Below are 115,343 nucleotides of genomic sequence, written 5' to 3'. Positions count from 1 at the left end.
CCCGGACAGTTGATCCTTGAGCGAGGCCATGATGTCTCCTGCGATACGGTGATGAATGATCAATGCCAGATGGAATCTCGAAAGGATACCTGCGTGCGCGAGAGGCTGGCACCCTGAGGCGCATAAAAAAGGCGACCCCCGAAGGGTCGCCTTTCTCTTCATTTCCTGCCTGCTGCGTGTGGGCAGGCAGGGAGACCTTGGCGTGTGCCGTCCGATCAGTTGATCTTCGGGTCCAGCTCGCCACGGTGGTAACGCTCGAACATCGCTTCGAGGTTGATCGGGTCGATCTTGCTGCCATGGCCGGCGGCACCGAAGGCTTCGTAGCGGGCGATGCAGATGTCGCGCATCGCCTTCACGGATTCCTTCAGGTACTTGCGCGGGTCGAATTCAGACGGGTTCTGCGCCATGAAGCGACGGATGGAACCGGTAGAGGCCAGACGCAGATCGGTGTCGACGTTGATCTTGCGCACGCCGTGCTTGATGCCTTCGACGATCTCGTCGACCGGCACGCCGTAGGTCTCCGGAATCTTGCCGCCGTATTCGTTGATGATTTCCAGCCAGTCCTGCGGCACGGAGGAAGAGCCATGCATCACCAGGTGAGTCTCGGGGATGCGGGCGTGGATCTCCTTGATGCGCTGGATGGACAGGGTGTCACCCGTCGGCGGCTTGGTGAACTTGTAGGCGCCATGGGAGGTGCCGATGGCGATGGCCAGGGCATCGACGTGGGTCTTCTTGACGAAGTCGGCGGCTTCTTCCGGGTCGGTCAGCATCTGGTCGTGGTCCAGCTTGCCTTCGGCACCGATGCCGTCTTCTTCACCGGCCATGCCGGTTTCCAACGAGCCGAGGCAACCCAGCTCGCCTTCGACGGACACGCCACAGGCATGGGCCATCTCGACGGTGCGACGGGTCACATCGACATTGTATTCGTAGCTGGTCGGGGTCTTGCCGTCTTCGCCCAGCGAGCCGTCCATCATCACCGAGCTGAAGCCCAGCTGGATGGAGCGCTGGCAGACTGCCGGCGAGGTGCCGTGATCCTGGTGCATGACCACCGGGATATGCGGGAATTCTTCCACCGCAGCCAGGATGAGGTGGCGAAGGAACGGCGCGCCCGCGTATTTGCGTGCGCCGGCGGAGGCCTGGACGATCACCGGAGAATCGGTGTGATCGGCGGCTTCCATGATGGCGCGCATCTGCTCGAGGTTGTTGACGTTGAACGCCGGGATGCCGTATCCGTACTCGGCTGCGTGGTCCAACATCTGGCGCATGCTGATCAATGCCATGACATCACCTGTCTTTTTGAGGAATCGAGTGGAGAAGCGTCGGGTGCCCCCCGTCAGCTGACGGGGAGCGACCTTGTGGCCGTGACTCTAAGCCTGCGCCAGTGAGGACACAGGCGGGTTCAGCTTGCTGCGGCTTCCAATGCCGCAACGGCCGGCAGTACCTTGCCTTCCACGTATTCGAGGAAGGCGCCGCCACCGGTAGAAATGTAGGAGACGCGCGACTCGACGTCGTACTTGTCGATGGCCGCCAGGGTGTCGCCACCGCCGGCGATGGAGAAGGCGTCGCTCTCGGCGATGGCCATCGCCAGCTGCTCGGTGCCGTTGGCGAACTGTTCGATCTCGAACACGCCGACCGGGCCGTTCCACAGAATGGTGCCGGCGTCCTTGAGCAGTGCACCGAAGCGCGAGGCGGTCTCCGGACCGATATCAAGGATCATCTCGTCGTCCTGGACGTCGGCGACGGCGCGCACGACGGCTTCGGCCTTGTCGGAGAACTCGGTGGCGACGACGACGTCGGTCGGCAGCGGAATCTCGACCTTGTCCATCAGCGCGCGAGCGGTATCGAGCAGGTCAGCCTCGTAGAGGGACTTGCCGACGTTGTAACCGGCCGCCGCGATGAAGGTGTTGGCGATGCCGCCACCGACGATCAGCTGGTGGCACTTGTCGGACAGCGCCTTGAGCACGTCGAGCTTGGTGGAAACCTTGGAGCCACCGACGATGGCGACCATCGGTGCACGCGGTGCGGCGAGTGCCTTCTCGAGGGCTTCCAGCTCGGCGGCCAGCAGCGGGCCGGCGCAGGCGTCCGGCGCGAAGCGTGCCACGCCATGGGTCGAGGCCTGGGCACGGTGCGCGGTGCCGAAGGCATCCATCACGTAGACATCGCACAGCGCGGCATAGGCGCGGGACAGGGATTCCTCGTCCTTCTTCTCGCCCTTGTTGAAGCGCACGTTCTCCAGCAGCACGACCTCGCCTTCGGCGACATCCGGTGCCGTGTCGAGGTAGTCATTGATCAGGCGCACCGGGCTGCCCAGCAGCTCGCCCAGATGTGCCGCGACCGGTGCCAGCGAGAACTGGTCTTCCGGCTCACCCTCGGTGGGGCGGCCCAGATGACTCATCAGCATCACGCGTGCGCCGGCGTCACGTGCCGCCTTGATGGTCGGCAGGCTGGCACGGATGCGCGCGTCGCTGGTCACCTGACCGTCGCGGATCGGCACGTTGAGATCTTCGCGGATCAGCACACGCTTTCCGGACAGGTCGAGGGCGGTCATCGTTTGCACGTTCATGACGGGTTCCTTGGTCGTGAATCGGTGGAGAGAGCTTCCCTCGCCAGAGGCGTTGTCATCTCGCAGGCGTGCCAATGGGTGGCGACGTCCAGCATGCGATTGGCAAAGCCCCATTCGTTGTCGAACCAGCACAGCATCTTGATCAGCCGGCCGCCGGCAACACGGGTCTGGGTCGCATCCACGATACCCGAGCGCGGATCGTGGTTGAAGTCGATGGAAGCCGTCGGCTCCTCGCTCAATCCCATCAGGCCCTGCAGGCGTTGTGCGCAGGCCTCGCGCAGCAGGTCATTGACCTCGCTCGCCGTCACATCACGTTTCACCTCGATGGACATGTCCATGCAGGACACGTTGATGGTCGGCACCCGCAGGTGCAGACATTCGAAGCGTCCTTCCAGATGCGGCATCAGGCGGTTGATGCCCTTGGCCAGCCCGGTGTCCACCGGCACGATCGAACTCATCGCCGAGCGTGTCAGGCGCAGGTCCGTCTGGTGGTAGGCGTCGATCACCGGCTGGTCGTTCATCGCCGAGTGCACCGTGGTGGTGACGCCGCGCTCCAGTCCGAAGGCCTGTTCCAGCACCGTCAAAATCGGAATCAGGCAATTGGTGGTGCACGACGCCGCCGAGACGATGCGCATTCCGCTGCTCACTTCCGGCCCTGCGGGAGCCAGCGCCGACTGGTTGATGCCGCACACGATGGTGGCATCGACATCGGCGTCGGTATCGCCGGGCTGCGAGAACAGCAGGCGTCCGGCGCCTGCCGCCAGATGACGCTCGGCGGTGGCGCGGTCCTTGAAGCTGCCTGAGCACTCCAGTACCAGATCAATCCCCAATGCCCGCCAGGGCAGGCAATCTGGATTGGCCTCGGACAGGATGCTGATCGCATGCCCGTTGACGACCAGCTGGCCGTCACGTTGTTCCACCGTGCCGGGGAAGCGGCCGTGGGTGGTGTCGTAGCGGGTCAGATAGGTGATGGTGTCCAGATCTGACAGCTCGTTGATCGCCACCACCTCCAACGGCAGTGCCTCACCGCGTGCTTCACGTTCTACCAGCGCTCTCAGCACACACTGACCGATGCGTCCGTAGCCATTGATGGCCACTCGCAGGGGAGCGTCTCCCTGGCGTCGGGATGCCTTGTCTCCCTGAGGAGCGTCGGCGGTGTGCAGAGGCGGCTGGTGGTTCAAGGATGTCGTGTTCCGAGTGTTTTTCAGGGGGTCCATGGTAGCGCATCGCTTTGCTGGGCGGAGGGAGCAAAAGGCGCGCAAGCGCCTGATTTCTGGTTTTTTTCGTCTAAGGATACGTAGTCACACTACTCAACTGGAGGGGTTGTGTAGTCGCCATCCGCGTTGTCTGTCGAGGGCTGGATCGCCGGAGAATGACCGCTCATGCAGGATGAATCGTGTCATCTAAGCGCGACTCGCATGAGCCGCGTCGACTACAGGCGACAGCCGGTGACGGTGGAGGGCTGCTCGAGTGTCGCACAGACGAAAACGCCGCCGCTCCCAGCGGGAGGCGGCGGCGTCGATCTGCATCCCACTCCGTCATCGACGGGGTGGGTCAGGCGGTGATCAGCCCAGCAGCGTGTTGGCGCGTTCGACCACGTTCTCGACCGTGAAGCCGAAGTGCTTGAACAGGTCGCCAGCCGGCGCGGATTCCCCGAAGGTCTCCATGCCGATGATGTCGCCGTTCAGGCCGACATACTTGAACCAGTAGTCACGGTGACCGGCTTCGATCGCCACGCGCGCGGTGACGGAAGACGGCAGCACGGATTCGCGGTAGTCCGCGTCCTGGGCATCGAACAGGTCGGTGGCCGGCATGGACACGACACGCACGGCGCGACCGGCGGCTTCCAGCTCGGCAGCAGCGTCCATCGCCAGACCGACTTCGGAGCCGGTGGCGATCAGGATCACTTCCGGCTGGCCGTTGGCGGCGTCCTTCAGCACGTAACCGCCACGGCTGATATTGGCCAGCTGGGCCTTGTCACGGTTCTGATGCGGCAGGTTCTGACGCGACAGGATCAGCGCGGTCGGGCCGGAGTGACGCTTGATGGCCGCATCCCACGCCGCCGCGGTTTCCACGGCATCCGCCGGACGCCAGGTGGACAGGTTCGGCGTGGTGCGCAGGCTGGTCAGCTGTTCGATCGGCTGGTGCGTCGGGCCATCTTCGCCCAGACCGATGGAGTCGTGGGTGAAGACGTAGACGGCCTGCTGACCCATCAGGGCGGCCATGCGAACGGCGTTGCGCATGTATTCCATGAAGATCAGGAAGGTCGCGCCGTACGGGATGAAGCCGCCGTGCAGACCGGCGCCGTTCATGATCGCGCCCATGCCGAACTCACGCACACCGTAGTGCAGGTAGTTGCCGCTGAAGTCTTCGCGGGTGATCGCCTGGGCGCCCTTCCAGAAGGTCAGGTTGGACGGGGCGAGGTCGGCGCTGCCGCCGAGCAGTTCCGGCAGCTGCGGGCCGAGCTGGTTCAGACACTCGAAGGACGCCTTGCGCGAGGCCGGACTGTCGCCGGCGGCCTGGGCATCCTCGATCATCTTCTCGCTGGTCAGGGCGTGCGGCAGCTTGCCTTCCAGGCGACGGGTGAACTCGGCGGCCAGTTCCGGGTGTGCTTCGGCGTAACGGGCGAAGCGTGCATCCCAGTCGCTCTCGAGCTTGGCGCCGCGCTCGCTGGCGTCCCAGCCCTGATAGATGTCTTCCGGAACGTGGAAGGGTGCGTGGGTCCAGCCCAGCTTCTCGCGGGTGGCAGCGACTTCGTCATCACCCAGCGGCGCGCCGTGGCAGGACTCGGTGCCTTCCTTGTTCGGGGAGCCGAAGCCGATCACGGTCTTGCAGATGATCAGGCTCGGCTTGTCGTCGTGGCTCTTGGCCAGCGCGATGGCGGCGTTGATCTCTTCCGGCTTGTGGCCGTCGACGTTGGAGACGACGTGCCAGCCGTAGGACTCGAAACGCTTGGCGGTGTCATCGGTGAACCAGCCCTCGACTTCGCCATCGATGGAGATGCCGTTGTCGTCATACAGGGCGATCAGCTTGCCCAGACCCAGGGTACCGGCCAGCGAGCCGACCTCGTGGGAGATGCCTTCCATCAGGCAGCCATCGCCCAGGAAGCACCAGGTGGTGTGGTCGACGACGGTGTGACCCGGACGGTTGAACTGCGCCGCCAGTGTCTTCTCGGCGATCGCCATGCCCACGGCATTGGCCAGACCCTGGCCCAGCGGGCCGGTGGTGGTCTCGATGCCCGGCGCATAACCGTATTCCGGGTGACCGGCGGTCTTGGAATGCAGCTGGCGGAAGTTCTGCAGATCTTCAAGGCTCAGCTGATAGCCCGTGAGGTGCAGCAGGGAGTAGAGCAGCATGGAGCCGTGGCCGTTGGACAGCACGAAGCGGTCGCGATCGGCCCAGTTCGGGTTGGCCGGGTTGTGCTTGAGGTGGTCGTTCCAGAGCACTTCAGCGATGTCGGCCATGCCCATGGGGGCGCCGGGGTGGCCGGACTTGGCCTTCTGAACGGCGTCCATGGAAAGTGCACGGATGGCGTTGGCCAGGTCAAAACGGGAAGGCATGCAGTAGCTCCTCGCCTGCGGGCGTCAAGAGTGGGGCAATGAATCACGGCGTGCTGCGCCGGACGCCCAGTGCATCCCGAGAACCAGGGCATGCTGCTGCCTGGGTCTCCTTCAGGACTGTGCGCCTGAAACAGTGCGCCGGAAAGGACAGTGCGTCGCGTGAACCTTGTACGCGCGGACTCGCGTCCGAGCGTGATCTCCGGGCGGGTATTGTCACCGAGATGACAGGGCGCGGCAAATCGCATCCGGGATGTGCGCTCGTCCAAAGGTGGCAACGGCTTATTACCCTGTGTGCAGCGCTTGTCGCAAAAAGGTCTCGATTGGACGGCCCCACGGGCCCCAATACGCTAGGAACTCACATAAGTGGCGTGTAAACTCGCCCCCCCGAGGTTCAACCGCCCGTGTTGAGCTTCATCGTGCGCCGCAAGCGTGTTTCTACTCGGTCGTCAACGCAGTCTGCCGTCAGTGGCCGAATCATCCCCGCATCCGAAAAGAGGGTCGAGGACCAATGAGCGAATACTCACTCTTCACATCCGAGTCCGTGTCCGAAGGGCATCCGGACAAGATTGCCGACCAGATTTCCGACGCCGTGCTCGATGCCATCATCGCGCGCGACAAGCAGGCACGCGTTGCGTGCGAAACGCTCGTCAAGACAGGCGTTGCCATCGTGGCCGGTGAGATCTCCACCAGCGCGTGGGTGGATCTCGAGGAGCTGGTACGTCGTGTCATCACCGATATCGGCTATACCTCTTCCGACGTCGGCTTCGACGGCGAGACCTGTGGTGTCCTGAACCTGATCGGCAAGCAGAGCGTCGATATCGCCCAGGGCGTCGATCGCACCAAGCCGGAAGATCAGGGTGCGGGCGACCAGGGCCTGATGTTCGGCTACGCCACCAACGAGACCGATTCCTTCATGCCGGCGCCGATCCACTACGCTCACCGTCTGGTGGAGCGTCAGGCGGAACTGCGCAAGAACGGCATGCTGCCGTGGCTGCGTCCGGATGCGAAGAGCCAGGTCACCTTCCGCTACGACGAAGCCGGCAAGCCGGTCGCCGTCGAAGCCGTCGTGCTGTCCACCCAGCATGACCCGGAAGTGTCCCAGGAAGACCTGCGCGCGATGGTCAAGCGCGAGATCATCGAGCAGGTGCTGCCGGCCGAGTGGCTGTCCGAGACCACCGAATACCACATCAACCCGACCGGCAACTTCGTCATCGGTGGCCCGGTGGGTGACTGTGGTCTGACGGGTCGCAAGATCATCGTCGACACCTACGGCGGCATGGCCCGTCACGGTGGTGGTGCCTTCTCCGGCAAGGACCCGTCCAAGGTCGACCGCAGCGCCGCCTATGCCGGTCGCTACGTGGCCAAGAACGTCGTCGCCAGCGGCCTGGCCGACAAGTGCGAGATCCAGGTCTCCTACGCCATCGGTGTCGCCGAGCCGACCTCCGTCTCGATCAACACCTTCGGCACCGGCAAGATCAGCGATGCCAAGATCGTCGAGCTGGTGCGCGAGCACTTCGACCTGCGTCCGTACGCCATCACCACCATGCTGGACCTGGCGCACCCGATGTATCAGCTGACCGCTGCCTACGGCCACTTCGGTCGTGAGCCGTTCGAGCACAGCTACAGCTGGACCGACGTGACCGGCGAGCAGAAGACTGAAACCTTCACCGCCTTCCCGTGGGAAAAGACCGATCGTGCCGCTGGCCTCAAGGCTGCCGCTGGCCTGTAAATCCGCCAGTTCGACAGGCCTGGCAGGTGGCGGATGTCTCGCCCCTCGCCGCCCGGTGTCATGACAAGAAAACCCGCCTCGGCGGGTTTTCTTGTCTCTGGTGAAGCGTGAGCAGTGCGAGCCCGACTGACACCTAGGCCTGACCCTTTGCCGGACAGCAACAGGAGAGAGGCCCAGTGGCTGATCTACGCTATCTCAAGGGCTACGGCTCCGAGATTCAACAGCAGGCGAGTGAGCTGCTGGAATCCGGCAAGACGGCAGCCTTCTTTCTCGGCAAGTATCCCGAGCCTCATCAGCTGCAGGGCGCGCGGGCGCTGCATGACTACACCATGGCCCTGAAGAATCGGTATCTGCGTAGCTCGGCGCCGATCAGCAAGGTGATCTACGACGACCGGATTCACGTCATCGATAACGCCCTGGGGCTGCACACTTTCGTGTCGCGGGTGCAGGGCAACAAGCTCAAGGCCAAGCATGAGATTCGCATCTCATCGCTGTTCCGGCGCCTGCCGGAGCCACTGCTCAACATGATCGTGGTCCATGAGCTGGCGCATCTGCGCGAGAAGGCCCACGACAAGGCGTTCTACCGGCTCTGCTGTCACATGCAGCCGGAGTATCATCAACGTGAGTTCGAGCTGCGTCTCTATCTCTGCCACCGTGAACGCCACGGCGATCTCTGGTAGCCGCGCTCCGCTCTGGTAGCCATGAGCCGCTCTGGACAGTCACGCTCAGTTCAGACAGCCACGCGGCCGCTCACGACACAGAAGAACCGGAAAGAATGACAAGGACGTCATGCCATCAGGGGTATCGGCGCCACTGCAAAGGACCGTTTTCGGATGCTCAATCTCGCTGCACTGTTCATCACCATCACTGCCGTGTGCATGTGGTTCAATCATCGCGTCCTGCGTCTGCCGCCGACCATCGGCGTGATGGCCATCGGCCTGGTGCTGTCGCTGGGCGTGATCGGGCTCGATCACTTCGCGGTGACCACCGTCGTGGCCGATACCGCGGAAGACTGGCTGGGGCGCATCAACTTCAACAGCCTGCTGATGGACGGCATGCTGTCCTTCCTGCTGTTCGCCGGCGCGCTGCACGTGGATCTCTCGCGTCTGAAGGCCTATCGGCGCTCCATCGGCCTGCTGGCCACGCTGGGCGTGCTGATCTCGACGCTGGTGATCGGCTCCGCCGCCTGGTGGCTGTTCCAGTGGGCCGGCATCGAGGTGCCCTATCTGTATTGCCTGGTGTTCGGTGCGCTGATCTCGCCCACCGACCCGATCGCCGTGCTCGGCATCATGCGCAGCGCCGGCGCGCCTGCCGACATGGAGATCCGCATCGTCGGCGAGTCTCTGTTCAATGATGGCGTGGCGGTGGTGCTGTTCACCGCGCTGCTGAGCGCGGCCTCGGCCGGCAGCGGTGAGGTCGAGCTCGGCCACATGGGGCTCCTGTTCCTCGAGGAAGCCGGCGGCGGCATTCTGCTCGGGCTGGCACTGGGGGCGCTGGTCTATCAGCTGATGCGCAGTATCGACCAGTATCAGGTCGAGGTGATGCTGAGCTTGGCGCTGGTGCTGGGCGGCTACGCGCTGGCCTCGGCGCTGCACGTCTCGGGGCCCATCGCGATGGTGGTGGCGGGGCTGATCATCGGCAACATGGCGCGTGATGGCGCCATGTCCGACAACACCCGCCGCTATCTGGACGGCTTCTGGGAACTGGTCGACGAGATTCTCAACGCGGTGTTGTTCGTGCTGATCGGTCTCGAGCTGGTGCTGATGCCGATCACCCTGACCTCGATCGGCATCGCCCTGGCGCTGGTGGCGGTCATCCTGCTCTCGCGTCTGGCGCTGATCGGCCTGCCGCTGAGCCTCTTGCGGCGCTGGTATACCTTCCGTGCCGGTACCACACGCGTGCTCACCTGGGGTGGCCTGCGCGGCGGCATCTCGGTGGCGCTGGCGCTGGCGATTCCCGAGGGTGACTTCCGCGAGCCGCTGGTGGTCACCACCTACATCATCGTGCTGTTCTCGATCCTCGTGCAGGGGTTGAGCATCGGCAAGCTGGTGACGGCAGTGGTCGGTGATCGCCGTCATTCGCAGGAGTCGAACGACCAGCATTGAGTCAGGGCCTGCCAAGAGAAACGCCCCCTCACTGACAGCGGTGAGGGGGCGTTTTCGTTGCTGTCGCGAGAGGCAAGCCAAGGGCATCGCAATGGCAGGTCAAAGGGCGGCCAGCCCCCGGGCAAAGACGCCGCTGAGCGGCTTGGCCTCGCCGCCCGGTGCCGCGCGGGTGACGGCGGGCTGGCGCATCAATGTCAGCAGCAGGTCCCGTCCCGCAAGCAGCGGGTCGACCACCGGCAGACCGATATCCCGAGCGATGGCGTCGCGCAGCGGGCCCATCGCGGCGCAGCCCAGCACGATGCTGCCGGCACCGCTGGCCTTGGCCTGCTCACAGCTCTCAAGCAGCGCCTGCGGGGGAGTGCGCGCCTCTGAAAGCGCCAGTACCGGGACGTCACAGGCCAGCAGGGCCTTGCACAGCGGACGCATCGCATAGCGCTCCAGCAGCTGCTCGGACATCGGCAGCGTGCTGGTCATGCTGGTGACGATGGCAAAGGAGGGAGCCGCCAGCGTGGCCATGTGCATGGCGGCCTGGGCGATGCCGATCACCGGGACGGGGCTCAACTCACGTGCAGCCTCCAGGCCGGGGTCACCGAAGCAGGCCAGCAGATAGCCATCGGCGGGGGGCGTGTCCAGCAGGCCCTCACGATCACGGGCGATCAGATTCAGCAGCGCGACCACCGCCATGGCTTCCTCGACGGCCGTCTCGATGCTGGGAGCGCCATGCTCGGCGGTCAGTACCTCGAGCCGGACGTCATCCGCGAGCTGTCGTTGCAGCGAGTGCGCCATCTGCTGGCTCATCGTCTGGCTGGTGTTGGGATTGATGACCTTGAGGCGCAACATGGCGCGTGTCTCCTGTGATGGGCTCGGCTGGCAGGGTTGGGTGAGACGTTCGAGCAGAGTGGACAATACGCGAGCAGCATCCGTGCCAGTCCAGTGATACCCACTGCCGCAACGTTGGTTTCATCGTCAGTGCACTTCTGTGGTGCATATGGCTAATACAGCGGAAGTTGATGGTGCCCGATGTCTCAGGAGTCGCCACGCACATGACGTTGCTGGCAGGGACGTCATGCGGAGAGGGCCTTGAAGAAAACGCTGGAAGATTGAAAATCCGCAACAAGTGTTTCACTGGCACGCTTGTTGATAAGGGGAGGGCATGGCGAGGCATGACGCCTCGTGACTGGCCGATGGCCCACAAGCCCCTCTGGAGACAACAATGACACCCCAGACTCCCCCTGATCTGAGCAACGCGAGCAAGCGGCTCATCAACGAGGACCTCGCCCCCTGCGAGCAGAACTGGAACTGGTACAACATCTTCTCGTTCTGGATGTCCGATGTGCACAGTGTCGGTGGCTACGTCTTCGCCGCCAGCCTGTTCACTCTGGGGCTGGCCAGCTGGCAGATTCTTGTCTCGATGCTGGTCGGCATTCTGGTGGTGCAGGTGTTCGCCAATCTGATCTCGCGGCCCAGCCAGCAGACGGGGGTGCCCTTCCCGGTAGTATGCCGTCAGTCCTTCGGCATCTATGGCGCCAATATCCCGGCGATCATCCGCGGGCTGATCGCGGTGGTGTGGTACGGCATCCAGACGTATCTGGCGGCGCATGCCCTGATGCTGGTGCTGCTGCGCTACGTGCCGTCACTGGAAGGGTTGACCGAGACCCAGTTGTTCGGGCTCTCGCAGCTGGGCTGGTACTGCTTCCTGTTCATGTGGGTGCTGCAGGCACTGGTGTTCTGGTGGGGCATGAATGCGGTGCGCCGCTTCATCGATTTCGCCGGGCCAGCGGTCTATGTGGTGATGTTCGCGCTGGCGGGCTGGATCGTCTGGCAGGCCGGCTGGGACAACATCAGCTTCACCCTGGGCAGCAAGACGCTCTCGGGCAGCGACGCCCTGTGGCAGATGGTGATCGCCGCGGCTCTGGTGGCGGGCTACTTCGCCGGGCCGACGCTCAACTTCGGAGACTTCTCGCGCTACTGCGCTACTCCCGGTGATGTAAAGCGCGGCAATTTCTGGGGCCTGCCGGTCAACTTCCTGCTGTTTGCCGTCATCACCGTGGTGGTGGTGTCCGGCACCCAGCCCATCTTCGGCGAGATGCTGCATGACCCGATGGAGACCGTCGCCCGCATCGACAATGGCGTCGCGGCAGCGCTGGGTATCCTGACCCTGGTGCTGGCGACCATCGGTATCAACATCGTGGCCAACTTCGTGTCACCGGCGTTCGACTTCTCCAATGTGGCCCCGTCCCGCATCAGCTGGCGCATGGGCGGCATGCTGGCCGCCGTCGGCTCCATCTTCATCACGCCGTGGAATCTGTTCAACAATCCGGAAATCATCCAGTACACCGTGGGCATTCTCGCCGCGGCCATCGGCCCGGTGTATGGCGTGATCCTGTTCGATCACTATCTGGTCAACAAGGGCGGCATCAACACCCGAGCGTTGTTCACCGACAGCGCGCAGGGCGAATATTTCTTCGAGAAGGGCGTCAATGTCGCGGCGGTCAAGGCGCTGCTGGCCTCCTCGGCGGTGACGCTGGTCATCAGCTTCCTGCCGCTGGGTGACATCACCCACTTCACGCTATTCATCGGCGGCCTGATGGCGGCAGGGCTGTATGGCATCTTCTCGGGATATTGGCTGGGAGATGCCGCTTCCGCGCGCATCTATGTGCCTGCTGGTTCACGCGGCAAGGTCGTCTGACCGCAGGCGAAAGGCGCGAGTCACGTCGAGACGCTCAGGGCCCGTACCTTCCCGGTATCGGGCCCTGAGTGCATCTCGCCGCCAGGACACGTGGCAGTAGCGTTGGCGGGACGCGAGCCGTCGGGATAGGGGGAGGCTGGCGGCAGGTGTAGCATGAGGCCATGCCCCAGCTTTCCGAGAGGACGTGCCGTGTCGTTCCATGATCACCTCATGCCATGCAGTGAGATGGAGGATGAGGAGTCTCGCCATTATCGGGCGCGACTCAATCATACCTTCGTGCTGTTCGCGATGGCGGGTCTGGCGTGCTTTCTGCTGTTCGATTACTTCCAGGTCCCTGACGCCTGGCCGACCCTGTGGCTCGGGCGCTTCCTGCTTCTCGGTGTCTGTGTGCTGTGTGTGACGCTACTGCGTCGCCAGCCACGTCGGCCCGACGATATCGCATTGCTCGGCGCCGTCTGCGCCAATCTGTATTTCTGCTTCGGCGCGACGATGATCCAGGATGCCATCACGCTATCGCTGTGGAACCTGAGCTTCTCGACCTCCATGCTGATCGCCATGCCGGCGTGGCTGGTGTGGGGCTGGCGGTACCAGCTGGTCAGCAGTCTGCCGTTGATACTGGGCTATCTGCCGCTCTTTCTATGGCTGAGCCCGCTCTCGCTCAAGGACCTTGCCGGCGCGGGAGGTGCCTACATGATCGCGACGATGATCATGGCGCCGGCGCTGGCGCACGCCCGCAGCTCCACCTTCCTGCGTACCGTCAAGCTGCGCCGGGCACTGGAGGTGCGCAACGCCGAGCTCAGCCACATGAATCAGCAGCTGCTCACGCAGCAGCATGAGCTGGAATACCGTGCCAATCACGATCTGCTGACGGGGCTGCCCAATCGCCGTTTCGGCTTCGATTTTCTCGAGCGGATGCTGGCCGAGAGCACGAGCACCCGGCAATGCATGTCGATCCTGTTCGTGGATGTCGACCGCCTGAAGCACGTCAACGACAGTTTCGGGCACGCCGAGGGTGATCGCCTGATTCAGCTGGTGGCCCGGAGTGTCGGCCTGGCGGCCGGTGAAGACGGGCTGGCATGCCGCCTGGGCGGCGATGAATTTCTGGTCGTGATGCCCGGTGCCTGTGATATGGCCAGCCAGCAGGCGACGACCCAGCTGATGCGCCATCTTCAGGAACAACGCCTGCAGCAGCAAATATCCTTCCCGGTCGAGGTCAGCATCGGCCGCGTCACCCACGACCCGGTATTGCAGGGCGATGTGGATGTCGATGATCTGATCCATATCGCGGATGACCGCATGTATCGTCAGAAGCGCGCTCGGCGGCGAGCCATGGCGGGGGCCAACGATCCTCAGGCGTGAGAAAGCCCGCGATCTTTCCTTCTGCCATGCGGCAAGTGATTGATGGCAAAGGCTGTCATCGCTTTTTCATGTCGCTGTTACGGGTATGTCATCGCCTCCCCTCAGTCTTGCTGGGCAACGACAGGGGCCATCTGGGCCTCGCCTGTCGATTTTGCCTGGCAACCCGGAGGTGACTGACATGACCGCTTTGCAATCGGCTCCCCGTGCTGAAATGCCGCCTGCTCCCGACGCTCTCGGTCAGGTTCGCACGCTGTTCATCTCCGATGTGCATCTGGGAACCCCGGACTGCCAGGCGGCGCTGCTTGCAAGGCTGCTGCGCCGCGTGCGTCCCGAACGCCTGTATCTGGTCGGCGATATCGTCGACCTGCTGGCGATGCGCAAGCGTGCAGTGCTCGACAAGGACCAGCAGGCGCTGGTGGCGCGGGTGCTGCGTCTGGCGCGCAGCGGCTGCGAGGTCATCTACATTCCCGGCAATCATGATGCCGCCTTCCGTCGCCTGTGTGGTCTGAAGCTGCACAACGTGAGCATCGAGCGGCGTGCGATCCATACCACCAGCAGTGGTCGTCGCCTGCTGGTCTCCCACGGCGATGAATTCGACACCCATGTGCGCATCGCACCGTGGCTGCTCAAGCTGGGCGATGGCATGCACGGCTTCATCCTGTCGCTCAATCGCTGGTGCAATCGCGCGCGTGGCATGTTCGGGCTGCCGTACTGGTCGCTGGCCAGCGCGCTCAAGCGGCGTAGCGGCACCGCCCAGCGCTATGTGGCCCAGTTCGAGGAAGCCGCCATGCGCCAAGCGCGTCTTGAAGGCCTGGACGGCTATGTCGGAGGACACATCCACCAGGCGGGCTTTAGGGTCGAGGAAGGCGTGCTCTACTGCAACGACGGTGACTGGGTCGAGCACTGCACCGCGCTGGCGGAAGATGCCGAAGGCGCGCTGCACCTGATCGACTGGCAGGGGCAGATCATCGAGACGGCGCCGCGCCATCTGATGCCGCGTCAGGCGCCGGCCGCGTCGCCTGACGCCGTCACGCCCGGGATGGTCGGCGCCTGAGCCTCATCCCAGGCCGCTGATCGCCAGCATCCATGACAGGTATAGCGGGATGATCAGCGGCGCCGCCAGCGTGGTCAGCATCACGGCGATCGCGCCCTTGGCCGGCTGGATATTCAACTCGATGGCCAGTACCACCACATTGGCAGCCATCGGCACCACGCCCAGCAGCAGCAATACCCGGGCCAGCACCGGGTCGAGGGCGAACAGGCTGCCCAGCAGCATCACGCTGCCAAGACTCAGCAGCGGCCACATCACGAAACGCAGGGCGGTCGCGGCCAGGATGAAGCGCGCGTCGACCTCGCGCAGGCTGACACCGCCCAGCGTCATGCCGATGATCATCATGCCCAATACCGTATAGCTGTACTTGAAGTAGTCGAGTCCCTCCATCACCGCCCCTGGCACCTCGAGCCCCAGCGTCCCCACCAGCAGGGCGGCCAGAAAGGCATAGATCAGCGGCAGACGCACGATCTTCACCAGACTCTGGCGCATCGAGAACTGCCCGCGCGCACTCACGTAGAAGCCCAGGGTGAACTCATACAGCGTGATGCCGAGCAGGCAGAACAGGTACTGGGTCACACCTTCCGGCGGCAGCAACAGCATCGCGACCGGCAGGCCGAAGTAGCCGGTATTGCCGGTACCGGAGGAGAAGGCGAGCAGGGCGGCTTCCTGCGGCGGGAAGAACTTCGCGGCCAGCGGGCGCACCAGCAGACAGATGCTGCTGGCCAGCGAGAACAGCCCCAGCGTCAGGCCCAGATCACTCGGCGATGGCGCGCCGAGCACCAGCCCGCGGAAGAAGGTCAGCGGCGCGATCACATAGATCAGCAAGGTGGCGATGGGGCGCGGGTCGATCGCGAGGCGGCGTGCACAGAGGGCACCGAGGGCGACGAAGGTGATCAGCATCCAGAGCGGTTGCTGCAGATCGATGTGGTCCATCACGGTTCCTTGTGAAGCGTCATTGTCCTTTTGGCTCATCATGCCGTGTGGCCCCTATCAGCGTCATCCCATGAATGTCACTCATTGCGCCTTTCCTTCATCAGGCTTTGGGTCTCGCATCAGGCTTTGGCTCGCGTGGTTGCGCGGCTGGTGAGGGGCAGGACTGAGGGGCAGGACGACGCTGTCAGCAATGGTTATAAACACGCACTTTCTTATATGAATGGCATTGAAGTTGTGGCGAAAACCTTTCATTGGCCGGGGTCGGCGGCGGCGGTCAGAATGCTCGTCATGCAGTGCAAGGGCGGTGGCGTGACGCGCCGGACGTGTATTGCTGCACGCACACCGCGAAGTGTGCGGCGATAACGACATCAATGCCGGACACGACGACCACGAGGGCCGCCCCATGAGTGCAAGCGAACATCCGTCAGGAATCAGCTTCGAATTCTTCCCGCCGAATACCGAGGCCGGGCGTGAAAAGCTCAAGGGGGTACGCGATCAGCTGGCGGCGCTGGAGCCGGAGTTCTTCTCCGTCACCTATGGCGCGGGCGGCTCGACGCGTGAACGCACCTTCAACACCGTACAGTCGGTCAGCGCCAGCGGCATCTGTACCGCGCCGCATCTGTCGTGTGTCGGCAGTGACCGCGGTGAGCTGCGTGAGATCCTGGCGCAATATCGTGAGCAGGGCGTCAAGCGCATGGTGGCGTTGCGCGGGGACCTGCCCTCCGGGATGGGCTCGCGCAGCGAGCTGCGTTACGCCAATGAGCTGGTCGAGTTCGTGCGCGAGGAGACCGGCGATCACTTCGAGATCGCGGTGGCGGCCTACCCGGAGTGTCATCCGCAGGCCGACAATTACCACAGCGATCTCGCGAATTTCGCGCGCAAGATGCAGGCCGGTGCCGATATCGCCATTACCCAGTACTTCTTCACCGCCGACGCCTACTTCCATTTCGTGGAGCGTGCGCGTGCCCTCGGTATCGAGCAGCCGATCATCCCGGGGATCATGCCGATCACCAACTACACCAGGCTGGCGCGCTTCTCCGATTCCTGCGGTGCGGACATCCCGCGCTGGCTCCGCCGGCAGCTCGAGAGCTATGGCGATGACAGCGATAGCCTCCAGGCCTTCGGCACCGAGGTGATCTCGCGCATGAGTCAACGTCTGCTGGATGGCGGCGCGCCGGGCCTGCACTTCTATACCCTCAATCAGGCCGAGCCGTGTCTCAAGGTGCTGGAAAATCTGGGCATCGCTTCTCGTTGAGTCACGCGCGCCGCGCGTGCGCGGCAAGGAATTGGAAGAGCGGCATTGAATGTGACGTCGCTCGCCCTGAGGTCTTACGGGTAGCTGCTGGTGACAGCGGCCCGCAAGCCACTCAAGGCGTCGGCAGTGACGCCGGCCTCAGTGATGGAGAGATTGCTCATGAATCACGAGACACAGCACACGGCATCCTTTACGACCTCTTCCAGAAAGCCCCTCAAGACCGCCGCGACGGTGGCGCTCGGCGCCTGGTTGTTCGGCGGCGTCGCCCAGGCCGCCACCGAGGTGGAAATGCATCGCGTCAGCAGTGATGGCGTCGGTGAGTCCGTCGGCAGTGTCATGGCCGAGGATACCGATGATGGTCTGTTGCTGACGCCGAAGCTCGAGGGGCTCGAGAGCGGCATCCACGGTTTCCACCTGCATGCCAATGCCAGCTGCGAACCGGCCGAGAAGGATGGCGAGACCGTCGCTGCGGCCGCGGCAGGTAGCCACTTTGACCCAGAAGAGACCGGCACCCACCAGGGCCCCTACGGGGATGGCCACCTGGGGGATCTTCCGGCACTGACCGTCGACGCCGATGGCAAGATCTCGCTGCCGGTGCTGGCGCCGCGCCTCAAGGAAAGCGATCTCAGCGGCCATGCGCTGATGATCCATTCCGGGGGTGACAACTACACCGATACGCCATCACTGGGCGGTGGCGGCTCGCGCGTCGCCTGCGGTGTGGTTGACTGAACGGTGGTCGACTGACCTGTGGTCAATCGATGGAATACCCAGTCGAGATGACATGAAAAAGCCCCGCCAACCGGCGGGGCTTTTTCATATCGCAGCGCTACAGCAGATGTCAGTGCAGCTTGCTCGGGTCCAGAATGCGCACCGGCTGAACCTCATCGCTCGCCGGCGTCTCGCGGGGGTCGCTCACGCGCGTGGAAATCTCGGCGAGGGTCGGCGGCTCCTCGATGGCCTGCTGTTCGAAGAAGTCGCAGGACACGCAGTCACGGTAGCGGGTCTCGTTCTGCTCCCAGGTGCGCAGGCGGTCCATTGCTCCGCAGCGCGGGCAGACGGCACCGGCGATGAAGCGCTTGATGGTAGACATGGTGCCTCCAGTCAGGGTCAGGGTAGGTCTGGCAATCCCGCCTCGGGCGGATGATGCGCCATATGATACGCCCCCGACCGATAAAGGTCAGGGGCGCATGGCCAGCAGCTCGTGGTCAGGCTTGCGCCATCACGAGACGGGGCGAGATCAGGCCGCCTGGGCACCGATGCCGGAGTGGCGCAGCAGGGCATCGACCTGCGGGTCACGGCCACGGAAGGCGCGGAACAGCTCGGCGGCGTCACGCGAGCCACCGCGTGCCAGTACCTCGTCACGGAAGCGTTGGCCGGTGGCGGTATCGAAGACCGCGCTTTCCTCGAAGGCACTGAAGGCGTCTGCCGACAGCACCTCGGCCCACTTGTAGCTGTAGTAACCCGCGGCGTATCCGCCGGCGAAGATATGGCTGAAGCCATTCTGGAAGCGGTTGAACTCGACCGCCGGCACCACGGCGACCTTGCTGCGCACCTCGTCGAGCAGACCCTGCACATCGCTGGCGGAGGGCTTGTCGAGCTCGTGATGCAGGCGGAAGTCGAACAGCGAGAACTCCAGCTGGCGGACCATGGTCATCGCCGCCTGGAAGTTGCGGGCTGCCTGCAGACGCTCGAGCATGTCATCGGGCAGGCGCTCGCCGGTGTCCACGTGACGTGCGATCAGATCCAGTCCTTCACGCTCGTAGCAGAAGTTCTCCATGAATTGGCTGGGCAGTTCGACGGCGTCCCATGCCACGCCATTGATGCCGGAGACTTCGGCAACTTCCTGACGCGTCAGCATGTGATGCAGACCATGACCGAATTCATGGAACAGCGTGACCACTTCATCGTGGGTCAGCAGCGCCGGGCGATCGCCCACCGGGCGGGTGAAGTTGCAGGTCAGGTAGGCGACCGGCAACTGCAGGCTGCCATCCTCGCGGCGACGACGGACGCGGCACTCATCCATCCAGGCACCGCCTCGCTTGCCTTCGCGCGCGTAGAGATCGAGATAGAAGCCGGCGATCGGGGTGTCATTCTCGATCACCTCGTAGTAGCTGACGTCCTCGTGCCATACCGGCACGTCACGCTGCTTGAAGGTGATGCCGTAGAGGCGATTGACGACTTCGAACAGCCCGTCGATGGCCTGTGGCGCCGGGAAGTAGGGGCGTAGCTGTTCCTGATTGATCGCGTAGCGCGACTCGCGCAGCTTCTCGCTGGCATAGCCGACATCCCACGGCTGCAGGTTCTCGATGCCAAGGCTCTCGGCAGCGTAGGCGGACAGCTCGTTGAACTCTTCACGCGCCTGCGGCACGGCGCGGGTGGCGAGGTCATCCAGGAAGGCGATGACCTGCGCCGGCGAGTCAGCCATCTTGGTCGCCAGTGACAGCGAGGCGTAGTCGTCGAAGCCGATCAGCGCGGCCAGCTCCTGACGCAGTGCCAGAATCTCCTCGATCACCGGGCCATTGTCGAACTCACCGGCGTTGGGGCCCTTCTCCGAGGCACGGGTGACGAAGGCGGTGTAGACCTCCTCACGCAGCTCGCGGTTGTCGGCATAGCTGAGCACCGGGAAGAAGCTCGGGAAGTCCAGGGTGATGCGATAGCCTTCCAGGCCCTTGGCTTCGGCATTGGCCTTGAGCGCTTCAAGGCCGCTTTCCGGCACGCCTGCCAGCGCCTCTTCGCCGACATCCTTGTGCCAGGCCTGGGTGGCGTCCAGCACATGGTTGGAGAAGGTATTGGAGAGTTCGGACAGGCGCGCCTGGATTTCGCCATAGCGCTGCTTCTTGTCTTGCGGCAGATCGACACCGGCGAGACGGAAGTCGCGCAGGCTATTGGTGATCGCCTTCTGTTGGGCTTCATCGAGGGTGGCGAACTCATCGCTGTCCGCGAGGCGCTGATAGGCCGCGGCCAGGTCGCTGTTCTGGCCCACCCAGGTGGAATAGGCCGACAGCTTGGCGAGACAGGCCTGGTAGGCCTCGCGCAGCTTGGGCGAGTTCATGGTCGAGTTGAGGTGCGAGACCGGCGACCAGGCCTGGCTCAGGCGATCACCCAACGCTTCCAGCGGCGCGGCGAAGTTGTCCCAGCGCGTGTCGTCGCGGGTGGCCTCGATCAGGCGCTCGATCTCCTGCTGGTTGTGCTCCAGCAGTTCGCTGATTGCATCCTCGACGTGCTCGGCCTTGAGGGTGTCGAAGGGGGGCAGTGTGTTGCGTTCCAGCAGGGGATTGATCGACATCATGTACCTCGCGTCATTCGGGTGGGCGGCAGCGGTGAGCGATAAAGAAGAACTTGCGCATCAATAGCGCCGTGAAAACGGCGTCACCGCTGCCGCGGGGATACCTAGAATGTGAGGCCTCGGCGCGTGTTATTCAATCTATCGCCTCGATAGGCGGGCGCTGCCACGCGCATGTCGCATTGGCCGAGGCCGGTACGGCTGCTATCTTGCTGGCCTTGGCCCCTGAGTGGGGCCCGTATCCTTCCCCCGTACCGAGACCACGAGAGCAGACATGAGCGAAACCACCGAACGCTGGGGCAGTCGCCGAGCCTTCATTCTGGCCGTGACCGGCGCCGCCGTAGGGCTGGGCAACATCTGGCGCTTCCCCTACATGACCGGCGAGAACGGCGGTTCCGCGTTTCTGCTGCTGTATATCGGTTTCGTGCTGTTGCTGGGGCTGCCGGTGATGATGGCCGAGATCATGATCGGGCGCGCCGGACGTCGCGGGCCGATGCAGGCTCTCGCCCATCTGGCCGTCAGCGGCGGTCGGACCCCGCACTGGCGCTGGCTGGGACTGTTCGGCGCCATCACCATGTTCTTCATCCTGTCGTTCTATTCGGTGGTATCGGGCTGGTCGATCGAGTATCTGGTCGATTCGCTGAAGGGTGACTTCAGCGGCATGAGCCCACCGGAGATCGGCGCTTCCTTTGCTGCCTTCCTGGAAGACCCGGTGACGATGACCTTCAACCACACCGTCTTCATGCTGATGACGATGAGCGTGGTCGCCGCCGGCATCTCTTCCGGACTCGAGCGCCTCAACAACCTGATGATGCCGCTGCTTTACGTGCTGTTGCTGGCGCTGGCGGGTTACAGCATCAGCACGCCCGGCTTCGGCCCGGCGTTGAGCTGGCTGTTCATGCCCAACCCGAGTGCCATCACGCTGGACGTGATACTCAATGCCATGGGACACGCCTTCTTCACGCTGGCGGTCGGCGCCTGTGCCCTGATGGCCTACGGCGCCTACATGCCGGAGCGCCAGAGTCTGCCGACGGCTGCGATCGCCGTGGCGGCACTGGATATCGGCGTGGCACTGCTGGCGGGTATCGCCATCTTCGCGGCGGTCTTCAGCCAGGGCATGGACCCGGCCTCCGGCCCCGGCCTGATGTTCGTCAGCCTGCCGATCGCCTTCGCCAATCTGCCGGGCGGCAGCGTGCTGCTGGCGCTGTTCTTCCTGCTGCTGCTGCTGGCGACCTGGACCAGCTCGATCAACATCGCCGAGCCCATCGTCGAGGTGCTGGAGGGGTGGGGGCTCAAGCGTCGCCACGCGGCACTGGTGGTCGGTGTCTCGGTGTGGGCGATGGGGCTGTTGTCGGTGCTGTCCTTCTCGAGCCTCAAGGATGTGCACGTGCTGGGCGAGATGAATGTCTTCGATGCAGTGACGACGATTCCGCCGGACTTCTTCCTGCCGATCGGCGGACTGCTGATCGCCATCTTCGCGGCCTGGGTGATGCCGCAGAATCGTGCGCTGGCAGGCCTGGGGACATCGCGTGGCTTCTTCCGCACTTGGCGTTGGGTGCTGCGCTGGATCTCGATTCCGCTGGTCGTCGTCGTGCTGGGCTGGAGCTTCTTCAAGTAAGCCCGCTTGCGTTATCGGTGCGTGAATCTGTCGTTGAGTGGGCGCACGGCGTGGCGCGATGCGCGGGGCATGTCGAGCCTGATAGCGGGTCGTCGTGACAGGGTGTCGAAAACACCGCAACGCGAGTCAGGCCGTTGCGCTATTGGCATCCCGGTGTTTGGCGCAGTAGGCTGGTTGCCTAATTCAGGAGGTAAGGCATGAGCATTAGATCCTTCAAGGGCCTGACGCCGCGACTGGGCGAGCGGGTTTTCATCGATCCGGCCAGTGTGGTGCTGGGTGATGTCGCCCTCGGGGATGACAGCTCGGTATGGCCGCTGGCGGTGATACGCGGCGACATGCACCGTATCCGCATCGGCGCGCGCACCAGCGTGCAGGATGGCGCGGTACTGCATATCACCCACGCCAGTGACTTCAATCCGGGCGGTTATCCGCTGGAAATCGGCGATGATGTCACCATCGGTCACAAGGCCGTGTTGCATGGCTGCACCATCCACGACCGCGTGCTGGTCGGCATGGGCGCCATCGTGATGGACGGCGTGGTGGTGGAAGATGAAGTCATCATCGCGGCGGGTGCGCTGGTGCCGCCGGGCAAGCGTCTCGAGGGCGGGCATGTGTATGCCGGCAACCCGGCCAAGGCACTGCGCCCCATCAAGGATAGTGAGCGTGAGTTCTTTACCTATTCGGCGGTGAACTACGTCAAGCTGAAGGATCAGCATCTGGCCGAAGACTACGTCGACTGAATCTTCTTCGCGAAGAGCGGTAGACGCAGCAACAATCACTCCCCCGTTGGCACAGGCCGGCGGGGGAGTGGTCGTTTCAGGGTCGGATTTTCCGCAAGCCAGGGTCGGTTTTTCACAAGATCCAGAAGCCAGGTGTGGCAGTGGCGCGCACAAACCAGGACAAGCCATTGTTTTTCATGAAATGCTTGCGTCATAATCTGGACGTATATCCAGTGCCTGCGTGTGGCGTCTGGTCCAGTGACATCGTCGAGGGCTCGCGACCCGTATTTCATGGCCAATTTTCGTACCCATATCACCGTAGCGGCCTTTGCTGGCGGCATCGTCGCGGCGGCGGGCTGGCAGGGCGGCCTGTGGTCGCTGGCGGAGGGAGTTCCGCTGGCAAGCCTGACCACCTTCGGCGGTATCCTGCCGGATATCGACTCCGACAACTCGCGTGCCATCCGTATCCTGTTCACGCTGTTTGCGGTATTGGCGACCATGGCCTGCGTGCTGCTGCTGCAGGACCGCCTGCTGGCGGGGCCGTTGATGATGGCGGGTGGCGCCACCTATCTGGGCGTGCGCTATGTGGCCAGCGCCATCTTCAAGCGCTTCACCGTCCATCGCGGTATCTGGCACTCGCTGCTTGCGTCACTGCTGTGCTCGCTGGGCGTGACGGCCGCCAGCCTGCATGTGCTGGGTCAGAGTGAAGAGCAGGCCTGGTGGCAGGGCGCGGCCCTGTTGTTCGGTGCCATGATTCACCTGCTGCTTGACGAGATGTACAGCGTCGACATGGTCGGGGCACGCCTGAAGCGCAGCTTCGGCACCGCCTTCAAGCTGTTCGATTATCGTGAGCCGGGCAACTCGCTGGCGATGGTGGCGGTGATCGCCGCCATGACCCCCTGGCTGCCGCCATTGTCAGTGCTGGTGGACATCATGCATCTGCAGGGGCCGCTGTCCGTGTTCGGTGCAGGCCTGTCACGGCTGATGGCCGGCGCCTGATGCCGTCTGGCTGGAGGCCGGCGCGAATCTCCGTTGCGATGCCTTGGTGTGATGTCTTGGCTGTGATGCATCAGGCACGATGCCTCAACGACGATAGGGCTCGGCGCTGAGGCCGTGCTTCTTGAGCTTGTCGTAGAGCGTCTTGCGCGGCAGCCCCAGCCGTTCGCAGGCCATCACCACCTGACCTTTGCTGGCCGCCAGGGCTTCGCGAATCAGCGCGGCCTCGAAGGCCTCCATGCGCTGCGGCAGCGATTGCGCCTGCGTGGCTGCCTTCACGTCGTGCTCCAGTTCCCCCAGCTCGCCTGATTCCCTCGATGCTCCTGACGCATCCCGCCCGCCCATGCCGGTGGTGATGTCCTCTCTGTCCGCCACTCCTGATGCTCCCGTGCAGTTCACGGCCGGGCCACTCGTGCCCGCGGTGAGCGGTCGCCCTTCCGCCATGCTGTCGCCGATGTTGCCCTCCAGCCCGCCCAGCAGCACATGGCGTTCCGCACAGTTTCTCAGTTCACGCACGTTGCCCGGCCAGTCATGCGCCAGCAGTGCCTGCAGGGTGGTGGCATCCAGCGGCGGGACTTCCAGACTGGTGCGTTCACTGGCCAGAATCGCGAAGTGCCGGAACAGCTGAAGAATATCCTCGGCATGCTCGCGCAGTGGCGGCAGGAATAACGTGACCACGTTCAGGCGGTAGTAGAGGTCCTCGCGAAACTCGCCGGCGCTGGCCGCTTCGCGCAGATCCCGTTTGGTGGCGGCGATGACGCGGATATCGATGGGGCGTGGTGTATTGCTGCCGAGTCGCTCGATGCTGCGCTCCTGCAGCACCCGCAACAGCTTGATCTGCAACGACATCGGCATCGATTCGATCTCATCGAGAAACAGGGTGCCGCCATCGGCGTGTTCCAGCTTGCCGATGCGGCGCTCGCTGGCACCGGTGAAGGCACCTTTCTCATGGCCGAACAGTTCCGACTCGATCAACGTCTCCGGCATGCCGCCACAGTTGAGCGCCACGAAGGGCTTGCTGGCGCGGGCGCTGCGCTCGTGCAGACAGCGGGCGACACGGTCCTTGCCGGCACCGGTCTCGCCATACAGCAGGGTATCGGCATCGACCGCCGCCAGGCGTGATACCTGGGCATCCAGGCGCTGCATGATGTCACTGCTGCCCACCAGTCTGGGGCCGGCGCTGTTGCGCTGGGTATCCAGCTGTTCGCGCAGCGAGCGGTTCTCCAGCGCCAGCCGGCGGGCGGCCACTGCACGCCGCACGCCATCGAGCATGCGCTCGCGATCGAAGGGTTTCTCGATGAAATCCCAGGCGCCGGCCTGCATGGCCGCGACGGCGGTATCGATGTCGCCATGCCCGGTCATCACGATCACCGGCAGCTCGTCATCCACGGCATGCGCCGCGTGCAGCAGGCTCAGGCCATCCATGCCCGGCATGCGAATGTCCGTGATCACCACACCCTCGAAGGGCGCTTCGGCGCGCAGGATCGCCAGTGCCTGCTCGGCACTGGCCAGCGGGCGAGTGCGGTAATCGGCCAGCATCAGGCTTTGGCTCAGGCTGTCGCGCAGATGCGGTTCGTCATCCACCACCAGCACCTGCATGTCGGTATTCGTGACGTCGCTCATGACGGCTCCTGGGAATGGTTGGCGGTGGGTGGCATCGGGGGTTGTGAGGTCGTCGCAAGTGAGGGCATCGAGAGTGCCGGCAGCGTCAGCCGGAACAGCGCGCCACCCAGCGGCGAGGGATGCGCCTCGAGGGCGCCGCCGAGGTCGGCGACGATACGCGCGCTGATCGATAGCCCCAGCCCGAGCCCCTGGCCGTCGGCGCGCTGGGTATAGAAGGGTTCGAACACGCGCACCAGTTGCGATGGCTCGAGGCCGGGGCCGTTGTCGTGGACTTCCAGCACGACCTGATTGCCTGCGCTGCCCGCTTGCTCATGCAGGTTGAGCTGGATGCTGGGGGGCTGTGTGCGCTCCGGGGGCATGTCGGCAAGCGCATCCAGTGCATTGCCGATCAGGTTGACCAATACCTGCTCCAGCCTCACGGGTTCGGCGCGCACCTGAGCCAGCTCCGGGCTCGTAGTGCGGGTGATCGTCACGCCGAATGCCTCACAGCGTGCATGCAGCAGACGCAGGGCGTAGTCGAGGCTGGTGGTGAGATCGATGGCTTCAAGGCGGTCACCGCTCTTGCGTGAGAATTGACGCAGCTGTGCGCTGATCTCGCCCATGCGCTGGGTCAGCTCGGTGATCTGACGCAGGTTGCTCTCGACCTGGGTGGTCTGGGCGCGGGCGAGAAAGGCGCTGGCATTCTCGGCATAGGCGCGGATGGCGGCCAGCGGCTGGTTGAGCTCGTGATTGATACCGGCGGCCAGTTCCCCCAGTACCGCCAGCTTGGCAGTCTGGATCAATTCATCACGCGTCTCGCGCAGCTCGCGTTCGGCGCGGGTGCGCTCCTCGACTTCGGCACTCAGGCGCGTGTTGCTGGCGGCGAGGTCGCGGGTACGCTCGACCACCCGTTGCTCGAAGGCATCACGTGCCTGGGCGAGCTGTTCGGCCTGGGCACGGCGTTCGCTGACATCGAATACCGTGACCAGCCAGCGCGGACCATTGGGGCTGGGTAGTGGTGAGCAGGAAAGCTCCAGTGGCACCGCGACACCCTCGCGCAGGCCGTGCACTTCCAGCGGTCCGACGGAGCGGGCCTGGGTCAGGTGGTCCAGCAGGTGGCGCTCGGCCGGCAGGAAGAGTTCGCGCAGATCACGCCCTTCGCGGGCGCTGGGCTGGCGCGTGTCGTCCGGTGAGGCATCGGCACTCAAGGGCGAGCCGAACAGCGCGATGGCCGTCGGATTGAGATACACCAGCCGGGCCTGCTCATCGAGGATGCACAGGCCAGCCTGAGTGCGATCGATGATGCCGCGCACCCGCTTCTGGCCTGCGGCGAGATTGTGGCGCTCGCGTTCGGCGAACAGGCGACGCTCACGCAGGATACGCAGTCGCTGCCAGCCCAGCCCTGCCAGCAGACACAGCAAGGCATAGCCACCGGCCGCGAGCCCGGCCGCTTGCCAGATACCGCTGCGCAGCGGTGCCAGTGGCTTGAGCACATGCAGGCGCCAGCCGATATCCGGCAGTGGCCGGGACAGGCTCAACCAGGCGTGCTGCCAGAGATCCCCCGGTGTCAGCTGCAACAGTTCGATGGAGGTCGTGTCGCGGCGCGACTCAAGGGGCGAGTCCAGCAGCTCCGGCAGCGCCTCGCGATGATGCAGGCGCAGCGGGCGCAGGCGCTGATTGGCATAGCGCTGGGTGTCGAGCAGCCGGTTGCGTGTCTCCTCGCTGAGTGGCTCCAGCGTGCGCAGTACCCGCTGCGCCTGACTGGCGATGAAGATCACGCCATGCGGATCAGTGACCATGATGTCGGCATTCTGGTCGAGCCACGCCGCCTCCAGCGCCTCTATCTGCACCTTGACCACGGCCACGCCACGTCGTCCCTGGGGGCTGGTGACGGCAGCGCTGAAGAAATAACCGCGCTCACCGGAGCTGGTGCCCAAGCCATAGAAGCGCCCCTCGCCGCCATTGATGGCGTCTTGCCAGTAGGGGCGGAAGCGGTAGTTCTGACCGATGAAGGTGTTGGCGGATCGCCAGTTGCTGGCGGCGATGGTGGTGCCGGTGTCATCGACCAGATAGAGGTCCGAGATACCGGCCAGCTCACGCATGCGGTCCAGGCGCTGATTGAGCGCCACTTCCGCGCTGGGGTCTTCTGGGTGATCGAGAAAGTCGCGCAGCTGATCATTTTCTGCCACCAGCCTGGGCAGATAGGCGTGGCGATTCAGCTGGCCACGCAGACTGGCGGCGGTCAGGCGCAGTTCGTTGTCTGCCTCATGCCCCAGGCGTTCCAGACCCTGGCTGCGCGCCATCGAGACCGCCTGCCACACGCACAGCATCAATCCCAGCGGTAGCACGACCGCCAGTACGAGGCGCCACAGCTGGGGCAGGCGCGTGTCCTTCATCGGCAAGCCTTCATGTTCAGGCCCTCATCTCAAGCACTGCATATCCGGAGCTTCATATTCAGCCAGAGCGTCATGACTGAGCGTCATGAGCCATCCGGCGCCGCCTGGGCACGGCGCAAGGCGCGCTGGGCACGAGTCTCGGCGCGTTCCAGTTCCAGCAGCGAATCCTCGACGAATACCAGATGCTCATGGGCGGCGTTGCGTGCATCTTCGGCGCGGCCTTCCATGATCGCCTCGAACAGGCTGCGGTGCTGCTGAATCAGGCGCGGGCGTGATTCCGGCTTCTCGAACAGGTGGCGCAGATTGGCCACGATGCTCTTCTCCAGCAACTGGAACAGGCTGCGCATCGAGTGCAGCAGCACCACATTGTGCGCGGCCTCGGCGATGGCGAGGTGGAAGGCGGCATCGGCACCGGCCTCGCGCTCCGGGTCACGTCCCTCGAAGCTCTTCTCCAGCTCCTCGAAGCGCTGGCGCAGCATTGCCTTGTCGGCAGGTGTGGAGCGCATGGCGGCGTAGTAGGCGCTGATGCCTTCCAGCGCATCACGAAACTCCAGCAGATCGAGGTTGAACTCGCCGTGGCGACCCAGCAGCGCGCTGAGCGGATCCGACCAGGCGCGCGCCAGCTCTTCAGAGACATAGGTGCCGCCGCCCTGGCGTGAGGTCAGCAGTCCGCGCGCGGCCAGCTTCTGGATGGCCTCCCGCACGGAGGGGCGCGAGACCTCGAACTGCTCGGCCAGGGTGCGCTCCGGTGGCAGGCGCTCGCCGGGTTTCAGGCTGCCTTCGATGATCATGCTTTCGAGGCGCTCGGTGAGTACATCGGCGATGCGAGGCTGGCGGACGGGGGCGTAACGCATGGAAGTGTCCTTGCGGCAAAGGTGAAAGGCGGCGCCGAACGCTGGAATGCCGGTGTGCGGCATGCAAGAGAGGGGCGCTTGCGGCGCTGCCGATGATCAGTGTGGCCCGTGGGCATTCCACACCACAGCCGACATTGGTCTTACCAATATGTGTGATAACCACGCCTTGCGTGGGAGATTGGTGTTCTCAGCAATTGGTAAGACCAATTTTACGCAATGAAGCTGCTTTGACCAATGTCTAGATACCTTGCACTACATGATGTTTGACCCCTTTCAAGGCGACGCCTAGATTATGCCGAAGCACAGCAAGGTAAATTGGTATGACCAATTTATCGGAAGGCCTGACCTAAAGGGTGCGCCAACCCCCGAGTCCTTCACTGCCGTGCCAGACAACAATCACAACAATTCGCCTGCGGAGTTTCCGTCATGTCCGAGCCACTGCTGGCCTTGCTGGCCTTCACCCCTATCCTGCTGGCGGGCATCCTGCTCGTCGGTCTGCAATGGCCCGCGCGTCGCGCCATGCCATTGGTCTTTCTCGTCACCGCTGCCATCGGCTATTTCGTGTGGCAGATGTCGCTGACGCGCATTCTGGCCTCCACGCTGCAGGGGCTGATGGTGACCGTCTCGGTGCTGTGGATCATCTTCGGCGCCATCTTCCTGCTCAATACACTCAAGCATTCCGGGGCGATTGCGGTGATCCGCGGCGCCTTCACCACCGTCAGTCCCGACCGTCGCGTACAGGCCATCATCATCGCCTGGCTGTTCGGCAGCTTCATCGAGGGCGCTTCCGGCTTCGGGACGCCTGCGGCCATCGCGGCGCCGTTGCTGGTCGCCATCGGCTTCCCGGCGTTGGGGGCGGTGATGGTGGGCATGATGATCCAGTCGACGCCGGTATCATTCGGGGCGGTGGGCACGCCGATCGTGATCGGCGTGAATGCGGGCCTCGACAAGGCCAATCTCGGTGAGCAGCTGCTGGCGAACCATTCCAGCTGGGAGGCCTTCATGCAGTTGATCACCTCGGAGGTCGCCATCGTGCATGGCATCGTCGGCCTGATGATGCCGCTGTTCATGACCGTGATGATGACGCGCTTCTTCGGCGCGAAGAAAAGCTGGAGCGAGGGGCTGTCGATCACCCCGTTCGCGCTGTTCGCCGGCCTGTGCTTCACGCTGCCCTATGTGGCGGCGGGCATCTTCCTCGGCCCGGAATTCCCGTCACTGATCGGGGCTCTGGTCGGGTTGATTCTCGTGGTACCGGCGGCGCGTGCCGGCTTCCTGCTGCCGAAGGACAGCTGGGACTTTCCGCCCGAGGCCGAGTGGCCCAAGCATTGGCTGGGCGACCTGACGCTGGAGCGTGATGACGTCGAGGCCGCCGCGGCAGGCAGCAAGCCGCTGCCTCTATGGCTGGCGTGGTTGCCCTATGGGCTGATCGCGCTGCTGCTGGTCGCCTCACGCGTATCGAGTGACTTCAAGGGCTGGCTGGTCAGCGTGCAATTCAGTGCCACTGACCTGCTGGGGGCCAGCGGTATCTCCGGCGCGATTCAGCCGCTCTATCTGCCGGGCGGCATCATGGTCTTCGTGGCGCTGGTCACCTTGGTGCTGCATCGCATGCAGACACGCCAGCTGGTGGCGGCGGCCAGCGAATCCTGGCGCACGCTGATCGGCGCCGGCTTCGTGCTGGTGTTCACCATTCCGATGGTGCGCATCCTGATCAACTCCGGCGTCAACCTGAATGATCTGGCGTCCATGCCGGTGGTGATGGCGGATGTGGTGGCCGACAGCCTCGGCCAGGCATATCCGTTGTTCGCCTCGGGCATCGGCGCGCTCGGCGCTTTCATCGCCGGCTCCAATACGGTCTCCAACATGATGCTGTCCCAGTTCCAGTTCAATGTCGCCGCCCAGCTCGGGCTGTCCGGTGCGCTGATGGTGGCGCTGCAGGCGGTCGGGGCTGCGGCCGGCAACATGATCGCCATCCATAACGTCGTGGCGGCCTCGGCGACCGTCGGTTTGCTGGGGCGTGAGGGCCGTACCCTTCGCATGACGGCGATTCCGACCGCCTACTATCTATTGGCCTCCGGCATGCTGGGGTTGCTGGCGTTCCACTTGCTGGGCATGAGTGATCCGCTTCTGCACTGAGCAGGCTGGCCGTTGCCTGATAGCCTGAAAGACATCCTGACTGATAAAAGACGAGACTGGCCATGACTGCCGCCGCTGATACTGCTCCTGACACCACGACTCATCCTGCGAGGGATGGGGGCGCCTCGCCTCGGGCGCATGCTGCTGCCTATGACGCCCTGCGCGCGGCGCTGGAGCAGCACATTCCCGGTGAGCGTCTGATCCATGATCCGCTGCGCACCCTGGCCTACGGCACGGATGCCAGCTTCTATCGGCTGGTGCCGCAGCTGGTGGTGCGGGTGCATGACGAGCAGGAGCTGGGGCATGTGTTGCGCGAGTGCCGGGTGCGCAAGTTGCCGGTGACCTTCCGCGCGGCAGGGACGTCATTGTCCGGTCAGGCGCTGACGGATTCGGTGCTCATCCAGCTGGGCGGTGAGTGGCGTGGGGCACAGGTGCTGGAGCAGGGCAGTCGCATCCGCCTGCAACCGGGGGTGATCGGGGCGCGTGCCAATCAGTTGCTTGCCCCCTTCGGGCGCAAGATCGGTCCGGACCCGGCCTCCATCAACAGCTGCATGATCGGCGGCATCGCGGCCAACAATGCCTCCGGCATGTGCTGTGGTACCGCACACAACAGTTATCGCACCGTGGAGGACCTTCGCGTCATTCTCGCCGATGGCACCTGCCTGGATACGGCCTCGCCGGAAAGCGTGCAGGCCTTTCGTACCAGTCATGCCGCTCTGCTGGCGGAGCTGGAGCGTATGGCGGCCCGTGCGCGCGACGATCAGGCGCTGGCCGAGCGCATCCGTCACAAGTATCGGCTCAAGAACACCACCGGCTACAGCCTCAATGCACTGGTCGACTATGCCGATGGTCTCGAGATCCTCAAGCATCTGATGATCGGTTCGGAAGGCACGCTGGGCTTCATTGCCTCCATCACCTATCGCACCGTGATCGAGGAGCCACACAAGGCGGCGGCGCTGGTGTACTACCCGAACATCGATGCAGCCTGTCGTGCCACCATGCTGCTGAAGACGGCGCCGGTCGCGGCGGTGGAGCTGATGGACCGCGCGGCGCTGCGCTCCGTCGAGGACGCACCGGGCATGCCGGACGTGTTGCGCACTCTGCCAGAAGCGGCGGTCGCACTGCTGGTGGATGTGCGTGGCGCGCATCAGCAGGAGTTGGAGGCGCGCATGGCCGATGTCGCTCGCGTGCTGGAAGGCATCGAGACCTGTGAGGCGTGGTCCTTCACCCAGGATGCGCAGCGTTATGCGCTGTACTGGAAGATCCGCAAGGGATTGTTTCCGGCGGTCGGCGCGGTGCGTGACCTGGGGACCACCGTGATCATCGAGGATGTCGCCTTCCCCATCGAGCGGCTGGCGGAAGGCGTCGGCGCCCTGACGGAGGTCTTCCGGAGGCATGGTTACTCCCAGGCGATTTTGTTTGGCCACGCGCTGGAGGGCAATCTGCACTTCGTTTTCCCGCAGGGTTTCGAAGGAGAGGGGGAGGTCGAGCGCTATCAAGCGCTGATGGATGACGTCGCACAGCTGGTGGGGCAGGAATATGGTGGCTCGCTCAAGGCCGAGCATGGTACCGGACGCAACATGGCGCCTTATGTAGAGCTTGAGTGGGGCAAGGATGCCTATGCCCTGATGTGGCGTATCAAGGCGGCTTTTGATCCGGACAATCTGCTCAATCCGGAAGTCATCCTGACACGCAATTCTCGTCTGCATCTGGAAAACCTCAAGCCATTGCCGGCGGCAGACCCGCTGGTCGATCGCTGTATCGAGTGCGGATTCTGTGAATCGGTCTGCCCGTCGAAGAATCTGAGCCTGACACCGCGCCAGCGCATCGTCATCCGGCGGGAGATCGCACGTCTGACTGCGCTCGAGGCACCGAATGATGCACAGCGCGACCAACTGGCAGTGCTCAGGAAGGAATACGCCTATCAGGGCATGGAGACCTGTGCGGGGGATGGCCTGTGCGCGACCCAGTGCCCGGTCGGCATCAATACCGGGGAACTGATCCGGGGGCTGCGTCATGAGGAGAACGCCGGTGCCGATCATCCAGGCAAGATGAAGGTGGCACATTGGGCCGGCGAGCACTTCACACGTGTCACCAGTGGCATGCGTGGCGTGCTCAGGCTGGCGGATGGGCTGCATGGCGTGGTCGGTACGCGCAACATGCGGCGCCTGACTCAGGCTGCTCGCAAGGTCTCCGGTGACAGGGTGCAGCAATGGATTCCCAGCATGCCGGCGGCCGCGCCACGCCCGTATCTCAAGCATCTAGCACAACCCCTGGGTCGCAGTGCAGCGCCCAATGGACATGTCGTCTATTTCCCGTCCTGCGCTACGCGTGTCTTCGGGGTCGCGACTGACGACATCGATCCGCGCAGCGCCACCGAGATGGCGCTGGCCTTGATGGACAAGGCCGGCTTTGAGGTAGTGCTGCCCAAGGGAGTGGAGGCTCTGTGCTGTGGTATGGCCTTCCAGTCCAAGGGGCAGTTCGAGGCCGGGAATGCCAAGGCCGCCGAGCTGGCAGCCGCGCTGGTCGAAGCGAGCGATGGCGGACGTCTGCCGATCTTCTGTGATACCAGTCCATGTCTGGCACAGGCTCAGGCGTATGCGCGCGAGCATCTCGAGGTATCGCTGACGCTGGTCGAGCCGGTGCAGCTGGTCCTCGACTATCTATTGCCCTATCTCTCGATCACACCGCTCAAGGCGAAAGTCGCGGTGCATGTCACCTGTTCCAGTGTGCGCATGGGGCTGGCGGAGCAGTTCGTGGCACTGGCGCGGCAGTGCGCGACCGAGATCGTCGTGCCGGAGGAGATCACCTGCTGCGGTTTCGCGGGAGACAAGGGCTTCAGTACACCGGAACTCAATGCCTCGGCATTGAAGGGGTTGAAGGAGGTAGTGGCCGACTGCGACTACGGGGTATCCAACTCGCGGACCTGCGAGATAGGGCTGAGTGAGCACTCCGGGCTCAGTTATCAGTCGATTCTTGGCCTGGTGGATCGTGCCTCGGCACCTAGGCAAGGATAGAGGATAGGGAGAAGAGAGAGTGTGACGCTCCGTGACAGCGTGATGACAATCTCTTGAAAAAGCCCTTGTGCTCAGCCTGGTTCCTGCGTAAAGTACGCATCCGCTGCCGGAGACGCATGGCGTTACCAGCGGTGAAAGAGGTTTGCAGGTGATTGTTTTGCTTGATGTTTTTGAAGCCCGCTTCGAAATCATCGATTGACAATCCCGGGCGATTCGCTAGAATACGCCGCACTCCTTACGGAACAGGTGATCGAGCAACGCTCCTCACCGCTGGATGATGCTTAGAGGCAGTCGACTGACTCATCATCAAGTGCTTGACTTCTCAAGCGTTCTGGGTAGAATATGCCTCCTCGCTTCACAGCGATGCTCTTTAAAAATTTGATCAGGTAATTCGTGTGAGCGCTTGCCGATGAGTGGTGACAAGGTCACCAAATATCGGAGCAAGCCTCTCACGAGAAGTTTGACTCTGAACCAAGCTTGGTCTGCTTAACAGACTATCAAGCTTTCAACTGAAGAGTTTGATCATGGCTCAGATTGAACGCTGGCGGCAGGCTTAACACATGCAAGTCGAGCGGAAACGATTCTAGCTTGCTAGAAGGCGTCGAGCGGCGGACGGGTGAGTAATGCATGGGAATCTGCCCGATAGTGGGGGACAACCTGGGGAAACTCAGGCTAATACCGCATACGTCCTACGGGAGAAAGCAGGGGATCTTCGGACCTTGCGCTATCGGATGAGCCCATGTCGGATTAGCTTGTTGGTGAGGTAATGGCTCACCAAGGCGACGATCCGTAGCTGGTCTGAGAGGATGATCAGCCACACTGGGACTGAGACACGGCCCAGACTCCTACGGGAGGCAGCAGTGGGGAATATTGGACAATGGGCGAAAGCCTGATCCAGCCATGCCGCGTGTGTGAAGAAGGCCTTCGGGTTGTAAAGCACTTTCAGCGAGGAAGAACGCCTTGGGATTAATACTCCCGAGGAAAGACATCACTCGCAGAAGAAGCACCGGCTAACTCCGTGCCAGCAGCCGCGGTAATACGGAGGGTGCAAGCGTTAATCGGAATTACTGGGCGTAAAGCGCGCGTAGGTGGCTAAGTCAGCCAGGTGTGAAAGCCCCGGGCTCAACCTGGGAACGGCATCTGGAACTGCTTGGCTAGAGTGCAGGAGAGGAAGGTAGAATTCCCGGTGTAGCGGTGAAATGCGTAGAGATCGGGAGGAATACCAGTGGCGAAGGCGGCCTTCTGGACTGACACTGACACTGAGGTGCGAAAGCGTGGGTAGCAAACAGGATTAGATACCCTGGTAGTCCACGCCGTAAACGATGTCAACTAGCCGTTGGGTCCCTTGAGGACTTAGTGGCGCAGCTAACGCAATAAGTTGACCGCCTGGGGAGTACGGCCGCAAGGTTAAAACTCAAATGAATTGACGGGGGCCCGCACAAGCGGTGGAGCATGTGGTTTAATTCGATGCAACGCGAAGAACCTTACCTACCCTTGACATCCAGAGGACTTTCCAGAGATGGATTGGTGCCTTCGGGAACTCTGAGACAGGTGCTGCATGGCTGTCGTCAGCTCGTGTTGTGAAATGTTGGGTTAAGTCCCGTAACGAGCGCAACCCCTATCCTTATTTGCCAGCGAGTAATGTCGGGAACTCTAAGGAGACTGCCGGTGACAAACCGGAGGAAGGTGGGGACGACGTCAAGTCATCATGGCCCTTACGGGTAGGGCTACACACGTGCTACAATGGCAAGTACAAAGGGTTGCAATACGGCGACGTGGAGCCAATCCCATAAAGCTTGCCTCAGTCCGGATTGGAGTCTGCAACTCGACTCCATGAAGTCGGAATCGCTAGTAATCGTGGATCAGAATGCCACGGTGAATACGTTCCCGGGCCTTGTACACACCGCCCGTCACACCATGGGAGTGGACTGCACCAGAAGTGGTTAGCCTAACCTTCGGGAGGGCGATCACCACGGTGTGGTTCATGACTGGGGTGAAGTCGTAACAAGGTAGCCCTAGGGGAACCTGGGGCTGGATCACCTCCTTATCGACACTGTCTACTGCTCGCGGCAAGTGCTCACAACGAATTACCTGATCTTATTGCTGGCTTAGCCGGCAGTGGCAAGCGTGCTCATCAGAGCGCGCTTCTCACTGTTCTCTGAACAGCCGCTCTTTAACAATGTGAATCATGCTGACGATGGAATGTGCGCCAAGCACATCTCCATCAAAACGATATGTCGGAGAGGTCCGACAGATTCGTGATCCTTGACAGACCCCTTGGGGTTATATGGTCAAGCGATTAAGCGCATACGGTGGATGCCTTGGCAGCCAGAGGCGATGAAGGACGTGATAGCCTGCGATAAGCGTTGGCGAGGTGGCAAATACCCTGCGACCCAACGATTTCCGAATGGGGAAACCCACTCACCATCAGGTGAGTATCTATAGGCCAATACATAACCTATAGAGGCAAACCCGGGGAACTGAAACATCTAAGTACCCGGAGGAAAAGAAATCAACCGAGATTCCCCAAGTAGCGGCGAGCGAACGGGGACCAGCCCTTAAGCGTGACAACTGACAGACGAACAGGCTGGGAAGCCTGACGATACAGGGTGATAGTCCCGTAGTCGAAGTCTGAGTCACGTGAAATCGAGTAGGTCGGGGCACGAGAAACCTTGACTGAACATGGGGGGACCATCCTCCAAGGCTAAATACTCCTGGCTGACCGATAGTGAACCAGTACCGTGAGGGAAAGGCGAAAAGAACCCCGGCGAGGGGAGTGAAATAGATCCTGAAACCGTATGCGTACAAGCAGTGGGAGCACCTTCGTGGTGTGACCGCGTACCTTTTGTATAATGGGTCAGCGACTTATATTCTGTGGCGAGCTTAACCGTATAGGGGAGGCGTAGGGAAACCGAGTCTTAACTGGGCGACCAGTCGCAGGGTATAGACCCGAAACCGGGCGATCTATCCATGGCCAGGGTGAAGATTGAGTAACATCAATTGGAGGCCCGAACCCAAGTATGTTGAAAAATGCTGGGATGAGCTGTGGATCGGAGTGAAAGGCTAATCAAGCCCGGAGATAGCTGGTTCTCCTCGAAAGCTATTTAGGTAGCGCCTCACGTATCACCGCTGGGGTAGAGCACTGTTTCGGCTAGGGGGTCATCCCGACTTACCAACCCGAGGCAAACTCCGAATACCAGTGAGTGCAGCGTGGGAGACACACAGCGGGTGCTAACGTCCGTTGTGAAAAGGGAAACAACCCAGACCGTCAGCTAAGGTCCCAAAATCCTGATTAAGTGGGAAACGATGTGGGAAGGCTCAGACAGCTAGGAGGTTGGCTTAGAAGCAGCCATCCTTTAAAGAAAGCGTAATAGCTCACTAGTCGAGTCGGCCTGCGCGGAAGATATAACGGGGCTAAATCAGGTACCGAAGCTACGGGTTCATCCTCTGGATGAGCGGTAGAGGAGCGTCGTGTAAGCCAATGAAGGTGGATTGAGAAGTCTGCTGGAGGTATCACGAGTGCGAATGCTGACATGAGTAACGATAAGGGGAGTGAAAAACTCCCCCGCCGGAAGACCAAGGTTTTCTGTTCTACGTTAATCGGAGCAGAGTGAGTCGGCCCCTAAGGCGAGGCGGAAACGCGTAGTCGATGGGAAACGGGTTAATATTCCCGTACCGGATGTGGTTGCGATGGGGGACGAAGAAGGCTAGGTGAGCCAGGCGTTGGTTGTCCTGGTGAAAGCATGTAGGCCGAGGAATCAGGCAAATCCGGTTCCTCTGAGGTCGAGATGCGAGACGAACTGACCACGGTCAGGAAGTCATCGATGCCACGCTTCCAGGAAAAGCCTCTAAGCTTCAGATCACATGCGACCGTACCCCAAACCGACACAGGTGGTCAGGTAGAGAATACCAAGGCGCTTGAGAGAACTCGGGTGAAGGAACTAGGCAAAATGGCACCGTAACTTCGGGAGAAGGTGCACCGGTTCGAGTGAAGGACTTGCTCCGTAAGCTCTTACCGGTCGAAGATACCAGGTGGCTGCAACTGTTTATTAAAAACACAGCACTCTGCAAACGCGCAAGCGGACGTATAGGGTGTGACGCCTGCCCGGTGCCGGAAGGTTAATTGATGGGGTTAGCTCACGCGAAGCTCTTGATCGAAGCCCCGGTAAACGGCGGCCGTAACTATAACGGTCCTAAGGTAGCGAAATTCCTTGTCGGGTAAGTTCCGACCTGCACGAATGGCGTAATGATGGCCACGCTGTCTCCACCCGAGACTCAGTGAAATTGAAATCGCAGTGAAGATGCTGTGTACCCGCGGCTAGACGGAAAGACCCCGTGAACCTTTACTATAGCTTTACACTGGATGCTGATGTTGTCTGTGTAGGATAGCTGGGAGGCTTTGAAACCACGTCGCCAGATGCGGTGGAGCCAACCTTGAAATACCAGCCTGACATCATTGGCGTTCTAACTCAGGTCCGTTATCCGGATCGAGGACAGTGTATGGTGGGTAGTTTGACTGGGGCGGTCTCCTCCTAAAGAGTAACGGAGGAGCACGAAGGTACCCTCAGCACGGTTGGAAATCGTGCATTGAGTGCAAGAGCATAAGGGTGCTTGACTGCGAGACAGACACGTCGAGCAGGTACGAAAGTAGGTTCTAGTGATCCGGTGGTTCTGTATGGAAGGGCCATCGCTCAACGGATAAAAGGTACTCCGGGGATAACAGGCTGATACCGCCCAAGAGTTCACATCGACGGCGGTGTTTGGCACCTCGATGTCGGCTCATCACATCCTGGGGCTGAAGTCGGTCCCAAGGGTATGGCTGTTCGCCATTTAAAGTGGTACGCGAGCTGGGTTTAGAACGTCGTGAGACAGTTCGGTCCCTATCTGCCGTGGGCGTCGGAAGTTTGAGAAGAGCTGCTCCTAGTACGAGAGGACCGGAGTGGACGAACCTCTGGTGTTCGGGTTGTCATGCCAATGGCATTGCCCGGTAGCTACGTTCGGACGGGATAACCGCTGAAAGCATCTAAGCGGGAAGCCCCCTTCAAGATGAGACTTCCCTGAGGCCTTGCGCCTCCTGAAGGGCCCTTGAAGACTACAAGGTTGATAGGCTGGGTGTGGAAGCACAGCAATGTGTTGAGCTAACCAGTACTAATTGCCCGTGAGGCTTGACCATATAACACCCAAGGGGTTTGCCCAGGCAAACCGCCGGGATTGCGACAGGATCGAGACATATCGGTCAGCATGATTCATATTGCGAGTCGCGAGGCCACAAGCCTCGAGACTCAGGCACCGCAAGGTGCCACCGTTTCGCCTGACGACCATAGCGAGCGTGAACCACCCGATCCCATGCCGAACTCGGAAGTGAAACCGCTTAGCGCCGATGGTAGTGTGGAGTTTCTCCATGTGAGAGTAGGTCATCGTCAGGCACTTATCCCGAACCGCCCCTGTAGCCTTGCTGCAGGGGCGGTTCTCTTTGTGCGCAGGAAAAGTTGTGCGCAGAGGGTCCTGGATGCGAAATGGCTGTGAGCGAGAGATAAGCTTTCCAAGGCTGCGCATTAAGAAAGTCTTTATCCCAAGCTTTGCCAAGAATCGCCCCTGCAGCTTTTGCTGTGGGGGCGTTTTTGTGCGGCTTGAAGTACCTCGCATTGATCTCTCAGCGACAAGGGGCGTAATACTTATACCCATTTCCATCATGTCTAGACTGGGAGCGATGTCATTCAGGATGTATTTTGTGCGCAAGGCTGTGTTTTTTCATGTGCCGCCAGGTGAAGAAAAGGGGGGGCGAGACGAGGGTTTTTGCCAGAGATCGCCTGGCTGGAGTGCTCCAGGTGCCAGAGCCAGGGGCGTGAAGACAAAATCTGACCTGATCTTCAAAAAGCCCTTGCCCTCACGCCGGTTCGTGCGTAAAGTACGCATCCGCTGCCGGGGACGCATGGCGTTACCAGCGGTGAAAGAGGTTTGCAGGTGGTTGTTTTTCTTGATGTTTCTTGAAGCCCGCTTCGAAATCATCAATTGACAATCCCGGGCGATTCGCTAGAATACGCCGCACTCCTTACGGAACAGGTGATCGGGCAACGCTCCTCACCGCTTGATGATGCTTAGAGGCAGTCGACTGACTCATCATCAAGTGCTTGACTTCTCAAGCGTTCCGGGTAGAATATGCCTCCTCGCTTAACAGCGACGCTCTTTAAAAATTTGATCAGGTAATTCGTGTGAGCGCTTGCCGATGAGTGGTGACAAGGTCACCAAATATCGGAGCAAGCCTCTCACGAGAAGTTTGACTCTGAACCAAGTTTGGTCTGCTTAACAGACTATCAAGCTTTCAACTGAAGAGTTTGATCATGGCTCAGATTGAACGCTGGCGGCAGGCTTAACACATGCAAGTCGAGCGGAAACGATTCTAGCTTGCTAGAAGGCGTCGAGCGGCGGACGGGTGAGTAATGCATGGGAATCTGCCCGATAGTGGGGGACAACCTGGGGAAACTCAGGCTAATACCGCATACGTCCTACGGGAGAAAGCAGGGGATCTTCGGACCTTGCGCTATCGGATGAGCCCATGTCGGATTAGCTTGTTGGTGAGGTAATGGCTCACCAAGGCGACGATCCGTAGCTGGTCTGAGAGGATGATCAGCCACACTGGGACTGAGACACGGCCCAGACTCCTACGGGAGGCAGCAGTGGGGAATATTGGACAATGGGCGAAAGCCTGATCCAGCCATGCCGCGTGTGTGAAGAAGGCCTTCGGGTTGTAAAGCACTTTCAGCGAGGAAGAACGCCTTGGGATTAATACTCCCGAGGAAAGACATCACTCGCAGAAGAAGCACCGGCTAACTCCGTGCCAGCAGCCGCGGTAATACGGAGGGTGCAAGCGTTAATCGGAATTACTGGGCGTAAAGCGCGCGTAGGTGGCTAAGTCAGCCAGGTGTGAAAGCCCCGGGCTCAACCTGGGAACGGCATCTGGAACTGCTTGGCTAGAGTGCAGGAGAGGAAGGTAGAATTCCCGGTGTAGCGGTGAAATGCGTAGAGATCGGGAGGAATACCAGTGGCGAAGGCGGCCTTCTGGACTGACACTGACACTGAGGTGCGAAAGCGTGGGTAGCAAACAGGATTAGATACCCTGGTAGTCCACGCCGTAAACGATGTCAACTAGCCGTTGGGTCCCTTGAGGACTTAGTGGCGCAGCTAACGCAATAAGTTGACCGCCTGGGGAGTACGGCCGCAAGGTTAAAACTCAAATGAATTGACGGGGGCCCGCACAAGCGGTGGAGCATGTGGTTTAATTCGATGCAACGCGAAGAACCTTACCTACCCTTGACATCCAGAGGACTTTCCAGAGATGGATTGGTGCCTTCGGGAACTCTGAGACAGGTGCTGCATGGCTGTCGTCAGCTCGTGTTGTGAAATGTTGGGTTAAGTCCCGTAACGAGCGCAACCCCTATCCTTATTTGCCAGCGAGTAATGTCGGGAACTCTAAGGAGACTGCCGGTGACAAACCGGAGGAAGGTGGGGACGACGTCAAGTCATCATGGCCCTTACGGGTAGGGCTACACACGTGCTACAATGGCAAGTACAAAGGGTTGCAATACGGCGACGTGGAGCCAATCCCATAAAGCTTGCCTCAGTCCGGATTGGAGTCTGCAACTCGACTCCATGAAGTCGGAATCGCTAGTAATCGTGGATCAGAATGCCACGGTGAATACGTTCCCGGGCCTTGTACACACCGCCCGTCACACCATGGGAGTGGACTGCACCAGAAGTGGTTAGCCTAACCTTCGGGAGGGCGATCACCACGGTGTGGTTCATGACTGGGGTGAAGTCGTAACAAGGTAGCCCTAGGGGAACCTGGGGCTGGATCACCTCCTTATCGACACTGTCTACTGCTCGCGGCAAGTGCTCACAACGAATTACCTGATCTTATTGCTGGCTTAGCCGGCAGTGGCAAGCGTGCTCATCAGAGCGCGCTTCTCACTGTTCTCTGAACAGCCGCTCTTTAACAATGTGAATCATGCTGACGATGGAATGTGCGCCAAGCACATCTCCATCAAAACGATATGTCGGAGAGGTCCGACAGATTCGTGATCCTTGACAGACCCCTTGGGGTTATATGGTCAAGCGATTAAGCGCATACGGTGGATGCCTTGGCAGCCAGAGGCGATGAAGGACGTGATAGCCTGCGATAAGCGTTGGCGAGGTGGCAAATACCCTGCGACCCAACGATTTCCGAATGGGGAAACCCACTCACCATCAGGTGAGTATCTATAGGCCAATACATAACCTATAGAGGCAAACCCGGGGAACTGAAACATCTAAGTACCCGGAGGAAAAGAAATCAACCGAGATTCCCCAAGTAGCGGCGAGCGAACGGGGACCAGCCCTTAAGCGTGACAACTGACAGACGAACAGGCTGGGAAGCCTGACGATACAGGGTGATAGTCCCGTAGTCGAAGTCTGAGTCACGTGAAATCGAGTAGGTCGGGGCACGAGAAACCTTGACTGAACATGGGGGGACCATCCTCCAAGGCTAAATACTCCTGGCTGACCGATAGTGAACCAGTACCGTGAGGGAAAGGCGAAAAGAACCCCGGCGAGGGGAGTGAAATAGATCCTGAAACCGTATGCGTACAAGCAGTGGGAGCACCTTCGTGGTGTGACCGCGTACCTTTTGTATAATGGGTCAGCGACTTATATTCTGTGGCGAGCTTAACCGTATAGGGGAGGCGTAGGGAAACCGAGTCTTAACTGGGCGACCAGTCGCAGGGTATAGACCCGAAACCGGGCGATCTATCCATGGCCAGGGTGAAGATTGAGTAACATCAATTGGAGGCCCGAACCCAAGTATGTTGAAAAATGCTGGGATGAGCTGTGGATCGGAGTGAAAGGCTAATCAAGCCCGGAGATAGCTGGTTCTCCTCGAAAGCTATTTAGGTAGCGCCTCACGTATCACCGCTGGGGGTAGAGCACTGTTTCGGCTAGGGGGTCATCCCGACTTACCAACCCGAGGCAAACTCCGAATACCAGTGAGTGCAGCGTGGGAGACACACAGCGGGTGCTAACGTCCGTTGTGAAAAGGGAAACAACCCAGACCGTCAGCTAAGGTCCCAAAATCCTGATTAAGTGGGAAACGATGTGGGAAGGCTCAGACAGCTAGGAGGTTGGCTTAGAAGCAGCCATCCTTTAAAGAAAGCGTAATAGCTCACTAGTCGAGTCGGCCTGCGCGGAAGATATAACGGGGCTAAATCAGGTACCGAAGCTACGGGTTCATCCTTATGGATGAGCGGTAGAGGAGCGTCGTGTAAGCCAATGAAGGTGGATTGAGAAGTCTGCTGGAGGTATCACGAGTGCGAATGCTGACATGAGTAACGATAAGGGGAGTGAAAAACTCCCCCGCCGGAAGACCAAGGTTTTCTGTTCTACGTTAATCGGAGCAGAGTGAGTCGGCCCCTAAGGCGAGGCGGAAACGCGTAGTCGATGGGAAACGGGTTAATATTCCCGTACCGGATGTGGTTGCGATGGGGGACGAAGAAGGCTAGGTGAGCCAGGCGTTGGTTGTCCTGGTGAAAGCATGTAGGCCGAGGAATCAGGCAAATCCGGTTCCTCTGAGGTCGAGATGCGAGACGAACTGACCACGGTCAGGAAGTCATCGATGCCACGCTTCCAGGAAAAGCCTCTAAGCTTCAGATCACATGCGACCGTACCCCAAACCGACACAGGTGGTCAGGTAGAGAATACCAAGGCGCTTGAGAGAACTCGGGTGAAGGAACTAGGCAAAATGGCACCGTAACTTCGGGAGAAGGTGCACCGGTTCGAGTGAAGGACTTGCTCCGTAAGCTCTTACCGGTCGAAGATACCAGGTGGCTGCAACTGTTTATTAAAAACACAGCACTCTGCAAACGCGCAAGCGGACGTATAGGGTGTGACGCCTGCCCGGTGCCGGAAGGTTAATTGATGGGGTTAGCTCACGCGAAGCTCTTGATCGAAGCCCCGGTAAACGGCGGCCGTAACTATAACGGTCCTAAGGTAGCGAAATTCCTTGTCGGGTAAGTTCCGACCTGCACGAATGGCGTAATGATGGCCACGCTGTCTCCACCCGAGACTCAGTGAAATTGAAATCGCAGTGAAGATGCTGTGTACCCGCGGCTAGACGGAAAGACCCCGTGAACCTTTACTATAGCTTTACACTGGATGCTGATGTTGTCTGTGTAGGATAGCTGGGAGGCTTTGAAACCACGTCGCCAGATGCGGTGGAGCCAACCTTGAAATACCAGCCTGACATCATTGGCGTTCTAACTCAGGTCCGTTATCCGGATCGAGGACAGTGTATGGTGGGTAGTTTGACTGGGGCGGTCTCCTCCTAAAGAGTAACGGAGGAGCACGAAGGTACCCTCAGCACGGTTGGAAATCGTGCATTGAGTGCAAGAGCATAAGGGTGCTTGACTGCGAGACAGACACGTCGAGCAGGTACGAAAGTAGGTTCTAGTGATCCGGTGGTTCTGTATGGAAGGGCCATCGCTCAACGGATAAAAGGTACTCCGGGGATAACAGGCTGATACCGCCCAAGAGTTCACATCGACGGCGGTGTTTGGCACCTCGATGTCGGCTCATCACATCCTGGGGCTGAAGTCGGTCCCAAGGGTATGGCTGTTCGCCATTTAAAGTGGTACGCGAGCTGGGTTTAGAACGTCGTGAGACAGTTCGGTCCCTATCTGCCGTGGGCGTCGGAAGTTTGAGAAGAGCTGCTCCTAGTACGAGAGGACCGGAGTGGACGAACCTCTGGTGTTCGGGTTGTCATGCCAATGGCATTGCCCGGTAGCTACGTTCGGACGGGATAACCGCTGAAAGCATCTAAGCGGGAAGCCCCCTTCAAGATGAGACTTCCCTGAGGCCTTGCGCCTCCTGAAGGGCCCTTGAAGACTACAAGGTTGATAGGCTGGGTGTGGAAGCACAGCAATGTGTTGAGCTAACCAGTACTAATTGCCCGTGAGGCTTGACCATATAACACCCAAGGGGTTTGCCCAGGCAAACCGCCGGGATTGCGACAGGATCGAGACATATCGGTCAGCATGATTCATATTGCGAGTCGCGAGGCCAAAAGCCTCGAGACTCAGGCATCGCAAGATGCCACCGTTTCGCCTGACGACCATAGCGAGCGTGAACCACCCGATCCCATGCCGAACTCGGAAGTGAAACCGCTTAGCGCCGATGGTAGTGTGGAGTTTCTCCATGTGAGAGTAGGTCATCGTCAGGCACTTATCCCGAACCGCCCCTGTAGCCCAGCTGCAGGGGCGGTTCTCTTTGTGCCCAGGAAAAGTTGTGTGCAGGAAAAGTGGTACTCAGAAAAAGCCGTGTACGGAGAGAGTCATGTACGAGACAGAAGCTGCACTGAGCGAAGAATGCTGAGTGGAGTGAGCTTGAGCTGAGAGCAGTGCTCTCAGAGCACCCAGGATCAATTGAGAAAGCCCGGCTCCCCCAGGAGTCGGGCTTTTTGCGTTCAATGTGCAAATACGGTGCTGAGAGACTGACAGCATGAGGTGCCAGGCAAAATGCCGTACTCTCTGAGCACGACTCTTCGATGACGGGCTGGACGATGGATGAGCTGATGTTGGTGGGCGTCATGATGGCGTTGCTGGTACTGGGCGGTTCCTTGATGGGGTGGCTCAGCATGCTGCGCATCAAGGCGCTGGAGCAGCGACTGCGCGACATGGAGGCCAGGCTTGCTCACGAACTTCCTGCCCATGGCGCTCCGGTTATGCACACCCCCTTGCGAGAAGGGGGTGTGGACAAATCGTCTGGCGAAGTGCCGCCCCGGGAGGGGCTGACAGCATCCGGTGCAACGCCATCGATCAGCGACTTGCGGACCACTGCATTATCCAGTGGCGACCACTCTCTGTCCTACCGGCTACTTCAGCGCTTGTTGCATGGAGCTGCCTCCAGTCGTTCAAGCGAGAAGGGGCAGGGCGCAGACGCTGCAAGCAAGGCATCAGAGGTGCTACCGGGGGGCATGTCACGTCTGCTGACGGTCCTTCGGGAACATTGGATGATTCTTGTGGGTGCCTTGTCTCTGGTGATGGCCGGCATCCTGCTCGTTGGGTACTCCCTTGAGCAGGGCTTGCTGGGGCCGGGGGTACGGCTGGCGCTGGGACTCGGGTTCGGCCTGAGCATGACGGTATTGGCCGAGTGGCTGAGGCTTCGTACGTCCCAGTCATCGAGTCTGACCGGTGCCGTCAGCGGTGCCGGCAGTCTGGTACTCGCGGCGAGCCTGCTGGCTGGTCACTTTCTGCTTTCGCTGGTGTCCATGCCGGTCACCTTCGTACTGCTGGCAGCCTTGAGCCTGTGGATGCTGGAGCGAGCGCGGCATCATGGGCCGTGGCTGGCAGCATTGGGCATGTTGGGCGGATATGCTCTGCCCTTGGCGCTGCCCATTCAGCAGCAATGGCAGGAAGCCTCGACCTTGCTGTTGCTGGGGTATGCGGGTGTGATCGCGGCAGCGTGTCGTGTGCTCTACCGCCAGGTTGCGGTGAGCTGGCTGTATTGGGGCGGCCTGGTGGGAGCGCTCACCTGGTGGTGGTTGTTGATGCCCTTCGGTATCTCTTCTGGCGCGACATTGCTGGTGGGGCTGTTGCCCTGGGTGGGTGGGGCCTGGCTGGCTGTGCTGGCGTTGGGGTACCTGTGGGAGGAGGCGTGGGAGTCATCCACTGGCGCCGCAGAAAAGGATGAGCGACAGGCTCAGGCCTCACTTGCGACCTGGTTGCCTTGGCGCGCATCTCCTGACCTGCGTCGGCACTGGCTCGCCGGGGGCCTTGTCTCGTTGAGTGTCGTGCTGGGGCTCTGGCTGCCCTGGCTGGGGAGTCTCGTGCTTGGTGTGTCCTTTGACTCACAGGTGGCGCCTTCCGACATGGCCGGTTCCGGTATGTCCCTGTGGCATCGGGGGTGGCTGGCTAGCCTCATGCCGATGCTGGTGATTGCCTGGTCCAGTCGCCGCCATGCGGTGCTGTGGTCGATGGTGGTTGCTGGTAACGGACTCTGGTTGCTGGTGTGGGGGCTTGCTTTGACGGCACCGCTATCGAGCAGCGTGATGTTCAGCCCGTTGATTTTGAGTGTCGGTCTGTTGTCGCTGGCGAGTTGGCGACCACGTCATGATGCAGGTGAAGGAGCACAGAGGTCGCTTGCAGCCTGTTGGTGGGCATTGGCGACCATGGTGCCGCTGTTGGCGTGGGCCCTGGCCCTCTGGCAGGACGTCATGCCATGGGCGACCGAGGCGAGCGATGCAGGGAGGCTGATCAATACAGGGCTGCCGCCGATGGTCTGGGGGTTGGTGTGCTGGGCAGGTGCCATGCGTTTCCAGACGCGTGAAGGCGCTCAGCTTGCCGCAGGACTGTGGCTGCCGGCGCAGGCCGGGATATTGCTCGCTTTGGTGGCAGTGCTGGAGGGGCCATCGCTGACCCTGGCGCTGGCGCTGCAGCTGTTGGGTTTGACCGCTTGTGAATGGCGCTGGTATCGCGAGGGGCATACCGCGGCGCGCTCCGTGTTTGCTGAGCTGTCACGCTGGCTGGCGTGGGGTGTCGTGACTCGCTTGATATATGGCATGGCGCATGACGACTATGCCGATATCGCGCACTGGCCGCTGCAGATACTGCTGCCGGTATTGGCCTGTGTTGCCATGACCAGTCTCGGCATGCGCCACTGCCCGCGGACACAGCGTTGGCTGGAAGGTGCCGTTGTCCAGCTTGCCGTCGCGACGGTGGTGATGGAAATCCGCTATGTGTTGACCGGTGGACAGCCCTTCGAGGGCAGCCTCACCCTGGCGGAGCTTTCCCTGCAGGTATTGGCGCTGGCCGGGGTGGCGGCAAGCTACGCTTGGCGTGCTCGTGGAGGCGACGCTGAGGCGCGGGCAGGGACACAGCTGTATCGCGTGCTGGCACGGGTGGTCGGTGGAGCGGCCGTGATCCTCTGGAGTGTCGGCGTGCTGGGTATCTTCAATCCGCTCTGGCACCCGGGGGATGTCGGGAGCTGGCCGCTGGTCAATTGGCTTCTGCCGGCATACGGCCTGCCTGCACTCGGGGCCGCAATGCTCTGGCGCATGACATCCATGCATGCATCGGATATGGGAAGCGCCGCGACACGCTTACGAATGCGCGGGCTAAGCGAAGTGCTCGGTCTGCTGTCAGCCGGATTATGGTTGGCGCTCAACTTGCGGCATTGCTGGCATGGCGCTGAGCTGGGGCTATGGCAGGGCATCGAGCAGGCGGAGCTATATGCCTACAGCGTGCTGATGCTGGTCGTCGCGGCGGCCTTGGTCGTGAGTGGTGCCAAGGTGGGGCAGCAGCACTGGCAGCGCATCGGACAGGGCATTCTGATCCTCACCGTGATCAAGGTGGGGGTATGGGATACCGCCACCCTTGAGGGGCTGTGGCGAGTAGGTTCATGGCTGGGACTGGGCAGTGTCCTGATGCTGCTTTCCGCCTTGTTCAATCGTCTGGCGGGGGCGGGAATGCGTGCCGGGGAGCGGAATTGACGAAAAGAGCGTTATCTTTGGTCGTTGTTCTTGGCTCGCAAGCCCATGAATCCGATAGAATGTGCGCTTTTGCACAGGGATAGGCCTCCGCATGACCATCCGTGATCTCATTCGTCTGCTTGGAGATGGTGGCTACCACTCCGGAGAGGCCCTGGGCGAAGAGCTCGGGGTGTCGCGTACGGCGGTCTGGAAGCAGCTCAAGAAACTTGAGGCGCTCGACATTCCGCTGGAAGCCATCAAGGGGCTTGGCTATCGACTGGCCAATCCCATCGAGTTGCTCGATGGTCAACAGATCATCGAGGCGCTGCCGCGCGAGACTCGCAAACACCTGACGCGCCTGTTCGTCGAGGAGTCGGTGGACTCGACCAATACCTTCATCCGCGAGCGCTTTCGTCAGGGAGCCGGCCATGCCGAGGTCTGTCTGGCTGAGGTGCAGTCGGCTGGGCGTGGCCGTCGTGGGCGTGAGTGGGAGACCCCCTGGGGGCGCAGCCTGGTTTTCTCGCTTGGCTGGCGCTTCGAATCAGGTGCCGCATCGCTTGAGGGCCTGAGTCTGGCGATCGGTGTGGCAGTGGCGGAGGTGCTCGAGGCCGATGGCCTGCCTGCGCGCCTCAAGTGGCCCAACGATGTCCTGTTGCAGATCCAGAAGGATCAACCCAAGATCGCCGGCATCCTGGTCGAGGTGACGGGGGATGTGTCCGGTCCCTGTGATGTCGTCATCGGCATCGGCATGAACATCGAATTGCCGGCATCCCGACGCGAGGCGATCACCCAGCCGGTGGCTGCGGTACGAGACATCATTCCCGGTGCTTCACGCAATCGCTATGCCGCGCGCCTGATGGAGTCGTTGCTGGCGCTGTTGCCCGAGTTCGAGTCGCAGGGCTTTGCCGGATGGCAGGCACGCTGGAATGAGCGCAATGCCTTCAAGGGACGTGATGTAGTGATTCTGCGTGGAGACCGGCGAGAAGAGGCCGTGGCAGAAGGTGTCGATATCAATGGAAATCTCGAGGTGCGCATGAATGGCGAAACCATCACTCTCGCCGGTGGCGAGATCAGTCTGCGCGCCGTCTCATGATTCTGGATCTTGATATCGGCAACACCTTGTCGAAATGGCGTCTCAAGGACACCGTTTCCAGCGAGATCCGCTCGCGCGGCGCCGTCTGGACGCGAGAGGAGTGGCGGCCGGGCGCGGACATTCCTGATCTGGATGTCGTCACGGCCGTGCGTATCTCCAGCGTGGCGCGCAAGCAGGTGCTGGATGAGACGGTGGAGTTGCTGCGCAAGCAGGTCGGCGTCGTGCATGTCGCGCACTCGACGCGGGAGGCGCTGGGCGTTACCTGTGGCTATGAAGAGCCGCAACGCCTCGGCGTCGACCGCTGGTTGGGCGCACTCGCAGGCCATCATCTCACCGGGGGCTGTTGCAGCGTTGATTGCGGCAGCGCGATCACGGTGGATTTCGTGCTGCCGGGTGGCAAGCATCTTGGGGGCTATATTCTCCCGGGGCTGCGTCTTATGAAGGAAAGCCTCAAGCTGGGCACACGCAATGTGGCCATCGACCCGGATACCGAGGTGGATACGCTGCTCGCGCCGGGCCGCAATACGGTAGAGGCTGTCAACCATGGCATCTACATGGCGGCCGTCAGTGCGGTCAATCGTCTCTATGCCGAGGTCTGCGATCGTGAAGGGGTTGCCTTGCCGCTACTGCTGACCGGCGGTGACGCGCGGGTAGTGGCGCGCGGTCTGCGGGTGCCACATGCGCTGTGGCCGGACATGGTGTACGCCGGCCTGGAGGCGCTGTATCCCTTGACCGCTGCCGAGCGGGCAGGGCGCCTGTCGGGTGCGCCCGACCAGCCGCGAGTGCCTGATCTAGAAAAACTTCGCTCAGGGCTTGCGCTCACCCAGATGCTTTGACATACTACGTCCCGTTCTGAGGCGATACATTCCCTCAAGCGCTTGAAGTAGAATAAAATCAAGCACTTGACAGCGTATCCCAAGCGGCGTAAGATTCGTCGTCACAGATGGTGGGGTTCCCGAGTGGCCAAAGGGAGCAGACTGTAAATCTGCCGCGAAAGCTTCGAAGGTTCGAATCCTTCCCCCACCACCAGATTCGCTTATGATGCCATGTGCATCAGGGCAGCAAGAGTTGGAAAGCGGGCATAGTTTAATGGTAGAACCTCAGCCTTCCAAGCTGATGACGCGGGTTCGATTCCCGCTGCCCGCTCCAGTTCATCTCGTCAGTCGAGATTGCGCAAAGGTTTTGCTCGTGTAGCTCAGGGGTAGAGCACACCCTTGGTAAGGGTGAGGTCGGCGGTTCAAATCCGCCCACGAGCTCCATACAACGGAAAGGCGAGTCGCAGTTTGGCTCGTCTTTTTCGTTTCCGACGACCTCCCAGGTCGCGGTCAAAGATAAGGCTTGTCAGTTTGGGTTGTCTCAGCTATGATGGCGCCCGCTGTTCATTCAGCCTTGTTTTTAGTCTCTGGAACACGCAAGTGTTACAGGCCAGTAGCTCAATTGGCAGAGCAGCGGTCTCCAAAACCGCAGGTTGGGGGTTCGATTCCCTCCTGGCCTGCCATCCTTCCCCAGGATGGTATTCGACTTCTTACCGATTCTCGATTCTAGCGATCGCTGCACCCTTGAGGAGTCTCTTTGATGAAACAGAACGCCGAGGTGCAGGAAGCGCGCCACGACGGGTTCAAGTGGTCGGTCGTTGTCATTCTTCTTGTGCTGGCTGTTGCTGGCAACGCCTATTTTGCTGACCAAGCGCTGCTTTATCGCGTGCTTGGCGTCGTCGTGCTTGGTGTTGCAGCGGCTGCTCTGGCGATCACGACCAACAAGGGCCGTGATGTTGTCGAGCTGGCAAGTAGTGCGCGCCGCGAGATCCAGCGCGTCGTTTGGCCGACCCGACAGGAAACTGTCCAGACAACTGCCATCGTGCTGGGTGCCGTGCTTATCGTGGGCCTGTTGCTATGGCTCATCGATACCACCCTCGGCTGGCTGATGTCCGGCATCGTCAGTTAACGGAGTTTCCATGTCCAAGCGTTGGTATGTCATACACGCCTATTCCGGTTTCGAAAAGCAGGTCATGCGTTCGCTCAACGAGCGTGTGAAGCTTTACGCCATGGAAGATCACTTCGGTGAGATTCTCGTGCCGGTCGAAGAAATCGTCGAAATGCGTGACGGCAAGCGCCGCAAGAGCGAGCGCAAGTTCTACCCGGGCTACGTGCTGGTCGAGATGGACATGAATGATCAGTCCTGGCACCTGGTGAATGAAACCCCGCGCGTCATGGGGTTCATTGGCGGAACCCCGGAGAAGCCGGCAGCGATTACCCAGAAAGAAGCCGACGCCATGCTGCGTCGCGTTCAGGATGGCACCGACAAGCCGCGTCCGAAGACTCTCTTCGAGCCGGGTGAGACGGTGCGTGTCACTGATGGTCCGTTCGCGGACTTCAATGGTGTAGTCGAAGAAGTGAATTACGAAAAGAGCCGTCTGCAGGTCAGCGTGCTGATCTTCGGACGTGCTACGCCGGTGGAGCTCGAGTTCTCCCAGGTCGAGAAGGACTGATCTCAGGATCATCATCTCACCTGTTTGAATACGAGCATCACGGCAACACGACGGGTCGCCTGAGGCGGCCCGGTTTTACGGGGAGCCGCAAGGCGCTACCACCCATACTGGAGTCCTATCATGGCCAAGAAAGTACAGGCTTACATCAAGCTGCAGGTTGCAGCCGGTAAAGCTAACCCGAGCCCGCCCGTGGGTCCTGCCCTCGGTCAGCACGGTGTCAACATCATGGAGTTCTGTAAAGCGTTCAACGCCGCTACCCAGAACGTCGAGCCGGGCCTCCCGACTCCTGTGGTCATCACCGTGTATTCCGACCGCAGCTTCACCTTCGTCACCAAGACGCCGCCTGCCGCCGTCCTGCTGCTGAAGGCTGCTGGCCTGAAGTCCGGTTCTGGCGAGCCGAACAAGAAGAAGGTCGGTACCGTGACTCGCGCTCAGCTCGAAGAGATCGCGACCACCAAGGAACCGGATCTGACAGCTTCCAATCTGGACGCTGCTGTTCGCACCATCGCCGGTACTGCCCGTAGCATGGGCCTGAACGTGGAGGGTCTTTGATCATGGCCAAGATTTCAAAGCGCGCCCAGGCGATCAACGCAAAAGTCGAATCCGGCAAGGTCTACAGCGTCGAAGAAGCTGTCGCCCTGCTGTCCGAGCTGTCCACCGTCAAGTTCAAGGAGACTGTTGAAGTCTCTCTGAACCTGGGTGTCGATCCGCGTAAATCCGACCAGGTCGTTCGCGGCGCTACCGTCATGCCGAACGGCACCGGTAACGACGTGCGTGTCGCTGTCTTCACCCAGGGCGCCAACGCTGAAGCAGCGAAGGAAGCCGGTGCAGACGTCGTCGGCATGGACGATCTTGCTGAGCAGGTCAAGAAAGGCGTGATGGACTTCGACGTCGTCATCGCTTCTCCGGACGCCATGCGCGTCGTCGGTCAGCTGGGTCAGATCCTCGGCCCGCGCGGCCTGATGCCGAACCCGAAAGTCGGTACCGTGACGCCGGACGTCGCGACTGCCGTGAAGAATGCCAAGGCAGGTCAGGTGCGTTTCCGTACTGACAAGAACGGCATCATTCACGCCGGTATCGGCAAGATCGACTTCAGTGCAGACGCGATTCAGGGTAACATCGACGCCCTGGTCGCCGAAGTGAAGAAGCTGAAGCCGAGCACTTCCAAAGGTATCTACCTGAAGAAGATCACCCTGTCCAGCACCATGGGCCCGGGTCTGACCGTCGATCACGCCAAGTACGCGTAAGGCAGTCACAGAATGTTTCACTTTGCGGTCCCCGTGCTCAGCCGCGGGGCGCCGTCAAAGACCGCAGGTGCCAGCCTTGTCGCTTCGGTGGCAGGGCTGGCTTAATCGCGACGTGATGCCTGCATCGCGCGCAGCCTGCGCAGATGGTGTCCCAGCCTCGCTGGTGGCAGCCATCCTCCAAGACTCTCCCGCGCAGTTTAGGTGAGAGAGATGGTAAACCACTGGGGAATTCGTTCCCCGGCACGAAATGGAGTCAACACCGTGGCTTTAGGTCTCGAAGACAAGAAGGCAATTGTTGCTGAGGTCAGCGAAACCGCCAAGGGTGCTCTCTCCGTAGTCGCTGCCGACTCTCGTGGTGTAACTGTTGGCGCAATGACCGAATTGCGCAAGCAGTGCCGCGAAGCGGGCGTCCAGCTGCGTGTTGTTCGCAACACCCTGGCTCGCCGTGCGCTGTCCGGTACCTCTTATGAGGTGCTGAACGAGTCCTTCGTCGGCCCGACCCTGCTTGCATTCTCCATGGAACACCCGGGCGCTGGCGCTCGTCTGTTCAAGGAATTTGCCAAGAAGGTCGAGGCATTCGAAGTCAAGGCACTGGCCTACGAAGGCGAGTTCATCCCGGCGGCGAATATCGACCGTCTGGCATCTCTGCCGACCCGCGATGAAGCACTGTCCAAGCTGCTGTCTGTCATGAAGGAAGCTTCTGCAGGCAAGCTGGTCCGTACTATCGCAGCACTGCGCGATCAGAAGGAAGCCGAAGCCGCCGCGTAAGCAGCGCTTTGACCTCCTGGCTGTCTCGTGCAGCCTGAATCGATTTCCGTTTGACCGAGCATCTTTGCTCCGCAAAGTTTAGGATTGCTAAAATGGCACTGACCAAAGAAGACATCATCAACGCCGTCGCTGACATGACCGTCATGGAAGTGGCTGAGCTGATCGAAGCAATGGAAGAGAAGTTCGGCGTTTCCGCCGCTGCCGCCGTCGTCGCTGGCCCGGCCGCTGCTGGTGAAGCCGCTGAAGAACAGACCGAGTTCGACATCGTTCTGACTGCTGCTGGTGACAAGAAAGTCAACGTCATCAAGGCTGTTCGTGAACTGACTGGCCTGGGCCTGAAAGAAGCCAAGGCAGCTGTTGACGGCGCTCCGGCCACCCTGAAAGAAGGCGTGAGCAAGGAAGACGCAGAAGCAGCTAAGAAGAAGCTGGAAGAAGCTGGCGCGTCCGTGGAACTCAAGTAACTCGTGTTCCAGGCTGCGCACGCTGCGTAAGCTTCCTGGCTGGTGGCGGACTCCGCCACCAGCCTTTTTCTGTTGCAAGACGAATTATGACGGCGAGCCAGCCCGCAAGGGAGGCTTGCCGTCCGCGCCTGATGGACATCGCCGCGCCATCAGGTATGAGCCGACCACGCATCGGTCACCCAAGGTGAACAAGCTGGGGAATACAGATGGCTTACTCATACACTGAGAAAAAACGCATCCGCAAGGATTTTGGCAAACTGCCCCAAGTGATGGATGTGCCTTACCTGCTGGCCATCCAGCTTGATTCCTACCACGACTTTCTCCAGCAGGACAGGGCGCCAGAACAGCGCCTGGAAGTCGGCCTTCACGCTGCCTTCAAGTCCGTGTTCCCGATTGCCAGCTTCTCTGGCAACGCAGCGCTCGAGTATGTCAGCTACCGCTTCGGTACGCCGGCGTTCGACGTCAAGGAATGTCAGCTGCGCGGAGTCACTTACTCTGCACCGCTGCGCGTGAAAGTGCGCCTGATGATCTATGACAAGGAATCGTCGAACAAGGCGATCAAGGACATCAAGGAGCAGGAAGTCTACATGGGGGAAATCCCCCTGATGACAGAGAACGGTACCTTCGTCATCAATGGTACCGAACGTGTCATCGTGTCACAGCTGCATCGCTCACCGGGTGTGTTCTTCGACCACGACAAGGGCAAGAGCCACTCGTCCGGCAAGCTGCTGTACTCCGCACGTGTGATTCCTTACCGCGGTTCCTGGTTGGACTTCGAGTTTGATCCGAAGGACAACGTCTACGTCCGTATCGACCGTCGTCGCAAGCTGCCGGCTTCCGTTCTGCTGCGTGCCATGGGCATGACCAGCGAAGAGATTCTCGGTACGTTCTTCGACACCACGATGTACCACATCGAGCGCAGCGGCTTCTCCGTTGAGCTGGTGCCGGCACGTCTGCGTGGCGAGACCGCCGCCTTCGACATCAAGGATGCCGACGGTAGCGTGATCGTGGAGGAAGGTCGTCGTATTACACAGAAGCACGTCCGTCAGATGGAAGCCTCCGGCCTCGAGCGTCTCGAAGTGCCGATGGACTACCTGTACGGCAAGGTGCTGGCCAAGGATCAGATCGATCCGGCCACTGGTGAGCTGGTCTGCGAAAGCAACAGCGAGATCACTCCGGAACTGCTGGAGAAGATGGCTCAGGCCAAGATCACCCAGTTCGAAGTCATCTACACCAACGACCTGGATTGCGGTCCGTTCGTGTCCGATACCCTGAAGCTGGATACCACGCGTAACCAGCTCGAGGCATTGGTCGAGATCTACCGCATGATGCGTCCGGGCGAGCCGCCCACCAAGGATGCGGCAGAGTCACTGTTCCAGAACCTGTTCTTCAGCGAAGACCGCTACGACCTGTCGGGCGTGGGCCGCATGAAGTTCAACCGTCGCCTGCGTCGCGAAAGCGATACCGGCAGCGGCGTGCTCGATCAGGACGATATCCTGACCGTCATGAAGGAGCTGATCAGCATCCGTAACGGCAATGGCGATGTCGATGACATCGACCACCTGGGCAACCGTCGTATTCGCTCTGTGGGCGAAATGGCGGAAAACCAGTTCCGTGTCGGTCTGGTCCGCGTCGAGCGTGCGGTCAAGGAGCGTCTCTCCATGGCCGAGAGCGAAGGCCTGATGCCGCAGGATCTCATCAACGCCAAGCCGGTTGCGGCAGCGGTGAAGGAATTCTTCGGTTCCAGCCAGCTCTCCCAGTTCATGGATCAGAACAACCCGCTGTCCGAAGTGACGCACAAGCGCCGTGTCTCCGCGCTTGGCCCGGGTGGTCTGACCCGTGAGCGCGCCGGCTTCGAAGTTCGTGACGTTCACGCCACGCACTACGGCCGTCTGTGCCCGATCGAGACGCCGGAAGGCCCGAACATCGGTCTGATCAACTCGCTGGCGACCTACTCCAAGACCAACAGCTATGGCTTCCTCGAGACGCCGTACCGCAAGGTCGTGGATTGTCAGGTCACCGACGATGTCGTCGATCTGTCCGCGATCGAGGAAGGCGATTTCATCATCGCCCAGGCCTCCGCGACCGTCGACGAGAACGGCCGTCTGGTCGACGACCTGGTTCAGGTTCGTCACCGTGGCGAGACCACCTTCATGGCGCCGGAAAAGGTCACCATGATGGACGTGTCTCCGCGTCAGGTCGTTTCTGTCGCTGCCGCACTGATCCCGTTCCTCGAGCACGATGATGCCAACCGCGCCTTGATGGGTGCGAACATGCAGCGTCAGGCCGTTCCGACTCTGAAGGCTGACAAGCCGCTGGTCGGTACCGGCATGGAGCGCTTCGTGGCGCGTGACTCCGGCGTCTGCGCCGTGGCACGTCGTGGCGGTGTCATCGATTCCGTCGATGCCAAGCGCATCGTCGTACGTGTTCGGGAAGAAGAGATCATCGGCGGTGAAGCCGGCGTTGATATCTACAACCTGACCAAGTACGTGCGTTCGAACCAGAACACCTGTCAGAACCAGCGCCCGATCGTGCGTCCTGGCGACGAAGTCGCCATCGGCGACATCCTGGCCGACGGCCCGTCCGTCGACATGGGTGATCTGGCCCTGGGTCAGAACATGCGTCTGGCGTTCATGCCCTGGAACGGCTTCAACTTCGAGGATTCCATCCTGTTCTCGGAGCGTGTGGTGCAGGAAGATCGCTTCACCACCATCCACATCCAGGAACTGACCTGTGTCGCGCGTGACACCAAGCTCGGGCCGGAAGAAATCACTTCCGATATCCCGAATGTCGGCGAATCCGCACTCTCCAAGCTGGATGAGTCCGGTGTCGTCTACATCGGTGCCGAGCTGAACCCGGGCGACATCCTGGTCGGCAAGGTCACGCCGAAGGGCGAGACCCAGCTGACGCCGGAAGAGAAGCTGCTGCGTGCCATCTTCGGCGAGAAGGCGTCCGACGTGAAGGACACCTCTCTGCGTGCCCCGACTGGCATGAAGGCCACCGTCATCGACGTTCAGGTCTTCACCCGTGACGGCGTCGAGAAGGATCAGCGTGCGCTCTCCATCGAGCAGATGCAGCTGGCCGAGGTCCGCAAGGATCTGCAGGAAACCTACCGCATCGCGGAAGAGGCGACCTTCGAGCGTATGCAGCGCAACCTGGTCGGTCAGGCCGTCAACGGTGGTCCGAAGCTCAAGAAGGGCGACGTGCTGACCGATGACTACCTGGAAGCACTGCCGCGCCAGGAGTGGTTCAAGCTGCGTCTGCAGGATGAGTCTCTCAATGAACTGCTGGCCCAGGCCGATGAGCAGCTCGAGATCCGTCGTCGCGAGATGGACGAGCGCTTCGAAGACAAGAAGCGCAAGCTCACCCAGGGTGATGATCTGGCACCGGGCGTGCTCAAGATCGTCAAGGTCTACGTTGCCGTGAAGCGTCGTATCCAGCCGGGCGACAAGATGGCCGGTCGTCACGGTAACAAGGGTGTCATCTCCGCGATCATGCCGGTGGAAGACATGCCGTTCGATGGCAATGGCGAGTCGGTTGACGTCGTGCTGAACCCGCTGGGTGTTCCGTCGCGCATGAACGTCGGTCAGATCCTCGAGACCCACCTCGGCATGGCCGCGCGTGGTCTGGGCGTGAAGATCGAACACATGCTGCGCGAAGAGCGTGCCGAGCAGGTCAAGCAGATCCGCGAATTCCTCGACAAGGTGTACAACACCGTCGGCGGTCGCCAGGAAGACCTCTCCGTGCTCAGCGATGATGAAATCATCACCATGGCGCACAACCTGAAGAAGGGCGTGCCGATGGCAACGCCGGTCTTCGATGGCGCCAAGGAACACGAGATCAAGCAGTTGCTCACGCTGGCCGGTATCCCTGATTCCGGACAGATGGACCTCTACGATGGCCGCACCGGCGAGAAGTTCGATCGCAAGGTGACCGTCGGTTACATGTACATGCTCAAGCTCAACCACCTGGTGGATGACAAGATGCATGCGCGTTCGACCGGCTCCTACTCCCTCGTCACGCAGCAGCCGCTGGGTGGTAAGGCGCAGTTTGGTGGTCAGCGCTTCGGTGAGATGGAGGTCTGGGCCCTCGAGGCGTACGGCGCTGCCTACACCCTCCAGGAGATGCTCACGGTCAAGTCCGATGACGTGGAAGGCCGTACCAAGATGTACAAGAGCATCGTAGATGGCGATCACACCATGCAGGCGGGCATGCCCGAATCCTTCAACGTGCTGGTGAAGGAAATCCGCTCGCTGGGTATCGACATGGAGCTGGAAGGCTGACGCCGAAAAGCCACAAGTATTGACGGTCCGCAAAGCCTGGTGTCAGCAGCCAGGCTTTGCCCATGACAACTCCGCAACGGAGCGACCCATGAAAGATTTGGTGAAAGTTCTCAAATCGCAGGCGCAGTCCGAAGAATTCGACGCCATCAAGATTACCCTGGCGTCTCCGGACATGATTCGCTCGTGGTCTTTTGGTGAAGTGAAGAAGCCTGAAACCATCAATTACCGGACATTCAAGCCGGAACGTGATGGTCTTTTCTGTGCCAAGATCTTTGGCCCGGTGAAGGACTACGAGTGCCTGTGTGGCAAGTACAAGCGGATGAAGCATCGCGGCATCATCTGTGAGAAGTGTGGCGTTGAAGTGACCAAGGCGGCAGTGCGTCGTGAGCGTATGGCTCACATCGAACTGGCGAGCCCGGTCGCGCATATCTGGTTCCTGAAGTCTCTGCCGTCCCGTATCGGCATGCTGCTCGACATGACCCTGCGTGATATCGAGCGCGTGCTGTACTTCGAAAGCTTCGTGGTCATCGATCCGGGCATGACGACTCTCGAGAAGGGTCATCTGCTCAACGATGAGCAGTACTTCGAAGCGCTGGAAGAATTCGGTGATGATTTCGACGCCCGCATGGGTGCCGAAGCCATCAAGGCGCTGCTCGAGGACATCGAGCTGGAAGAAGAGGTCGAGCGCCTGCGTGAAGAGATTCCGCAGACCAACTCCGAGACCAAGATTAAGAAGCTGTCCAAGCGCCTCAAGCTGCTGGAAGCCTTCTACTATTCCGGCAACAAGCCGGGCTGGATGATCATGGAAGTGCTGCCAGTGCTGCCGCCGGACCTGCGTCCGCTGGTACCGCTGGACGGCGGCCGCTTCGCGACCTCGGATCTGAACGATCTGTATCGTCGTGTGATCAACCGCAACAACCGCCTCAAGCGTCTGCTCGACCTCAATGCGCCGGACATCATCGTGCGCAACGAGAAGCGCATGCTGCAGGAATCCGTGGACGCACTGCTCGACAACGGTCGTCGCGGTCGCGCCATCACCGGTTCCAACAAGCGTCCGCTGAAGTCGCTGGCCGACATGATCAAGGGCAAGCAGGGTCGTTTCCGTCAGAACCTGCTGGGCAAGCGTGTCGACTACTCCGGTCGTTCCGTCATCACCGTCGGCCCGACCCTGCGTCTGCACCAGTGTGGTCTGCCGAAGAAGATGGCGCTTGAGCTGTTCAAGCCGTTCATCTACGCCAAGCTGCAGGCCTCCGGTCACGCCAGCACCATCAAGGCCGCCAAGAAGATGGTCGAGCGCGAAGCCCCGGAAGTCTGGGATTTCCTCGCCGACGTCATCCGCGAGCACCCGGTGCTGCTGAACCGTGCCCCGACTCTGCACCGTCTGGGTATCCAGGCGTTCGAGCCGCTGCTGATCGAAGGCAAGGCCATCCAACTGCACCCGCTGGTCTGCGCTGCGTACAACGCCGACTTTGATGGTGACCAGATGGCTGTCCACGTACCGCTGACGCTGGAAGCCCAGCTGGAAGCGCGTGCGTTGATGATGTCGACCAACAACGTGCTGTCGCCGGCCAACGGCGAGCCGATCATCGTGCCGTCCCAGGACGTCGTGCTGGGTCTGTACTACATGACCCGCGAGAAGATCGGTGCCAAGGGTGAGGGCATGGCCTTCGCGAACCTGGGTGAAGTCGAGCGTGCCTTCGGCACTCACAGCGCTCACCTGCACGCGATGGTCAAGGTCCGTCTGACCGAGACACTCAAGGACGAAGAGTCCGGCGAGCTGTACGAGAAGACGTCCCTGCACGACACCACCATCGGTCGCGCACTGCTGTTCCGCATTCTGCCGAAGGGCATGCCGTTCGAGCTGATCAACCAGGTGATGAAGAAGAAAGCCATCTCCGGTCTGATCAACGAGGCGTACCGTCGTGTCGGTCTGAAGGACACCGTCATCTTCGCTGACCAGCTGATGTACACCGGCTTCCGTCTCGCGACCTGGTCCGGCGCCTCCATCGGCGTCAACGACTTCGTCATCCCGGACGCGAAGAAGGTCATCATCGACGCGGCCGAAGACGAAGTGAAAGAGATCGAAGACCAGTTCTCCTCCGGTCTCGTGACCGCGGGCGAGAAGTACAACAAGGTCATCGATATCTGGGCGCGTGCCAACGACCGTGTCGCCAAGGAGATGATGGCAGGTATCTCGAAAGAGACCGTCGTCAACTGGAAAGGCGAAGTGGTCAATGACGAAGACGGCAAGCCGATGGAGCAGGACTCCTTCAACAGCGTCTTCATCATGGCCGACTCCGGTGCGCGTGGTTCCGCCGCACAGATTCGTCAGCTGGCTGGTATGCGTGGCCTGATGGCCAAGCCGGATGGCTCGATCATCGAGACGCCGATCACCGCCAACTTCCGTGAAGGTCTGAACGTACTCCAGTACTTCATCTCCACGCACGGTGCCCGTAAGGGTCTGGCGGATACGGCACTGAAGACCGCCAACTCCGGTTACCTGACCCGTCGTCTGGTCGATGTTGCCCAGGATCTGGTCATCACCGAAGCGGATTGCGGCACTCAGGAAGGTCTGATTCTGCACCCGGTCATCGAAGGCGGCGACATCATCGTCCCGCTGTCCCAGCGTGTGCTGGGTCGTGTCGTGGCGCAGGACGTGATCGATCCGGTCTCCGATGAGGTTCTGATCGCACGCGGCACGCTGCTCGACGAAGCCTGGTGTGCACAGCTCGATACCATGGGTGTCGATGAGATCATCGTGCGCACCACCATCGGGTGTGAAACCGTGCACGGTGTCTGCTCGGCCTGTTACGGTCGTGACCTGGCGCGTGGCCATCAGGTCAACGTCGGTGAAGCCATCGGTGTCATCGCGGCACAGTCCATCGGTGAGCCGGGTACCCAGCTGACCATGCGTACCTTCCACATCGGTGGTGCCGCTTCGCGTGCCTCCGCCGTGGACAGTGTCCAGGTCAAGCATGGCGGCAGCGTGCGTCTGCACAACATCAAGTCGGTCGAACGTGCCGATGGCAAGCTGATTGTCGTCTCGCGTTCCAGCGCACTGGCAGTGGCGGATGACCACGGCCGTGAGCGCGAATTCTACAAGCTCCCGTACGGTGCTGAACTGTCCGTACGTGACGGCGATCCGGTGGCCTCTGGTCAGTCCGTCGCCAAGTGGGATCCGCACACTCACCCGATCGTCGCGGAAGTCGCGGGTCAGGTGCAGTTCACGGACATGGAAGATGGCCAGACCATCAACCGTACCACTGACGAAATGACCGGCCTGTCCTCCATCGAGGTCATCGAAAGCGCTTCACGTCCGTCCGCGGCCCGTGACAAGCGTCCGATGATCATGCTGGTAGACGGTAACGGCAAGCACGTGACACTGCCGGGCTCCAACACGCCGGTCCAGTACCTGCTGCCGGGCAATGCCGTGGTGTCCGCCGAGAATGGCGCGGCCGTCGGCGTGGGTGACGTCATCGCACGTATCCCGATGGAAGCGTCCGGTAACAAGGACATCACCGGTGGTCTGCCGCGCGTTGCCGACCTCTTCGAAGCACGTCGTCCGAAAGAGCCGGCCATTCTGGCCGAGATCTCCGGCACCGTGACCTTCGGCAAGGAAACCAAGGGCAAGCGTCGTCTGACCATCACGCCGGTGGAAGGTGATCCGTTCGAGCTGTTGATCCCGAAATGGCGCCAGATCAGCGTCTTCGAAGGTGAAACGGTCGAGAAGGGTGAAGTCATCTCCGATGGCCCGAGCAACCCGCACGATATCCTGCGTCTGCTCGGCGTTGCGGAAATGACCAAGTACATCACCACCGAAGTCCAGGAGGTCTATCGCCTCCAGGGTGTCGGCATCAACGACAAGCACATCGAAGTCATCGTGCGTCAGATGCTGCGCAAGGTCGAGATCACCGATTCTGGTGATTCCACCTTCATCACAGGCGACCAGGTGGAATACGCCCGCGTCGTCGAAGAAAACATGCGTCTCGAGGCCGACGGCAAGTTCCCGGCCAAGTTCGATCGCATCCTGCTCGGTATCACCAAGGCGAGCCTGGCAACTGAATCGTTCATCTCCGCGGCATCCTTCCAGGAAACCACGCGAGTTCTGACCGAGGCATCTGTCACCGGCAAGCGCGATTATCTCCGTGGTCTGAAGGAGAACGTCGTGGTCGGTCGCCTGATTCCGGCGGGTACTGGCCTGGCCTATCACGACGAGCGTCGCCGCCGTCGCGATGGCCTGCCGCTCGCACCGGCCCCGTCGGCACAGGACGTCGAGCAGGAATTGGGCGCTCAGCTCACTGCCCTCGACGCGGACGACGACGACCTCTGAGGTCTTGCGCCCCGCCGTCTCTGACGGCGGGGTTGACGCCCTTGTGGCCCAAGCCCTAGAATATGCAGCCTTTAACAGTAGGGCAGGTGCATCCTGCCCTGTTGTTGGAAGGCAGTACAACCCATTGGAGCAAGCAAATGGCAACCGTTAACCAGCTCGTGCGCAAGCCGCGCAAGCGTCAGGCGTCCAAGAGCGACGTCCCTGCGCTGCAGGCATGTCCGCAGAAGCGTGGCGTGTGTACCCGTGTATACACTACTACCCCGAAGAAGCCGAACTCCGCACTCCGTAAGGTTTGCCGTGTTCGCCTGACCAACGGCTTCGAAGTCACTTCCTACATCGGCGGTGAAGGTCACAACCTTCAGGAACACTCTGTTGTTCTGATCCGTGGCGGTCGTGTGAAGGATTTGCCGGGTGTCCGTTACCACACCGTTCGTGGTGCACTGGATACCTCTGGCGTGCAGAACCGTAAGCAGGGCCGTTCCAAGTACGGCGCCAAGCGTCCGAAGGCGTAATTCAAAGTTTAATATCGGTCTGATAAGAGTAAGGTCGGGCGTCGCGTCCAACGCGAGGCGTCCCGGGTTTACCTGAAGGACCCTTCTACTGAGGGCTTATCATGCCTAGAAGACGTGTAGCAGCTAAGCGCGAAATCCTGCCGGATCCGAAGTTCGGAAGCGAGCGCCTGGCCAAGTTCATGAACCACCTGATGATCAGCGGCAAGAAGTCTGCAGCTGAGCGCATCGTTTACGGTGCTCTCGATCGTGTTGCCGAACGCTCCAATGACGAGCCGCTGGACCTCTTCGACAAGGCGCTGGAAGCCATCCAGCCGATGGTCGAGGTGAAGTCCCGTCGTGTTGGTGGTGCAACCTACCAGGTGCCGGTTGAAGTTCGTCCTTCCCGTCGTCAGGCACTGGCCATGCGTTGGCTGGTGGACGCTGCGCGCAAGCGCGGCGAAAAGACCATGGTGCAGCGCCTCTCTGGCGAGATCCTGGATGCCGCTGAAGGCAAGGGTTCTGCTGTGAAGAAGCGTGAAGACGTGCACCGCATGGCAGAAGCCAACAAGGCCTTCTCCCACTACCGCTTCTAAACAACGGGGATACTCACCGTGGCACGCAAGACTCCACTTAAGCGTTACCGCAATATCGGTATCTGTGCCCACGTCGACGCCGGTAAGACTACCACTACCGAGCGCGTCCTGTTCTATACCGGCCTGTCTCACAAGGTCGGCGAAGTCCACGATGGTGCTGCCACCATGGACTGGATGGAGCAGGAGCAGGAACGTGGCATCACGATCACCTCTGCGGCGACCACCTGCTTCTGGCAGGGCATGAACAAGCAGTTCGACGAGCACCGTATCAACATCATCGATACTCCGGGGCACGTTGACTTCACTGTTGAAGTCGAGCGTTCACTGCGTGTTCTCGATGGCGCGGTCGTGGTGCTGTGTGGTTCTTCCGGTGTCCAGCCGCAGACAGAGACTGTCTGGCGCCAGGCCAACCGTTACGAAGTTCCGCGCATGATCTTCGTCAACAAGATGGACCGCGCTGGCGCGGACTTCTTCATGGTCGTCGAGCAGGTGCGCAAGCGCCTGGGCGCGAACGCCGTCCCGATCCAGATCAACTGGGGTGCGGAAGACGAGTTCAAGGGCGTCATCGACCTGATCAAGATGAAGGCCATCGTCTGGGACGAAGACAATCACGGCATGAACTACGAGCTGATCGACATTCCGGCCGAGCTGCAAGACACAGCTGCCGAATGGCGTGAACACATGCTCGAGTCTGCTGCTGAAGCGTCCGAAGAGCTGATGGACAAGTACCTTGAAGAAGGCGAGCTGTCCGAGGAAGAAGTCAAGGCTGCGCTGCGTCAGCGTACCCTGGCCAACGAAATCTGCCTCGTGACCTGTGGTTCTGCCTTCAAGAACAAGGGTGTCCAGGCGGTTCTGGATGCGGTCATCGAATACATGCCGTCTCCGCTTGAAGTCAAGGCCATCGAAGGTGAGCTTGACGACAAGGACGGTACCATCGAGACCCGCGAAGCTGACGACAAGGCTCCGTTCGCGGCGCTGGCGTTCAAGATCGCGACCGATCCGTTCGTTGGTACCCTGACCTTCATTCGCGTCTACTCGGGCGTGCTGAAGTCTGGTGATGGCGTCTTCAACTCCGTCAAGAGCAAGAAGGAGCGTGTCGGTCGTATCGTCCAGATGCACTCCAACTCTCGTGAGGAGATCAAGGAAGTCTATGCTGGCGATATCGCCGCATGTATCGGTCTGAAAGACGTGACCACCGGTGACACCCTGTGTGACCCGGATCACAAGATCGTGCTTGAGCGCATGGAATTCCCTGAGCCGGTCATCTCCGTCGCCGTCGAGCCGAAGTCCAAGGCAGACCAGGAAAAGATGGGTGTTGCACTGGGCAAGCTGGCCCAGGAAGATCCGTCCTTCCGCGTCGAGACCGACGAAGAGTCCGGTCAGACCATCATCTCCGGTATGGGTGAGCTTCACCTGGACATCCTCGTCGACCGCATGCGTCGTGAGTTCAATGTCGAGGCGAACATCGGCAAGCCGCAGGTGGCTTACCGTGAGACCATCCGTACCAAGGTCGAGCAGGAAGGCAAGTTCGTTCGTCAGTCTGGCGGTCGTGGTCAGTTCGGTCACGTCTGGCTGCGCATTGAGCCTCTCACTGCAGAGGACAAGGGCGAAGACGAAGAAATGACCTTCAAGTTCGAGTCCGAGATCGTCGGTGGTGCGGTTCCGAAGGAATACGTGCCGGCCGTCGAGAAGGGCGCCGCTGAGCAGCTCAAGAATGGTGTCATCGCCGGTTATCCGATGATCGACGTCAAGGTCACGCTGTTCGATGGTTCCTACCACGACGTCGACTCCAACGAGACTGCGTTCAAGGTCGCCTCTTCCATGGCGATCAAGGCCGGTGCCCCGAAAGCGGGTGCAGTGCTGCTTGAGCCGCTCATGAAAGTCGAAGTCGTCACGCCTGAAGATTTCATGGGTGACGTCATGGGCGACCTGAACCGTCGTCGTGGCCTCGTTCAGGGCATGGATGATTCTTCCACTGGCAAGATCATCAATGCACTGGTGCCGCTGGGTGAGATGTTCGGTTATGCGACCGACCTGCGCTCACAGACCCAGGGCCGCGCAAGCTACTCCATGGAGTTTGCGAAATACGACGAAGCACCGAACAGCATCGTCGAAGCCGTCATCAATCAGAAGTAACCGATTAGCTAACGAAAGAGGTTATAGCAGTGGCTAAGGAAAAATTTGAGCGTTCGAAGCCGCACGTCAACGTCGGCACCATTGGTCACGTCGATCACGGCAAGACCACTCTGACTGCGGCTCTGACTCGCGTCTCTGCAGAAGTCTTCGGTGGTGACGCGCGTGCGTTTGACTCCATCGATAATGCCCCGGAAGAGCGTGAGCGTGGTATCACCATCTCCACCGCTCACGTGGAATACCAGTCCGAAGAGCGCCACTACGCGCACGTCGACTGCCCGGGTCACGCCGACTACGTCAAGAACATGATCACCGGTGCTGCCCAGATGGACGGCGCTATCCTGGTCTGTTCCGCTGCTGACGGCCCCATGCCGCAGACTCGCGAGCACATCCTGCTGTCCCGTCAGGTCGGCGTTCCGTTCATCGTTGTCTTCCTGAACAAGGCTGACATGGTCGATGACGAAGAGCTGCTCGAGCTGGTCGAGATGGAAGTTCGTGAACTCCTGAGCGAGTACGACTTCCCGGGCGACGACACTCCGATCATCATCGGCTCTGCCCTGATGGCTCTGGAAGGCAAGGACGACAACGGCATGGGTACTACCGCCGTTGCCAACCTGATCAAGGCCCTGGATGCGTACATCCCGGAGCCGGAGCGTGCTATCGACCAGCCGTTCCTGATGCCGATCGAAGACGTCTTCTCCATCTCTGGCCGCGGTACCGTCGTCACTGGCCGTATCGAGCGTGGTCTGGTCAAGACTGGCGAAGAGATCGAGATCATCGGCGTGCGTGACACCACCAAGACTACCGTTACCGGTGTCGAGATGTTCCGCAAGCTGCTGGACGAAGGTCGTGCTGGCGAAAACGTCGGCGCCCTGCTGCGCGGCACGAAGCGTGATGACGTCGAGCGTGGCCAGGTTCTGGCCAAGCCGGGCTCCATCAAGCCGCACACCAAGTTCGAAGCCGAAGTCTACGTCCTGTCCAAGGAAGAAGGCGGTCGTCACACTCCGTTCTTCAAAGGCTATCGTCCGCAGTTCTACTTCCGTACCACTGACATCACTGGTACCTGTGAGCTGCCGGAAGGCGTCGAGATGGTCATGCCGGGCGACAACGTCCAGATGGTCGTGTCTCTGATCGCTCCGATCGCCATGGAAGATGGTCTGCGTTTCGCTATCCGTGAAGGCGGTCGTACCGTCGGCGCTGGCGTCGTGGCCAAAATCGTCGAGTAAGGTTCTCCTTACCTGACACAGAAGGGGGCCCTGATGGGCCCCCTTTTCTCGCATGTTTGACACCTGATGTCAGTCTGCCTATAATGCGCATCCTTTGAATGCGTGGGTGACGGCCTACGCCGTCGACATCCATTGGAGTTTTGGGCAATGCAAAACCAGAAGATTCGCATCCGGTTGAAAGCATTCGACCACCGTCTGATCGACCAGTCCTCTGCAGAGATCGTTGAAACTGCAAAGCGTACCGGTGCTCAGGTTCGTGGCCCGATCCCGCTGCCGACCCGTCGCGAGCGTTACACCATCCTGGTCTCTCCGCACGTCAACAAGGACGCGCGTGACCAGTATGAGATTCGTACCCACAAGCGCGTTCTCGACATCGTCGAGCCGACAGAGAAGACTGTCGACGCGCTGATGAAGCTTGACCTGGCTGCCGGTGTGGACGTCCAGATCAAGGTTGACTGATACCTCACTAGTCACTGCGGCCCAGCGCTCTCACTGATAGAGCAGCAGCCGCCACGCCGGGATGGCGTCATACAATGTGCTAGTGGAATGCTCTGGAAAGGGCAGCCATAGCGGGTGACAGCCCCGTACACTAAAGGAGACTGAACATGTCTATCGGTTTAGTCGGTAAGAAGGCCGGGATGACCCGTGTCTTCACCGAAGCTGGCGCCTCTGTGCCGGTTACCGTGATTGAAGTTGAGCCGAACCGCATCGTGACCATCAAGTCTCTCGAGACTGACGGCTACAATGCTATTCAGGTGACAACTGGCTCTCGTAAAGCCAAGCACCTCACCAAGGCAACTGCTGGTCAGTATGCCAAGGCGGGTGTTGAGGCTGGCCGTACCCTGATGGAATTCCGCCTGAACGAAGGCGACGAAGCTCCTGCAGTGGGCGGCGAACTCACCGTATCCCTCTTTGAAGCTGGTCAAAAGATTGACGTGACCGGCACCTCCAAGGGTAAAGGTTTCCAGGGCGCAGTTAAGCGCTGGAACTTCCGCACCCAAGACGCTACCCACGGTAACTCACTGTCGCACCGCGCGCCGGGTTCCATCGGTAACTGTCAGACCCCGGGCCGCGTCTTCAAAGGTAAGAAGATGGCTGGCCAGATGGGCAACGTCCGTTCCACCGTCCAGAGCCTGGAAGTGGTCCGCGTCGACGCTGAACGCAATCTTCTGCTGGTCAAGGGTGCCGTTCCAGGTGCTCCGGGCGGCGAAGTGATCGTGCGTTCCGCTGTGAAAGCTCGCTGAGGGGAATTAACCGATGAATCTTAATCTTGCAGGTGCAGGCGGCGCAGTAGACGTCTCCGATGCCACCTTTGGTAAGGACTTCAACGAGGCTCTGGTTCACCAGGTCGTCACCGCCTATCTGGCTGGTGCACGTCAAGGTACCGTGGCTCAGAAGACCCGTTCTGACGTGTCCGGCGGTGGCAAGAAGCCGTGGCGTCAGAAAGGTACTGGTCGTGCACGTGCCGGTACCATCCGTTCCCCGCTGTGGCGTTCTGGCGGTGTGACCTTTGCAGCGCGTCCTCAGGACCACTCGCACAAGGTCAACCGCAAGATGTATCGCGCTGCCATGCGTTCCATCCTGTCCGAGCTGGTCCGTCAGGATCGCCTGGTCGCGGTCGACGCTATCAGCGTCGAAGCTCCGAAGACCAAGCTGCTGATCGCCAAGCTCCAGGAACTGGGCCTTGAGAAAGCGCTGATCGTCACTGAAGAGCAGGACGTCAACCTGTACCTGGCCGCGCGCAACATCCCGTATGTTGACGTCGTCAATGTCGCTGGCGCTGACCCGGTCAGCCTCGTCGGTTACGACAAGGTACTGATGACTGTCGCTGCCCTGCGCAAGTTCGAGGAGAACCTGGGATGAATCAGGAACGCGTATTCAAGGTCCTGCTTGGTCCTCACATGACCGAGAAGGCCGCGGTCGCTGCCGAGAACAACCAGTACGTGTTCAAGGTTGCCAGCGACGCGACAAAGCCCGAAATCAAGAAAGCCGTCGAAGCGCTGTTTGGTAAGAAAGTCGATCGTGTTCAGGTTCTGAACATGAAAGGCAAGACCAAGCGCACCGCTCGCGGTGTTGGTCGTCGCGCTGGTTATCGCAAGGCCTATGTAACTCTGGCCGCCGGCGAGACCATCGAAGACTTCTCTGGCGCCGAGTAAGGCAGGAGTACGGAACATGGCAATTGTTAAGACAAAACCTACCTCCGCCGGTCGCCGCCACCTGGTAAAGGTCGTCAATGACGAACTTTTCAAAGGTCGCGCGTACGCTCCGCTGCTTGAAAAGCAGTCAAAGTCCGGTGGTCGTAACAATAATGGTCGCATCACTACTCGCCACATCGGCGGTGGTCATCGTCACCATTACCGTCTGGTCGATTTCAAGCGCAACAAGGATGGCATTCCGGCCATCGTTGAGCGTCTGGAGTACGATCCGAACCGTAGCGCGAACATCGCGCTGGTGAAGTACCTTGACGGCGAACGTCGCTACATCATTGCACCGAAAGGTGTCTCTGCTGGCGATCGTCTCGAGTCTGGTGTTAACGCACCGATCAAGAAAGGCAACGCTCTGCCGCTGCGCAATGTTCCGGTGGGTTCCACCGTTCACTGTGTAGAGCTGAAGCCAGGCAAGGGCGCCCAGATCGCTCGTAGTGCAGGTACCAGTGCCCAGGTCGTGGCACGTGACGGTAACTACACCACGCTGCGTCTGCGCTCTGGCGAGATGCGTAAGGTGCTGTCCGAATGCCGTGCAACTCTCGGCGAAGTGGGCAACTCCGAGCACAGCCTCCGTCAACTGGGCAAGGCCGGTGCTAAGCGTTGGAGAGGCGTGCGCCCGACTGTTCGCGGTGTCGCGATGAACCCGGTCGATCACCCGCATGGTGGTGGTGAAGGTCGTACCTCTGGTGGCCGTCACCCGGTCAGCCCGTGGGGCGTCCCGACCAAGGGTCACAAGACTCGCAAGAACAAGCGCACCGATAAGCTTATCGTCCGTCGCCGCAAGGCCAAGTAACAGATATTGAGGGGTAACGGCTGTGCCACGTTCACTGAAGAAAGGTCCTTTTATTGACCTTCATCTGCTGAAGAAGGTTGAGACAGCAGTGGAAAAGAACGACCGCAAACCGATCAAGACTTGGTCGCGTCGTTCCATGATCCTGCCGAACATGGTCGGGCTCACCATTGCCGTCCATAACGGTCGCCAGCATGTCCCGGTTCTCGTTTCTGAGGAAATGGTCGGTCACAAGCTCGGCGAGTTTGCTGCCACCCGCACATACCGCGGGCACGCTGCAGATAAAAAAGCCAAACGGTAAGCCAGAGAGGATTTAAGAGATGGAAGTAGCTGCTAAGCTGCGCGGCGCTCGTTTATCCGCCCAGAAGGCCCGTTTGGTGGCTGACCAGGTGCGCGGTAAGCCGGTCGCCGAGGCGCTGAATCTGCTCGCTTTCTCACCGAAGAAGGCCGCGAAGATTGTTCGCAAGGTTCTGCAGTCCGCGATCGCGAATGCGGAAGAAAACAACGGCATGGACATTGACGAGCTTCGCGTCTCGACTATCTGTGTCGACGAGGGCATGACGCTCAAGCGCATCCAGCCACGTGCCAAAGGCCGTGCGGATCGTATCTTGAAGCGCACTTGTCATATCACCGTCAAGGTAGCCGAGAAGTAGGAGACGACCAATGGGTCAGAAAGTTAATCCGACAGGTTTCCGACTGGGTATTGTCAAGGATCATACCTCTGTCTGGTACGCCGAAGGCGCTACCTATGCCGACAAACTGAACAACGATCTGCAGGTGCGTGGATTCCTGGAAGAGCGTCTGAAAAGCGCTTCCGTGAGCCGCATCAGCATCGAGCGTCCGGCAAACAACGCCCGTATTACCATTCACACCGCCCGTCCGGGTATCGTGATCGGTAAGAAAGGTGAAGATGTCGACCGCCTTCGTCGTGAAGTTTCCGAGATGATGGGCGTTCCCGTCCACATCAACATCGAGGAGATTCGCAAGCCGGAACTCGATGCCAAGCTGGTTGCTGCCAATGTGGCAGGTCAGCTCGAGCGTCGTGTCATGTTCCGTCGTGCGATGAAGCGTGCTGTGCAGAACGCAATGCGTCTGGGCGCCAAGGGCATCAAGATTCAGCTCTCTGGTCGTCTCGGCGGTGCCGAAATCGCCCGTACCGAATGGTACCGCGAAGGCCGCGTTCCGCTTCACACCCTGCGTGCTGACATTGATTACTCCACCTTCGAAGCTCACACCACCTACGGCATCATTGGTGTCAAGGTCTGGATCTTCAAAGGCGAGATCCTCGGTGGCATCGAAGAGGTGCGAGCCAAGGCGAAGCAGCCCGCGTCCGCACCCAAGAAGAAAGGCAAGTAAGGGGGTAATCGATGTTACAGCCCAAGCGTATGAAATTCCGCAAGATGCAGAAAGGTCGCAACCGTGGCCTGGCGCATCGCGGAAGCAAGGTAAGCTTTGGTGAGTTTGGCCTGAAAGCCACCGGCCGTGGTCGTATCACCGCTCGTCAGATCGAAGCTGGCCGTCGTGCCATCACCCGTCACGTCAAGCGTGGCGGTAAGATCTGGATCCGTGTCTTCCCAGACAAGCCGATCTCCAACAAGCCGTTGGAAGTTCGTATGGGTAAAGGTAAGGGTTCTGTCGAGTACTGGGTCGCTCAGATCCAGCCCGGCAAGGTCCTCTACGAGATCGAAGGTGTATCCGAAGAGCTGGCCCGTGAAGCATTTAGCCTGGCCGCTATGAAGATGCCGATCTCCACCACCTTTGTTAAGCGGACGGTGATGTGATGAAAGCCCAAGAACTCCGTGAAAAGTCAGTCGAGGCGCTCCAGGAGCAGTTGTTCGAACTGCTGCGTGAGCAATTCAATCTGCGCATGCAGAAGGCAACAGGCCAGCTGAGCCAGGTTCACCTGCTCAAGCAGACTCGTCGCCAAATTGCTCAGGTTAAGACTGTGCTCAACCAGAAGTCAGGTGAGTAAAATGGCCGAAGAAACTAAAGCACGCACACTCACCGGCAAGGTGGTGAGTGACAAGATGGAAAAATCCATCGTTGTCATGGTCGAGCGCCGTGAGCGTCACCCGATCTATGGCAAGTACCTGAGACGCTCCACCAAGCTGCACGCCCATGATGAGGCGAATCAGGCTCGGATCGGTGACACCGTCTCTATCGCCGAGACTCGTCCGCTGTCCAAGAAGAAAGCCTGGACCCTGGTCGAGGTGGTTGAACAGGCCAAGGGTTGATCCCTAGGCCAGTTCCCACCAGGCAGTCAGATTAGGTTTGGAGAAAACCGATGATTCAGACTCAGACAATGCTGGATGTCGCCGACAACAGTGGCGCGCGCCGGGTGCAATGCATCAAGGTGCTGGGTGGTTCACACCGCCGTTACGCTCGTGTTGGAGACATCATCAAGGTCACCGTCAAAGAAGCTATCCCGCGTGGCAAGGTCAAGAAAGGCCAGGTCATGAAGGCAGTGGTCGTTCGTACCAAAGCCGGTGTCCGTCGTAATGACGGTTCCGTGATCCGCTTCGACGGTAATGCGGCCGTTCTGTTGAACAACACCAACGAACAGCCGATCGGTACCCGTATCTTCGGCCCGGTTACCCGTGAACTTCGCAGTGAGAAGTTCATGAAGATCATTTCCCTGGCGCCCGAAGTGCTGTAAGGAGCGGAAGCGGATATGCAAAAGATCAAACGTGACGATGAAGTCATCGTCATCGCCGGGAAGGACAAGGGCAAGCGCGGTACCATCAGCAAGGTGCTGAAAGGTGAGCGTCTGCTCGTGTCCGGTGTGAATATGATCAAGCGTCACACCAAGCCCAACCCGATGCTGGGCACCCAGGGGGGTATCGTCGAGCGCGAGGCTCCGATTCACGCGTCCAACGTGGCCATCTTCAACCAGGAGACCGGCAAGGCGGATCGTGTCGGAATCCAGGTACAGGAAGACGGTACTAAGGTACGCATCTTTAAGTCGACTCAGAAGCTGATCGACGCCTAACGCGAGTCGGGTACAACATGGCGAACTTGAAAGAACGTTATCAGAACGAAGTGGCCGCCCAGCTTAAAGAGCAGTTCGGCTACGCCAATGTGATGCAGGTTCCCCGCATCACCAAGGTGACCCTGAACATGGGTATCGGTGAAGCCACCGCTGACAAGAAGCTGATCGACAACGCGTTTGCCGATCTCCAGATGCTTTCTGGTCAGAAGCCCATCGTCACCAAGGCACGCAAGTCCATCGCTGGCTTCAAGGTCCGCGAAGGATGGCCGATCGGTGTTAAGGTGACCCTGCGCAGCGATCGTATGTGGGACTTCCTGGACCGTCTCGTGAACGTGGCTATCCCGCGCGTTCGTGACTTCCGTGGTCTGAACCCGAAGTCCTTCGATGGCCGTGGAAACTACTCCATGGGTGTGCGTGAGCAGATCATCTTCCCGGAGATCGAGTATGATAAGATCGACCGGATTCGTGGTCTGGACATCACCATCACCACTAGCGCCAACACCGATGATGAAGGTCGTGCGTTGCTGGGCGCGCTGAACTTCCCGTTCAAGAAATAAGGGTGGATCATGGCAAAGAAAAGCATGGTTGAGCGCGAGCTCAAGCGCACCAAGCTGGTCGCTAAGTACGCCGCCAAACGCGACGCACTGAAGACCATCATCAACGACGTCAACGCTTCTGAAGAAGAGCGCTTCGACGCACAGCTGAAGCTGCAGCAGCTGCCGCGTGATGCCAGCCCGGTCCGTCAGCGTAACCGCTGCCGTATCACTGGCCGTCCGCACGGCTACTACAACAAGTTCGGCCTGAGCCGCAACAAGCTGCGTGAAGCCGCTATGCGTGGTGACGTGCCTGGTCTGACCAAGTCCAGCTGGTAACACCACTGCAAGAATTCAGGAGCGCAACGTAAATGAGCATGCAAGACACTCTGGCGGATATGTTCACTCGTATCCGCAATGCGCAGATGGCCACCAAGGAGACGGTTACCATGCCGTCTTCCAAGCTCAAGGTTGAAGTGGCCCGCGTATTGAAGGAAGAGGGTTATATTTCCGAGTTTGCCGTCGCAGAAGGCGCCAAGCCGGAACTGACCGTGACCCTCAAGTACTTCGAAGGCAAGTCGGTTATCGAGAGCATCAAGCGTATTTCCAAGCCGTCCCTGCGCCAGTACAAAGGCAAGGGTGAGCTTCCGAAAGTCGCAGATGGCCTGGGTATTGCGATCGTTTCCACCTCCCGGGGCGTGATGACCGATCGTGCGGCCCGTCAAGCTGGTGTCGGCGGCGAAGTCCTCTGCACCGTATTCTAGGAGTTTGGAATGTCCCGCGTAGCCAAGTATCCGGTTAAATTGCCGAACGGCGTCGAGGCAAAGCTCGACGGCGACAAGCTGACCGTGAAGGGCAGCAAAGGCCAGCTGGAACTGACCGTCCACCAGGACGTGGTCATCTCTATGGAAGAAGGTCAGATGACCTTCGCTCCGTCCGAGACCGCCAAGAACTGGGCAATGGTTGGTACCACTCGTGCTCTGGTCAACAACATGGTGTCTGGTGTTTCCGAAGGCTTCACCAAGTCTCTGGAAATCAATGGTGTGGGTTATCGTGCCCAGGCCAAAGGCCAGACAATCAACCTGACACTGGGCTTCTCACACCCGGTCGACTATGAACTGCCGGCAAGTGTTACGGCTGAAACGCCGAAGAACACTCAGATCGTCCTCACGTCTGCTGACAAGCAGGCTTTGGGTCAGGTCGCCGCAGAGATTCGCGCATTCCGTCCGCCGGAGCCCTACAAGGGCAAAGGTATTCGGTACAGCGACGAAGTCGTCCGTCGTAAAGAAGCCAAGAAGAAGTAAGGCAGGGTTATGAACGCGAAGAAAGAATCTCGTCTCCGTCGTGCCCGCCGCGCTCGTGCGAAAATCCGCGAGCTGGGCGTGTTTCGCCTGTGCGTGAACCGCACCCCGCGTCACATCTACGCGCAGATCATCTCGCCGGATGGCGGCCAGGTCCTGGCCACCGCATCCACGCTCGACAAGAGCCTGCGCGAAGGTTCTACCGGTAACTCGGACTCCGCCGCCAAGGTGGGTGCTCTGATTGCCGAGCGCGCGAAGGAAGCGGGTATCAAGCAAGTGGCTTTCGATCGCTCCGGGTACAAGTACCACGGTCGCGTGAAGGCCCTGGCCGATGCCGCACGTGAAGGCGGCCTGGAATTCTAAAGGGTTTTACGATGGCGAATATCGAACAGAAGGGCGGTGACCTGCAAGAGAAGCTCGTGCAGATCAACCGCGTCGCCAAGGTAGTCAAGGGCGGCCGTATCTTCGGTTTCACCGCTCTGACTGTCGTTGGTGACGGCAATGGTCGTGTTGGCTTCGGCCGTGGCAAGGCGCGTGAAGTGCCGGTCGCGATCCAGAAGGCAATGGACCAAGCTCGTCGCAACATGATCAAGGTTGACCTGAAGGGCCACACCCTGCAGTACCCGGTGAAGGCTCGTCACGGCGCATCCAAGATCTACATGCAGCCAGCGTCCGAAGGTACCGGCATCATTGCCGGCGGTGCGATGCGTTCCGTGCTCGAACTGGCAGGCGTCCATGACGTCCTGGCCAAGTGCTACGGTTCCACCAATCCGGTCAACGTGGTGCGCGCGACCATCAACGGTCTCGCTGCCATGAAATCTCCGGAAGACATCGCCGCCAAGCGTGGCCTGTCTGTCGACAAGATTGCGGGGTAAGGCACCATGGCAGCTAAGATCACGGTAACCCAGATCCGCAGCACCATCGGCGTCCTCGAAAAGCACAAGGCCACTATGAAAGGTCTTGGCCTGCGCCGCATCGGTCACACTGTCGAGCTGGAAGACACCCCCGCGGTACGCGGCATGATCAACAAGGTTCACTACCTTGTCCGTGTTGAGGGAGAGTAATCCATGAAATTGAATACCCTGAGTCCGGCCCCGGGCTCCAAGCACGCTGCAAAGCGTGTCGGTCGTGGTATCGGCTCCGGTCTTGGTAAGACCGGCGGTCGTGGCCACAAGGGCCAGAAGTCCCGTTCCGGTGGCAGCGTCAAGCCGGGCTTCGAAGGCGGTCAGATGCCTATGCAGCGTCGCCTGCCGAAGTTTGGTTTCACTTCCGCGAAGTCTCTGATTTCCGAAGAAGTGCGCCTGAGCGAACTGGCACTGGTAGACGGCGAGATCGTCGACCTCGAAACGCTGAAGAAGGCCAACGTGCTTCGTGATTCCACGAAGTTCGCGAAGGTCATGCTCTCCGGCGAACTGGACAAGGCAGTCACGGTTCGCGGCATTAAGGTCACCAAGGGTGCCCGTGCTGCGATCGAAGCTGCCGGTGGCAAGGTAGAGGACTAAATGGCTAAGTCAGGAAACGTACCGGCGATGCAGGGAAGTGGGTTGAGCGAACTCTGGGCGCGTTTGCGCTTCGTGTTCATCGCCATCGTGGTGTACCGAATCGGTGCACACATCCCCGTTCCCGGTATCAATCCTGACCAGCTTGCTGCCTTGTTCAGGGAAAACCAGGGCACCATCCTGAGCATGTTCAACATGTTCTCCGGTGGTGCACTGGAGCGAATGAGTATCTTCGCGCTGGGCATCATGCCCTACATATCCGCGTCGATCATCATGCAGCTCCTGACGGTGGTCTCGCCTCAGCTTGAGCAGTTGAAAAAGGAAGGCGAGGCCGGCCGTCGCAAGATCAGCCAGTACACGCGCTACGGCACGGTAGTACTGGCCCTGGTCCAATCGATCGGCATGGCAGTCGGACTGGTCGGAAACGGTGTCGCCTATTCCGCTGACTTCAGCTTCTACTTCACCGCCGTGAGTACGTTCGTGGCTGGTGCAGTATTCCTGATGTGGCTGGGAGAGCAGATCACCGAGAAGGGTATCGGCAACGGGATCTCACTGATCATCTTTGCTGGTATTGTCGCCGGGCTGCCGAGTGCCATCGGCCAGTCTTTCGAACTGGCGCGCAATGATGGTGCCTGGAATGTGCTTCCGCTGCTGGCGCTGACGCTGCTCGCAGTCATTACCGTTGCCTTCGTGGTGTTCATCGAGCGCGGCCAACGCCGCATCACGGTGAACTATCCGCGCCGTCAGGTTGGCAACAAGATGTATGCAGGTCAGAGCAGCTACTTGCCGATGAAGGTCAACATGGCCGGGGTCATCCCGCCGATCTTCGCGTCAAGCATCCTGCTGTTCCCTGCGTCGATGGGTCAATGGTTTGGCCAGAGTGAAAGCATGCAATGGTTGCAGACGGCATCTCAGGCTCTCGGGCCGGGTCAGCCACTGTATATCTTGCTTTTCGCTGCCGCTGTAGTATTCTTCTGCTTCTTCTACACGGCGCTGGTCTTCAATCCGAAGGATGTTGCTGACAACCTCAAGAAGTCAGGAGCGTTTCTGCCGGGTATTCGCCCAGGCGAACAGACCGCCCGTTACATCGATAAGGTGATGACTCGCCTGACGCTGTTCGGCGCCCTCTACATCACCCTAGTCTCCCTGATGCCTCAATTCCTCGTTGTTGCATGGCAGGTTCCGTTCTATTTCGGCGGCACCTCTCTGCTCATCGTGGTCGTGGTGGTCATGGACTTCATGGCCCAGGTGCAGTCGCATCTGATGTCGAATCAGTATGCGTCGGTGATGAAGAAGGCCAACCTCAAAGGCTATGGCAGCGGTGGCATGATGCGCTGATTGCGCAGCCCCTGTTAGCAAACTGGAGAGAACGATGAAAGTTCGAGCTTCCGTCAAGAAAATTTGCCGTAACTGCAAGATCATTCGGCGTCGTGGCGCAGTGCGGGTCATCTGCACTGAGCCCCGCCACAAGCAGCGTCAGGGTTAATTCCCTCGACCCGCTTAGCTGAATACAAGCTCGGGTGCTGGCATACCCCCTTGTTCCCAATGGGATCAAGGGGTATGCTATTGCGCCCTTTGTGGATGTAAAATCCGCCGCTAACCTTTCGGAGAAAACTGATGGCCCGTATTGCTGGCGTCAATATCCCGGACAACAAGCACGCGGCGATCTCGCTGACTTATATCTTCGGGATTGGCCGTACGCGTGCACAGCAGATCTGCGCCGCTCTCGGTTTAGAACCGAGCGTCAAGATCGCTGATCTGTCTGTTGAACAACTGGACCTGGTTCGTGCCGAGGTGGGTAAGTACACCGTCGAAGGCGACCTGCGTCGTGAGATCACGCTGAACATCAAGCGTCTCATGGACCTCGGTTGCTATCGTGGCCTGCGCCATCGTCGTGGTCTTCCGTTGCGCGGTCAGCGCACCAAGACCAACGCACGTACACGCAAAGGTCCGCGTAAACCGATTCGCAAGTAAACGAACTGGCGTTTAGACAGGAAACATCTAATGGCTAACCCGAGTAAGCGCAAGAAGGTTAAAAAGCAGGTAGTGGATGCCATCGCGCATATCCACGCCTCTTTTAACAACACTATCGTGACGATCACAGACCGCCAGGGCAATGCTCTTTCCTGGGCAACTGCCGGTGGTTCGGGTTTTCGTGGTTCTCGCAAGAGCACCCCGTTCGCTGCGCAAGTCGCAAGTGAACGTGCAGCGACCGCTGCAGCCGAATATGGTGTGAAGAACGTCGACGTGCTGGTCAAGGGCCCGGGTCCGGGTCGTGAGTCCGCCGTGCGTGCTCTCAATGCCGCAGGCTTCCGCGTGCAAAGCATCACCGACGTGACCCCCATCCCGCATAATGGGTGCCGTCCGCCGAAGAAACGCCGCGTTTAAGGAGACAGACTCATGGCTCGTTATATTGGACCGAAGTGCAAACTGTCTCGTCGTGAAGGCACCGACCTCTTCCTGAAGAGTGGCGTGACTCCGTTCGAGAAGAAGTGCAAATCCGAACAACCCCCGGGTGTTCATGGCCAGCGCCGTCAGCGTCTTTCAGACTACGGCCTGCAGCTGCGTGAAAAGCAGAAGGTACGTCGCATGTACGGCGTGCTGGAAAAGCAATTCCGCAACTACTACAAAGAAGCCGCTCGCCTCAAGGGTGCGACCGGTGAGGTTCTGCTCCAGCTCCTTGAGACTCGTCTCGACAACGTCGTCTACCGCATGGGCTTCGGCTCCACGCGTTCCGAGGCACGTCAGCTGGTCAGCCACAAGGCGATCGCCGTGAACGGCCGTACCGTCAACGTTGCTTCCTTCAAAGTGAAGGCTGGCGATGTGGTCACCGTTCGTGAGAAGGCCAAGAACCAGGCTCGCATCCAGCAGTCTCTGGCACTCGCTGCCAACCGCGGTGATGTCTCCTGGGTCGACGTCGACTCCAAGAAGATGGAAGGCACTTTCAAGGCTGTCCCCGAGCGTGGCGACCTGTCTGCCGATATCAACGAAAACCTGATCGTCGAGCTGTACTCCAAGTAATGTAACGCCGGGCCGATTCGTCGGCCCGGCTGGAGTACCCAGATTATCCGTTTGGCAGCCTTAAAGGTGTTCTTATGCAGCGCTCAGTGACAGAGTTTCTCCGTCCTCGCGATATCAAGGTCGAGGAAGTCAGCGCCCATCACGCGCGAATCGTCCTCGAACCCTTCGAGCGTGGTTTCGGCCACACCCTGGGGAATGCTCTGCGTCGCATCCTGCTTTCTTCCATGCCCGGCTGTGCCGTCGTGGAAGCTGAGATCGAAGGCGTTCTGCACGAGTACAGCGCCATTGAAGGGGTGCAGGAGGATGTAATCGAAATCCTGCTGAACCTCAAGGACGTGGCCATCAAGATGCATGGTCGCGACGAAGCTGTGCTGGCGCTGAACAAGAAGGGCCCGGGTATCGTGACTGCTGGCGACATCGCTGGCGACCACGATCTCGAAATCGTGAATCCGGATCACGTCATCGCTCACCTCAATGATGGTGGCGAGCTGAAGATGCAGCTCAAGATCGCTCGTGGCCGCGGCTACGAAGCGGCAGATGCTCGTATCTCTGCTGATGACGAATCACGTGCCATTGGCCGCCTCCAGCTGGATGCGACCTTTACCCCGGTTCGTCGGGTCTCCTATGCCGTCGAGGCTGCGCGTGTTGAACAGCGCACCAACCTCGACAAGCTGGTGATCGACCTGGAAACCGACGGCACACTGGATCCGGAAGAAGCGATCCGCCGCTCCGCAACTATCCTGCAGGAGCAGCTGGCCGCCTTCGTTGATCTGGAAGCAGACAAGGAACAGGAAGTCGAAGAAGAGGAAGATCAAATCGATCCGATCCTTCTCCGTCCCGTAGACGATCTTGAGCTGACTGTTCGCAGTGCGAACTGTCTCAAGGCCGAGAATATCTATTACATCGGTGATCTCATTCAGCGCACCGAAGTTGAGCTGCTGAAGACCCCGAATCTCGGCAAGAAGTCCTTGAATGAAATCAAGGACGTGCTGTCCGCGCGTGGTCTGTCCCTCGGCATGCGGTTGGAAAACTGGCCGCCCGCAAGCCTGAAGGACGACAAGGCTTCCGCTTAAGGAAGCCCGGTCGGCTCAAGCCCCAGACTGGTAAGGAATCACAACCATGCGTCATCGTAAGAGTGGTCGTCACCTGAACCGTACCAGCTCTCACCGTGAAGCCATGTTCAAGAACATGTGCATCTCTCTGGTAGAGCACGAAGTCATCAAGACTACCCTGCCGAAAGCCAAGGAACTGCGTCGTCATATCGAGCCGCTGATCACCCTGGCCAAGCAGGACACCGTTGCGAACCGCCGTTTGGCGTTCTCTCGCACGCGCTCCAAGGAAGCGGTCGGCAAGCTCTTCAATGAGCTCGGCCCGCGCTACACCTCCCGTCCGGGCGGTTACCTGCGCATCCTGAAGTGCGGCTATCGCGCCGGTGACAATGCCCCGATGGCATTCGTCGAGCTGGTCGATCGTCCGGTTGCCTCCGAGGCAGCGGGCGAAGAGTAAGCTTCGGCTTGCTTCGTCCACAAGAAAAGGCCAACCCTCACGGGTTGGCCTTTTTTTATGCCTGGCAGTTGGTCGGGTGACACGGGCGTATCATTTGCCGAAAGGTTCACCTCGCCCCGGGTGTGTCGAGAGTGTGCTGGGGCGAGGTGAATCAGAGGAGCTTAAGGGGCCCAAGCCGGCGCCTAGCTGCTGGTCTCGGCCTTCTTCTTGCTGCTCGCGGTGGCTCTGGTGGCTCTGGTGGCTTTCTGGCGCTCCAGCATCGGGGCCAGGAAGCGACCGGTGTGCGAGATCTCCTGCGTGGCCAGTTGCTCCGGCGTGCCTTCGGCGATGATCTGGCCGCCGCCTGAGCCACCTTCCGGACCAAGGTCGATGAGCCAGTCGGCGGTCTTGATCACATCCAGGTTGTGCTCGATCACGACCACGGTGTTGCCGTGATCGCGCAGACGGTGCAACACGACCAGCAGCTGGCGAATATCCTCGAAGTGCAGGCCGGTGGTCGGCTCATCGAGGATATAGAGCGTCTTGCCGGTATCGCGCTTGGCCAGCTCGCGCGCCAGCTTGACGCGCTGGGCTTCACCACCGGACAGCGTGGTCGCACTCTGGCCGAGGCGGACGTAGGAGAGGCCGACATCCATCAGTGTCTGCAGACGGCGGGCAATGGCCGGCACCGGCGAGAAGAACTCCAGCGCCTCCTCGATGGTCATCTCCAGCACTTCGTGGATGTTCTTGCCCTTGTACTGCACTTCCAGCGTCTCGCGGTTATAGCGCTTGCCCTTGCAGACATCGCAGGGCACGTACATGTCGGGCAGGAAGTGCATCTCGACCTTGATCAGACCATCGCCCTGACAGGCCTCACAGCGGCCGCCCTTGACGTTGAAGCTGAAGCGGCCCGGTTTGTAGCCGCGGGCACGTGCTTCCTGGGTGCCGGAGAACAGCTCGCGAATCGGCGTGAAGATGCCGGTATAGGTCGCCGGGTTGGAGCGCGGCGTCCGTCCGATGGGGCTCTGGTCGATATCCACCATCTTGTCGAACAGATCCAGCCCTTCGATGGTGCCATAGGGCGCAGGCGTCAGGGTGGTGGCCCGATTGAGCTCACGCGCCGCCAGCGGCATCAGGGTGGCATTGATCAGCGTCGACTTGCCTGAGCCCGAGACCCCGGTGATGCACGTCAGCAGGCCTGTCGGCAGCGTCAGCGTCACATCCTGCAGGTTGTTGCCGGTGGCACCGGTCAGGCGCAGCACCTTGTCAGGGTTGGCCGGAAGGCGGTAGGGCGGCACGGCGATCTCGCGCTCGCCGCTCAGGTATTGCCCGGTCAATGAGCCAGGCGTCGCCTCGATCTGCTCCGGCGTGCCCTGGGCGACGATCTCGCCACCATGCACGCCGGCGCCCGGGCCGATATCCAGCACGTGGTCGGCGGCGCGAATCGCGTCCTCATCATGCTCGACCACGATCACGGTGTTGCCCAGGTCGCGCAGATGGATCAGCGTCTTGAGCAGGCGATCATTGTCACGCTGATGCAGGCCGATGGACGGCTCATCGAGGATGTACATCACCCCGACCAGGCCGGCACCGATCTGGCTGGCGAGACGGATACGCTGCGCCTCACCGCCGGACAGGGTGTCGGCGCTGCGCTCCAGGGTCAGATAGTCGAGGCCGACATTGACGAGAAATTCGAGGCGCGCCTGAATCTCATGCACGATCTTGGCGGCGATCTCGCCCTTGCGTCCCGGCAGGCTCAGCTTGCCGAATTCTTCCCATGCCTCACCGATCGGCTGACGCACGACCTCGGAGAGTGTGCGGTCATCGACATAGACGTTGCGTGCTTCACGGCGCAGACGTGAGCCGTCGCAGCTCGGGCACGGCTGGACCGCCAGATAGCGGGCGAGGTCCTCGCGCACCATGTTGGATTCGGTCTCGCGGTAACGGCGCTCCATGTTGGGCAGCACGCCCTCGAAGGGGTGCTCGCGGGTCACCTTGCGGCCACGGTCATTCACGTAGCTGAAGGTGATGTCCTCGCGGCCACTGCCATTGAGCACGGCGTCACGCGCTTCATCGCTGAGCGACTCCCAGGCCGCCTCCAGCGCAAAACCATAATGCTCGGCAACGGCCTGCAGCTGGCTAAAGTAGTAGACGCTGCGACGGTCCCAGCCCTTGATGACGCCTTCGGCCAGTGACAGTTCAGGGTGGCTGATCAGTTTCTCGGGATCGAAATACTGCTTCACGCCCAGGCCGTCACAGGTCGGGCAGGCGCCGGCCGGGTTGTTGAAGGAGAACAGGCGCGGTTCCAGCTCGGCCAGCGCATAGCCACACACCGGACAGGCGAAGCGCGAAGAGAAGACCAAGTCTTCCTGTTCGCCATCCATGAAGTGCAGGCGAGCGCTACCGTCGGCCAGATTCAGCGCGGTCTCGAAGGATTCGGCCAGGCGCTGCTTGAGGTCTTCGCGCACCTTGAAGCGATCGACGACGACGTCGATGTCATGCTTCTTGTTCTTCTCCAGCGGCTTGAGGTCATCCAGCTCGACGATCACACCGTCGATGCGAGCCCGTACGAAGCCTTGGGCGCGCAGCTCGGAGAGCAGCTGTAGATGCTCCCCCTTGCGACCGCTGACAACTGGAGCCAGCAGCATCAGCTTGCTGCCTTCCGGCAGGGCGAGGGCCTGATCGACCATCTGCGAGATGGTCTGGGCTTCCAGATCGATGCCGTGATCCGGACAGCGTGGCGTACCGGCGCGGGCATACAGCAGGCGCAGATAGTCATAGATCTCGGTAATGGTGCCGACGGTGGAGCGCGGGTTGTGCGAGGTCGATTTCTGTTCGATGGAAATCGCCGGCGACAGACCTTCAATATGGTCGATGTCCGGCTTTTCCATCATCGACAGGAACTGACGTGCGTAGGTGGACAGTGATTCGACGTAGCGCCGCTGCCCCTCGGCGTAGAGAGTGTCAAAGGCAAGTGATGACTTGCCGGAACCGGAAAGTCCGGTCACCACGATCAGCTTGTCACGCGGCAGTTCGACATCGATGTTCTTGAGGTTGTGGGTGCGCGCACCCCTCACCTGAATCCTGTCCATTGCCACCTCGGGCTGCGTCGATAAAAGCAACGATTATAAGGCGCGGGTGAAACACCCGGCAAAGGCTGCATGCTTTCAAAGCCGCCAAGCGGGCCTTAGAATATGCAGTCCATTGGTGGGCGACCACCCTTGGACGTCACATCTCGGCGACCCACGTGGTCGGCCTCCCTCTTCTTGACTGTCATGCTCCGGAGCCCGCCGCCGCCCATGAAAACCTCTCGACTGCTCGCGCCGGAACGCCGCGCCATCGTCGGCCTAGCCAGCCTCTATGCGACTCGCATGCTGGGGCTGTTCATGGTGTTGCCGGTACTGGCGCTCTATACCCGTGACCTGGCCGGTGCGACGCCGACTCTGGTCGGTGTGGCGCTGGGTGGCTACGGGCTGACCCAGGCATTGCTGCAGATTCCGTTCGGCTGGCTGTCAGACCGGCTGGGGCGCAAGGCCGTGATCGGCTTCGGGCTCGGGTTGTTCATTCTGGGCTCGCTGGTCGCGGCGACGGCCAACAGCATCGAGATGATCATCCTCGGGCGCTGTCTGCAAGGCAGCGGCGCCGTGGCGGGGGCGATCATGGCACTGCTGGCCGATCAGACCCGGGAGGAGGTTCGCACCATGGCGATGGCCTCCATCGGCATGTCGATCGGGGTCGCCTTTGCGCTGGCGATGGTCGCAGGGCCATTGGCCGCAGACGCCTTCGGCCTGTCGGGGGTCTTCTGGTTGACCGCCGTGATGGCCGTCGCGAGCCTGTTCGTGCTCTGGAAACTGGTGCCAGCTGCGCCCAGGCGTCAACATCAGGATGTGGGGCTTGATAGGCGCCAGCTCAAGGGTATCCTCGCGAATTCCGCATTGTTGCGCATGGATGTGTCGATCTTTGCGCTGCACATGATCCTGACCGCCTGCTTCGTGGCCATCCCCCAGCAGCTGGTCAATTTCGGCATCGCTCCTGCACATCACGGCTGGATCTACCTGCCATTGATGGGGCTGGCCTTTGTCGCCATGCTGCCGCTGGTCATCGTGGCCGAGAAGTATCGGCGCATGAAGCCTGTCTTCCTGGGGGCCGTCGCGACCATCGCGACAAGCTTGCTGCTGCTGGGAGTCGATGGCATCGAGCATGCGGGGCTGGCGATGTTCCTCGGCCTGCTGTGGCTGTTCTTCGTCGCCTTCAACCTGCTTGAGGCGACCTTGCCGTCGATGATCTCCAAACTGGCCCCGGCCGGTGCCAAGGGCACGGCGATGGGGGTCTATTCCACCAGTCAATTCCTGGGTGCCTTCGTGGGTGGTGTCGGGGGTGGCTGGCTGACCGGGCATTTCGGTCTGAGTGGAGTGTTCTTCGCCATGGGACTGGTCGCCATTCTGTGGCTGGCCGTGGTGTGGGGCATGCAACCGCCGCGACATCTGGGCAGTGAAGTGATCGGCCTGTCCCCCGAGGCCTCGCAATTGTCGGCCGTCGAGCTGCAGACACGCCTGCTGGCCATCGTCGGCGTGGAAGAGGCGCTCGTGGTGCGTGAGGAACGGGTCGCTTATCTCAAGGTCACACGCGATACACTGGATGACAAGGCGCTGGCCCGATTCACTCGCCAGCGTGATGACGAAACTCCGGCAGGCGCGGAAGTGCCTGCCAGCTGAACCCTGACATCGGCAATACATTGCCGATGCACTTGATACCTTCTCCGGTGCCCATGGCGCACTGGTCTATTTGCAGGAGTAATCTTCATGGCTCGTGGCGTAAACAAGGTCATTCTGATCGGTAATCTCGGTCAAGACCCGGAAGTTCGCTTCACCCCGTCCGGTAGTGCGGTGTGCAACCTGAACCTCGCGACGACGGACACCTGGAACGATCGCCAGAGCGGTCAGCGTCAGGAACGTACCGAATGGCACCGTGTGGTGATGTTCAACAAGCTGGCTGAAGTGGCCCAGCAATACGTCAAGAAAGGCTCCCGCCTGTATATTGAAGGCCGCCTGCAGACGCGCAAGTGGCAGGATCAGAACGGCAATGACCGTTACAGCACGGAAATCGTGGCCAACGACATGCAGATGCTGGATACGCGTGGGGAAGGTGGCGGCGGCAACTTCGCTGGCGGTCGCCCGCAGCAGGCGCCTCAGCAGGGCGGCCAGCAACCGGCCGCAGCTCCCCAGCAAGGTGGCCAGTTCGGTGCTCAGCAGCCGGCTCCGCAGCAAGGTGGCCAGTTCGGTGGTCAGCAGCCGGCCCCTCAGCAAGGCGGTCAGTTCGGTGGTCAGCAGCCGGCACCCCAGCAGGGCAACAACTTCGGTGGCCAGCAGCCTGCCCAGCAGAACAACTCCCAGAACAACAATTTCGGTGCGCCGCCCGCAGGCAGCTTCGATGATTTCGATGATGAAATCCCGTTCTGAATAAAGTTTTTCGCCTGTGCGCCGATAGAACGCGCAAGCGATGACGATGAAAAGGCCCTCGTTCAGCGAGGGCTTTTTTTTGAATTAACCATGAGGTTTTCTTGATTCTGTTTATATAAACAACTGTTTTTTAATGAGTTATCGCTGATATTGAAAAATGATTTCGAGCGCGACATCCAGTGGCTTGTGCCGCGCGTAAGGGTGATTGGGCGCGAGTCATACATGCGTTGCAAACGAGCGTTGTGCAATAACGCTTCGTGTCCGTATTCTTTTGTTATCTCGCCGCTGGGCTGCCAAGGTTGTCGGGTGGCAATCCATGGCCTGAGAAGCCTGTCGTGGTACTCCAGAGAGGGTGCTGGCGACATGACGCCGTTGTCGGATTTCCGCCCCTATCCTTGCCGACTGTGGCATGCCCCTGATGATCGAGGTTATTCATGCATGGCAGTTATTCCTATCCACTGGTCGCCCTGTCAATCGTGGTCGCCGTGCTGGCTTCACATGCAGCGCTGCAGCTGATTCGTCAGGTCGCGCTGGCCCCTTCGCGCGCCACCAGCCTGGGTTGGCTGGTGGGCGGAGCCGTGGCGATGGGGCTGGGTATCTGGGCCATGCATTTCATCGGCATGCTGGCATATGAAAGTCAGGCTTCGGTCACCTATGCGCCCGGTCTGACGGCGTTGTCGGTGCTGATCGCGATGCTGGCCTCGGGGCTGGCGCTCTGGGTGAATACGCTGCCACGTCTGACGCCGATGTTGTTGATGACGAGCGGGGCCATCATGGGCGGTGGCATCGCCACGATGCACTACACCGGCATGGCGGCGATGCAGATGAACATGCCCTACCGCTATGACCCGCTGCTGTTCGCGGTGTCCATCGTGGTGGCGGTGGTGGCCGCGACGGCGGCCCTGTGGCTGGGAGGCTTCTTCTTGCGCCAGCGTCGCCCCAATCGCACTTATCAGGCCTTGGCGGCCGGCGCGATGGGGCTTGCCATCGCCGGCATGCATTACATCGGCATGGCGGCGATGGAGATGATGCCGTTGACCACGCCCATCATCTCCCCCGCTGGGGCGGGCATGAACTCCGGGCAGAATCTGTGGCTGGCCCTGGCCATCGCGATCGCGACCCTGGCTGTACTGGGGCTGGCACTCCTGGCCATCAGTGCCGAACAGCGCATGCGTCGCAGCCGTCATTACCGTTCGCGTCTGGATGGTCTGCTGGAGTATCGGACCCGAGAGCTGCGTCATGAGCGCGATCAGGTGGCGGTCATGCTGGATTCCATCGATGAGGGAGTGATCAGCCTCGATCGCGAGGGCCACATCCAGCACATCAACCCCATCGCTGCCGAATTGTGTGGCTGGGACCCGTCGCTGGCCCGCGGGCGCCCCTGGACGCGTATCTTGCAGCTGCGCCATGAAGGTACGTTGCAGTCCGTTGCCAACCAGCTGGAAGGGGTCTTGCAGCGCGGCGAAGTGGTCCACATGTCCAGCCAGACGCTACTGGTGGCACGCGATGGCAGTGAATGTGCCGTTGAGCTCAAGGCCTCGCCCGTGCGCCGTCGCAGTGGGGATGTCGAGGGGGCGGTACTGGTCTTCCGCGACATCAGCTATCGCCAGGCCATGATTCGGCGCCTCAACTTCCAGGCACATCACGACAGCCTGACAGGGCTGCACAATCGCACCGCCTTCGATGACTCTCTCACCGAGGCGTTGGCCGATGGCGGTTTTCATCAGCTGCTGTACCTGGACCTCGACTTCTTCAAGGTGGTCAATGACACCTGCGGCCACGCGGCCGGAGACACCGTATTGCGCGAGCTCTCCGCGCTGATGCGAGCACATGTGCGGGAAACGGATGTGCTGGCGCGCCTGGGGGGCGATGAGTTCGCCGTGTTGCTCTATCGCTGCTCTCGCGAGCAGGCCATCGAGCGTGCCGAAGCGCTGTGCGCGGCCGTCAGTGCCTATCGTTACTACGATGAGGGACGGCCATTCCAGTTGGGCGTCAGTATCGGGGTCGCGCCGGTTGAAAGTGGTGTCCAGGCCTCCGAGGTCCTGCGTCAGGCGGATGGGGCCTGCTACATGGCCAAGCAGAGCGGGCGCAATCAGGTGCATGCCTACCATGACGGAGATGCTGGGTTCGAGCGCGCCCAGCGCGAGGTGCAGTGGCTGCCGCTGCTGCACGAGGCGCTGGAGAATGATCGCTTCACGCTTTACATCCAGCCGATCCGCTCGCTGAGTGATGCCACCAGCAAGCCCTACTACGAGGTGCTGCTGCGCTACGTCAACGACTCGGGCGAGCACCTGGCCCCGGCGCACTTCATGGCGACGGCGGAGCGATTCGGCCTGATGCCCGAGATTGATATCTGGGTCGTCACCCAGGCGCTGCAGGTTCTTGAGTCTGATGACGGTCGCATCGAGTCGGACGCCGTGCTGGCGATCAATCTCTCCGGCCAGAGCATGGGCGATCTGCGCATGCGCGATCAGCTGGCGTCGCTGGTCACGCAAAGCTCCGTCATGCCACAGCGGCTGTGCTTCGAGATCACCGAGACGGCGGCCATCAGCAATCTGGCCCAGGCGCGCGAGTTCATCTATAGCATGCGCCGGCTCGGCTGCAGCTTCGCCCTGGACGACTTTGGCAGCGGCATGTCGTCCTTTGCCTATCTCAAGGAGCTGCCGGTCAATCAGCTCAAGATCGACGGCGCCTTCGTGCGCAACCTGACACGCGATAGCCTTGACGCCGCCATCGTCTCCGCCATCTGTGGCATCTGTGCCCAGATGGGCATCATCACGGTGGCGGAATATGTCGAGCGTCTTGAGCTGATTCCCGCCCTCGAGTTGATCGGTGTCGACTTCGTGCAAGGCTACGGCATCGGCCGTCCTCACCCGATCGGCGCCCCGCTGATCCCCATCACTCCACGCAATAACGGGCCTGCAGCCAGTCTGCAAGGTTGATAGAATGACATCTTTGCATCGTCGCCTCTTGCGGCGATGCGCCTGTTTGCTGGAGCCTGCCTGTGAAACTCTTGCTGCTAGATGCCGGGCATTGTCTTGGCCTGGGTCTTATCCGTGCGGCCGGTACGCGCGCTGACCTGGAGCTCAATGCCGTCGAGTCAGACCGTATCGATGCCGATGACATCCGTGCCAGCCAGGCGGATGTCGTCATCGTGCCGCCGTTCGCACGTCCGGCCGATTCCGCACCTGCCGAGGTGATGGCGCATGCCGAGGCGGTGGAGCAAGTGCTGGCCGCCTGCATCGAGACCGGTACACCGCTGGTATGGTGCGTGGCAGATCAGATGTTCGAGCAGGGCGGCGAAGGCTTGCTCGACGAGGACGAGGTGCCCTCGCCGATCGATACGGCGCTGCGCCGCGTCATCGCGACCGGTGATCGCATCCGTGCCGAGCTGCCCAATCACCTGATCGTGCGCCTGGGCCCGCTGTTCGGTCCGGAAGGGCGTGATGCCTGGTTGCCGACGTTGATCGAGCGCCTGCTGGCGGGGGAGGAGGTGCGTGCCGCCGAGGACGTCATACTGTGCCCGACCAGTGTCGATGCCGTGGCGATGGCGTTGATCGGCATGCTTCAGCAACAGCGCTGCGGTGCGGATGCCTGGGGGGCCTATCATCTGGCCGGCACCGAGCCCATCAGCACCTACGCCTTCGTCAGTGTCGTGCGCACCCAGTTGATCACCCGCCTCGAGGGGCTGGGCGAGACGGTGGCCGCAGGCCCGCTCAAGGCGCTGACCCTCAACGCCGGTACGCCGCTGCGGCGTGTGCTCAACTGCCGTCGCGTGCTGGACACCTTCGGTGTGCATCAGAAGCCGTGGCGCCTCGAACTATCCCGCCTGATGGATGACTGGATCGCGCAGCGCGCCTCCGGCTCATCTCGCCCTGATTCGATCTGACCTGTGGAGACTGTGCCTGTGAATGCGCTGCGTAGCGTGCTGTTTTATGTAGGTTATTTCATGGCGTTGCTGCTCAGCGCCGTGGTGCTGGTGCCGCTGGCGGCCTGCCTTCCGCTACAGGCGCGCTACCGTGTCCTGCATAGCTACAACCATATCGTGCTGTGGTGGTTCCGCCTGACCTGCGGCGTGAAGGTGCAGGTGAGCGGGCGTGACACCTTGCCGAAGGGGGCCTGCGTGCTGCTGGCCAACCACCAGAGCGAGTGGGAAACCATCTATCTGCAGGTGGCCAAGCGCCCGCTATGCACCGTACTCAAGCAGGAGCTGCTGAAGATTCCGGTCTTCGGCTGGGGGCTGAAGCTGCTGGAACCGATTCCGCTGGATCGCACCCAGCCGGCCAAGGCGCTCAAGCAGGTGCTGTCAGTGGGCACCCAGCGCCTCAAGGACGGCTTTACCGTGCTGATCTTCCCGGAAGGCACGCGCATCGCGCCGGGGACCCGCAAGAAGTTCAACAAGTCCGGCGCCGCGATTGCCTGCCGTGCCGGCGTGCCGGTGGTGCCGGTGGCGCACAATGCCGGTGAGATCTGGCCCAACGACAGCTGGATCAAGCGCCCGGGCACCATCCATGTCGCCTATGGCCCGGCCATCGAGACGGCAGGGCGCAAGCCGGATGCGGTGATCGCCGACGTCGAGGCCTGGGTCGAGGCCAAGCTGCAGGAAATCTCCAGCGTCCAGCGTCCGCCGCTGGAAGAGGAAGCGGCGGCCGATAGTGTCGGTGCCTGACTTTCTGACGCTTTCCCTGTTGTTCATCTGATGCATCCGGTGCTCCAGCAAGCACCGGACAGCCAGCAAAAAGGCCGCCCTGAAGGGCGGCCTTTTCGTGTCTCACACCAGCGCGTATCTGCAGAATGCATGTCTGCTGAACGCGTGCTGAATCAGTCCTGGAAACGTTCCAGAATCAAGCAGGCGTTGGTGCCACCGAAGCCGAAGCTGTTGGACAGCACACGGTCGATCTTGACGCCATCACGACGGGTCGTGACGATGTCGAGGCCTTCGGCGCGGTCATCCAGCTCACTGACATTGGCAGACGCGGCAATGAAGTCGTTCTCCATCATCAGCATGGAGTAGATGGCTTCCTGCACACCTGTAGCGCCCAGAGAGTGACCCGTCAGCGACTTGGTCGAGCTCATTGCCGGGCTGGCGGCACCGAAGACTTCCTGGATGGCCTTGAGCTCGGCCACATCGCCCACCGGCGTCGAGGTGCCGTGGGTGTTGATGTAGTCGATATCGCCATTCACGGTCGCCATCGCCTGGCGCATGCAGCGTGCTGCACCTTCGCCGGACGGTGCCACCATGTCGTGACCATCGGAGGTCGCGCCATAGCCGGTCACTTCGGCGTAGATCTTCGCACCGCGTGCCTTGGCGTGTTCCAGTTCCTCGAGCACCAGCATGCCGCCGCCGCCAGCGATGACGAAGCCATCACGCGTCTTGTCGTACGGACGCGATGCGGTTTCCGGCGTGTCGTTGTAGCTGGTGGACAGGGCGCCCATGGCATCGAACAGGCAGGACAGGGTCCAGTGCTCTTCTTCACCGCCACCGGCAAACACGATGTCCTGCTTGTTCAGCTGGATCTGTTCCACGGCGCTACCGATGCAGTGGGCAGACGTGGCACAGGCCGAGGAAATCGAGTAGTTGATGCCCTTGATCTTGAACGGCGTGGCCAGACAGGCAGAGACGGTCGAGCCCATGGTGCGAGTGACGCGGTAGGGACCGACGCGACGCAGGCCCTTGGCGCGCATCACGTCTGCGGCCTCGACCTGGTTCGCGGAGGAAGCGCCACCGGAACCGGCGATCAGGCCGGTACGCTCGTGGGAAACCTGCTCTTCGGTGAGACCGGAATCGGCAATCGCCTGCGCCATGGAGATGTAGGCATAGGCCGCAGCATCCCCCATGAAGCGCAATTGCTTGCGATCGATGTGGTCTTCGAGTTTGATGTCGACAACGCCGGCCACATGGCTACGGAAGCCCAGCTCGGCGTATTCCTCTTTGCGGCGGATACCAGAACGTCCTTCGCGGAGCGATTCCAGGACCTGCTGGCGATCATTGCCCAGGCAGGAAACAATGCCCAGCCCGGTGACTACCACTCTACGCATGGGAGCCTCCCGTTCAGAAGTTCGCAGTGGAGGTGAACAGACCGACGCGCAGGTCGTTGGCCTGATAGATGTCGCGACCGTCAACTGTCACTGTACCATCGGCGATGCCGAGGATCAGCTTGCGAGTGATGACTCGCTTGATGTTGATGGTGTAGGTCACTTTCTTGGCGGTCGGCAGCACCTGGCCAGAGAATTTGACCTCGCCGCAGCCCAGCGCGCGGCCACGGCCCGGATTGCCGAGCCAGCCGAGGTGGAAGCCCACCAGCTGCCACATGGCATCGAGGCCCAGGCAGCCCGGCATCACCGGATCACCCGGGAAGTGGCAGTCGAAGAACCACAGGTCCGGAGAGATATCCAGCTCAGCAATCAGCTGACCCTTGCCGTGGCTACCGCCTTCCTCACTGATGTGAGTGATGCGATCCAGCATCAGCATGTTGGGAGCAGGCAGTTGCGCATTGCCCGGGCCGAAGAGTTCGCCCTGGCCACAGGCCAGCAGCTCGTCGCGAGTAAAGGAGTGTTGCTTGGTCACTGAGTCATTCCGAGTAGCGGGATGGTAATGCCGTACGAGGCACCTGAGCGCCTGAATGGGGCTAGTCTAATGGCTGGCACCCCTGAATGCACGTGGGGGCCAGACTAAAGGGCAGCAAGGGCGGGTGCAAATAAGTCCTACAGCTGGGGCGAAAGTGGTCGATAGGAGCTAGTGTGTGATTCGCGCGGGATCCCCTTTGCCGGCATCGATCGCAATCCACTGGAGCCGTGCCGAGAGTGGCCCGCTCCTGCAAATGCAGGATCACCCCCCGATGCCCCCTTCCACCGAGAGCTGCTTATGTGGCCGCAAGCCCACTTCAATCGGCCCCTGATCATCGGGGCGCTCGTTGCCTTGACAGCGCTGCCTTGGTTGCCGGGGCTCGAGCTGCGTGTCGCCGCGTTGCTGCCTGCCGTTCTGGCGGGGCTGGACATCGCGCGCCAGCGTCGGCGCCAGCTGCTGCATCGTCAGCTGCTGGAAGCCGCCGTGCACCTGAGCAGTGATGGTCTGGTGATCAGTGATCGCCACAATCGGGTGCTGGCCGTGAATGCCGCCTTCAGTCATATCACCGGTTACGCACCGGAAGAGATCATTGGTCGCAACCCTTCCCTGCTCTCTTCCGGGCGTCATGACGAGGAGTTTCACGCCCGTTATCGCCAGGCGCTCGAGGTCAATGGCCACTGGGAGGGCGAGGTCTGGAATCGGCGCAAGCAGGGAGATGAATACCCCGAGTGGCTGCGGGCACGCCGTATCGAGCAGGGGGGAGATGTCTTCCATGTCGCTCTCTTTACCGATATCACCCGCCACAAGGCGCGCGAGCAGGACTTGCAGCGTCTGGGGCTGGAAGATGCCCTGACGGGCCTGCCCAACCGTCGCCGGCTGGGCGACCTGCTGGTCAGTCGCCTCAATGGCCTGCGCGCCGGGGAAGCGATGGACCTGGCGTTGATCGATATCGATGCGCTCAAAAGCATCAATGATGCCCTGGGCGCGGAAGGGGGGGATCGCCTGTTGCAGCAGTTCTCCCAGCGACTGACGGCGCTGGCGCGTGGCGGCGTGGTAGGGCGCATCGGTGGCGACGAGTTCGTCATTCTGCGCTCAACGGCAGGGGGCGAGCACACCGCCTGGGTGGATGAGCTGCGCCAGGTGCTGACCAAGCCCTTCGAGATCGGCGATCAGGCGCTGCACCTTGCGCTGTCGATCGGCAGCTGCCGCGCTCCGGATGATGGCGCTGACGCCGATGTGCTGATGCAGCGCCTGGAAAGCGCCCTGTATGCCGCCAAGCGACATGGCCGTAATACCGACATGCGCTTCCAGCCCGCACTGGATGCTGGTGGTGACCTGCAACTGGGGCTGGCGAATGACCTGCGGATCGCCATCGAAAGCCAGGGGCAATTGCAGCTGCACTATCAATGTCAGCACGACGCCAGCACCGGCAAGGTCGCGAGTGTCGAGGCGCTGTTGCGCTGGAAGCATCCGCTGCGGGGTGCCATCTCACCGGCTGAGTTCGTGCCGCTGGCCGAGCGCCATGGCCTGATGTTGCGCCTGGGCAACTGGGTGCTGCGCGAGGCAGTACAGCAGCAGGCCAGCTGGCGGCGTGGCGGTCATCGCCTGTGCATCTGGGTCAATGTCTCGGCCTTGCAGCTGATCCAGGGTGGTTTTGAGGCCTCGCTGGCGGGCCTGTTGATGGAGTATGACGTACCTGCCAGCTCCATCGGGCTGGAGCTGACGGAATCGGTATTGCTGGATGAACGTGCCGGCGATGTCTCACGGCGCCTGGCGGCACTACGCGCTCGCGGCCACCAGATCGCGGTGGATGACTTCGGTACCGGCTATTCGTCACTTGCCTATCTGAAGGACCTGCCGGTGGACAAGCTCAAGCTGGACCGCGCCTTCATCCGCAGTCTGCCCGGCGAGCGTGCGGATGCCGCCATCACCATGGCGGTGCTGGCGATGGCCAAGGGCCTGGGCATGGAGATGATCGCGGAAGGTGTCGAGACCGCTGAGCAGCGTGAATACCTGGTATCGAATGGCTGCGGCTGGATCCAGGGATTCTACTTCTCGCGGCCGGCGCCCGCGGGTGAGGTCATCGAGCGACTCAACGGCTACGAGGCCGGCAATCTGGCCATCAAGGCTGCCTGATGCTCTCAGGCGCGCTGGGCAGGCCCGTGAAGGCGTGCGATACCCAGACACAGCCCGCCCCAGATCAATGCCTGGGCGGGTAGCAGCCAGTCGGCGAGGGTCACATTGGCGAGCTGCGCCCCGCCGTAATAGGACAGCGGCGCGCTGATGGCACCGCCAGCCGCCGCCAGCCAGGGCCGCTGCCACAACCAGCGCAGCGCATGATGGATCGTGCTGGCGAACAGCGGCCACAGACACCACATCCAGACAGGCAGGGGCAGCCAGTGCGCCCAGTCAGGCGTGTCCGAGGTGATGGTGTAGCCGCCGGCCAGTGACAGGCTGCCATCCACTACCATCCCCAACGCCAGGAAGGCCGCCAGCCAGCGCAGCTCGCGCAGGCGCTCACCCGTTGGCACGATCAGCCCCAGATGTGCGGCCAGTATCAGCGGCGTGGCCAGCAGGGCGACTGTCGAGCCACCCAGCACGCAGCAGAACCAGCCGAGCTGGAAAAGTCCGGCATTGAGCAGTGCTCCAGGACGCTCGGACAGCATGTTCAGGCGTCCCAATCCTGGAGCCCCGCCTGTATCGGACGCGCCCCCGGCCCTCCCAGCAACAGCTGACAGGTGCCGATGGTGCGCTCGCGGAAGCCCCCCTCGCAGTACGCCAGGTAGTAACGCCACATGCGCACGAAGCGCTCGTCGTAGCCCTGTGCATAGACCTCCCCGAGACGCGCCTCGAAGCGCTGCCCCCAGGCCTTGAGCGTGGCGGCGTAGTGCAGGCCGATATCCTCGAGCTGCAACAGGTTCAGCTGGGTATCCTGCTGCATGGCGGTGAGAATCGCCGCATGGGATGGCAGGAAGCCGCCAGGGAAGATGTAGCGCTTGATGAAGTCCATTTCGCGGCTGGCGGCCGCAAAGCGCTGATCACGAATCGTGATGGCCTGAAGCGCGATCAGGCCTTGCGGCTCGAGCAGGCGCTCGAGGGTCTTCAGATAGGTCGGCAGGTACTGATGGCCGACCGCCTCGATCATCTCCACCGAGACGATGCGATCGAAGCGGCCTTCCAGTGCCCGGTAGTCTTCCTTGAGCAGGGTGATGCGATCCTCCAGCCCTTCCGCGGCGATACGCGCCCTGGTATAGGCGTGCTGCTCATCGGAAATGGTCGTGGTGGTCACGCGGCAGCCACGTGTTCTTGCGGCATGGATCGCCAGCCCGCCCCAGCCGGTGCCGATTTCCAGCAGGTGATGCTGCGGCCCCAGTTCCAGCAGGTTGAACAGCTTCTCCAGCTTGTGGGTCGAGGCCGCCTCCAGACTGGCTTCGGGATAGGGGAACACCGCCGCGGAATACATGCGGTGCTCGCGATCGAGGAACAGCTCGAAGAGATCATTGCCGAGATCGTAATGCGCCGAGATATTGCGCTTCGACCCCGCCAGCGTATTGCGTGCCAGCGCGTAGGCGACGCTCAACGCCCACTTGGACAGGCGTGACGTCCCGCTGTCCACCGAGTCATTGACCTGTTCGAGATTGTAGGCGAACAGGCGTACCAGCCCGACCAGATCATCCGTCTCCCACTGGCCATCCATGTAGGCCTCCGCCGCCGCGACGGTGCCTCCCAGTGCCATACGCCGCCACGCGCGTGAGTCATGGATACGCAGCGTGACGTTGCGCGCGCCGCCCTGACCCAGCACGTGGCGCTCACGCCCTTCGAGCACCGTCAGGCTGCCACCCTCGAGCTTGTCGAGCATGCGCAGCAGGCGTGGCCGCAATAGCCGGGTCAGGCGGTCTGCCGGTGCCCGGGTCGTGGCCAGCGTGGGGGGGGCGGGTTCGAATTGGCTCATGATGAGTTCCTCATGATGAAGACGGCGAGCGCGGATGGTCGAAGATCGGCACGCGCTTGAGCGCCAGACGCAGCGCCTCGAAATGTATGCCTGCGACCGTCTTGAGCGTCATCCAGGGGAAACGCAGCAGCAGGCGATGAAAGGCGCGCGGGGTAGCCGGTTCCAGGTGCAGGCTCAGGCTGGCATCGAACAGCGAATGCTGTGCTATCCGCGTCGTATCTCCGGTAAGGGGATGGTTTTCCATGTGCAGCAACAGCTCATCTGCGCTGGGGTCGTTGAAGCGCCAGTGATAGCGCATGCCCATCGGCATGAAGGGCGAGACATGCATGCGCTTGTCGAACTGCGCCGCCTGCATGCGACGCTGCGGGTCCGTACGGGCGGCATACAGCACGCGCTCTCCCCAGGGGATATTGGTTACCTCTCCGAGCACGGCGCCCAGCTGGCCGGAGACGTGATAGAGGTAATAGACGCGAATCGGGTTGAAGCCGATGCCGAAGTGACGCAGCTGGGTCAGCAGAAAGATGCGTCCCTGTGGCAGCGGCGCGTGATCACCACTGCGGGCTAGCTCGCGCTGACAGGCGGAGCGCACCCGTTCCTCGAGTGGACCATCGCCAATGTCGTGGACCGCGGCCGGTAGATGGTCACTGTCGCGAAAGGCCAGTGGTGCGGCGTGACTGGCACTCACCAGGCGCTTGCCGGCCATCAGCGTTGGCAGCTCATCCAGTGCCAGCCACGCCATGGCAACACGATAGCGAAAGGCATGCTGGCGCGGCGCGTGGCGGCGGTGGCGCAGCGTGCCATAGCCGATGCGGCTGGCGGGCGCCCTCAATCGTCTGCCTCGCGAGCACCCAATGCCTCGGCGACCCGCAGCGCGCTCCATACGCCATCCTCATGGAAACCATTGCGCCACCAGGCACCACAGAAATGGGTGCGGCCCACCGGGCCCTCCGCCTTGGCTTGTGCGCCGGAAATCTGCGCAAAGCGCGCCTTGGCGGCTTCGGCGGCCAGCGTGAAGCGCGGATGGTCATAGGCATAACGCCCCAGCACCCGAGCGGGATCAATCGCGTCGCTGTCATTGAGGGTGATGCAGAAGGTCTCACGGGGCGAATGCTCGCGCTCATCAAGGCGCTGCAGGATGTTCATGTCATAGGTGACGCTGGCCCGCTGGGCGTCGTCGCGTCCGTCGAGGCGGTAGTTCCAGCTCGCCCAGGCTGCCTTGCGCCTGGGCAGCAGCGAGGTGTCGGTATGCATCACTACCTCATTGCGCTGGGTCGTGATCGCTCCCAGTACCGCGTGTTCCAGCTCGCTGGCATCGCCGAGCAGTGCCAACGCCTGCGGCGCATGACCGGCCATCACCACCTGGTCGAAGCGATCACGGCGGCCATCGGCATGCTCAAGCGTCACCCCGTCGGCGTCGCGCAGGACACGAGTGATCTTGCTGTTGAGGCGAATGCGCTCGGCGTAGCCCTCGGTCAGCGGCGCGATGTAGGTACGTGAGCCACCGACCAGCGTGAACCACTGCGGTCGATCATTGACCGACAGCAGGCCGTGATGGCGGAAGAAGCGCACGAAGAACAGCAGCGGGAACTGCGCGATATCCGCGATGCTGGCGGACCAGATCGCCGCACCCATCGGCAGCAGGTAATGCTCACGGAAGACCTGCGAGTAGCCATTGGCATCCAGGTAGCTGCCCAGGGTCGCGCCCTCGGCGAGCTTGCCGTCGTCCAGATCGTCGGCAGCCTGCTTGTTGAAGCGCAGGATGTCGCGCAACAGGCGATAGAAGCGCGGGCGCAGCAGATTGCGCTTCTGGGCGAACAGCGACAGCAGGGTGTGGCCGTTGTACTCGAAGTCCTCGGCGGTGGTGTGCACCGAGAAGCTCATCTCGGTGGGCTGATAGGCCACGCCGAGGCGTTCCAGCAGGCGCTGGAAATGCGGGTAGGTGCGGTCGTTGAAGACGATGAAGCCGGTGTCGATGGCCCAGTCGCTGCCATCGGCGCCCTGCACATCCATGGTGGCAGTGTGGCCGCCCAGACGCTCGGCTGACTCGAAGACATGCACTTCATGCTTGCGACTCAGGTAATAGGCCGCTGACATGCCGCTGATACCGCTGCCGATGACGGCAATGCGCTGGCGGGGTAGAGGCGCTGTCGCGTAGGTCGTTGTCGTGTTCATGCCACTCCAGAAGAAGATCGAACCATGTCGTCATGAGCAGAAGCGTTGCCGGGTAATCGGCGCGGTCAGGTCGCGTCGGGTCTGCCTGCCGCGCACTCAGTCGCGGGTCATGCGTAGACCGATGCTGCGTCGCAAGGGGGCGGGCAGGATGCCCAGCAACTTGACCAGCAGCGTGAAGCGTCGCGGGAAATGTATGTCGAGCCGATGACGCGCGAGTCCCGCCACGATCGCCTCGACCGCCTGATCGACAGTGACCTGCATCGGCATCGGGAAGTCATTGCGCTCGGTCAGCGGTGTCTTGACGAAGCCGGGGTGAATCACGCTGACATCGATGCCCTGGCTGTCGAGGTCCAGCCGCAGCGACTCCAGGAAGTAGCTCACCGCGGCCTTGGAAGCGCCATACGCCTCCGCGCGAGGCAGCGGCAGGTAGGCCGAAGCGCTGGAGACCGCTGCCAGCTGCGGCCGCTCACCGCCGTCTGCCGCTGCCATGCGCAGCAGCGGCAAGGCGCTTTCGATCACATCCACGGCGGCCTGGAAGTTGGTCGCGAACACGCGATGGACCAGATCTGCCTCGAATTCCCGTGCATCCAGATATTCGCAGGTGCCAGCGTTGAGCAGTGCAAGGTCGAGTCCACCAAAGCTGGCCTCTATCTGACTGGCCGCCGCGCGGATGGCCTCACGGTCGGTGAGGTCGAGCGTCACGACCAGCGCCTCCCCGGGGCCTTGCGCGGCATCGGCTGCGATGGCCTCAAGCTTGTCGGCGGAGCGCGCGCTCAGGGCGACCCGGTGGCCATCCGCCAGCAGCCGGCGCGCCAGTCCTTCGCCGATGCCGGAGCTGGCGCCGGTCAGCCAGATACGTTTGCGAGCCTTTGAGGTGGTAGAGCTATGACTGGCCATCTCCTCTCCTTGGCATGTTGTTTCGATAACGACTCATATAACGCTGGGCTTGCCTTCGCAGATGTCAGCTTGAAGGGACGATGGCTATCTCTGTTCAACCCATGCGTCGCTTCAGCAGGCCGATCACGTTGCGCAGTATGGGCAGCTGCTCGTAGAGCAGCTGCCCGGCATCGAAGAAATCACGGTGCTGGTTGACCTTCCCGTCTCGGAACTCGAGGCGTGAGGCGCCCTGCACGCTGATGTCCTTGCCCCCGTTCAGACGGGGATGGCGATAGGTCATCGTCCAGCTGAGCCAGGCAAGTCCCTGTTCATTGCCTTCATCCGCATTGCCTTCATCCGCAGGGCCGGCGTCTTGTGCTGGCATCGGCCCCAGCGGGTGATGAAAGACGAAGTCGATGGCGGCGACATTCATGTACAACCCTGAGAAATAGGCGTTGAGTGCCGTCAGGCCGCGGACTTCATGCAGGGGGTCGCGGAAGACGATATCGTCACTGTAGACTGATTTGAGCAGTTCTGTAGAGGTTTTGTCCAGCTTTTCGTAAAGACGACATACCCGAGTCAGGGCCGGGCTCATCTCGTCGGGCAGCGATTGCATGGCAATGCTCCTGAAGGGGAGGGAGACAAGAGCGGCCTGCTGAAGATCAGCAGGCCGCTTGAGGGGTCATTCGCTTTTTGACAGCGCCTTGAAGGTATCCAGCGCCCGCTGGCGGGCGGCCTTGTGGTCGACGATCGGTCGTGGGTAGCCCGTCTGCTGGCAGTCATCCGCACTGGGCTGGTGGCGCCGCTTGGCCGGCAGCTCGGCCAGTTCCGGCACCATGCTCGCGATGAACTCGCCATCCTTGTCGAAGCGCTGGCCCTGGGTGGTCGGATTGAAGATGCGGAAGTAGGGCGCGGCGTCGGTGCCGGTGGAGGCTGCCCATTGCCAGCCACCATTGTTGGCGCCCAGCTCACCATCGACGAGATGGGTCATGAAGAAGGCCTCGCCGCGCCGCCAGTCGATCAGAAGATGCTTGGTGAGGAACATCGCCGTCACCATGCGCAGGCGATTGTGCATCCAGCCGGTCTGCACCAGCTGACGCATGGCGGCATCGACGATGGGGTAACCGGTACGGCCCTCGCACCAGGCGGCGAAGCCTGCGTCGTCATCGCGCCATTGCAGGGCTTCGGTATGGCGCTGGAAGGGACGGTGGCGATTGACGCGCGGGAAGCCGACCAGGATGTGCTGATAGAACTCGCGCCAGATCAGCTCGTTGACCCAGGTAGTCAGGCCGACATCGCCATCGGCGAGGCTGCCATTCTCTGCCAGCACGGCGGCGTAGCATTGGCGGGCCGAGATCATGCCCAGCGCCAGGTAGGGCGACAGCTCGCTGGTGCCCCGTGTGGCGGGGATGTCGCGCTGCTCATGGTAGCGGCGCGCGCGGAAGGTCAGGAAGCGCTCCAGACGCTCCTGCGCGGCCTCTTCGCCGGCCGGCCACAGCTCGGCGTCCAGCGCTGTCACCGGTTCACCCTTGAGCGTCTCGGGCAGTGGCGGGATGGCGTCGCCATGGATCTCTCGCCCCTTGGCATCGCGGGGCGTGGCTTGCACGTCAGGCGCCTCATTCAGCGCCAGACGACGGGAATCGACTTCCTTGTGCCAGCGCTTGGAGAAGGGCGTGAAGACGCCGTAGTAATCGCCCTTGCCGGTCAGCAGCTCGCCGGGCGTGAAGGCCAGCATGTCGGTATAGCGATGCAGGCGGACGTCGCTCTCGGCAAGGCGCTCACGCACGCGCCTGTCGCGCCCACGCTCATTGACGGCATATTCGTCATTGAAGTGCAGCGCCTGGGCGCCAAGTTGATCGCACAGCGCGGCCAGCGCCTCGGGTACCTCAGCGAAGGTGTCGCAGTCGAGCACCTTGAGCGGGATGTGATAGCCGGCGAGTGCCTGTTGCAGGACATGCAGGCCGCGGCACAGGAAGTCGAGCTTGTTGGCGCCATGGCCATGCTCGACCCACTGCGCCAGGCAGGGGGCGACGACGGCCACGACCGGGCCGCGTGTGGCGGCCTGCGAGAGAGCAGTGTTGTCGTGTACGCGCAGGTCACTGCGCAGCCAGACCAGCTGCAGGGGAGCCCCCGCTGGTGCGGAGGCGGGGGAAGAGGCGGATGGTGAGTCAGATGACATCGGGGCTCCTTGGCGATCAGTGAAACCAATGCCGAGCAGGAGCCTGCGATCAACGTGCCATCAAGGACCTCAGGCGAGCGACCGCCTGAATCGGGTCGGCCCCCAGGCCTTCGATGGGCCCGTCTACCAGCTCCTGCTGGCGAATCTGGGCGGCCGGGCCAGCGATGGCCAGCGGCACGCTCAATTGTTCTGCGACCCGTGGCAGCTGGCGGCGCATGACATCCGAGCGCTCGGCCTGGGTGCCGACCAGTACCACGGCCTGCGCCTGCAGGCGCTCTGCGGCCAGCGGCAACTCTGCCAGCGGCAGTGGGCCATCCAGCAGACTGACGTGATAGCCGGCGTCACTGGCGACCAGCGCGAACAGCAGCAGCCAGCTCAGGCCCGGTTCCTCCGGCAGGCGCGTCAGCGTGATGTGCGGGGCGTGACGCTCCTGATTGGCAAACACCAGCCGGGCGCCGATGCGCGAACGCAGGAAGCTCTCGAAGAAGCACTGGGCCAGGCGGGTGCCGAAGGTGGCGGTGCCGCGCTCCTCAAGCTGCTCGAGCAGAGGACGCCACAGGCGCTCGACCACGCTGCTGACCGGGTACAGCGCCAGACTCTGGTTGTACAGCTCGGCCAGGCGCGCCTCGTCCTGGGCATCGATGGCGGCCAGTGCCAGCTGCTGCTGGCCGCTCCAGCTGCCTTCGTCCGGCATCGGCGTGCTTTCCGGCTGCGGCTGGTCGAGCAGCTCGCGTACCTGGCTGACAGGTACTCCGCGGTTGAGCCACTGCAGGATGTGTTCGATCCGCTCGATGTCCTCGCGGGCATACAGGCGATGCCCCTTGGGCGTCCGGCGGGGCTCGATCAGTCCGTAGCGGCGTTCCCAGGCTCTCAGCGTGACCGAATTGACGCCGGTCAGGCGAGAGACTTCGCGGATCGGAAACAGCGGCGAACTGGCAGTTTCCGTGGCCTTGTCAGTCATGAATGGTGTTACCTCTGGCGGTGACGAGGCATCCCGGGTGAAGCACAGGTGTGGACGACACACAGGGTAAAGTTGAAGTGTCGTCACATGGGGCGCTGTGGGATACCGGCAATGCATCTTGTGCACTAGCTGTACATGTGGGCATCAGGATGGCGCAGCCGCCAGAGCCTGACAAGAGGCAAGCTGCGTCGCATCCCCGGTGCGCATGTTTTTGAAGGTGCATCACAGCGCCTTCGACGCCTAAGGTCCCGTCATGAAATCGGCCGTCTAGGCGTTGTCCTGTTGCTCCACAATCTGGATCAAGGCCTCGACAAAGGCCGGATGTGCTCCCACCGGGTCGAGCAGGCTGATGGGGCAGTCGGGGTGCTGGCGCTGCGAGTCTTCCAACATGGCGGGCACGTCCTCGCGCAGATGACGGCCGGCCGCGAAGAACAGTGGCAGGATGTCGATACGTGCGGCCCCGTCTGCTGCCAGGGCCTCGATGGTGTCGGTCAGCAGCGGATCGCACAGCTCCATATAGGCCAGGCGCGTCGGACGCTTGAGGCGGGAGGCCAGCGTGGCTTCCAGTGCCTCGAAGGGCTCGCGCCAGCGCGGGTCACGTGACCCATGGGCCAATAGAATCAAGGCGTTGTCGTGATCTGTGGACGTAGTCATGCAGCTATCCTGTGGGCGATGAGGGGTCGAGGCAGCGTATCAGCTGACGGCGAGGGTGTTGAGCAGCTGTTCGGCGACCTCGTGCCCTGACAGCCAGGCGTCCTCGACACGCGGGCCACGCAAGGCGTCTCCGGCCAGCCATAGCCCGGATGTCCCCTGGCCGCAGACATTGTGGACATGGCCGTTCTGGACATGGCCCTTCTGGTCATAGCCATTGTGGCCGGCTGCCGCTGAGGTCTGCTGCAGTGTCCGGGTCGGGTGGGCGTAGCGCCAGCGATGCGCCGCAAGGGTGACCTTGCCTTGGCTCCAGCCCGGCGCCAGCTCGCGGAGCTCCGGCAGTGTCTCGAAGGCCTGCCACAGCAAGGTCGCGACTTCCTGCGGCGACTTCTCGAGATTCGCTCGGCTCCAGCCGGCGGTCGCCAGCAGGCTCAGGGTTTCCCGGGCACGTGTCGGTGCCTGGCGGCCGGGGCGCGAATGCTGGCGCATCACGCAGCGCAGCGGACCATCATCACCGCGACTGACCAGCAACCCTTGCCAGTCAGTATCGCCCCCCAGCGCGGGAAGCGGTGTCTCCAGAGTGGCCATCAGTGTCCAGGTTGGTGCCATCTCCACCTGCGTCAGCGCCTCACTCAGGGCCGGAGCAAGCGAGTCCTCGCAGAGCGCCGCCCCCTGGGCGTCGGTGCCGGACGCGCTCAGCAGGGCGAGTGCCTGCGGCGCCGGTGCGCTGATCACCACGTGATCGAAGGGGCCGTGGTGATTGCCGTGACTGTCCTCGAGCCGCCAGCCTGTGCCTTCGCTCGCGATCAGGCGCGTGATGCGCGTTTCGCTGTGCAGGCTGGCGTAGGCCGGCAGCTGTTCACTGAGGTGGCGGCTCAGGGCGCTCATGCGCGGGCTGGCCACGTAGCGGGTGGAATCATCGCGCAGCCGCTGCCATTGGCTCTCGTCAGACGCCGACTTGCCGAGGCTCAACAGTCTCTCGCCCCAGGGCGCGACGACGCCTGCGGCCCGCCACTGCTCGAGCGCGGACTGGAAGCGTGGATCACGCGCCGTGAAGTATTGCGCGCCGATGTCGATGGGGCCTTCGCTCGTGCGGCGACTGGCCAGGCGTCCGCCGGGGCCGCGTGCCTTCTCGAATATCGTCACCGCATGGCCTTGGGCGGCCAGTCGGCTGGCGGCTGACAATCCGGCGATACCGGCACCGATGATGGCGATGGACGATACTGGCATCTGGAGGCGACTCCTGCGCGGGCGGTGTTCAGGGGGTACGGGCTGTCATGTGACTCGACAGCAGATACGCTAAAGTTAACTTCTTGCGCATAATTGTACAATATAAGTATAGATTTATGGCGGAAGTCGGCACACTCGATGCTTCATCGCCGAGGAGGGCAACATGCGAATATTGATAACGGGTGCAACGGGGTTCGTCGGCCAGGCGCTATGTCAGTCACTGGCCGCTGCGGGTCACTCGCTGGCGGTCGTATCGCGCCGCCCGGAGCGGGCTGAGCGCCAGTTTGCCGACCTTGGGCTGACGGTGGTCGCGGCGGATTCGTCGCTGGCCTTCAAGGATTGGCAGCCGGAGGGCATCGTCAATCTGGCGGGGGAGTCGATCGCCGGGCGGCGCTGGAGCGAGGATCACAAGCGTGAGCTGCGCCGTTCGCGGCTGGAGACCACCGAACATCTGGTGATGCTGTGTCAGCAGCTGGCCGCCGAAGGTCATCCGCCGCAGGTGATGGTGTCCGGTTCGGCGATGGGCTATTACGGCGCACAGCCCAAGGCGGGCGAGCCGGGCGATGTCGAGATCGATGAACAGGCGACGCCCCATGATGATTTCAACCATCGCCTGTGTCGTGACTGGGAAGCGGCCGCCATGCCCGTCACCGAATACGGCGTGCGACTGGCCATCATCCGCACAGGCCTGGTGATGGAAGCCGATGGCGGCACGCTGGCCAAGCTGCTGACGCCCTTCAAGCTCGGGCTCGGGGGGCGGCTGGGCGATGGGCGCCATTACATGCCGTGGATCCACTGCCACGACATGATTCGCATCATCGAGCGCCTGTTGACGGATGACAGTCTCAGCGGCGCCTTCAATGCCAGCGCGCCGCATCCGGTCACCAACATGGGCTTCACCCACGCTCTGGCTCGGGGTCTGGGGCGTCCGGCGATCCTGCCGCTACCGGCCAAGGCGCTAAAGCTGGGGCTGGGGGAAATGAGCACCCTGCTGCTGGAGGGCGCCCGCATGGTGCCGGCGCGTCTGCTGGCTGCCGGCTTCACCTTCGATTACCCGACCCTCGACGTGGCCTTCGCCGATATCCTGTCACGCAAGTGAGCCTTGACAGGAAGGCAGTGCTAGAAGGGCAGTGGCGCTTCCAGCACCAGTGGTGGGGCATCGCTGTCGCTGGTTGGCGGAATCACCAACCGCTGTGCATGCAGCAACAGGCGTGGACTGGCATTGAGTGCCGCCCCACGCGCATAGAAGCCATCACCGATGATCGGGTGGCCGAGTGCCAACATATGCAGGCGCAGCTGATGCGAACGGCCGGTATGCGGTGTGAGCTGCACTCGGCTGGCGGCGAGAGTCTGAGGAGTACCATCCGGGCGCTGGCCCTCGAGCGTCAGACGCTGCTCGACCCGATAATGCGTCAGTGCCGACTTGCCATGCGTGAAGTCGACGATCTGACGCGGTCGGCGTGGCCAGTCGCAGCGCAGCGGCAGGGCGATGCTGCCCTCGGCGGGCGTGAGATGCCCTGCTACCACGGCCAGGTAGCGTTTCTCGAGGGCGCGCGACTGGAAGAGCCGCGACAGCCGCCGCTGGCCCTCGACATTGCGTGCCACCAGCAGCACCCCGGAGGTCGCCACGTCCAGACGGTGCACGGCGCGGGTATCGTCGCTCAGCTGGCACAGGCGCGAATGGACACTGTCGAAGCGCGAGGGATCACGCCCCGGCACGGAGGGCAGCTCGGCCGGCTTGTCGATCGCCCACCAGTCATCGCCCGCCGCCAGTAGCGATAGCCCCACCCTTGCGACACGCTCGCCTTCCTCGGCCAGGCGCTCTCCCTGCCAGCTCTGCCCTGACGCTGCCTCGTCGCTCTCTGGATGTGATCTCGCCATTGGGGTGCTCTGTAGTAGTGAAACGATAGGATGAAACGAAAGGGATGATGGGAGGTGGAGCAGGGCAGAGAGTAACGCTTTCGACGACGTACAACGAAATGCGCCCCACTTGCCAATGGCAGGTGGGGCGCATGCTGTTCAGTGGCTGGCAGTCTCGTGTTGCTCAGCGCTGCCAGCCATCATTGCAGCGGACGGATCAACGTTCGTGAGCATCCACGGTGACGATGACACGCACGCTATCCAGACGTAGACGGGTGGTCTCGATGGCGCCATCCAGCGCGGCACGCTCCTGACGCAGCGCTTCGAGCTCTTCCTCGCGCACGGCCGGGTTGTGGCTGGCCAGGGCTTCCAGGCGCGCCAGTTCGGCACTGAGCTGCTCGCGCATCTGTTGCTGGGCCTGCTCGACGATGGTCGGCAATTCGCGCTCGGCTTCCTGCTCGGCATCGCTCATCAGCTTGCGCAGCGTGGCGTGGCTCTGCTTGATCAGGTCGCGTGCGACCGCCTTCTTGACCGGCTTGAGGTTCTTGGCCAGACCACCGAAGGACACCTTGTCGGACAGGTTGCTGCCGGTTTCATCCAACAGGACGCGGATGGCGGTCGGCGGCAGGAAACGTCCCAGACGCAGGCCGCGCGGCGCGGTGGACTGGGTGCGGAACACCACTTCCGTCATCAGGCGGCCACCGGGAATCGCCGGGTGCTTGAGCAGCGCCAGCGCGGTGTTGCCCATCGAGCCGTCCAGGATGCGGACCAGCATCTCGCGGACCAGCGGGTGCTCCCACGACAGATGCTGCACGTCTTCGCGTGACAGCGCGGTGGCGCGGTCACTGGTGACGCTGAAGCCTTCCTCGCCCTTCACCAGCCCTGGCAGGCCGTCGAGCATGTGCGGGCCTGGTGCCAGATAGGTGATGCCATCGCCGAGGTCCCGGCTCTCGATGCCGAAGATGTCGAAAGCGCGCTCCAGATAGCCGGGCAGCGCCTTGTCGTTGTCCAGCGTCTCGATGGCGGCGATGACTTTCTCGGCGCGCTCGTGACGGCAGGCATTGAGTTCCAGCAGGCGGTTGCGGCCGGACTGACGCTCTTCCTGCAGGGCATCGAAGCGCTCGCGGGTCTGCTCGATGATGCTGTCGATCTCTTCGCTGTCGAGCAGGGCCTCTTCCAGCTCGTCGCCGAACTGGGCGTAGAGCTCGCTGCCGATGCCGTGCGGCGCGCTGAAGGCGTCCATGCCATCGCGGTACCAGCGCAGCAGCTGGGCGCCCGGCGAGCCTTCGAAGACCGGCACGTGGATCTCGATCGGGAACTGCTGACCGATGCGATCCAGACGCCCGATGCGCTGTTCGAGCTGGTCCGGGTGTACCGGCAGGTCGAACATCACCAGGTGGTGACAGAACTGGAAGTTGCGACCTTCCGAGCCGATTTCCGAACATACCAGCAGCTGCACGCCTTCCTCTTCGGAGGCGAAGGCCGCGGCGGCACGGTCACGCTCGACCAGGCTCATGCCCTCATGGAAGACCGGCGCATGCACGCCGCCCAGCACGCGCAGGCCTTCGGACAGCTCACGCGCGGTATCGGCGGTATGACAGATCACCAGCGCCTTCTCGTTGCCGAGGTCGGTCAGGGTTTCCAGCAGCCACATGACGCGCGGGTCGATCTGCCACCAGGGTTCCGCGTTCATGCGGTCATCGGGCAGGGCGCGATACATCTCGTCGAGGAACAGCACCACCTCGGGGTGGTTCATGCCGGTCTCGATCAGCAGGTCATCGAGATAGTCCTCGTCACGCTCCAGCTTGCGCACCACGCGACGATAGGAGGAGGGCAGTTCCAGCTCGTGGACATGCAGGCGACGCTCGGGGAAGCCTTCGACATGGGTGCGTGAGTTGCGGAACATCACGCGGCCGGTGCCGTGGCGGTCGAGCAGCTGGTCACGCAGCTGGCGACGCGCGCTGTCGCGCTGGGCATCGTCGGCATCGCTGTCCATCAGGGTGTCGAGCAGGGCGCGGCTGTCGCTGTCATCCAGCACGCTGGCGAGGCTGTCGAGACCGGACTGATCGGCGGGCAGCGCTTCCAGGGCGTCGATGGCGCTGGCGACGGCCACATAGCCTTGTTCTTCGGCCTTGAAGCGCTCGATGTCGTGATAGCGCTCCGGGTCGAGCAGGCGCAGGCGTGCGAAGTGGCTTTCGAGCCCCATCTGCTCCGGCGTGGCGGTCAGCAGCAGCACGCCGGCGGTCTGACGGGCGAGGGACTCGACACAGGCGTAGCCCGGGCCGACCTTGTCTTCGCTCCAGTCGAGGTGGTGGGCCTCATCGACGATCAGCATGTCCCAGTCGCAGGCGGCAGCCTGGACCTGACGCGACGGGTTGGCGAACAGCCAGTCCTGGCTTGCCAGGATGATCTGATTGCCTTCGAAGGGATTGCTCGTGCCATAGGCCTTGCACTGCTCCTCATCGAGCAGCGAGACCTCCAGCGCGAAGCGGCGCAGCATTTCGACCAGCCACTGGTGAGTCAGGCTTGCCGGTACCAGAATCAGGGCGCGACGCGCACGACCGCTGAGCAGCAGGCGATGCAGGATCAGGCCGGCTTCGATGGTCTTGCCCAGGCCGACTTCATCGGCCAGCAGTACGCGCGGCGCGTGACGGCGCGAGACTTCATCGGCGATGTACAGCTGGTGCGGTACCAGGTCGACCTTGGGGCCGGACAGTCCCAGCGCCGGGCTCTGCTCGACACGATGGAAGTGACGCAGGGTGCGGTAGCGCAGGTCGAACCAGTCATTGCGGTCGACCTGGCCGGTCAGCAGGCGGTCACGTGCCTGATTGAACTGCATCTTGTCGTTCAGGCGGGCTTCGGGAAGCTCGATGAGCTCGCCGGCATGCTCGCCGCCGCGCTCACAGATGTAGACGATCTGGCCGCGCACTTCCTTGAAGTCATCGACGATCAGCCATTCGCCATCGTCGGACTGGATGCGGTCGCCATTGCCGAAGGCCACCCGGGTAAGGGGCGCTTCGCGCAGACTGTAGGTGCGGGTTTCTTCGCTGGCGGCAAAGAGCACGGTGACGGTGCGGAAGTCGACATTGAGGATGGTGCCAAGGCCGAGATCAGCCTCGCCGTCACTGATCCAGCGCTGACCGGGAATGAAGTCGCTCATGAAGCCTCGGGGTAGGACAAAGACGGGAATCGGGAATACAGGGGCGCGGTATCTTACCGGATCAGACGCCGTGGCTTAAGCGCCTTTTCTTCCAGCGAGCGTCTTTGTCGCATCGAGCGAGGCCAGCGGCGTGTCGCACTATGGTTGTGACGCCGGTAGCAGGGTGTCCAGCTGGGCGCGGCTCAGCTCGCCGACATGACGCTCGATCAGCTGTCCGTCGCCATCGAAGACCAGGGTCGCGGGCAGTCCCGGCGCCTCGGCCAGTGCCATCAGTTGCATGGCGGGGTCGAGCAGCGCGTACTCGAGCGTCAGCTGCTCGCTGTTCAGAAAGCGGGTCACCGCCAGTGCCTGCTCGCCCTGATTGGCCAATACCACGGTGACGCCGGGTCTCTGATCGGCCTCTGCCAGCAGTGGCATCTCGCGTCGGCAGGGCGGGCACCAGGTGGCCCACAGATTGACGATCACGCGCTCGTCCTGGATGTCATTCAGCGCCACGGGGCGGCGGTCCAGATGATTGAGAGTGATGGCAGGCATCGCGTCGATGGCGGAGTCGTTGCCCAGCGGGTCGAGTTGCTTGAGTCCGAGGAAGGCGGTCAGCCCCAGGATCAGGCTGCCCAGCGCGATGACCTGGCGAATCGTGCCATGCTGGCGCAGCAGCCACAGGCTGGCCAGGGTCGCGACCAGCATGCCGCCGAGCAGGTGGTAGCCCGGTTGCCACAGCTTGAGGATATCCAGCGGTGCCTGCTGATAACTTGCCCAGTGCAGGGCGACATGAGTGAGGCGTGCGCCGATCACCCAGCTGACCAGCATGCGATTGAACCAGTGCGAGGGGCTCAGCGGGCGAGAGTCATGAGCGGGCGCGGACGTACCCCTGGCGTGCATGCGTGTCAGCAGACGCATCAGCAGCGAGAACTCGATCAGCATCACCAGGGCTGCCACGAAGGCATAGAGGCGTTCGACGGAAATCAGGGCAGGGCCCAGGGCGATGGCATCCATGCGGTTATCCTTTGGCGGTGTCCGGGGAAGCGTTCAGGGCAGCTATGCCTGTCGGCCTGCATGTGGCAAGCGCGCTGCAGGCGCGAGGCTCGAGTATGCGATAATCGACGGACTTCGACATCCACGCCTCGCGCTGAGCATTGCTCTGCCGCCGAGGACGCTCCAAGGATATCCTCATGCTGTCACATCATTATGACCGTAGCCGTGCGATCGCCGTTGCCAGTCAGGCCACCGGCCTGATCGCCATCGTCGCGCTGGAAACCTGGCTTGGCGATGCCGCCCGCCCTTGGCAGGGGCTGGTGTTCGCCTTGATGCTGGCCTTCGGTCTCGGCCTTGCCCTGCGCAGTTACTACCTCAAGCAAAAGGCCCGCCGCGACCGAGAGCGTGCTGGTCGCGAGCGGGCCCGCAAGGCGAGTGATACCTGGATGTCCGATTGAGGCAGGTGAGCGACTCAGTAGCTCTGCAGTCGGTAGCCTTCACGCTCCATGCAGTACTTCAGCAGCGTCTGTTTCTCGTTGTCTGACTTGTCAGTCAGGCCAAGTTCGTACTGGCAGCCGGCCCAGGTGTTGTGAGCCTCCGTGCTGTTGGTGCCGGGCTTCTCCCATTGGGTACGGGTAGAGGCGCAGGCGGAGAGCAGGGACGTGAGCAGCAGGGACAGCATGGCAAGGCGCAGTGTGTGCATGTGGCATCCTGAGGGATGTAAGGCGTTGGAGGGGAGTTTGTCACTGGGCAGCATGAGCCGCAGGAAAACCTTCCAGCATCAAAAAAGCCGCTGATCAGTGATCAGCGGCTTTTTCAGATATCTGGTCGGAGTAGCAGGATTCGAACCTACGACCTCTGCCTCCCGAAGGCAGCGCTCTACCAAGCTGAGCTATACTCCGATGCGTCGTGAGCTTGTCTCGACGGAGGTGAATTATACGCAGGCAGCTTTGCTTTGCAAGCCCTTGAGGTCAAAAAGTTTTATCTGAGTCTCAAGGGGCAATTCGGCTGTCGAGATGATGACTGCCTCGAGTGCGATCAGGCCTGGCGGCCGACGCTCAATAGCGCGATGCGCTCGAGGCTGTCGCGGAATTCGCTCTCCGGCAGCGCCTTGAGCTCGTTCAGGGCGTTGTCGGCCATCTCCTGTGCGCGGCTGCGGGTATAGTCGAGGCCACCCGTGAGGCGCACGACTTCCAGCACCTCGTCGAGCTGCTCCAGCCCACCTTTCTCGATGGCGCCGCGCACCAGACTGGCCTGCGCCGGGCTTCCGACCTGCATGGCGCGAATCAACGGCAGGGTCGGCTTGCCTTCGGCCAGGTCATCACCGACGTTCTTGCCCATGGTCTCGGCATCGCCCTGATAGTCGAGCAGATCATCGATCAGCTGGAAGGCGAGGCCCAGATAGCGGCCATAGTTCTGCAGTGCGCCGACCTGTGCAGGCGTGACGCTGTCGTCGGTTTCCCTGGCCAGAATCGCGCCGGCATGCGCGGCCGCCTCGAACAGCATGGCGGTCTTGCCGTGGATGGTCTCGAAGTAGGCGGCTTCATCGATGTCGGCGTTGCCGATATTGGTCAGCTGCAGGACTTCCCCTTCGGCGATGGTGCAGGTGGCGGCGGAGAGAATCGCCATCACGTCCATCGAGCCGACCTCGACCATCATCTGGAAGGAACGCGAATAGAGGAAGTCACCGACCAGCACCGAAGGCGCATTGCCCCAGGTGTCATTGGCGGTGGAGCGACCGCGACGCAGACTGGATTCATCCACGACATCATCGTGCAGCAGGGTCGAGGTATGCATGAATTCGATCAGCGCGGCCAGATGAACGTGTTTCTCGCCTTGATAGCCCAGTGCGCGGGCTGCCAGCAGCACCAGCACCGGGCGCAGGCGTTTGCCACCACTCTGGATGATGTACTGACCGATGGTCTGGACCAGCGGCACGCGCGACTCGAGCTGCGCGAGGATGGTGCGGTCGACGGCGGCGAAGTCATCTGCCACTGCCGCGTGAAGGGTCGATGCGTCGGCTTGCATGAGATCGTCGTGCCCGTAGCGAGAGGTGAGGCCGCCGTGGCGTGCCGTTTGGCGGTAATGCTATGGGGCACCCCTATGGCCGTCAAGGCGTGCACCCGCGCAAGGACGGTGGCTGGCGGCCGATTGGTCGCGTAAACCTTGACATTGCTTGTCGGTCGCGGCACGTGGCGCTATAATACGCGGCCGTGACTCATCCCGCTCCCTGTCAGATGGCTCCAGAAGGGGCGCCACTCGCAGCAGGCCACCCAAGAGCACACCCTTGATGAGTCCGATGGAGAGAATCATGTACGCAGTTATCAAGAGCGGTGGCAAGCAGTACCGCGTTCAGGAAGGCCAGACCCTGAAGCTCGAGAAGCTTGAAGTCGCGACTGGCGAAGCTATCCAGTTTGACGAAGTCCTGATGGTCGCTGAAGGCGACGACATCAAGGTCGGCGCTCCGCTGGTTGAAGGTGCCAAGGTTTCTGCCGAGGTCGTGTCTCACGGCCGTGGCGACAAGGTCACCATCATCAAGTTCCGTCGCCGGAAGCACTCCATGCGTCGTGCGGGCCACCGTCAGTGGTTCACCGAAGTCAAGATCACTGGTATCTCTGCTTAATTGCAGCGCTACCCACCATAGGAGAATTATCCAATGGCACATAAGAAGGCGGCGGGCTCTACCCGCAACGGTCGCGATTCTGAATCCAAGCGCCTTGGTGTGAAGCTGTTCGGTGGCCAAGCGGCTATCGCCGGCAACATCATCGTGCGTCAGCGCGGCACCCGTTTCCACGCTGGTACTGGCGTTGGCATCGGCAAGGACCACACTCTCTTCGCTCTGGCCGACGGCCACGTGAAGTTCGAGACCAAGGGTCCGAAGAACCGCAAGTTCGTCAGCATCGTTTCTGCCTGAAGCGTCTGACAGCTTACGCAGACTGCTCGATGCCCCGGTGTCGCATGGCAGTCTGCAAGGAAGCCCCGCTCAGGCGGGGCTTTTTTGTCGCATGACGGCCCGGGTCGTCGTCAGGAGAGAGCAGCATGCAGTTCCTTGATGAAGCGTCGATCATTGTAGAGGCCGGACGTGGCGGCAATGGTTGCCTGAGTTTTCGCCGTGAAAAATACGTGCCGCGCGGTGGTCCCGATGGGGGCGACGGCGGGCACGGCGGCAGTGTGTACCTGATCGGGGATGACTCGCTCAATACCCTGATCGACTTCAAGTTCCAGCGCTACTATCAGGCGGAGAGCGGCGATGCCGGTCAAGGCCGTCAGATGGCAGGCAAGGCGGGCGAGGACCTGATCGTCAAGGTGCCGGTCGGCACCACCGTGATCGACGAGGAAACCCTCGAGATCATCGGTGACGTGACGGAAATCGGTCAGCTGTTGCTGGTCGCGCAGGGTGGGCGTCGTGGTCTGGGTAACATCCACTTCAAGTCCTCGACCAACCGCGCGCCGCGCCAGACCTCCAAGGGAACCTGGGGCGAGCGTCGCAACCTGCGCTTCGAGATGAAGGTGATGGCAGATGTCGGTCTGCTCGGCATGCCGAACGCCGGCAAGTCGACGCTGATCCGCGCCGTTTCCGCTGCCAAGCCCAAGGTCGCCAACTATCCGTTCACCACCCTGGTGCCGAACCTCGGTGTCGTGAAGATCGGTAGCCACCAGCACTTCGTGATGGCCGATATTCCCGGCCTGATCGAAGGCGCTGCTGACGGCGCTGGCCTGGGGCTGCGCTTCCTCAAGCACCTGACGCGTACGCGTCTGTTGCTGCACGTGGTGGATATTGCGCCCTATGACGAGAGCGACCCGGCCTATGCGGTCGAGGCGATCCTCAAGGAGCTCAAGAACTTCTCCGCGGCATTGACGGAGCTGCCGCGCTGGCTGGTGATCAACAAGATCGACCTGCTGCCGGAGGACGATCGCGACGCGATGGTCAAGGACCTCGTCGAGCGCCTGGGCTGGGAGGGCGAGCTGTTCGTCGTCTCCGCGGCCAGCGGTATCGGCACTCAGG

General features: G+C 61.4%; 97 protein-coding genes, 5 tRNA genes and 6 rRNA genes (2 of these 108 cut by a window edge). 77 read left to right on the top strand and 31 right to left on the bottom strand.

Annotated elements, in window-relative coordinates:
- From F8A90_RS16995 to tkt, 5 genes are all read right to left on the bottom strand, one after another.
- Positions 1 to 30, bottom strand: the 5' end (the start) of a protein-coding gene (locus F8A90_RS16995) for a translation initiation factor Sui1 (RefSeq protein WP_043335744.1). It extends 345 nt beyond the left edge of the window; only the first 30 of its 375 coding nucleotides appear in the window; it begins with the start codon at positions 28 to 30; its stop codon lies beyond the left edge, outside the window.
- A 185-nt stretch (positions 31 to 215) separates the two neighbouring features.
- Positions 216 to 1,280 carry a class II fructose-bisphosphate aldolase gene (gene fba / locus F8A90_RS16990; RefSeq protein ID WP_200018119.1) on the bottom strand — a complete coding sequence of 355 codons (1,065 nt, stop codon included), beginning with the start codon at positions 1,278 to 1,280 and terminating at the stop codon, positions 216 to 218.
- A 119-nt stretch (positions 1,281 to 1,399) separates the two neighbouring features.
- Positions 1,400 to 2,563 (bottom strand): phosphoglycerate kinase, encoded by a 1,164-nt coding sequence (locus tag F8A90_RS16985; protein ID WP_043335739.1) that lies wholly within the window; start codon positions 2,561 to 2,563, stop codon positions 1,400 to 1,402.
- Complete coding sequence (locus F8A90_RS16980; RefSeq protein WP_233593671.1) at positions 2,560 to 3,666, bottom strand: type I glyceraldehyde-3-phosphate dehydrogenase; 1,107 nt, start codon at positions 3,664 to 3,666, stop codon at positions 2,560 to 2,562. The genes F8A90_RS16985 and F8A90_RS16980 overlap by 4 nt, the downstream gene beginning before the upstream one ends.
- A gap of 462 nt (positions 3,667 to 4,128) precedes the next feature.
- Positions 4,129 to 6,123, bottom strand: a complete 1,995-nt coding sequence (gene tkt / locus F8A90_RS16975) for a transketolase (protein WP_200018116.1) — start codon at positions 6,121 to 6,123, stop codon at positions 4,129 to 4,131.
- Between the two features lie 508 nt (positions 6,124 to 6,631).
- Between tkt and metK the strand changes: the two genes are divergently transcribed.
- The 3 genes from metK (at position 6,632) to F8A90_RS16960 (ending at position 9,957) form a co-directional block, all read left to right on the top strand.
- Complete coding sequence (gene metK / locus F8A90_RS16970; protein ID WP_200018115.1) at positions 6,632 to 7,852, top strand: methionine adenosyltransferase; 1,221 nt, start codon at positions 6,632 to 6,634, stop codon at positions 7,850 to 7,852.
- 176 nt (positions 7,853 to 8,028) lie between these two features.
- Entirely contained in the window at positions 8,029 to 8,532 is a 504-nt protein-coding gene (locus tag F8A90_RS16965; protein ID WP_200018114.1) for a M48 metallopeptidase family protein, read from the top strand.
- Between the two features lie 153 nt (positions 8,533 to 8,685).
- Positions 8,686 to 9,957: a cation:proton antiporter gene (locus tag F8A90_RS16960; protein WP_200018107.1), complete on the top strand. Its 1,272-nt coding sequence runs from the start codon at positions 8,686 to 8,688 to the stop codon at positions 9,955 to 9,957.
- A 99-nt stretch (positions 9,958 to 10,056) separates the two neighbouring features.
- Here the strand turns inward: F8A90_RS16960 and F8A90_RS16955 are convergent, their stop codons facing one another.
- Positions 10,057 to 10,797: an aspartate/glutamate racemase family protein gene (locus F8A90_RS16955; RefSeq protein WP_192838984.1), complete on the bottom strand. Its 741-nt coding sequence runs from the start codon at positions 10,795 to 10,797 to the stop codon at positions 10,057 to 10,059.
- 373 nt (positions 10,798 to 11,170) lie between these two features.
- On the opposite strand from F8A90_RS16955, the gene F8A90_RS16950 reads away from it, so the two are divergent.
- The 3 genes from F8A90_RS16950 to F8A90_RS16940 all read left to right on the top strand — a co-directional run bounded on the left by F8A90_RS16950 (position 11,171) and on the right by F8A90_RS16940 (position 15,059).
- Complete coding sequence (locus tag F8A90_RS16950; RefSeq protein ID WP_200018105.1) at positions 11,171 to 12,646, top strand: NCS1 family nucleobase:cation symporter-1; 1,476 nt, start codon at positions 11,171 to 11,173, stop codon at positions 12,644 to 12,646.
- 210 nt (positions 12,647 to 12,856) lie between these two features.
- Complete coding sequence (locus F8A90_RS16945; RefSeq protein WP_200018100.1) at positions 12,857 to 14,005, top strand: GGDEF domain-containing protein; 1,149 nt, start codon at positions 12,857 to 12,859, stop codon at positions 14,003 to 14,005.
- Positions 14,006 to 14,183: 178 nt separating this feature from the next.
- The gene (locus F8A90_RS16940) at positions 14,184 to 15,059 is read left to right on the top strand and encodes a UDP-2,3-diacylglucosamine diphosphatase (RefSeq protein ID WP_233593371.1); all 876 of its coding nucleotides are present in this window, start codon (positions 14,184 to 14,186) and stop codon (positions 15,057 to 15,059) included.
- A 3-nt stretch (positions 15,060 to 15,062) separates the two neighbouring features.
- On the opposite strand, the gene F8A90_RS16935 is transcribed toward F8A90_RS16940, so the two are convergent.
- Positions 15,063 to 15,992, bottom strand: coding sequence for an AEC family transporter (locus tag F8A90_RS16935; protein WP_200018096.1), 930 nt, complete (start codon positions 15,990 to 15,992; stop codon positions 15,063 to 15,065).
- 403 nt (positions 15,993 to 16,395) lie between these two features.
- Between F8A90_RS16935 and metF the strand changes: the two genes are divergently transcribed.
- Both metF and sodC read left to right on the top strand, forming a co-directional pair.
- Entirely contained in the window at positions 16,396 to 17,247 is an 852-nt protein-coding gene (metF, locus tag F8A90_RS16930; RefSeq protein WP_200018095.1) for a methylenetetrahydrofolate reductase [NAD(P)H], read from the top strand.
- A gap of 159 nt (positions 17,248 to 17,406) precedes the next feature.
- Positions 17,407 to 17,976, top strand: a complete 570-nt coding sequence (gene sodC / locus F8A90_RS16925) for a superoxide dismutase family protein (RefSeq protein ID WP_200018094.1) — start codon at positions 17,407 to 17,409, stop codon at positions 17,974 to 17,976.
- Positions 17,977 to 18,085: 109 nt separating this feature from the next.
- Here sodC and F8A90_RS16920 read toward each other — a convergent pair whose 3' ends face one another.
- A complete protein-coding gene (locus F8A90_RS16920; RefSeq protein WP_200018093.1) occupies positions 18,086 to 18,337 on the bottom strand; it encodes a YheV family putative zinc ribbon protein in 252 nt (83 codons plus the stop codon).
- Positions 18,338 to 18,484: 147 nt separating this feature from the next.
- Complete coding sequence (gene prlC / locus F8A90_RS16915) at positions 18,485 to 20,533, bottom strand: oligopeptidase A (protein WP_200018092.1); 2,049 nt, start codon at positions 20,531 to 20,533, stop codon at positions 18,485 to 18,487.
- 271 nt (positions 20,534 to 20,804) lie between these two features.
- Between prlC and F8A90_RS16910 the strand changes: the two genes are divergently transcribed.
- The 3 genes from F8A90_RS16910 to F8A90_RS16900 all read left to right on the top strand — a co-directional run bounded on the left by F8A90_RS16910 (position 20,805) and on the right by F8A90_RS16900 (position 23,866).
- The gene (locus tag F8A90_RS16910; RefSeq protein WP_200018091.1) at positions 20,805 to 22,148 is read left to right on the top strand and encodes a sodium-dependent transporter; all 1,344 of its coding nucleotides are present in this window, start codon (positions 20,805 to 20,807) and stop codon (positions 22,146 to 22,148) included.
- 197 nt (positions 22,149 to 22,345) lie between these two features.
- Positions 22,346 to 22,888 carry a gamma carbonic anhydrase family protein gene (locus tag F8A90_RS16905; protein WP_200018089.1) on the top strand — a complete coding sequence of 181 codons (543 nt, stop codon included), beginning with the start codon at positions 22,346 to 22,348 and terminating at the stop codon, positions 22,886 to 22,888.
- 270 nt (positions 22,889 to 23,158) lie between these two features.
- Positions 23,159 to 23,866 carry a metal-dependent hydrolase gene (locus F8A90_RS16900; protein WP_200018088.1) on the top strand — a complete coding sequence of 236 codons (708 nt, stop codon included), beginning with the start codon at positions 23,159 to 23,161 and terminating at the stop codon, positions 23,864 to 23,866.
- 84 nt (positions 23,867 to 23,950) lie between these two features.
- On the opposite strand, the gene F8A90_RS16890 is transcribed toward F8A90_RS16900, so the two are convergent.
- From F8A90_RS16890 to F8A90_RS16880, 3 genes are all read right to left on the bottom strand, one after another.
- Positions 23,951 to 25,486, bottom strand: coding sequence for a sigma-54-dependent transcriptional regulator (locus F8A90_RS16890; protein ID WP_233593370.1), 1,536 nt, complete (start codon positions 25,484 to 25,486; stop codon positions 23,951 to 23,953).
- Positions 25,483 to 27,861, bottom strand: a complete 2,379-nt coding sequence (locus tag F8A90_RS16885; protein ID WP_200018087.1) for an ATP-binding protein — start codon at positions 27,859 to 27,861, stop codon at positions 25,483 to 25,485. Before F8A90_RS16885 ends, F8A90_RS16890 begins: the two co-directional genes overlap by 4 nt.
- An 83-nt stretch (positions 27,862 to 27,944) precedes the next feature.
- Positions 27,945 to 28,715 carry an FCD domain-containing protein gene (locus F8A90_RS16880; protein WP_200018086.1) on the bottom strand — a complete coding sequence of 257 codons (771 nt, stop codon included), beginning with the start codon at positions 28,713 to 28,715 and terminating at the stop codon, positions 27,945 to 27,947.
- Positions 28,716 to 29,141: 426 nt separating this feature from the next.
- Here F8A90_RS16880 and F8A90_RS16875 point away from each other — a divergent pair, with 426 nt between their 5' ends.
- From F8A90_RS16875 to rplQ, 55 genes are all read left to right on the top strand, one after another.
- Entirely contained in the window at positions 29,142 to 30,848 is a 1,707-nt protein-coding gene (locus tag F8A90_RS16875) for an L-lactate permease (RefSeq protein ID WP_200018085.1), read from the top strand.
- Between the two features lie 62 nt (positions 30,849 to 30,910).
- Positions 30,911 to 33,865 carry an FAD-binding and (Fe-S)-binding domain-containing protein gene (locus F8A90_RS16870; protein WP_200018084.1) on the top strand — a complete coding sequence of 985 codons (2,955 nt, stop codon included), beginning with the start codon at positions 30,911 to 30,913 and terminating at the stop codon, positions 33,863 to 33,865.
- 506 nt (positions 33,866 to 34,371) lie between these two features.
- Positions 34,372 to 35,912 (top strand): 16S ribosomal RNA (locus F8A90_RS16865).
- Positions 35,913 to 36,154: 242 nt separating this feature from the next.
- Positions 36,155 to 39,038: ribosomal RNA gene (locus F8A90_RS16860) — 23S ribosomal RNA — on the top strand.
- 137 nt (positions 39,039 to 39,175) lie between these two features.
- Positions 39,176 to 39,291 (top strand): 5S ribosomal RNA (rrf, locus tag F8A90_RS16855).
- 897 nt (positions 39,292 to 40,188) lie between these two features.
- A 16S ribosomal RNA gene (locus F8A90_RS16850) occupies positions 40,189 to 41,729 on the top strand.
- A gap of 242 nt (positions 41,730 to 41,971) precedes the next feature.
- Positions 41,972 to 44,857 (top strand): 23S ribosomal RNA (locus F8A90_RS16845).
- 137 nt (positions 44,858 to 44,994) lie between these two features.
- Positions 44,995 to 45,110, top strand: a 5S ribosomal RNA gene (gene rrf, locus F8A90_RS16840).
- Together the 16S, 23S and 5S rRNA genes form the textbook arrangement of a ribosomal RNA operon.
- A gap of 789 nt (positions 45,111 to 45,899) precedes the next feature.
- Entirely contained in the window at positions 45,900 to 48,377 is a 2,478-nt protein-coding gene (locus F8A90_RS16835) for a DUF2339 domain-containing protein (RefSeq protein ID WP_200018082.1), read from the top strand.
- A 91-nt stretch (positions 48,378 to 48,468) separates the two neighbouring features.
- Positions 48,469 to 49,449 (top strand): biotin--[acetyl-CoA-carboxylase] ligase, encoded by a 981-nt coding sequence (locus F8A90_RS16830; protein ID WP_043334904.1) that lies wholly within the window; start codon positions 48,469 to 48,471, stop codon positions 49,447 to 49,449.
- Positions 49,446 to 50,285, top strand: coding sequence for a type III pantothenate kinase (locus tag F8A90_RS16825; RefSeq protein WP_054556896.1), 840 nt, complete (start codon positions 49,446 to 49,448; stop codon positions 50,283 to 50,285). The genes F8A90_RS16830 and F8A90_RS16825 overlap by 4 nt, the downstream gene beginning before the upstream one ends.
- A 109-nt stretch (positions 50,286 to 50,394) precedes the next feature.
- Positions 50,395 to 50,478, top strand: a tRNA-Tyr gene (locus F8A90_RS16820).
- A 46-nt stretch (positions 50,479 to 50,524) separates the two neighbouring features.
- Positions 50,525 to 50,598: transfer RNA gene (locus tag F8A90_RS16815), tRNA-Gly, on the top strand.
- Positions 50,599 to 50,633: 35 nt separating this feature from the next.
- Positions 50,634 to 50,708: transfer RNA gene (locus F8A90_RS16810), tRNA-Thr, on the top strand.
- A gap of 163 nt (positions 50,709 to 50,871) precedes the next feature.
- Positions 50,872 to 50,947: transfer RNA gene (locus tag F8A90_RS16805), tRNA-Trp, on the top strand.
- Between the two features lie 77 nt (positions 50,948 to 51,024).
- Positions 51,025 to 51,393: a preprotein translocase subunit SecE gene (gene secE / locus F8A90_RS16800; RefSeq protein ID WP_043334897.1), complete on the top strand. Its 369-nt coding sequence runs from the start codon at positions 51,025 to 51,027 to the stop codon at positions 51,391 to 51,393.
- A 10-nt stretch (positions 51,394 to 51,403) separates the two neighbouring features.
- Entirely contained in the window at positions 51,404 to 51,937 is a 534-nt protein-coding gene (gene nusG / locus F8A90_RS16795) for a transcription termination/antitermination protein NusG (RefSeq protein ID WP_043334895.1), read from the top strand.
- 120 nt (positions 51,938 to 52,057) lie between these two features.
- Positions 52,058 to 52,489 carry a 50S ribosomal protein L11 gene (rplK, locus tag F8A90_RS16790; RefSeq protein ID WP_043334893.1) on the top strand — a complete coding sequence of 144 codons (432 nt, stop codon included), beginning with the start codon at positions 52,058 to 52,060 and terminating at the stop codon, positions 52,487 to 52,489.
- A gap of 2 nt (positions 52,490 to 52,491) precedes the next feature.
- Positions 52,492 to 53,184: a 50S ribosomal protein L1 gene (gene rplA, locus F8A90_RS16785; protein ID WP_065392620.1), complete on the top strand. Its 693-nt coding sequence runs from the start codon at positions 52,492 to 52,494 to the stop codon at positions 53,182 to 53,184.
- A gap of 261 nt (positions 53,185 to 53,445) precedes the next feature.
- Entirely contained in the window at positions 53,446 to 53,952 is a 507-nt protein-coding gene (rplJ, locus tag F8A90_RS16780) for a 50S ribosomal protein L10 (RefSeq protein WP_043334888.1), read from the top strand.
- 92 nt (positions 53,953 to 54,044) lie between these two features.
- Positions 54,045 to 54,413, top strand: a complete 369-nt coding sequence (rplL, locus tag F8A90_RS16775; RefSeq protein WP_166020047.1) for a 50S ribosomal protein L7/L12 — start codon at positions 54,045 to 54,047, stop codon at positions 54,411 to 54,413.
- 206 nt (positions 54,414 to 54,619) lie between these two features.
- The gene (gene rpoB, locus F8A90_RS16770) at positions 54,620 to 58,696 is read left to right on the top strand and encodes a DNA-directed RNA polymerase subunit beta (RefSeq protein WP_043334884.1); all 4,077 of its coding nucleotides are present in this window, start codon (positions 54,620 to 54,622) and stop codon (positions 58,694 to 58,696) included.
- Between the two features lie 88 nt (positions 58,697 to 58,784).
- Positions 58,785 to 63,026 carry a DNA-directed RNA polymerase subunit beta' gene (gene rpoC / locus F8A90_RS16765; RefSeq protein ID WP_166020049.1) on the top strand — a complete coding sequence of 1,414 codons (4,242 nt, stop codon included), beginning with the start codon at positions 58,785 to 58,787 and terminating at the stop codon, positions 63,024 to 63,026.
- A 137-nt stretch (positions 63,027 to 63,163) separates the two neighbouring features.
- A complete protein-coding gene (gene rpsL / locus F8A90_RS16760) occupies positions 63,164 to 63,538 on the top strand; it encodes a 30S ribosomal protein S12 (RefSeq protein ID WP_043334880.1) in 375 nt (124 codons plus the stop codon).
- Positions 63,539 to 63,639: 101 nt separating this feature from the next.
- Positions 63,640 to 64,110 carry a 30S ribosomal protein S7 gene (rpsG, locus tag F8A90_RS16755; RefSeq protein WP_043334878.1) on the top strand — a complete coding sequence of 157 codons (471 nt, stop codon included), beginning with the start codon at positions 63,640 to 63,642 and terminating at the stop codon, positions 64,108 to 64,110.
- 18 nt (positions 64,111 to 64,128) lie between these two features.
- Positions 64,129 to 66,246 carry an elongation factor G gene (gene fusA / locus F8A90_RS16750; RefSeq protein WP_166020050.1) on the top strand — a complete coding sequence of 706 codons (2,118 nt, stop codon included), beginning with the start codon at positions 64,129 to 64,131 and terminating at the stop codon, positions 66,244 to 66,246.
- Between the two features lie 29 nt (positions 66,247 to 66,275).
- The gene (tuf, locus tag F8A90_RS16745; RefSeq protein WP_054556900.1) at positions 66,276 to 67,469 is read left to right on the top strand and encodes an elongation factor Tu; all 1,194 of its coding nucleotides are present in this window, start codon (positions 66,276 to 66,278) and stop codon (positions 67,467 to 67,469) included.
- 147 nt (positions 67,470 to 67,616) lie between these two features.
- Positions 67,617 to 67,928: a 30S ribosomal protein S10 gene (rpsJ, locus tag F8A90_RS16740; RefSeq protein ID WP_024950650.1), complete on the top strand. Its 312-nt coding sequence runs from the start codon at positions 67,617 to 67,619 to the stop codon at positions 67,926 to 67,928.
- Positions 67,929 to 68,074: 146 nt separating this feature from the next.
- Positions 68,075 to 68,713, top strand: coding sequence for a 50S ribosomal protein L3 (rplC, locus tag F8A90_RS16735; protein ID WP_024950651.1), 639 nt, complete (start codon positions 68,075 to 68,077; stop codon positions 68,711 to 68,713).
- 13 nt (positions 68,714 to 68,726) lie between these two features.
- On the top strand, positions 68,727 to 69,332 hold the full coding sequence (gene rplD / locus F8A90_RS16730; RefSeq protein ID WP_054556901.1) for a 50S ribosomal protein L4: 606 nt from the start codon (positions 68,727 to 68,729) through the stop codon (positions 69,330 to 69,332).
- Entirely contained in the window at positions 69,329 to 69,625 is a 297-nt protein-coding gene (gene rplW / locus F8A90_RS16725) for a 50S ribosomal protein L23 (RefSeq protein ID WP_043334865.1), read from the top strand. Before rplD ends, rplW begins: the two co-directional genes overlap by 4 nt.
- 16 nt (positions 69,626 to 69,641) lie before the next feature.
- Entirely contained in the window at positions 69,642 to 70,469 is an 828-nt protein-coding gene (gene rplB / locus F8A90_RS16720; protein ID WP_043334862.1) for a 50S ribosomal protein L2, read from the top strand.
- Between the two features lie 22 nt (positions 70,470 to 70,491).
- Positions 70,492 to 70,767 carry a 30S ribosomal protein S19 gene (gene rpsS, locus F8A90_RS16715; protein WP_024950655.1) on the top strand — a complete coding sequence of 92 codons (276 nt, stop codon included), beginning with the start codon at positions 70,492 to 70,494 and terminating at the stop codon, positions 70,765 to 70,767.
- A gap of 19 nt (positions 70,768 to 70,786) precedes the next feature.
- Entirely contained in the window at positions 70,787 to 71,119 is a 333-nt protein-coding gene (gene rplV / locus F8A90_RS16710) for a 50S ribosomal protein L22 (RefSeq protein ID WP_043334859.1), read from the top strand.
- A 10-nt stretch (positions 71,120 to 71,129) separates the two neighbouring features.
- Positions 71,130 to 71,822: a 30S ribosomal protein S3 gene (gene rpsC, locus F8A90_RS16705; protein WP_043334856.1), complete on the top strand. Its 693-nt coding sequence runs from the start codon at positions 71,130 to 71,132 to the stop codon at positions 71,820 to 71,822.
- 11 nt (positions 71,823 to 71,833) lie between these two features.
- Positions 71,834 to 72,247 carry a 50S ribosomal protein L16 gene (rplP, locus tag F8A90_RS16700; RefSeq protein ID WP_043334854.1) on the top strand — a complete coding sequence of 138 codons (414 nt, stop codon included), beginning with the start codon at positions 71,834 to 71,836 and terminating at the stop codon, positions 72,245 to 72,247.
- Entirely contained in the window at positions 72,247 to 72,438 is a 192-nt protein-coding gene (rpmC, locus tag F8A90_RS16695) for a 50S ribosomal protein L29 (protein ID WP_024950659.1), read from the top strand. Before rplP ends, rpmC begins: the two co-directional genes overlap by 1 nt.
- Position 72,439: 1 nt before the next feature.
- Complete coding sequence (gene rpsQ / locus F8A90_RS16690; RefSeq protein WP_043334852.1) at positions 72,440 to 72,700, top strand: 30S ribosomal protein S17; 261 nt, start codon at positions 72,440 to 72,442, stop codon at positions 72,698 to 72,700.
- A 50-nt stretch (positions 72,701 to 72,750) separates the two neighbouring features.
- Positions 72,751 to 73,122: a 50S ribosomal protein L14 gene (gene rplN / locus F8A90_RS16685; protein ID WP_043334850.1), complete on the top strand. Its 372-nt coding sequence runs from the start codon at positions 72,751 to 72,753 to the stop codon at positions 73,120 to 73,122.
- Positions 73,123 to 73,137: 15 nt separating this feature from the next.
- Positions 73,138 to 73,455 (top strand): 50S ribosomal protein L24, encoded by a 318-nt coding sequence (gene rplX, locus F8A90_RS16680; RefSeq protein ID WP_043334846.1) that lies wholly within the window; start codon positions 73,138 to 73,140, stop codon positions 73,453 to 73,455.
- A gap of 17 nt (positions 73,456 to 73,472) precedes the next feature.
- Positions 73,473 to 74,012 (top strand): 50S ribosomal protein L5, encoded by a 540-nt coding sequence (gene rplE / locus F8A90_RS16675; RefSeq protein WP_043334844.1) that lies wholly within the window; start codon positions 73,473 to 73,475, stop codon positions 74,010 to 74,012.
- A gap of 9 nt (positions 74,013 to 74,021) precedes the next feature.
- The gene (gene rpsN / locus F8A90_RS16670) at positions 74,022 to 74,327 is read left to right on the top strand and encodes a 30S ribosomal protein S14 (protein ID WP_043334842.1); all 306 of its coding nucleotides are present in this window, start codon (positions 74,022 to 74,024) and stop codon (positions 74,325 to 74,327) included.
- Between the two features lie 32 nt (positions 74,328 to 74,359).
- Positions 74,360 to 74,752: a 30S ribosomal protein S8 gene (gene rpsH / locus F8A90_RS16665; protein WP_043334840.1), complete on the top strand. Its 393-nt coding sequence runs from the start codon at positions 74,360 to 74,362 to the stop codon at positions 74,750 to 74,752.
- Between the two features lie 9 nt (positions 74,753 to 74,761).
- Entirely contained in the window at positions 74,762 to 75,292 is a 531-nt protein-coding gene (gene rplF / locus F8A90_RS16660; RefSeq protein ID WP_166020051.1) for a 50S ribosomal protein L6, read from the top strand.
- Positions 75,293 to 75,301: 9 nt separating this feature from the next.
- Positions 75,302 to 75,652: a 50S ribosomal protein L18 gene (gene rplR / locus F8A90_RS16655; RefSeq protein WP_024950667.1), complete on the top strand. Its 351-nt coding sequence runs from the start codon at positions 75,302 to 75,304 to the stop codon at positions 75,650 to 75,652.
- A gap of 11 nt (positions 75,653 to 75,663) precedes the next feature.
- Entirely contained in the window at positions 75,664 to 76,164 is a 501-nt protein-coding gene (gene rpsE / locus F8A90_RS16650; protein WP_054556902.1) for a 30S ribosomal protein S5, read from the top strand.
- Positions 76,165 to 76,170: 6 nt separating this feature from the next.
- The gene (rpmD, locus tag F8A90_RS16645; protein WP_024950669.1) at positions 76,171 to 76,353 is read left to right on the top strand and encodes a 50S ribosomal protein L30; all 183 of its coding nucleotides are present in this window, start codon (positions 76,171 to 76,173) and stop codon (positions 76,351 to 76,353) included.
- Positions 76,354 to 76,356: 3 nt separating this feature from the next.
- Positions 76,357 to 76,791: a 50S ribosomal protein L15 gene (gene rplO, locus F8A90_RS16640; protein ID WP_043334834.1), complete on the top strand. Its 435-nt coding sequence runs from the start codon at positions 76,357 to 76,359 to the stop codon at positions 76,789 to 76,791.
- Complete coding sequence (gene secY / locus F8A90_RS16635; RefSeq protein ID WP_043334831.1) at positions 76,792 to 78,126, top strand: preprotein translocase subunit SecY; 1,335 nt, start codon at positions 76,792 to 76,794, stop codon at positions 78,124 to 78,126.
- 34 nt (positions 78,127 to 78,160) lie between these two features.
- Positions 78,161 to 78,274, top strand: coding sequence for a 50S ribosomal protein L36 (rpmJ, locus tag F8A90_RS16630; RefSeq protein ID WP_077373351.1), 114 nt, complete (start codon positions 78,161 to 78,163; stop codon positions 78,272 to 78,274).
- A 131-nt stretch (positions 78,275 to 78,405) separates the two neighbouring features.
- Positions 78,406 to 78,762, top strand: a complete 357-nt coding sequence (gene rpsM, locus F8A90_RS16625; RefSeq protein WP_024950672.1) for a 30S ribosomal protein S13 — start codon at positions 78,406 to 78,408, stop codon at positions 78,760 to 78,762.
- 30 nt (positions 78,763 to 78,792) lie between these two features.
- Positions 78,793 to 79,176, top strand: coding sequence for a 30S ribosomal protein S11 (gene rpsK, locus F8A90_RS16620; RefSeq protein ID WP_043334827.1), 384 nt, complete (start codon positions 78,793 to 78,795; stop codon positions 79,174 to 79,176).
- Positions 79,177 to 79,188: 12 nt separating this feature from the next.
- On the top strand, positions 79,189 to 79,809 hold the full coding sequence (rpsD, locus tag F8A90_RS16615) for a 30S ribosomal protein S4 (RefSeq protein WP_043334824.1): 621 nt from the start codon (positions 79,189 to 79,191) through the stop codon (positions 79,807 to 79,809).
- 74 nt (positions 79,810 to 79,883) lie between these two features.
- Entirely contained in the window at positions 79,884 to 80,882 is a 999-nt protein-coding gene (locus F8A90_RS16610; protein ID WP_043334822.1) for a DNA-directed RNA polymerase subunit alpha, read from the top strand.
- 46 nt (positions 80,883 to 80,928) lie between these two features.
- Positions 80,929 to 81,315: a 50S ribosomal protein L17 gene (gene rplQ, locus F8A90_RS16605; protein ID WP_043334820.1), complete on the top strand. Its 387-nt coding sequence runs from the start codon at positions 80,929 to 80,931 to the stop codon at positions 81,313 to 81,315.
- Positions 81,316 to 81,497: 182 nt separating this feature from the next.
- On the opposite strand, the gene uvrA is transcribed toward rplQ, so the two are convergent.
- Positions 81,498 to 84,386, bottom strand: coding sequence for an excinuclease ABC subunit UvrA (gene uvrA, locus F8A90_RS16600; RefSeq protein WP_200018075.1), 2,889 nt, complete (start codon positions 84,384 to 84,386; stop codon positions 81,498 to 81,500).
- Between the two features lie 207 nt (positions 84,387 to 84,593).
- On the opposite strand from uvrA, the gene F8A90_RS16595 reads away from it, so the two are divergent.
- From F8A90_RS16595 to F8A90_RS16575, 5 genes are all read left to right on the top strand, one after another.
- Positions 84,594 to 86,009, top strand: coding sequence for an MFS transporter (locus tag F8A90_RS16595; protein ID WP_200018069.1), 1,416 nt, complete (start codon positions 84,594 to 84,596; stop codon positions 86,007 to 86,009).
- 87 nt (positions 86,010 to 86,096) lie between these two features.
- On the top strand, positions 86,097 to 86,753 hold the full coding sequence (ssb, locus tag F8A90_RS16590; RefSeq protein WP_200018067.1) for a single-stranded DNA-binding protein: 657 nt from the start codon (positions 86,097 to 86,099) through the stop codon (positions 86,751 to 86,753).
- A gap of 434 nt (positions 86,754 to 87,187) precedes the next feature.
- A complete protein-coding gene (locus F8A90_RS16585; protein ID WP_200018066.1) occupies positions 87,188 to 89,695 on the top strand; it encodes a bifunctional diguanylate cyclase/phosphodiesterase in 2,508 nt (835 codons plus the stop codon).
- A gap of 62 nt (positions 89,696 to 89,757) precedes the next feature.
- The gene (locus tag F8A90_RS16580) at positions 89,758 to 90,642 is read left to right on the top strand and encodes a sugar nucleotide-binding protein (protein ID WP_166020056.1); all 885 of its coding nucleotides are present in this window, start codon (positions 89,758 to 89,760) and stop codon (positions 90,640 to 90,642) included.
- A 60-nt stretch (positions 90,643 to 90,702) separates the two neighbouring features.
- Positions 90,703 to 91,422, top strand: coding sequence for a lysophospholipid acyltransferase family protein (locus tag F8A90_RS16575; RefSeq protein WP_200018065.1), 720 nt, complete (start codon positions 90,703 to 90,705; stop codon positions 91,420 to 91,422).
- Positions 91,423 to 91,574: 152 nt separating this feature from the next.
- Here the strand turns inward: F8A90_RS16575 and fabB are convergent, their stop codons facing one another.
- Both fabB and fabA read right to left on the bottom strand, forming a co-directional pair.
- Positions 91,575 to 92,792, bottom strand: coding sequence for a beta-ketoacyl-ACP synthase I (fabB, locus tag F8A90_RS16570; protein WP_200018064.1), 1,218 nt, complete (start codon positions 92,790 to 92,792; stop codon positions 91,575 to 91,577).
- 13 nt (positions 92,793 to 92,805) lie between these two features.
- The gene (gene fabA, locus F8A90_RS16565; protein ID WP_043334808.1) at positions 92,806 to 93,321 is read right to left on the bottom strand and encodes a 3-hydroxyacyl-[acyl-carrier-protein] dehydratase FabA; all 516 of its coding nucleotides are present in this window, start codon (positions 93,319 to 93,321) and stop codon (positions 92,806 to 92,808) included.
- Between the two features lie 351 nt (positions 93,322 to 93,672).
- Between fabA and F8A90_RS16560 the strand changes: the two genes are divergently transcribed.
- Positions 93,673 to 95,457 (top strand): putative bifunctional diguanylate cyclase/phosphodiesterase, encoded by a 1,785-nt coding sequence (locus tag F8A90_RS16560; RefSeq protein ID WP_325096929.1) that lies wholly within the window; start codon positions 93,673 to 93,675, stop codon positions 95,455 to 95,457.
- Between the two features lie 5 nt (positions 95,458 to 95,462).
- Here the strand turns inward: F8A90_RS16560 and F8A90_RS16555 are convergent, their stop codons facing one another.
- The 10 genes from F8A90_RS16555 to F8A90_RS16510 all read right to left on the bottom strand — a co-directional run bounded on the left by F8A90_RS16555 (position 95,463) and on the right by F8A90_RS16510 (position 105,342).
- Positions 95,463 to 95,987, bottom strand: a complete 525-nt coding sequence (locus F8A90_RS16555; protein WP_200018061.1) for a DUF2878 domain-containing protein — start codon at positions 95,985 to 95,987, stop codon at positions 95,463 to 95,465.
- 2 nt (positions 95,988 to 95,989) lie between these two features.
- On the bottom strand, positions 95,990 to 97,273 hold the full coding sequence (locus tag F8A90_RS16550; protein ID WP_200018059.1) for an SAM-dependent methyltransferase: 1,284 nt from the start codon (positions 97,271 to 97,273) through the stop codon (positions 95,990 to 95,992).
- Between the two features lie 10 nt (positions 97,274 to 97,283).
- On the bottom strand, positions 97,284 to 98,102 hold the full coding sequence (locus tag F8A90_RS16545; protein WP_233593369.1) for a DUF1365 domain-containing protein: 819 nt from the start codon (positions 98,100 to 98,102) through the stop codon (positions 97,284 to 97,286).
- Entirely contained in the window at positions 98,099 to 99,445 is a 1,347-nt protein-coding gene (locus tag F8A90_RS16540) for an NAD(P)/FAD-dependent oxidoreductase (RefSeq protein ID WP_200018054.1), read from the bottom strand. The genes F8A90_RS16545 and F8A90_RS16540 overlap by 4 nt, the downstream gene beginning before the upstream one ends.
- A gap of 96 nt (positions 99,446 to 99,541) precedes the next feature.
- On the bottom strand, positions 99,542 to 100,342 hold the full coding sequence (locus F8A90_RS16535; RefSeq protein ID WP_166020062.1) for an SDR family NAD(P)-dependent oxidoreductase: 801 nt from the start codon (positions 100,340 to 100,342) through the stop codon (positions 99,542 to 99,544).
- A gap of 94 nt (positions 100,343 to 100,436) precedes the next feature.
- A complete protein-coding gene (locus F8A90_RS16530) occupies positions 100,437 to 100,937 on the bottom strand; it encodes a nuclear transport factor 2 family protein (protein WP_233593368.1) in 501 nt (166 codons plus the stop codon).
- Between the two features lie 66 nt (positions 100,938 to 101,003).
- The gene (gene phrB, locus F8A90_RS16525) at positions 101,004 to 102,500 is read right to left on the bottom strand and encodes a deoxyribodipyrimidine photo-lyase (protein WP_200018053.1); all 1,497 of its coding nucleotides are present in this window, start codon (positions 102,498 to 102,500) and stop codon (positions 101,004 to 101,006) included.
- Between the two features lie 49 nt (positions 102,501 to 102,549).
- Positions 102,550 to 103,461, bottom strand: coding sequence for a MerR family transcriptional regulator (locus F8A90_RS16520; RefSeq protein ID WP_043335996.1), 912 nt, complete (start codon positions 103,459 to 103,461; stop codon positions 102,550 to 102,552).
- Positions 103,462 to 103,728: 267 nt separating this feature from the next.
- Complete coding sequence (locus F8A90_RS16515) at positions 103,729 to 104,115, bottom strand: sirohydrochlorin chelatase (RefSeq protein ID WP_166020064.1); 387 nt, start codon at positions 104,113 to 104,115, stop codon at positions 103,729 to 103,731.
- A gap of 39 nt (positions 104,116 to 104,154) precedes the next feature.
- Entirely contained in the window at positions 104,155 to 105,342 is a 1,188-nt protein-coding gene (locus F8A90_RS16510) for an NAD(P)/FAD-dependent oxidoreductase (protein ID WP_200018052.1), read from the bottom strand.
- 163 nt (positions 105,343 to 105,505) lie between these two features.
- Between F8A90_RS16510 and F8A90_RS16505 the strand changes: the two genes are divergently transcribed.
- On the top strand, positions 105,506 to 106,441 hold the full coding sequence (locus F8A90_RS16505) for a TIGR01777 family oxidoreductase (RefSeq protein WP_200018046.1): 936 nt from the start codon (positions 105,506 to 105,508) through the stop codon (positions 106,439 to 106,441).
- A gap of 20 nt (positions 106,442 to 106,461) precedes the next feature.
- Here the strand turns inward: F8A90_RS16505 and F8A90_RS16500 are convergent, their stop codons facing one another.
- The 3 genes from F8A90_RS16500 to F8A90_RS16490 all read right to left on the bottom strand — a co-directional run bounded on the left by F8A90_RS16500 (position 106,462) and on the right by F8A90_RS16490 (position 111,358).
- Entirely contained in the window at positions 106,462 to 107,223 is a 762-nt protein-coding gene (locus F8A90_RS16500; RefSeq protein WP_200018045.1) for an RluA family pseudouridine synthase, read from the bottom strand.
- Between the two features lie 196 nt (positions 107,224 to 107,419).
- Entirely contained in the window at positions 107,420 to 110,362 is a 2,943-nt protein-coding gene (gene rapA, locus F8A90_RS16495) for an RNA polymerase-associated protein RapA (RefSeq protein ID WP_200018036.1), read from the bottom strand.
- 138 nt (positions 110,363 to 110,500) lie between these two features.
- The gene (locus tag F8A90_RS16490) at positions 110,501 to 111,358 is read right to left on the bottom strand and encodes a TlpA disulfide reductase family protein (protein ID WP_200018034.1); all 858 of its coding nucleotides are present in this window, start codon (positions 111,356 to 111,358) and stop codon (positions 110,501 to 110,503) included.
- A gap of 176 nt (positions 111,359 to 111,534) precedes the next feature.
- Here F8A90_RS16490 and F8A90_RS16485 point away from each other — a divergent pair, with 176 nt between their 5' ends.
- Entirely contained in the window at positions 111,535 to 111,795 is a 261-nt protein-coding gene (locus F8A90_RS16485; RefSeq protein ID WP_166020070.1) for a hypothetical protein, read from the top strand.
- A 14-nt stretch (positions 111,796 to 111,809) separates the two neighbouring features.
- On the opposite strand, the gene F8A90_RS16480 is transcribed toward F8A90_RS16485, so the two are convergent.
- From F8A90_RS16480 to ispB, 3 genes are all read right to left on the bottom strand, one after another.
- Positions 111,810 to 112,040 carry a hypothetical protein gene (locus F8A90_RS16480; RefSeq protein ID WP_200018033.1) on the bottom strand — a complete coding sequence of 77 codons (231 nt, stop codon included), beginning with the start codon at positions 112,038 to 112,040 and terminating at the stop codon, positions 111,810 to 111,812.
- Positions 112,041 to 112,162: 122 nt separating this feature from the next.
- A tRNA-Pro gene (locus F8A90_RS16475) sits at positions 112,163 to 112,239 on the bottom strand.
- A 136-nt stretch (positions 112,240 to 112,375) separates the two neighbouring features.
- The gene (gene ispB / locus F8A90_RS16470) at positions 112,376 to 113,365 is read right to left on the bottom strand and encodes an octaprenyl diphosphate synthase (RefSeq protein ID WP_166020071.1); all 990 of its coding nucleotides are present in this window, start codon (positions 113,363 to 113,365) and stop codon (positions 112,376 to 112,378) included.
- Positions 113,366 to 113,648: 283 nt separating this feature from the next.
- Here ispB and rplU point away from each other — a divergent pair, with 283 nt between their 5' ends.
- The 3 genes from rplU to cgtA all read left to right on the top strand — a co-directional run.
- A complete protein-coding gene (gene rplU, locus F8A90_RS16465; protein WP_043335971.1) occupies positions 113,649 to 113,960 on the top strand; it encodes a 50S ribosomal protein L21 in 312 nt (103 codons plus the stop codon).
- 33 nt (positions 113,961 to 113,993) lie between these two features.
- Positions 113,994 to 114,251: a 50S ribosomal protein L27 gene (gene rpmA, locus F8A90_RS16460; RefSeq protein WP_043335969.1), complete on the top strand. Its 258-nt coding sequence runs from the start codon at positions 113,994 to 113,996 to the stop codon at positions 114,249 to 114,251.
- 125 nt (positions 114,252 to 114,376) lie between these two features.
- A protein-coding gene (cgtA, locus tag F8A90_RS16455; RefSeq protein ID WP_166020072.1) for an Obg family GTPase CgtA crosses the window boundary here: on the top strand, positions 114,377 to 115,343 show its 5' portion. The gene runs 230 nt beyond the window's last position; only the first 967 of its 1,197 coding nucleotides appear in the window; the start codon lies at positions 114,377 to 114,379; its stop codon lies off the right edge, out of view.

It is taken from the genome of Cobetia sp. cqz5-12, from assembly GCF_016495405.1.
In the GTDB taxonomy this organism is placed as follows: domain Bacteria; phylum Pseudomonadota; class Gammaproteobacteria; order Pseudomonadales; family Halomonadaceae; genus Cobetia.
The sequence above is the reverse complement of the archived record's forward strand: the minus strand, read 5'-3'. Positions and strand labels throughout refer to the sequence as shown.

Bases quoted from the DNA above. Each gene is read 5' to 3' on its own strand.
- rplO (WP_043334834.1), top strand. From the start codon at position 76,357: ATGAAATTGAATACCCTGAGTCCGGCCCCGGGCTCCAAGCACGCTGCA.
- F8A90_RS16575 (WP_200018065.1), top strand. From the start codon at position 90,703: ATGGCGTTGCTGCTCAGCGCCGTGGTGCTGGTGCCGCTGGCGGCCTGC.
- F8A90_RS16940 (WP_233593371.1), top strand. From the start codon at position 14,184: ATGACCGCTTTGCAATCGGCTCCCCGTGCTGAAATGCCGCCTGCTCCC.
- rpsE (WP_054556902.1), top strand. From the start codon at position 75,664: ATGGCGAATATCGAACAGAAGGGCGGTGACCTGCAAGAGAAGCTCGTG.
- F8A90_RS16610 (WP_043334822.1), top strand. From the start codon at position 79,884: ATGCAGCGCTCAGTGACAGAGTTTCTCCGTCCTCGCGATATCAAGGTC.
- rpsG (WP_043334878.1), top strand. From the start codon at position 63,640: ATGCCTAGAAGACGTGTAGCAGCTAAGCGCGAAATCCTGCCGGATCCG.
- rplA (WP_065392620.1), top strand. From the start codon at position 52,492: ATGGCCAAGATTTCAAAGCGCGCCCAGGCGATCAACGCAAAAGTCGAA.
- F8A90_RS16870 (WP_200018084.1), top strand. From the start codon at position 30,911: ATGACTGCCGCCGCTGATACTGCTCCTGACACCACGACTCATCCTGCG.
- rplV (WP_043334859.1), top strand. From the start codon at position 70,787: ATGGAAGTAGCTGCTAAGCTGCGCGGCGCTCGTTTATCCGCCCAGAAG.
- F8A90_RS16960 (WP_200018107.1), top strand. From the start codon at position 8,686: ATGCTCAATCTCGCTGCACTGTTCATCACCATCACTGCCGTGTGCATG.
- F8A90_RS16835 (WP_200018082.1), top strand. From the start codon at position 45,900: ATGATTCTTGTGGGTGCCTTGTCTCTGGTGATGGCCGGCATCCTGCTC.
- F8A90_RS16550 (WP_200018059.1), bottom strand. From the start codon at position 97,273: ATGAGCCAATTCGAACCCGCCCCCCCCACGCTGGCCACGACCCGGGCA.
- F8A90_RS16900 (WP_200018088.1), top strand. From the start codon at position 23,159: ATGGCCAATTTTCGTACCCATATCACCGTAGCGGCCTTTGCTGGCGGC.
- F8A90_RS16530 (WP_233593368.1), bottom strand. From the start codon at position 100,937: ATGCAATCGCTGCCCGACGAGATGAGCCCGGCCCTGACTCGGGTATGT.
- rpsD (WP_043334824.1), top strand. From the start codon at position 79,189: ATGGCTCGTTATATTGGACCGAAGTGCAAACTGTCTCGTCGTGAAGGC.
- rplD (WP_054556901.1), top strand. From the start codon at position 68,727: ATGAATCTTAATCTTGCAGGTGCAGGCGGCGCAGTAGACGTCTCCGAT.
- F8A90_RS16920 (WP_200018093.1), bottom strand. From the start codon at position 18,337: ATGTCTACCATCAAGCGCTTCATCGCCGGTGCCGTCTGCCCGCGCTGC.
- fba (WP_200018119.1), bottom strand. From the start codon at position 1,280: ATGGCATTGATCAGCATGCGCCAGATGTTGGACCACGCAGCCGAGTAC.
- rpoC (WP_166020049.1), top strand. From the start codon at position 58,785: ATGAAAGATTTGGTGAAAGTTCTCAAATCGCAGGCGCAGTCCGAAGAA.
- F8A90_RS16905 (WP_200018089.1), top strand. From the start codon at position 22,346: ATGAGCATTAGATCCTTCAAGGGCCTGACGCCGCGACTGGGCGAGCGG.
- rplK (WP_043334893.1), top strand. From the start codon at position 52,058: ATGGCCAAGAAAGTACAGGCTTACATCAAGCTGCAGGTTGCAGCCGGT.
- rplX (WP_043334846.1), top strand. From the start codon at position 73,138: ATGCAAAAGATCAAACGTGACGATGAAGTCATCGTCATCGCCGGGAAG.
- phrB (WP_200018053.1), bottom strand. From the start codon at position 102,500: ATGTCATCTGACTCACCATCCGCCTCTTCCCCCGCCTCCGCACCAGCG.
- F8A90_RS16520 (WP_043335996.1), bottom strand. From the start codon at position 103,461: ATGACTGACAAGGCCACGGAAACTGCCAGTTCGCCGCTGTTTCCGATC.
- rplB (WP_043334862.1), top strand. From the start codon at position 69,642: ATGGCAATTGTTAAGACAAAACCTACCTCCGCCGGTCGCCGCCACCTG.
- rpsJ (WP_024950650.1), top strand. From the start codon at position 67,617: ATGCAAAACCAGAAGATTCGCATCCGGTTGAAAGCATTCGACCACCGT.
- F8A90_RS16880 (WP_200018086.1), bottom strand. From the start codon at position 28,715: ATGCGTTACGCCCCCGTCCGCCAGCCTCGCATCGCCGATGTACTCACC.
- rpmD (WP_024950669.1), top strand. From the start codon at position 76,171: ATGGCAGCTAAGATCACGGTAACCCAGATCCGCAGCACCATCGGCGTC.
- rplL (WP_166020047.1), top strand. From the start codon at position 54,045: ATGGCACTGACCAAAGAAGACATCATCAACGCCGTCGCTGACATGACC.
- metF (WP_200018095.1), top strand. From the start codon at position 16,396: ATGAGTGCAAGCGAACATCCGTCAGGAATCAGCTTCGAATTCTTCCCG.
- uvrA (WP_200018075.1), bottom strand. From the start codon at position 84,386: ATGGACAGGATTCAGGTGAGGGGTGCGCGCACCCACAACCTCAAGAAC.
- rapA (WP_200018036.1), bottom strand. From the start codon at position 110,362: ATGAGCGACTTCATTCCCGGTCAGCGCTGGATCAGTGACGGCGAGGCT.
- rplQ (WP_043334820.1), top strand. From the start codon at position 80,929: ATGCGTCATCGTAAGAGTGGTCGTCACCTGAACCGTACCAGCTCTCAC.
- F8A90_RS16955 (WP_192838984.1), bottom strand. From the start codon at position 10,797: ATGTTGCGCCTCAAGGTCATCAATCCCAACACCAGCCAGACGATGAGC.
- F8A90_RS16540 (WP_200018054.1), bottom strand. From the start codon at position 99,445: ATGAACACGACAACGACCTACGCGACAGCGCCTCTACCCCGCCAGCGC.
- fabB (WP_200018064.1), bottom strand. From the start codon at position 92,792: ATGCGTAGAGTGGTAGTCACCGGGCTGGGCATTGTTTCCTGCCTGGGC.
- rpsM (WP_024950672.1), top strand. From the start codon at position 78,406: ATGGCCCGTATTGCTGGCGTCAATATCCCGGACAACAAGCACGCGGCG.
- F8A90_RS16485 (WP_166020070.1), top strand. From the start codon at position 111,535: ATGCTGTCACATCATTATGACCGTAGCCGTGCGATCGCCGTTGCCAGT.
- rplF (WP_166020051.1), top strand. From the start codon at position 74,762: ATGTCCCGCGTAGCCAAGTATCCGGTTAAATTGCCGAACGGCGTCGAG.
- rplN (WP_043334850.1), top strand. From the start codon at position 72,751: ATGATTCAGACTCAGACAATGCTGGATGTCGCCGACAACAGTGGCGCG.
- rplR (WP_024950667.1), top strand. From the start codon at position 75,302: ATGAACGCGAAGAAAGAATCTCGTCTCCGTCGTGCCCGCCGCGCTCGT.
- F8A90_RS16875 (WP_200018085.1), top strand. From the start codon at position 29,142: ATGTCCGAGCCACTGCTGGCCTTGCTGGCCTTCACCCCTATCCTGCTG.
- rpsK (WP_043334827.1), top strand. From the start codon at position 78,793: ATGGCTAACCCGAGTAAGCGCAAGAAGGTTAAAAAGCAGGTAGTGGAT.
- F8A90_RS16910 (WP_200018091.1), top strand. From the start codon at position 20,805: ATGAGCGAAACCACCGAACGCTGGGGCAGTCGCCGAGCCTTCATTCTG.
- rpsQ (WP_043334852.1), top strand. From the start codon at position 72,440: ATGGCCGAAGAAACTAAAGCACGCACACTCACCGGCAAGGTGGTGAGT.
- F8A90_RS16890 (WP_233593370.1), bottom strand. From the start codon at position 25,486: ATGAGCGACGTCACGAATACCGACATGCAGGTGCTGGTGGTGGATGAC.
- F8A90_RS16950 (WP_200018105.1), top strand. From the start codon at position 11,171: ATGACACCCCAGACTCCCCCTGATCTGAGCAACGCGAGCAAGCGGCTC.
- rplW (WP_043334865.1), top strand. From the start codon at position 69,329: ATGAATCAGGAACGCGTATTCAAGGTCCTGCTTGGTCCTCACATGACC.
- ispB (WP_166020071.1), bottom strand. From the start codon at position 113,365: ATGCAAGCCGACGCATCGACCCTTCACGCGGCAGTGGCAGATGACTTC.
- F8A90_RS16535 (WP_166020062.1), bottom strand. From the start codon at position 100,342: ATGGCCAGTCATAGCTCTACCACCTCAAAGGCTCGCAAACGTATCTGG.
- rplU (WP_043335971.1), top strand. From the start codon at position 113,649: ATGTACGCAGTTATCAAGAGCGGTGGCAAGCAGTACCGCGTTCAGGAA.
- F8A90_RS16500 (WP_200018045.1), bottom strand. From the start codon at position 107,223: ATGGCGAGATCACATCCAGAGAGCGACGAGGCAGCGTCAGGGCAGAGC.
- tkt (WP_200018116.1), bottom strand. From the start codon at position 6,123: ATGCCTTCCCGTTTTGACCTGGCCAACGCCATCCGTGCACTTTCCATG.
- F8A90_RS16885 (WP_200018087.1), bottom strand. From the start codon at position 27,861: ATGAAGGACACGCGCCTGCCCCAGCTGTGGCGCCTCGTACTGGCGGTC.
- F8A90_RS16830 (WP_043334904.1), top strand. From the start codon at position 48,469: ATGACCATCCGTGATCTCATTCGTCTGCTTGGAGATGGTGGCTACCAC.
- F8A90_RS16510 (WP_200018052.1), bottom strand. From the start codon at position 105,342: ATGCCAGTATCGTCCATCGCCATCATCGGTGCCGGTATCGCCGGATTG.
- F8A90_RS16935 (WP_200018096.1), bottom strand. From the start codon at position 15,992: ATGGACCACATCGATCTGCAGCAACCGCTCTGGATGCTGATCACCTTC.
- rpmC (WP_024950659.1), top strand. From the start codon at position 72,247: ATGAAAGCCCAAGAACTCCGTGAAAAGTCAGTCGAGGCGCTCCAGGAG.
- rpsL (WP_043334880.1), top strand. From the start codon at position 63,164: ATGGCAACCGTTAACCAGCTCGTGCGCAAGCCGCGCAAGCGTCAGGCG.
- ssb (WP_200018067.1), top strand. From the start codon at position 86,097: ATGGCTCGTGGCGTAAACAAGGTCATTCTGATCGGTAATCTCGGTCAA.
- rpmA (WP_043335969.1), top strand. From the start codon at position 113,994: ATGGCACATAAGAAGGCGGCGGGCTCTACCCGCAACGGTCGCGATTCT.
- rpsH (WP_043334840.1), top strand. From the start codon at position 74,360: ATGAGCATGCAAGACACTCTGGCGGATATGTTCACTCGTATCCGCAAT.
- F8A90_RS16480 (WP_200018033.1), bottom strand. From the start codon at position 112,040: ATGCACACACTGCGCCTTGCCATGCTGTCCCTGCTGCTCACGTCCCTG.
- F8A90_RS16985 (WP_043335739.1), bottom strand. From the start codon at position 2,563: ATGAACGTGCAAACGATGACCGCCCTCGACCTGTCCGGAAAGCGTGTG.
- F8A90_RS16505 (WP_200018046.1), top strand. From the start codon at position 105,506: ATGCGAATATTGATAACGGGTGCAACGGGGTTCGTCGGCCAGGCGCTA.
- nusG (WP_043334895.1), top strand. From the start codon at position 51,404: ATGTCCAAGCGTTGGTATGTCATACACGCCTATTCCGGTTTCGAAAAG.
- rplC (WP_024950651.1), top strand. From the start codon at position 68,075: ATGTCTATCGGTTTAGTCGGTAAGAAGGCCGGGATGACCCGTGTCTTC.
- prlC (WP_200018092.1), bottom strand. From the start codon at position 20,533: ATGTCGATCAATCCCCTGCTGGAACGCAACACACTGCCCCCCTTCGAC.
- F8A90_RS16825 (WP_054556896.1), top strand. From the start codon at position 49,446: ATGATTCTGGATCTTGATATCGGCAACACCTTGTCGAAATGGCGTCTC.
- secE (WP_043334897.1), top strand. From the start codon at position 51,025: ATGAAACAGAACGCCGAGGTGCAGGAAGCGCGCCACGACGGGTTCAAG.
- rpsC (WP_043334856.1), top strand. From the start codon at position 71,130: ATGGGTCAGAAAGTTAATCCGACAGGTTTCCGACTGGGTATTGTCAAG.
- rplE (WP_043334844.1), top strand. From the start codon at position 73,473: ATGGCGAACTTGAAAGAACGTTATCAGAACGAAGTGGCCGCCCAGCTT.
- F8A90_RS16515 (WP_166020064.1), bottom strand. From the start codon at position 104,115: ATGACTACGTCCACAGATCACGACAACGCCTTGATTCTATTGGCCCAT.
- F8A90_RS16585 (WP_200018066.1), top strand. From the start codon at position 87,188: ATGCATGGCAGTTATTCCTATCCACTGGTCGCCCTGTCAATCGTGGTC.
- F8A90_RS16595 (WP_200018069.1), top strand. From the start codon at position 84,594: ATGAAAACCTCTCGACTGCTCGCGCCGGAACGCCGCGCCATCGTCGGC.
- F8A90_RS16945 (WP_200018100.1), top strand. From the start codon at position 12,857: ATGCCATGCAGTGAGATGGAGGATGAGGAGTCTCGCCATTATCGGGCG.
- F8A90_RS16555 (WP_200018061.1), bottom strand. From the start codon at position 95,987: ATGCTGTCCGAGCGTCCTGGAGCACTGCTCAATGCCGGACTTTTCCAG.
- rplP (WP_043334854.1), top strand. From the start codon at position 71,834: ATGTTACAGCCCAAGCGTATGAAATTCCGCAAGATGCAGAAAGGTCGC.
- rpoB (WP_043334884.1), top strand. From the start codon at position 54,620: ATGGCTTACTCATACACTGAGAAAAAACGCATCCGCAAGGATTTTGGC.
- F8A90_RS16490 (WP_200018034.1), bottom strand. From the start codon at position 111,358: ATGGATGCCATCGCCCTGGGCCCTGCCCTGATTTCCGTCGAACGCCTC.
- secY (WP_043334831.1), top strand. From the start codon at position 76,792: ATGGCTAAGTCAGGAAACGTACCGGCGATGCAGGGAAGTGGGTTGAGC.
- sodC (WP_200018094.1), top strand. From the start codon at position 17,407: ATGAATCACGAGACACAGCACACGGCATCCTTTACGACCTCTTCCAGA.
- rpmJ (WP_077373351.1), top strand. From the start codon at position 78,161: ATGAAAGTTCGAGCTTCCGTCAAGAAAATTTGCCGTAACTGCAAGATC.
- metK (WP_200018115.1), top strand. From the start codon at position 6,632: ATGAGCGAATACTCACTCTTCACATCCGAGTCCGTGTCCGAAGGGCAT.
- rpsN (WP_043334842.1), top strand. From the start codon at position 74,022: ATGGCAAAGAAAAGCATGGTTGAGCGCGAGCTCAAGCGCACCAAGCTG.